Here is a 92691-nt window from a genome sequence, read left to right on the forward strand (position 1 = left end):
GTATTGAGCTAAATATAGGTAATAACTTAGATGCAGACGATTACAGACTTGATGGAACAGGGAAAAGAAAAACATTAGAAGCAGGTAATTTAGAAATAACAGGAAGTTTAGATATTATCTTTGATGCTTCTGTTGTTAGTGGTGAATACAGTAAATTTAAAAACTTTCAGGACGGAGCAATAGGTATTAAATTAGAAAAAGCAACAGGAGAAAAATTAACAATATATCTTCCAAGAATCAATTTCTCAGAAATGACACACGATATTGGAGGAGCAGAAAAAATAATGTTCAAAGCAAACTTTACAGCTTTAATTCCTACAACTGGAGATATTATTGAAGTTTCTGATTATCAAAATACAACTGGAACATATTAAGATTGGAGGTAGAGGTTATGGGATTTTTTATTGATGAAGGAAAAACTATAAAAATATATTTTGATGATAAGATGAATATTGTAAAGAAGGAAACAGAAAACTGGATTGAAGTAAAAGCAGAACCAAATTTTTATCTCCTTGAAGAAATTAGAAAAGCAATAAAACCTAAAACTATAAAAATGAATGCAAGAACGAATGAAATAGAATTAGATACAGAAAAAATGGGAGAAGTTCCAGTAGAACTATTAGTAAAATTAATTGTAAATTGGAGCGAATCAGAAAAGCCAACAGCACAAATTTTAAAAACAAAAGTTAATCCAAAATTCTTACAAAATCTTTGGAATAAGTTATTAGAAATGTATGAAGTTGGCGATCAAAATGCTATTGGAATTTGATGGAGAAGTAATTTTTTTTAAAGAAGATACAATAAGAACATTAGAGTTGAGAAGGCAGGGAAGAAAAGTTGAAGCCCTGCCTTTTTTAATTTATAACTGGACTTTAAATAGAGAACTGAATTTGAAAAACATTTTGTTGTTAAAGCCTCAAATTCTTGATAATGTTTTGAGTAAAGCAATTGAAGGTTATTTGATAATAACTAATATAAATGAATCAAAACTTGAAATGTTTATAAAAACGTCTTTTATAGTAGAAGAATTGAATTTTGATGGATTTGACGAAAAAGAAAAGGAACATTTAAAAGAATGTTTTTTGATTAAAAATAATTTATTTGATCATAGAGGCAACTTAGTCAATTTACCTGATTCAGGTGGTTTGTTAGACCAGAATGCAAAGTATATGTATTTTTTAAGTAAATATAGAAAAGTTTTAATTGAGAAAATCAACGAAGAAAATAATAAGAAAAATAAGGCGGTGAGATAAATGTCTAATTCCGCAACTTTAAGTTTAATTATACAGGCAAAAGATTATGCTTCTAAAGTTTTAAAAACAGTTACAGGAGCAATGAATAAATTAGAAAGTGCAACTCAAAAAGCTGATAGAAGTTTCCAGGAATTCAAAACAAATATGAATGAAATAGCAAGATATGCAAAATATGCTTTGGGTGCAATAACTGCAACAGGAACAGCTATCGTTGGTTTTAGTAAAGATACAGAAAAAGCTATGGCAAATGCTTCTACAATGTTTAGTGTAGCTGGAAAAGAGTTTGAAAAAGAATTAGGAAGCAGAGTTGCAAGGATTTCACAACAATACGGGATATCTTTAAAGAAAATGTGGGATGCAACTTACGCATTAGGTAGTGCAGGTGTAGCTTTAGAAAATATTCCTGAAGTTTTAGAACAAACTGCAAGAGCAGCTGTTGCAGGTGGTGCTGATATAGAAACAGCTTTTACAGGAGCTATAAAACAAATCAAAGGTTTTGGGTTAAGTTTAAATGATTTAGAAAAAGTTTATGCTGTACAGTTTCAAGCTGTAAAATATGGTCTTTTAACTTATGATCAACTTGCACAATATATTCCGGAAATAGCTGCTTCTGCAAGAAGTTTAGGGGAAGATTGGAAATCAGCAACAGCAACATTTGCAACACTAACAAAATATATGCCAGATGCTGCACAAGCAGCTAATGCACTTCAAAATGCATATGATGAATTAACTCAAAAATCAGAAAACCTTGCAAAAGCTGGGATTAAATTATATGATAATGGGAAATTTATTGGATTTGTAAAAGTTATAGAACAAATAAGAAATCAATTGAAAGGCAAAACAAATGAAGAAGTAGCAGAATTTATAAACAGCTTAGAATTATCAGATACAGCAAGAGGAGCTATTGTAAATCTTGTGAATAATTTTGAAGATTTAGAAACGATAACAAATTCAGTAACCGATGATGTTTCCGCTTTGAATGAAATGTTTTTAAAACAGACACAAACTTTAGAATTTCAATTGAGAAGATTATTTGTTGTTTTTGATAATCTAAAGCAAAGCATTTATAACACATTTAAAAGTACATTAGGGCAATGGGTTCAAAAAGCAATTATATGGATTCAAGGATTAACAAAATGGATTGATGAAAATAAGGAAAAATTTATTGCGCTTATTAGTGCAATAACAAGACTTTTGACAACAATCATAATTTTTAATATAATTTTGAATTTAATTGGGAAAATTGGTGATGCAGTTAGAGCGTTGGCAAATCCATTTACATGGTTATTTGGTGTTTTATTAGCTTGGTTTGCTTCTTTAAAACCAGAACAGAGAGCAAATTTAATCAAGGCTGTTTTAGAAAGTATAGGAAACTTAATTAAATGGCTTGGAAAACAACTTAAGATAATTCAAGAACAAGGTTTCTTAGGATGGATAAGCGGAATACTAAAAAAAATTGGGATATTTTTAGGAACAGTATTTGGTTTTAGTATTGTAGCAAAGATTGTTGATTTTAAATGGGTGGCAAAAAAAACAATTGAAGGTTTCAAAGCTATTATTAATATATTTAAATGGGTGGCTGGTTTAGTTGTTAAAGGTTTTACAGCAGTTGTTGATCTTTTCAAATGGTTAGCTGGAAAGGCTATACATGGGTTTAATGCCGTTATAGAATTTTTTAAGTGGTTGGCTGGAATATCAATAAAAGGATTTGAAGCTATTATAGATTTTTTTAAATGGACCGCTTCTTTAGTTATTAAAGGGTTTCGAGCAATAGTTAGTACTTTTGAGTGGATTGCTAAAAAGATCATACAAGGCTTTAATGCTATAATCAATGCTTTTAATTGGGTAGCAGAGAAAGTTATAAAAGGTTTTAAAGCTTTAATTAAAATGTTCGAATGGATAGCGGAAAAAACAATTGAAGGTTTTAATGCTATTATTAATACATTTAGTTGGTTAGCTAAAAAAGTAATTCAATTTACAGCTACTGTAATTGATTTGACACTCTCTCTATTATCAAAAACATGGTTATTATTTAAAGAAGGTGTAGGATTTATAATTAACTCTATTTTAAATGTAATTAATTTAACTTCACCTTTAACGTGGTTAGCAATATCAGCAACCGGTCTTGTAATTACTGCAACACTAGCAATAAAAAAGATTAAAAAACCAGAAATAAATGTGGAGTCAAAACCACAATCAGAATCAAATTTGAATGAAAATAAATATATTATTCCAGGCGAGACATCTGCAAATTTAACAGGAGTAGCTAATAGCACAACAACGTTAGCAGGAGATATTCCTTTATCAACAGGTCAATATGCTTTAAGAATGGCCGGAATATTTGGTTCAATTGGTGCAGGGGTATTAACGAGTTCTGCATTATCAGCAACATTTTTAGAAGAGGCTTTAAAATATGCTTTATTTGCAGCAGGATTTGCAAGCGGAGGATACACAGGTGATGGTGGGAAATATGATGTTGCCGGAGTAGTACATAAAGGTGAATATGTAATTCCTGCTTGGATGGTAAAAAAATATCCTCAATTAGTTGCAATGCTGGAACAAAAAAGAATTAGAGGATATGAAACAGGTGGTGGAGTTGATATAGTAAGTTTGATTTCAAATTATCTTTCTGGTTCGGGCAATACGAATATAGCAAAAGATTTCACTGAAACAAAAAATATAGCAAATGAAATCTTGAATTATGTTATGAATTACATTCCGGATGCAAAAGAAAATGAAAATGTAATAAGGACTGTATTAAATCAACTCTTAGGAATTGAAGATGATTCAAATAAAGCACAAAAAGAAACTAAAAACATTCTTTTGGAACAATTAAAACTTACTCAAACCTTATATCCTCAAACAAAAGCATATTATGATTTAGAAACAAAACAATTAGGAAGTTTAAGCCAGATATTCAAAGGTGGATTTGATATATTAACAGGAAGCATAAGAAATGTGGGAACTTTAGTTGCTGATGGAATTATGAAAACATCATGGGCACAAAATATATCAAATTGGATTAAAAGTAATGCCAAATCAGCTGGAAATGCTATTAGCGGAGGTCTTTCAAGTTTTGGAAACGCAATGGGAGAATTAGGGTCACAAATAAGTTTAGATCCGATTTATGGTCCAATATTAGACGGTTTAAAAAACGTTTTTAGTGGTGTAACAGGATTGCTCGGAGATATATTTGGACCAGTTATTCAAGCAGTTATGAGCCTTAGTAACGTGGTTGCACTTTTAAATCCAATAACAACTATTGTGGAAAGTTTAATGGCAGTAATAGGACCTTTAATAAATAGTGCTTTACAACCATTTGTAAATATATTAAAAGCACTTGGACAAATGTTAGGAACATTATTAATACCGTTACTCGATCCATTATTCGCTGGATTACAAGCATTTGGAGCAGTTTTAACTTGGATATATAATGCTGTATTAGTTCCTCTTGGTCGTGGATTCTATGTAGTATTTGGAATGATCGCAAGTGCTTTTAATTGGTTGTACAACGTTGTTTCAGATGTAGTTAAAGGGTTAACCTTTGGAGTTGTAGACATGGGGAAAAGAGCTGTAAAAAGTTTTGGTCAAATTGTAAGAGAAGCTAATGAAAAAGTTTCAGAAATTGATATGAATGTTGAACAAAATGTGGAGAATTCATATCAGAGTCAATATACAAGTACAGTTCAAAGAAGTGGTCCAGAAGTTGTGAATAATACATTTATAATAAACGCAAATGATAGTTTTATAATGGATGGAGAAAGTAGTTTCAAAGAATACTTAGCAAAGACAGTTCAAGAATTATTCGACAATGGAACATTGAAATTTGCATAAAAAAATCCCCTCTTTTGAGGTATAATTATCTCAAGGGGGGATTAAATTGAATTCTAAAGAAAGAATTATATTTTGGTTTGTAGTATTTATTACTGTGGTTTTTAATTTATTAGGATTAATATATTTTCTTAGTTCTTATGGTGGAACAAATGATTTTCTACTGTTCATAATTGCAAAATTTAAAGATAATTATGATTGGATACTCCCTTCTTTAACATTAATATCCTCTTTAATTATTTTTATGTGGAGTGAATTTAAAGAGCATAAAAGAAACAAAAAAGCCTCAAAACCTCAAATACATATTAAAGTATCAGAAAAAGAAGGTTGGTTTGAAAAAAAAATTGATTTAATTAATTTATCTAACAATGCAGCATTTAACGTAGAAGTGTTTATTGAAAAAAATTTTGATTATTTTGATTTTTTCGTAAATGTATCAAGAAAAGAATTGAATATAATAGAAGATGATTTTATAGAAAGTATGCTTGATTATGAAGAAAAATATAGATATTATTTTAATTTTGTATCAAAAGAGGATAGTAAAACTTTTGTTGTGTCTCCTTTTTTAACCTTTTATCTTTTAAAAGCATTTCTTTATGATTTAATAACTGAAGATGATTTATATTATAAAATTAATATAAAATATAACAACGAGGAATATTATGAATATGAAGAAAAATATAAGATTTTCTTTAAACTTGATACTATTGAAATTTATAATGAAGAATATTATGGACAAATAACAGATGAAGCATTAATGATTAATGAAAAGTTTGATCATGAAGAAATAATTGAAAATAAAGATGAGGTATTGAAAAAAATAAGTAATAAATTCCCTTTTCTTGTTTCGATTTATCCAAAAATATATAGAATAGAAAAAATAAAATAAATTACATTACAAAGAGACCTGAAAAGGGTCTCTTTTTTATTACGGAGGTGAATTAAATGGTAAGAAGCTCAGAAAAACCTTCTGAAATTCAAATAATTAGCGTTACTGATGATATTAGAAAATCAAAAACAAGAGTGAAATATGCTTTCAATTACAATATTCAAGAAGTTCGGGAAGAAATGCCAATAATTGATGAACAAGGGAATGAAATAATGCAAACTCAAACAATGTACGAATATGAGCAATTTATTTTTGAAAGTGAATTTGATTTGTTCATGAAAAATGTTATTCCAGAAGTTTTAAAAACTATGTATGCAGCTAAAAAAGATGAAATAATGCAAAACCTCGCCTTAGCTAATACTGAAATACCAAAAGAAATAAACATTGGAGAGTGATAAATCATGGCTTTGATAAAAACACCATACAACCTCATTTATAACGATGATGGCAGTTTGTGTGTAACTTTGCGTGATGATGATGTGCCGTTCGAGGGTGTAAAAAGTTTTGCAGTTGAAGAGGGGACGACGAACCATTGTAGTGATGCTGATCCATATTACGGCGATACAGGAAATAGTATATGGTTTGATGAATATCAATTATATGGAACAAAATGTTATACTAATTGGCTTGATTTAGCACATTTTAGTTATGAAGGAACACTAACTGCTGGAACAGTTTTGACTTTTCAAATAGAAGCAAAAAATATAGGAGGCACTACAAAAAGTACTATAAATTTATTTGGTTCTGGTTTAGATAGTAGCGGCGCATACTATACATATGATTACGCCTATTGGGAACGAATAAATTTATGCACAGGACATATAGATTATGATTCTAGTGCATGTCACGAAATACCCAACGACGGTTGTTGGTATAGATACATTTTGAAATTAACACTTCGAATCGATTTAACAAATCCAAGTTGGCGTTTTGAAGAATCTAATAATAATGAAGATAATAAATATATATTACACAGGAAAGCTCAAATGGAAATTAAAGATTTTCCTACAAGTTTTGTAGAAGGTTCAAGAATAAATGGACAATTTAAAATTTCAAAAAAAATGGATTATAAAAATCTTGTATTATCAACATGGTTTAAGATAAATAAAGTAAATAATCCATATCCGAGGATTTTTGATCAAACGCCTGATGATACTAATAGCGTTGACGATTTTGGATTTTATTATGAGCAAATTACTAGTAAATTTAAATTAAAAGCAAATACTATAGAGTTATTAAGTCCTTATATATCAAATTCAGATGTAACTAACAAATGGTGGTTTGTTGTTATTGGTTTTGATAATGATATAGGATTTATAAAATTATATGATGAAAATTCATTATTTTGGGACACTACATTTACAAACAATATAAACAATGAATCAGTAAAACAATATATGTTTAAAATCGGAGATAGTGGAACAAAACAAAGATTATTAAACGGTTTAATTTCAAACCTTTTCATAGGAGATTATAAAGATAAAGACGGTAATGTAATCTGGACAGACGAATTCATTCAAGAAATTTACAACGCAAAGAAACCATTTGCAGTACCAGCTAAGATACCAATAATATAATCAAGAGAGCGTAAGGCTCTCTTTTCTTTTTAAAGCGAGGTGAAAATAATGTTCGAACCTTTGAGCATAGATCAAAATTATTTGCAATATATTAGAGATCCAACGAGATATAAAAAGATATTATTTTATGCAAAAATAGATGGAACTAATTGGTATGATTTGAGTAATTATGTTCAAAAAATTACAACAACAAATAGAATTCAACTTCTTTCCAAACCAGCATTTGATGAAGCTAAAATCATAGTAGCTAATTTAAACAATGAATTCACTCCAACGCAATATAATGATACTTTCGATCCTGTAAATGGAAAAATAAATGGAACTGTTAATGATAATTATTTAAATAAAATTTGGGAAGTTAAAATTCTTGTTAGAGTAGATAATGGAACATCTTATATTGATGTTCCTATTTTTTATGGCTGGAAATTACAACAAGGAATAGCAGAAAAACACAAAAAAGCAGAAATAGCAATAAAAGATTTATTATGGATAACTTCTCAAAAGAAATTAGAATATCCGTTATTATACACCGCAATGAAACCAAATGAAATAATAGCAGACTTATTAACAAGAGCAGGAATAGATAGCAGTTATCACGATTTGCAATCATTAACAACGACATTTGATGTATTTATTGCAGGGCAAGATAAAACTTATTGGCAGGTTATTCAAGAAATTGTGAATGCAACTCAGGGAAGATTATCAGTAAGTCCAGAAGGAAAAGTAAAGTATAGAACTCGAATTGAAAACTTTACCGAACCAGCTACAGCCCTAAATATTGATGAAAATAATTTTGCAAATTATGAATTAACTAAAGATAAAAAATATAATAGAATTGTTGTTGAGAGTGAAGGTTATGAAATTGGAGCTACAAACACAGAATTACTTATAGATACGAAACTCCAGGGAGATAATGCAATAATTTCAGCTGGAAAACAGGCTACATTTGAACTCGAATACACAAGTGACTATGGAAAAGATTTTGATACATATGTAACTTTAACAGTATATGAAGGAGATACTATAGTTGAAGATAAAGGAAGTTTTCAGCAAGGAGATGACAACGGATTAATAAGGGTTGATGAATTAACAGCATATCCGGAAAAACTAGTTTTAAAAATTACAAATCTTTCAAGTAGTGTTGATTATAGAATTGATTATGTTGGATTTAAAGGAAGAACTATAAAGAAAATAAGTTTAGACAATGTTGTGCTTCCAAATACAACTAATGAACCTGATTCAGAATTAAAAATCAAATCTTATTATTCAAATCAAAGTATGCTTTCAAATGTTGCTGATGTTGCATATTCTAACTCAGAAAAAGAAATACACTTTAACCTTAGAATAAATGAATTTTATCCAGATATTTACGCTGGAAATCTGATAAATGTTTCTCTTGCACCAAAAGGAATAGCAAATGGTATATTCATTATCAACAAAGTTAATCATAAACTTACTTCATCAAAGTTTGAAACAGTAATCGATATAACAGAATGGAAAAATATAGCTTTTGATATTAATAATAAAATAATAACCAAATCTATAAAGTCGGATGCAGTAGTAAAACCTTTTGAACAAACACAAATCGAAGAAATTCAAGGGCAAGTGCAAACACTTCAAACGCAAACTAATACAATTGATAATAGAACAAGCTATTTAGACGGAAAAGCTCCTGCAACTCCGTTAAATCTATCATTAACAACAATAAACGAGAACGGATTAAGTTTTATAAAAGCATCGTGGGATGCAAACACAGAAAGCGATTTAATAGGTTATGAATTTGCATGGGGCTATGATGGAATTCATTGGGATAACCAAATTATTTCGGATACTCTAATAAAAATCGAAGTAACTGGAAATAAAACAATATATGCAAAAGTTCGAGCTTTAGATGCAGAGGGGAAGAAATCAAACTGGAGTTCAGTAAAAAGTATAACAAGTGCAAAAGATGAAACTCCTCCTGCAGTTCCAACAGGATTAACAGCCACAGGATTATTTCAAAAAATACAGGTTTCATGGAATGCAAACTCAGAAGAAGATTTCAAAGAATATGAATTACAAGTAGCAACTGATAGCGAATTTACACAAAATGTAGAAAACATAAAATTTAATACAACAAGTTTTACATATTCCGGAGCATCTAATACAACATATTATTTCAGAATTAGAGCTATAGATCAAAGTGGTAATATAAGTAATTGGAGTGCAAGTGTTTCAGCAACAACTGCAAAGGTTTATGATGAAGATTTAGAAAGTGCTATTTTGGAAGACGCTCAAAACGATATTGAAAACTTAAATATAAGTTTAGGATATAAAGCTATTTCTCTTCCACAAGGAGCAATCGCATATTGGGCTAATTCACTTGTTGATGAAATAAAACAACTTGTGCCAGAAGGTTATGAATATTCTAACCTTGATAAAATGGTAAAAATCAAAGCTGACAATATATTAGCAGAAAGTATTTTAGCAGAACATATAGGAGCAAACAAAATCATAACCAACGCCGCAAATATCGCAACAGGTGTAATTCAAGAAGCACATATAAAAGATGCAAGTATTGCAGAAGCTAAAATAAAAGATGCAGCAATAACAAATGCGAAAATAGCAGATTTGGCTGTAGATGACGCTAAAATAGCAAGTATAGACGCAAGTAAAATAAAAACAGGATATTTAGATGCAGACAGAATAGCAGCTGGAACTATAACCGCAGATAAATTAATTATGCAACCTGCTTTTAGCGTTCCAGCTGGAGCAATTGCTTATTTCACTAACTCTCTTGTAGATGAAATTAATCAAATCACGCCAGTGGGTTATGATGAAGTAAACCTTGCGCCTACAATTACACTAACACCTGATAATGCTCCAAAAAATAGTATAGTTGCGGATTTGTTAGCAGCAGATAAAGTTTATGCAAATCATATAAGCGTAAATGAACTTTCAGCGCTTACAGCAAATGTAGGAACATTAACTGCTGGGGTGTTGAAAGGAAATTCAGGAAAAACGAAATTTGATTTAAATAATGATATTATAGATGTTAATAATGGTGCAGTAAAAATAGGAAGAGGGACTTTACCTAATGGCGGAGATGGAATATATATAACTTCTGGAGCTTTTCAATTAAAAAATGACTCTGGAACTGTTGTAATTGATGGTAAAAGTAATATGTTTAAAATTCATCAAACAGGGACTGTTTATGTAAATGGTGGTCAAACTGTTACTATATATTTTCCTTCTTTAGGTTATAGACCTGCTTTACTTTTATATGCTCAAGGTTCAAATATAGATGGAGAATCTAATACAGTTTCACAGTGGCCACTATATGTATATTGGGAAAATTGGGGTTCCCATGAGTGGGGAATCTGGGCATGGACATATAATAATTATATTCGAATAAGAAATTTTTATTCATCTGGAAAGTATGTTAGATACTATGTTTTAAAGGAGGCTGGGATTTAGTGATTATATTATATAATAACGAGGGTAGAATTATATATGCTTTCGATGACATTATGCATATCAAAGATTTAAGTTACCCAGAAAATTTAAATTTTTTAATAATACCTCATAACATCCCTAATATTCACGATTATTGTGTATTTAACAATGAACTTATACCTAAAATGAAAGCTAAAATATCTTATAATAAAGAAAAGGGAAATTTAAAAATAAGTTTTGTCGGTAATCTAAGTATAAAAAAAGTACAATTAGTAATTGGAAATAAATTAAATTCAGGCAAAAAAATAACACTTCCTGCATCAAATAATACGATAGAAATAGATATAATAAAAGATGAACAAAAAAAATGGTTTATAACTATTGATGATCCTTTAATTGAATATAAGGAGGTTATTGTATGAAATATAAATTAATACTTAATCCGCCCAAAAACGAAATTATACAAGATTCCAAAATAAAAGCCGATGATTTATTATACTTAATAGTTCATAGTATAATAGACATATCAAATAATTCTCATATTGAAAGCAACTATATAAAAGCTTTAAAAAGAATTATTGAAAATAATGAAAATCAGCTAAGAAATGCTATTAAAAATACTGGAATAAAGGTGGTTAAAAAAAATGAGTGAAAAATTTACTTTGATTCTTTTTTTAACAGCGATTAGTATTTTGGTGTTTCATAATTTATATGTTGAACTTATTCCTCCTACAAAATGGGAACAAAGAAATATATCAGATGAGGAAAAAAAAGTTTGGTTTAATATATTGCCGCATTTAAAAGGAACTCCTTATAAATTAGGAGGCCAATCTATTAAAACCGGTTTTGATTGTTCAGGATTAATAATTTATTTATACAATAAAATAGGTGTAAAATGGTTTAAATATAAAAGCTCCCTTGTTAAAGATGTTTCTGCCAATAATCTTTATTGGTATAATGTCAAAAAAATATCTTTTGCTCAGATAGAAAAAGGAGACCTTATATTTTTTGATACTGATAATGATGGAAAAATTGACCATGTTGCTATATTTGATAAACTTGATAAAGTGGGAAACATCTGGGTATGGGATGCGACAACTGAACCTGATGGAATTAAAATTTATGCTGTAACTAATAGAATTATCAAAAATTTCTGGCAAAAAAGACCACTATTTGGAAAACCATTGAAAGTTTCAAAAATTTACTAATTTATCATTAAAAAACTTTCTGATCCCCTCAGTTGTAAAGGAACCCACTTCATTTTTTTATAAAAAAGTAGTATAATAATAATACAATTAATACCTGATAAGTATACTGAGGGGGTGATAAAGTGCGTTTTGATTATAAAAAAGCCGTTCAAGCCATAGCTTGGTTTGCCCAAAAAAATGGAAACAAATTAAATTATATGAAAGCCATAAAATTATTATATTTTGCTGAAAGATACCATATCAGAAAATATGGTCGTCCAATTTTTTGGGATAAATATGTAGCTATGAGATTCGGCCCTGTTCAATCAAATGTATACGATTTAATAAAAACACAAGATTATCCTTTTGATGATGAGGAAAATATTGCATATTTCCATGAAATTATAGATATAAAAAAAGATAAACTAAATAAAATATATGATATAAGTTTGAAAAATGAAAATAAAATTAACTCTAAAGTTTTTTCAAAAACAGATATTGAAGCCTTCGAGTTTTCTTGGAATACTTTCGGAAAGTTTGATGAGTTTGAATTAGCAGATATATCTCATATTTATCCTGAATGGAGTAAATATGAAGAACTTATTAACCAAAAAATAAAAAAATCAGAAAAAATGAATATGATAGATTTTTTCGAAAATCCTTCAAAAGAAAAAATTAAAAGATTAAAAAAATATGGTTTTGAAAAAGATCCATTTGAAATAGACGAAGAAATTTTAGAAGTTGCTAAAGATTACGCAGAAGAAATGGGGATTTTAAACTTATGACGGATTGGAATACAGTTAAAATAATCCAAGAATATTACAAAAAAGTAAAAATAAAAAAAGGAAGTGTTTTATGGATAAAAGATAGTAATATTGCGGGTGGAGAAAGGCATTATCACGTTGTGATAAATAATCCTATTTTTGATGATGTATTAACAGTTGTAGCTACGTCACGAGTTGAGAAAGCCAAAAAAAGAAAAAAAGCTTTTAATGAACCAGATGATAGTTTAGTAGTGATCCCACCCAATTCGCACAAATGGTTGAAAGAAGAAACAGCTTTTCAGTGTTGGAGTATAATGAAATATACACCTGATGATGTAATAAACAGACTAAATATAATTCCTGTAGAACCAATATCTAAAGAAATTTTAGAGAAAATTATTAATGGTGTATTGAAAAGTAATATGGTTGAAGAAGAAATTAAAGACAAACTCAAATAAATTAATCCTAAAGAACCCTTCGGGGTTCTTTTTTTATTGTTCATGTTTGGAGGTGGAATTTTGGAAGTAGCAACATACGAATTTGAAACAGATTATATTGACATTTTGCCAATAGGAGATTTACATTTAGGAAGTGAAACTTCAGATTTTAACAAAATAATTAAAGCATTAGATCAAGAGAATGATGCAAAAATAATTTTTCTTGGTGATTTAATTGACAATGCTATTGCAAATTCTTTGGGTGATGTGTATTCACAAAGAGATAACCCACATGAAACTATCCAACAAGTAAATGCATTATTTAATGCTTTTAGGGAAAGGATTTTGGGAGTTGTTGGTGGAAATCACGAACGTAGAACCTGGCGCAAAGTCGGAGTTGATCCAATTGCATTACTCTGTGAAGAAAAAGGTATTCCATATAGCGATGATCTTATGGTTGTTGATATTAATTTAAAACAAAAAGGAAAAAAACTTAGGGGAAGCAAGAATAGAATAAACTACAAAATAGCCTGTCATCATGGTTCAAGCGGTGGAAGATTTCCAGAAAGAAGCATGAGACAGCATAGATATTTTTTTGATGTTATTACTGGCATTGATATTTATTTAGCTGGTCATACACATATTCCAGAAATGCATAAGTTTTCCATTTTTGAGTATGATTCCAAGAACAAAAAGATACGAAAAAAAGACGTGGTGGGTGTAACTGTTCCAGCATGGAATGATGAAAAATATGCGGTGCAGAAATTACTTGCACCAACAGCAAGAGGAATATTTAGAATACGTCTTTATACAGAAAAAAATCATAAAGTTGAAGTTTTGGCGAGGTGAAAACATGGACTATGAAAAAGAAATTGGGGATTTAAAATTAAAAAACGTTGAGCATAATGTTATTTTGCTTCAACTTAAAGAAGAAATCGAAAATCTCACTCAAAAAATAGATAAACTAAATGAAGAACTTCATAATGGTTTAATCTCAAAAAAAGTGAATGAAGCCCTTGAACGAAGAGCTGGAAAATGGTTATTAGGTGCAATAGGTAGTGCATTAGGAACAGGAATTATAGGCTTTTTAATTGGAAAGTTCTTTGGAGGTTGAGAATATGGATTGGGAAGATTATAGAGCAAAGCTTGCTATTGCAGTTATGGGAGAGTGTGAGAATTGTAGCACATTTGAAAAATTCCTTGTTGCTTGTGTTGGTTGGAATAGATGGTTACATCAAAAAAAATATAAATTCAATCCTTTGGAAAAAGATTTTCTTGGATACAATAGGAAAATAGTTATAAACAATGTGTCAAGAGATGCAATGGAAGAAAGTATCAAAGCTGTGGATAGAGCATTTATTGAATTAAGATCAAGTCCAGTATATCGTGATCTGTTCTTTTTCAATTTAACAGGGAAAAAACCGAGTACAATTTTTAAGGTTGAAGCTGCAAAATTTGAAGGAGTGAAGCATACATTCTTCAAAATTATTGAGTAATATTCAAGAAAACAAACCGAAATACTTTCTTAAAACACATAACACTCTCTAAGGGTGTTATTTTTTTTATTTATATATAAACAATCATAAAAGTATAAAAACAGCGCTAATATCTTCGAATTTTAGCGCGTGTAATCCTTTTATAGAAAACTTTTCGGGAGGTGTTATTGTGGAAGAAGTTTTATTAAAAACTATTGTGTATGTAGCTGTTGGCATTGTGTATATCCTTGTAAATTCGTTATTGAAATCCAAAAAACTTGAAAGCGAAGTTAAAACTATAAGGAAGGTAATAAAACATGCCGTGGAATATGTAGAGCAAGTATCAAAAATTGAAGACTTACACGGAAATCAAAAAAAGCAATATGCAAAAACTGTTGCTAAAAACATGCTGAAAGATTTACACATTAACGTTTCTGATGGAATAATAGACACAATAATTGAAAGCATGGTCTTTTATATGAATTTAGAGAAAGGAGATGAAAGTAATGAACTTAAGTGATTGGAAATTATGGATAGTTATAATAGCAAGTGTCTTAGCTGTTAGCCTGGCTTTTGTTTATCCTTATCAACCACAACGTCAGGAGGTGCTGCAGGAATATCAGAATATGTCGGATCAAGAAATAATAGATGTAATTGTGCCTTTAGAAAACAAAGACGAGGCACTAACTTATTTGGCCATGAAATACGATGGATATATGATAATTGAGGAATATTATATTGATAATAAAAAGTCGTGGTTTTTTAGACTGAAAAAAGAAGGTGTTAAGAAATGATCGAACTTAAAACAGGAGATGTATTACTTCTGAAAAAAGAAAATGCTCCAGGAGCTTACACATTCTTAAAAAAATTTCTCGGGAAAGATTTTGCTGATTTCGTAGCAAAAATCGAAAAACATGAATACATTCATTCAGAGTTATATGTAGGAAATGGATATGTCCTTGCAGCATGGTTCAATGGTGTGCATTTAGTAAAGTATCCTCTCGAAGTTCTGAGTAAATTCGATATATACAGACATGGAAAAATGGATGAAGAAAAAAGGAAAGTAATAAGAAAAAATGTGGCCAAATATTTTAATATGCCGTATGACTTCGCATCTTTGATCCTTAATGGACTTCCTGAAATTCTCAGTTTGGGATTTGAACCTTTGGAAAGATACTTTGAAAAACAACTTCCATACAGTGATCCTAAAAAAATGATATGTAGTGAGCTTGTCGCAAGAATGTTTAAAGACACAGGTATAATAATAGAACCTGATCCAGAATTTGTTACACCGGATGACTTAGCTCAATGTGAAGAGATGAAGAAGATTTTTTGACGTAACAAAAGTCTAAAAGGCTTTATATAAAACAAAATCCCCCGAATTAACGGGGGATTTTCAAACCGGCCTATACCTTCGACATACAATCTCATGTTGCAGGGTATAGAATGGAGGCAACGGTGGGATTTGAACCCACGAATAGCGATTTTGCAGACCGCCGCCTTAGACCCCTTGGCTACGTTGCCTTAACCGTGAATAATTATACCACAAATATTATTAAGTTATATAGAAGAAAACATAAAATTTACTTAAATTTATTTTTCTCTGTTTCTATAAAACATTTGAATTCCTATTTCGTCCATCATTCTATTTTCTTCCCTTTGAAATTCAACCTTAAATTCTTCAAATTTCCTTTCTTTCAGTTTTTCGAGGATTATCCTATCTTTTCTTTTTTCTAAATAAATCTGTCTTTTTTCTTCTTCAAGTGCAACTTTTTGTCTGTAAATTTCTCCTAATTTTATTTTTTCTTCTTCAAGTGCTTCTAAATAACTTCTCCATTGTATTACCTCTTGAATAGTTAAAGTTTTCTCTGAAAGCATTTTTATGAATTTTTCGTTTTCATTTTTTATTTTTTCATTTATAGCAATCAAATCTTCTTCTGCCTTTATTCGATTGGCAGTTGCTTCAAGGAATATTCTTTTTGCATCTTCTTCAAGTCTTTCTCTTAAATTTTTAAGTCTTTCAAGATTAAATCTAAACCTCATTTAAATCAACTACTTTATTCCGAGTTTTTCAAGTTTATAATATAAATTTCTCACGGTTAAACCCAATTTTTTAGCCGCAGCTGTTTTATTTCCCTGACAACTTTTTAATGTTTCTATTATAATATATTTTTCATATTCTGAGAGTAACTCTTTTAAAGTGCCATCTAATTTCTTTTCAAGGTCTTCATTTTTTAATTCTGGTAGATGCATGGAGGTTATCATGGTTTCAGTTTGTGTCATATTCATTAAAGCTCTATCAAGCACATTTTCAAGTTCTCTAATATTTCCAGGCCAATCATAACTTTTTAAAATATTAACGGCATCTTCTGACAATCCATAAACAACTTTTTCATGTTTTTGATTTAAAATATGCAAAATCTGTTTTGCCATTTTTGGAATATCTTCTTTTCTTTCTCTAAGAGGAGGTACGTCAATAGTCACTACAGAGATTTTGTAGTATAATCTTCTTGAAAATTTTCCAAGTGACATAAGCTCTTTTAAATTTTCCGGTGTAGCAAATATAATTCTTACATCAGATTTAATCTCTTTATCGTTAAAAATAACCTTTCCAGTATTTAAAAATTCGAAAAATAATTCCTGAACATCTGGACCCATTAAATGTGTATTATCTATAAACAAAGTTCCCTTGTGTGCCTTTTCAAAAAAGTTATTTTCATTTCCGAAAAATATTTCTAATTGTTTCTTTTCATCATATAATAATAGATTAGTTGCAACAAATGAATAATTTCTTCTTTCGCTGAAATTATGTATAGCTTGAGCTAATATTTCTTTGCCAACGCCTGGTTCTCCGTTTAATAATACATTAACTTTTGTATTTGCAGCCTTTTTAGCTTGAGTAACTACATTTTTCATTATTTCTGATTCGCTAACAATATCTTCAAAGGTATATCTTGCTTCTTCCTTTTTTAATAATCTCTTAGTTGCTTCTAATTCTCTCAATAATCTTTCAATTTCTGAAATATCATGAATAACACCAACGCTACCTTTAAATTCTCCTTTTACAAAAATTGGATTAACGTTTATTATAACTTCTTTCTTATTAGTAGCAAGCTTAGTTCTAACATTTAATATAGGTTTTTGTTCTCTTGAACATTTAATATGCATACTTTCCTGCCCTTCAGCAATATCGTAAGTAGCCAATTTTCCAATAACTTCTTTTGCTGAAAGACCAGTTACTTTTGTATAAGCTTTATTAACCATTACAATTCTACCTTCTTCATCGGCAACAGAAATTGCATCATATGTAGAATCAATTATGGCTCGTAACAAAGAATCTAATTCCCTTAAATTTGTAACTTCTTCAGCTAATTTTTGAATACTCGTTACATCTCTAAATACTGCTGCAGCACCAATGATTTCCCCATTTTCATCTCTTATTGGAAATCTTGAGGTAACAATAATCTTTTTACCGAGATTCTGTATTCTATCAAGTTCTGGAATGCCAGTTTTTAAAACGATATGAAGTCTTGTATCAGTTATACTATCAGTAACCTTTGTATGTAATACCTTTTCTTTTGGAACACTGAGTATTTTAGCAGCAGAATTATTTAAAAATATAATTTCTTCTTTATCATTAATTAAAATAACTGCTTCTTGAATATCTTCTAAAATACTCATAATCATCTCTGCATTAGTCATGTCACAATTCCCCCTCTAACAATTTATGTTCCTGAATCCATCCGTCCAAATCCAATTCAACCATTGTATCAATAACTTTGTTATATTCTGAGTATTTTAATATACGATTTATTTCCGGGTATTCTTTGGTTTTATATACAGGAACATATTGATCCATCAAACTAACCAATATATTTTTATCCAGTTTTGCAACAAATTTAAGAGCCCCCTGTGCCTCATCAATGTTATTAGGTAATACAAGTATTCTTATAATCAATCCTCTTTTTAAAAGGTTATTTTCAAAGATATAATTACTTCCAACTTGTCTATACATTTCTTTTACAGCATCTTGTGCAAATTTCCAGTAATCTGGAGTTTTAGAATATCGATTAGCAGCATATTCAGTTGTATATCTAATATCTGCAAGGTAAATATCTATAACGCCGTCTAAAAATTTTAAAGTTTCAACTGTTTCATAAGACGAAGTGTTCCATAATAAAGGAATATTTAATCCATTTTCAATAGCGATGATTAATGCGTCAAAAATAAACGGGAGATAGGGCGTGGCGGTAACTAAATCTATATTTTTAACCTTTTTTTCGTTTTGTAACCAGAGAAATTTTTCTGCCAATTCTTCAACGTTAAATTCTTTACCAAAGCCTTTTTGAGAAAAATTAAAATTCTGACAATAAACACATTTCATTACACAATTACTAAAGAAAACGCCTCCTGCACCAGTATCTCCAACCAAAGGAGGTTCTTCTCCTTTGTAAAGTACAAATTCAGAAACTTTAATCTTATTACTTACACCACATACACCAACATGCTTATGTCGATTTATTTGACATTGCTTTGGACATAAATTACATGAAAAAAGTTTTTCATATAAAATATCTCGTCTCTTTTGTAATTCGCCTGATTCATAAAGTTTTATGTAAGAAGGAACATATGCCATTACAGTGCAATACCTCCATCAACTCGTATAACCTGTCCTGTAATATATGATGAATCATCTGATGCAAGGAATAAAACGACTTTTGCGACTTCTTCTGCGCTTCCCATTCTTTTTAATAATATTCTTTCAAGAGCAGCTTTTTTAAAGTCTTCATTTAATTCTTTAGTCATATCTGTTTCGATAAATCCTGGAGCCACAGCATTTACTCTAATTTGTTCTCCTTTCATTGTCAATTCTTTTGCCCATGTTTTTGTCATTCCAATAACTCCTGCTTTACTTGCAGAATAATTGGTTTGTCCAATATTACCTTCAAGCCCAACAACACTGGAAATATTTATTATAGATCCTTCTTTTTGTTTTCTCATAACTTTTGCAACCGCTTTGGTAACAAGAAATACACCTTTTAAGTTTACATTGATAACAAAATCAAAATCTTCTTCCTTCATTAATAATAACAACATATCTTTAGTTACACCTGCATTATTGACAAGAACATCAATTCTTTTAAATTCTTTAGCAATTGTCTTAACTGTATTATTAATTTCATCACTATTTGAAACATCGACTTTGTATCCGATGAACTTTCCAGGCCCTTTTTCATTTAATTCTTCTTCTACTTTTTTCAAAGCATCCAGGTTTCTTGCAAACCCCAAAACGGTAGCTCCTTCGCTTACAAAAACTTCACTTATTTTTTTGCCAATACCTCTGTTTGCACCAGTTACTACACATATTTTATTTTCTAATTTCATTCTTTTTCCTCCTTTGAACTTTTTAATAAAAATCAAATCACATTATATTATAGCATATTTTTTGTAATACAATCTATTGTATGATATAATTTACATATGAAAGGGAGTGGATAAATGGAACAGGAATTCAGGGAATATATTACTGAAATAGAGAATATTCTTGAAAAAAAACTACCTGATGAATCAATCGAAATATTGAGGAAAGCATATTATCTTGCTAAGGAAGCTCATAATGGTCAGATGAGAGCTTCTGGGGAGCCTTTTTTCGAACATCCTAAAGCTGTATCTAAAATTCTTGCTGAATTGAAGATGGATGTTGAAAGTATAGCTTCTGCCTTATTGCATGATGTTGTTGAAGATTGTGATGTTCCTATTGAAAAGATTACCAATGAATTTGGACCGGAAATAAGTAGAATAGTTGATGGAGTTACCAAAATTAGTAATTTAAAATTAAATGAAAAATTAAATAAAGTAGATATGAAATCGCTTGAGAAAATAGAGACTATCAGGAAAATGTTGTTAGCAATGTCAAATGATATAAGGGTTATTATTGTTAAATTAGCAGATAGACTACATAATATGAGAACTTTACAGTATGTTCCATATAAAAAACAGGTGATAAAGTCTCAAGAAACATTAAAAATTTATGCCCCGATTGCCCATAGACTTGGTATTCATAAAATAAAAGCAGAATTAGAGGATTTATCTTTTAAATATCTGTATCCAGAAGCCTATGAAGATTTAAAAAGAAAGTTGGAAGAACGTGTATCAAATGTTCATGACAGGATGGAAGAATATAAAACAACAATAAAAGAACAATTAGAAAAACACAATATAAAAGCTACGTTGCAAGGAAGAACAAAACATCTATATAGTATATGGGAAAAAATGCTAAGAAAAAACAAAAGTTTTGAAGATATTTATGATTTTATTGCTTTAAGAATTATAACGGAGTCTCCTACAGCATGTTATGCAGCTTTAGGTGTTGTTCATTCTGTTTGGAGACCTGTGCCCGGAAGAATAAAAGATTATATAGCCGTTCCAAAATCAAATGGTTATAGGTCAATTCACACTACTGTTATTACAAATAAAGGTGAAACGCTTGAAATTCAAATTAGAGATTGGGAAATGCATGAAGAAAGTGAATATGGTCTTGCAGCACATTGGGCATACAAACAGGGTGTAGACGCTAAAAAAATGTATTTCGTAAAAAGATTAATGGATTTACATAAAGAAATAGCCCAATCTGCATTTAATATGAGTGAAATAGAAGAGGAACTTCAGGCGCATGAAGTTTTTGTATTTACACCAAAAGGTGAGATTTTGCATTTGCCATATGGCGCAACTCCAATTGATTTTGCATACGCCATTCATACTAACGTTGGAAATCATTTTGCCGGTGCAAAGGTTAATGGAAGAATAGTTCCTATAAGTTATGAGCTTCAAAATGGAGATATTGTAGAAATAATAGTTAACAGAAACTCTTCTGGTCCAAGTATAGATTGGTTGAAATATGCAAAATCTTCAAGAACAAAGCATAAAATAAAAAGATATTACAGATTAAAAAATGAAAAGAATCTTGAAGAAAAAGGAAGAGACAAGATTCGTGAAATTGCTAAAGACCTTGATATGTCCATAGATAATCTAATTCACGAAATAAGAAATAATGAGATTTTTTGTGAAAAACACAAGATAAAAAATGAAGAAGAATTATATATTCGTCTTGGTTTTGGAGATTTAAACCCAAGGGAGATATACAAATTATTTGAGAAGAAAGAAGAACCAAAAATAGAAGAAAAGAAAGAAGAAGTACATCACATTACCTATAAGCGAAAAGGAGTAGGAGTTATAGTAGATGGTCAGGAAGGTATAGATGTTTATTTTGCAAAATGTTGTAATCCTGTTCTTGGTGATGACATTATAGGTATTGTTAGTAGAAGAGGTATAGGTATTCATAGAAGAAATTGTATGAATATACGTGAAGTTCCACCAAATAGAGTAATAAAAGTTAGTTGGGTAACAGAAGATGCAGAAAATACAAAATTCGTTACACATCTTTTAATAGAAATGGAAAACAAATCTGTTCTTGATGATATAAGAAGAAAAATAAAAAATGAAAAAGCTAATATAGAAATGTATGAAACCACAAGAAAAACTGATAGAATAGATCTAAAGATGCGATTAGCTGTAAAAGATGTACAACATCTAATGAGAGTTTTAACGGCAATAAAAAATATAAAGGGAGTATATAGTGTAAGGAGGAGTTAAAGTTGAGAGCTGTATTGCAAAGAGTAAAAAAAGCTTCTGTGGTAGTTGAAAATGAAATAGTTGGAAAAATTGGAAAGGGAATTTTAGTTCTACTTGGAGTAGGGCATAACGATACAGAAAACGATATAAAGTGGTTAGCAGATAAAATAATGAATTTAAGGATTTTTGAAGATGAAAATGATAAGATGAATTTGTCCTTGCTTGATATAAAGGGAGAAATACTTGTTGTATCTCAATTTACATTATATGGAGATTGTAGAAAAGGCAGAAGACCTTCGTATTCAAATGCAGCGAAACCCGATAAAGCTAATGAATATTATGAGAAGTTTATGAAATATATTGAAGACAATTATAATACAAAGGTTGAAAGAGGGATTTTTCAAGCAGAAATGGAAGTTGAGTTAATAAACGACGGCCCAGTAACTTTGTTATTAGATTCAGAAAAAACATTTTAAAAAAAATTTGGAGGTGTTATTATGAAAGAAGTTGAAATTACAGTATTCGTATATTCTGAACATCCTTTTGATGTACATATTAGCAGTGAAGGAGCTCAATATGGAGTAACTCCTCAAAATGTGCATAAAATATATAGAGGTGAAGAAAAACCTGCTAAAGGTGTTGTTGTGAAATTTAAATTACCAGATGGAACAAAAAAATATGTAAGAGGGGAATAAAGAAAATATGAGTAATTTATATCTTATAGATGGAAGCGGAGTAGCATATAGAGCATTTTTTGCATTGGATCAGGAATTGCAAACATCAACAGGAATTCCAACTAAGGCAATCTATGGTGTTACCAAAATGCTTATAAAAATCTTAAAAAAATATATAAAAACAAATGAAGATGCAGTTATTTTCGTAATGGATAAAAAAACTGTAACCTATAGGCACAAATTATTAGAACAGTATAAAGCTAACAGACCTGAAACACCTAAAATATTCAAAGAACAAATACCTTATATACTTGAAATGGTTAATGCACTTGGAATAAAGACAATTGCTGAAGAAGGTGTTGAGGCAGATGATGTTATAGCAACATTGGCTTTAAAAGGAAAGGAAAAATTTAAAAATATTTATATTCTTTCTTCCGATAAAGATTTAATGCAGTTAATAGATGAGAAAATAAAAATGTTAAGAATTGGCAGAGGTATTACCGATTTAATAGAATATGATATAGAAAAAGTTAAAGAGAGATATGGATTTGAACCTAAAAAAATTCAAGATTTTCTTGCATTAACTGGAGACACTGCGGATAATATTCCTGGTGTAAAAGGAATTGGAGAAAAAACGGCTACAAAGCTTATAAAAGAGTATGGGACTCTTGAAGAAATATATAAAAATGTTAGAAATACAACTAAATCCATACAGAAAAAATTAACAGAAGGAAAAGATATGGCATTTTTAAGTAAAAAATTGGTTCAATTAATTACAGATGTTGAGTTGGATATAAATTGGGAAGATTATATATATAGGGGTTATACAGAGGAACTTGAGAAATTATTAAATGAATTTGAATTTAAATCAATAATTAGAGAATTAGGATTAAAGGAAGAAAAAAAAGTAATAGTCTCACCTGAAATCCCGGAATTTGAAGATCTATCTAAAAAGGGAAAATATCATTTAATAAGTCCTGATAAAATCGATGAAATAATATCGAAAATAAAGGATGCAAATCCTGTATCATTTGATTTAGAGACAACCGCAGTAGATCCGTATCGTGCAGAAATTCTTGGTATAGCTTTATCTACAGAACCAGGGACAGGGTATTACATCGATATATCAAAACTTGAAAAAAAAGAAAAACTTGAAATATTAAAAAAAATATGGTTAATTCTCAAAGAAAAAGATTTAATTGGACAAAATCTTAAATACGATTTATCAATAATGAAGGTTAATGGGTTTGAGATAAAGAATCCTTATTTTGATACAATGATTGCTGCATATCTTGTTTCTCCAGATTCTCGACGATTCAATATGGATGATTTAGCTAAAAAATATCTCGATTATGAAACAATAAAATATGATGATATAGTAAAAAAAGATACCTTATTTGCCAATACATTAAAAGATGTAGATCCTGAAAAGGTTGCGGAATATTCAGGTGAAGATGCAGATATAACTTTACGTCTTTTTTATGTATTAAAACCTCGAATCTATGAATTTCAACTTGAAAAGGTAATGGAAGAAATAGAAAATCCCCTAATTCCTGTTCTAGCCAAAATGGAATTAAATGGAGTTTTCTTTGATATTCCATATTTGAAAGAGCTTGAAAAAGAGTATAAAAATATTACCAAAAATATTTTAAATGAAATTCAGGAAATTGCAGGATATAGTGTTAATCCAAATTCTCCAAAACAAATCCGTGAATTGTTATTTGAAAAACTTGGAATAAAGCCGAAAAAGAAAACAAAAGGCGGTCAATATTCAACAAATGCACAGGTTCTGGAAGAGTTGAAAAATGAACATCCTGTAATTAAGCTTATATTAGAATATAGAAAATACCAAAAGCTTTTATCAACATATATTCAAGCAATACCAAAATTAGTAAATCCAGTAACGGGAAGAGTTCATACATCATTTAATCAAACAGGGGCAGCCACGGGAAGATTAAGCAGCAGTGATCCAAATCTACAAAATCTACCAATTAGAGAAGTGGAAGGGGAAAAGATAAGAAAAGCTGTCAAAGCTGAAAAAGAAAATTATGTTTTAATGAGTGCGGATTACTCTCAAATAGAATTACGTGTTTTAGCTCATATGAGTCAGGATCCAATTTTAATAGATTCATTCAATAAAAACCTTGATATTCATAAAATTACAGCAGCGAAATTGTTTGATGTTCCTGAAGAAAATGTTGATAATAAAATGAGGCAAATTGGAAAAATGATAAACTTTTCTATAATATATGGTGTTTCCTCATATGGTTTAGCTGAAAGAACAGGGATTTCTATAGAAGAAGCAGGAATATTCATAAAAAAGTATTTTGAGCTATATAAAAATGTAGAAAAATATCAGAAAGAAATATTATCCAATTTAAATAAAAATGGATATGTCGAAACATTATTTGGAAGAAAAAGATTTTTAAGTAAGTTGAATCTTAACAAAAATGATTTAAGAAGAATTGCAGTAAATACTCCAATTCAAGGAACAGCGTCAGATATTATGAAATTGGCAATGATAAAATTAGATAAAGTTTTGCCAGAATATGCTAAGATGATTCTTCAGGTTCATGATGAAATTGTAATAGAATTACCTGAAGATAGGATTGAAGAAGTTAGTTTAATTGTAAAGGAAACTATGGAAAATGCTGTTAAGTTAGATGTGCCTCTAAAAGTGGATATTGCAGTATCCGAAAGGTGGTCAAAGTGAGGCGATTATAGTGAGAAAATTAATAGTATTATTATGTATACTTTTATTAAGTATTTCTTTATTCGCATATACAAAGATAAATTTTAGTTTTTTAATTACTATTGGAAGTACTGGAACCAGTTATGAAAACACAGTAAAAATAAAATATATAGAAGATTCTATTATCTCCACAGTTACTTTTTTATTAAGTAAATATCCAGAAGAAGTTATAATAGACGGGGAAAAGATTAGAGTATATTCTCCTGAACAAAAATTTATAGTTCCTTCTGGTAAAAATAAAATAATATATCATGAAAAAGAATATGAGTTCTATTTTAATAAAGAAAACATTCAAATATCTTTTGAGAAAGAAATTCAGCCAAGAGTGATTATTCATAAATATACAAAAGAAATATCTCCAAATAATGACTGGTATAATGATGATTTAGAAATAATCCTGTATTCCAATACTAAAGCGAGTTTGAAAATAGGATTTTTAAATATAATAAAACAAATTAATCCAGGAAAAAATGTTATATATATAAATTTGAAAGAATTAAAAGATGGGTTATATAATTTACCATTAACTATTTTTAATGGAGAAGGTATTCAAACTAAGAAAATAAATATAAAAATTGATAGAACTAAAAAAACATTGACTAAATATATAGTAATTTCAATATTTACAGCAGTTATAAGTATAATAATACTCAATTCAATAAAATAATCAATATAAAGGGCTATTTATCTATAAGCCCTTTATATCTTTATAGTATGTTATAATAACTAAGGAAATTATTTATATTTTTGAAAATAAAATGTTTTATTATGATATAATTAAATGTTATATTCTTTCAAAACTCTCCATCGAAGCTTCGGTAGAAACTTCAAAAATCTTTCAAAAGAGGTGTGAAAATGAGTGAAAACAATAAAGAGGCATCAAAGCAAAAAGATGAAATTATCCCTGTCGAAATAGATATGGGGAAACTTAATCAAATGAGCCGGAGACAATTATACAATCTTGCAAGAAAATACGGAATTGAAAATTATTCCACTCTTACAGATCACGAATTAAAGTTTAAAATTTTGAGCAAACAAACGGAATCTTTCGGATATTTCTTCCACGAAGGAATCCTTGAAATTCTTCCAGATGGATATGGATTTTTAAGAAATACCCATAATTCTTTGCTTACAGGGAATGACGATGTATATGTTTCACAATCGCAAATTAGAAGATTTAACCTTTCTACAGGTGATGTAGTTGCAGGTCAGGTTAGGCCTCCAAAAGAAGGAGAAAAATTCTTTGCATTATTACGTGTTGAAGCTGTAAACTACCAGGATCCTGAAACAGCAAAAGATAGGGTTTCATTTGAGAATTTAACACCAGTTTATCCAAATGAACGATTGATATTAGAATATGAAAATGGTCCTTTAAGTTCCAGAATAATAGATATTTTTTCACCAATTGGTAAAGGTCAAAGGGGATTAATTGTTGCACCACCTAAGGCAGGTAAAACAACATTATTAAAAGATATGGCTAATTCAATTGCTAAAAATAATCCGGAAACCAAAAGGATAGTTTTATTAATAGATGAGAGACCTGAAGAAGTAACAGATATTAGAGAAACGGTTGATGCAGAAGTAATAGCTGCACCTTTTGATATGGATCCGCAAAACCAAATAAAAGTTGCAGAAATGACATTAAATATGGCAAAAAGGCTCGTTGAATTTGGACATGATGTAATAATCTTAATGGATTCATTAACAAGATTGGCCAGAGCATATAATTTGTATGTTCCCCCAAGCGGAAAATTATTAAGCGGTGGTGTTGATCCATCGGCATTAACCTTTCCTAAAAAATTCTTTGGAGCAGCTAGAAGAATTAGAGAAGGCGGAAGTTTAACAATAATTGCAACGGCCTTAGTTGAAACAGGTTCAAAAATGGATGAGGTAATATTTGAAGAATTTAAGGGAACAGGAAATATGGAATTGATTCTATCAAGAGAATTAGCAAATAAACGAATATTCCCGTCTATAGACATAAAGCTTTCAGGAACAAGAAAAGAAGAATTATTATTCTCAAAAGAAGAATTAAAATATTCATGGATTTTAAGAAATTGGCTAAATAACCTTACTAAAGAAGAAGCAATAATGGAGATATTCAGATTAATGAGAAAGTATGAAACAAATAAAAAAATGTTCAAAGAAATTGAAAAACAAAAATTTATAAATTAGTTTAATTTCAGGGGGGATAATATGTATTTAAAGAGATTTATAAAGGATTCTAAGCCAAAAGCTACATTTGTTATTGTACATGGACTTGGAGAACATTCAGGAAGGTATAAACCATTTATAGAAATGTTGTTAGAAAGAAATTTTCAGGTAATTACATTTGATTTACCGGGTCATGGTTTAAGCGAAGGTAAAAGAGGGCATATAAAGGATTTTTATAAAATTTATGAATATATAGAAGAAATAACACCTGATAAATTTATATTATTTGGACATAGCTTAGGAGGGCTTATATCTTTAAGATATGCAGAAGTTTCAGAGAAAAAACCAGAAAAATTAATATTATCTTCACCTGCAGTTGGGAAATTATATAATTCTTTTCATAAAATTTTATTATCAACAGTAGGTATTTTTGGAAGTTTAACAATAAGTAACGGAATATCTCCATCAGCATTATGTTATAGCGAAGAAGCAGTTGAAAAATATATAAATGATCCGTTAGTACACAATAGAATTTCAATGAAAACTGCCAAACAACTTTTTTCTGAAGCAGAAAAAGCCTTGAATAGTGCTGAAAAATTGGATATTCCAGTATTACTTCAATATGGTGAAGAAGATAAAATTGTGAATATCAATGAGCTTGAAAAATTATCTCAAAAAATAAATACCTTATACTTAAAAAAACATAAATATGCCAAACATGAAGTATTTAATGAACCAAAATACAAAGATAAATTTTATGAAGCCATCTTTGAATTTATTGAATAAAAAATATTAAAAAAATTTTTGGGGGGAGATAATATGAAAATAAAATCCAAAATATTGATTTTGACATTTTCTTTGTTGTTTATATCATTTCTGATATTTTTTATGATAAGTTTAACGCAATCTCAGGATTCCTTAAAAAAGAGTTTTGTTAATAAATTAATAGTAGCCCGGGACTCAAAAATAATGTTGTTACAAAAGACATTGATGGAAGTTTCAAATGATTTAGATTACTTTAGCGATATGAATGCTATAGTTGAAAATTTAAAAGGATTTTATGACGAAGAAGATTTTTATAAAAGCTTAGATGACTTTGATACATTATTAAAAGATTTAAAACTTATATATTATGAGAATAATCCTTATAAAGAAAAAGAAAAACTTGACAATTTCTTTTATGATGACAATTTTGATCAAAATAAAATATCCTCAGATGTTTTAGATGAAGTATATCAATATAATTCAGTTCATGAGAAAATAAATCCATTGTTGAGAAAATTGATAAATACTAAAAATTTATATTATGATATTTATTACATATCTTCAGATGGATACGTACTATATTCCGTTAAGAAAAACGATGATTTTGCAGAAAGTATTAATTCGTCAAAATTAAAAAATACCAGTTTGGCGAAGATATATAAAATTTTAAGTGAAGATAAAGAAAATAAAGTTCATTTTTCAGATATCGAAGAATATAATATAGGCGACAGCAAATATGCTTTTTTTGCCGGTAAGAAATTAATATATGACAATCAAAACATAGGTTATTTAATAATTAGATTAAATGTGGAAAATTTTGAAAAAATCTTTATGGATAGAAGTGGAATGGGGAAAACTGGAATTACATACATAGTAGGTAAAGATAAAATAATGAGAAGTAATTTGCCAGACAAAAATACATTATTAAAACAAAAAGTTGATACAGACTATATTGTAGAAGCTTTAAAAGGAAATTCTGGATGGGAGATTTCTAAAAACATAAACAATGAAGATGTGATTGTAGCCTATTCATTGTTTAATTTTAAAGATATAAACTGGATATTTGTGGCAGAAGTTTCATTAAAAGAGGCTTATGAAGATTCAGTTAAAATCAGAAATATATTATCTATAACCTCTGTAATTATATTAATAATTTCAATAGTCATATCAATATTCTTTTCACAAAAAATATCAAGTCCACTAATTGAATTGAGTAAAAAAGTTGATAAATTTGCACTTGGCGACTTTACAGTAGATTTTAAAGTAAAAAGTAAAGATGAAACAGCATTAATAGCAAAATCATTGCAAAATATGGCAAATAATCTTAAAGATACAATAAAATGGATACTAATAGCAGGAGATAAGATTGAAAATTCAGCAGAAACACTAACGGAAATATCAAACAAAACAATGCGAGCAAATGAAGAATCATTATCAAAAGCCATGGATATAGAAGAAAATGCTGAAAATGCAGCATCATATACAGAAATGCTAACTACAGGTGTAAATGAAGTTTCAATTGCTGCTCAAAAGGTTTCAAGCGATACATCAGAAATATCAAAAGAAGTAAATGAAGCTACAGAAATAACTGAAAAAGGTGAAAAATCAATAATTCAAATTAATGAAATAATACAAAAAGCAGTAGAAAAATCAACTGAAACAGAAAAAGCAGTTGAAACCTTATCAGAAAAAGCTGAAAATATTGGTGAAATTGTTGATACAATAACAACAATTACAGAACAGACCAATTTACTTGCATTAAATGCAGCAATAGAGGCGGCAAGGGCTGGAGAAGCCGGGAAAGGATTTGCTGTAGTTGCAGATGAAATAAGAAAATTAGCAGAAGAAAGTAAAAATGCAACAGAAGAAATTGCTAAAATCTTAACAGAAATAAAAAATGGTACGATTCAGGCAAATAAAGCTACAGAGGAAACTGTAGAAGTAATAAATGAAGTTGAAAATCAGGCTAATGATGTAAAAGAAAAATTTGGAGTAATCCTTGAAAAAATAGAAAATATAAATAAACGAGTCGAAGGGTTAACCTCAAGTGCTGAAGAGCAAAGTGCTTCAACAGAAGAGATGGCGGCAGCAGCTGAAAAAACTTCACAAATGGTAAATCAAATTTCTGAAGAAATATCCGAAATAACAAGAGATATCCAGATAGAAAGCGAAGAAATAAGCAATGTAAATGAAAAAGCAGAAGAATTAAAAAAATTAGTAGAAGAGTTGAACAATAAATTGGATAATTTCAAAATATAATGTCAATAGTATAGAGGTGAAAAAATGAAAAAAATATTAAAAAATGCATATGTGTTAATGAGTGCGGATGCAGAAATAAAAAAAATGGACATTTTAATTGAAAATGGAATTATAATAGAAATTGAAGAAAATATAGAAAATGAAGACAATACTGTGGAATTAATAGATTTAAAAGATAAACTCATACTTCCTGGATTTATAAATACACATACACATCTTGCAATGAGTTTGTTCAGAGGAATAGGTGATGATTTAACCTTAAAAGAATGGCTGTTTGACGTTATGTTTCCTCGAGAAGAATTATTAACAGATGAACTCACATATTATGGTTCTTTAATATCAACAATGGAAATGTTATCCAAAGGAACAACAACAATTGTAGATATGTATTTATTTATGAATGGAACAGCAGAAGCAGTAAAGGATTTAGGAGTAAGAGCGTATTTAACAAGAGGATTGGGATATGATAATGATGAAGGATGGAAAAGAAGAATAGATGAAACAATAGAGCTATTTGAAAAATATCATAACAAATATAATATAAAAGTGGGATTTGGACCACATGCTCCATATACATGTCCAATGAATAAACTTGAAGAAATAGCTGAATTAACGGAAAAATACGATACGTTTGCTACAATCCATTTATATGAGGCGAAACATGAAAGGGATATGTATTCCTTTGAAGACTTAGAAAAAACTGGATTATTTAAAAATAACGTAATTGCTGCACATTGTGTTCATGTAGACGATAAAGATATGAAAATTCTGGCAAGAAACGAGATAACAGTTGCGCATAACCCTTCAAGTAATTTAAAGTTAGGTAATGGAATTGCTCCTATAATAAAAATGCTGGAACATGAAATCAATGTAACTCTTGGAACAGATGGGGCAGCAAGTAATAATACTTTAAATCTCTGGGAAGAAATGAGATTAGCAGCATTATTACAAAAATCATATGGTCCTGAAAAGTTTAAAACAGAAGAAGCATTAAGAATGGTATGGGAAAATGGAGGATATGCACTAAACGAAAAAATTGGAAGAATAGAAGAAGGTTACAAAGCGGATTTTGCAGTTATTGATATAAATAACATAGAATTCTATCCTGTAGATTTAAATAGATTAAAATCTCATATAGTATATTCAGCACCATCCAATAGAGTCTATGCAACTATGGTAAATGGCGAATGGGTTTATTACAATGGTGAATTTCCAAAATTAAAAGAAAATAATTATTACGAAAAATTTCATGAATTATACACTAATCTCGAAAATAAAATTAAAGAAAAAGAATAAATAAACGTTTATAATATTAGAGAAACGAAAAGATAAAAAAGGAGCAGAGAAGGTGTTATACAATAAATTAAGTGATTACTTAAAAAAAAGATATGGAGAAAGAGTCCAGCGTTTACCTATAAACGCTGGTTTTACCTGTCCAAATAAAACCGGTGTAAGAGGAACTGGTGGATGTATCTACTGTGAAGAAAGTGGGAGCGGGTTTGCAGCATTATCTCCTAAAACACCTATTGCAGAACAGATACAAATAATGATGAAAAGATATGAAGGTAGAGCAAACAAATTTATGGCATATTTTCAATCAAATACAAATACATATGCACCGACACATGTTTTAAAAAAAATTTACGATTCGGCATTAATAGATGAAAGAATAATAATTCTTGATATTTCAACACGACCTGATACAGTGCCAGACGATGTTTTGGATTTAATTGCATCGTATAAAGAAAAAATGGATGTTTATATAGAATATGGACTTCAAAGCGTTAATATAAACACATTAAAAATTTTAAATAGAGGCCATTCACTTGCAGAGTTTATAGATGCTGTTAATAGAGCAAAACAAAGAAACCTTGAAGTGATAGTGCATATGATAGTGGATTTGCCCTGGGATAGTGAAGAAGATATTATTGAAGGAGCAAAAATATTATCAGCATTAAAAGTAGATGGTGTAAAATTGCATTCCCTTTATATAACTGAAGATACTGTACTTGGAAAAATGTATAAAAATGGTGAAGTAAAGCCTTTAAGTTTAGAAGAATTTATTAATAGAAATATATTATTTTTAGAATATCTTGATCCAGAAATTGTAATTCATCGTTTAGCAGCTGATCCACCAAGAGAAGGTGTTTTGCATGGGAATTGGGGAATGTCCAAAATTAAAATAATAAATTTACTTGAAAAAGAAATGAAAAATAGAAATACCTATCAGGGAAGATTATTTAATTACTTAAATAGATAATATATTATAAAGTGGGACGATCGGTCGCGTGGCAGCATACTCGCATGCCATGAGGAAAGTCCGGACTCTGAGGGCGGGATGCCGGTTAACTGCCGGGAGGAGTGATCCTCGGAAAGGGCCATAGAAACGAAAACCGCCGAATATGGCAAGGGTGGAAAGGTGAGGTAAGAGCTCACCGGCATCAGGGTAACCTGATGGCCTGGTAACCCCCATCCTGAGCAAGGTCAAATAGGAAGGTTAAGCTTGCCCGGCTTGCCTTTTATGGCGCCTTCCAGGTAGACCGCTTAGATAAATGACCGACAAAACAGAATCCGGCTTACCGTCCCACTTTTTTTGTTAGCTAATCAAACTGTAAAAATTTTGTAATTTTTAAGTAAAATAAACGGTATAGAATATATTTGTAATTATTTTAAATTTGTTTTTATTTGAAAATTTAACTATAAGGGGGATGTAATTATGGTAAAAAAAGAAATGACAAGAAAATTTTTAGAAGATGCTTTTTGTGGTGAATCAAAAGCTCATATGAAGTATACAATTTATGCTGAAGATGCTGAAGCTCAGGGCAAAAAAAATCTTGCAAGATTATGGAGAGCAATTGCATATGCAGAGTTTGTACATGCTCGAAATCATTTTAAAGCATTGGGCTATTTAGGAAGCGTAGGAGATAATTTAGAAGATTCAGCGGCTGGAGAACACTTTGAAATTGAAGAAATGTATCCAGTATATAAAAATGCTTCAGAATTCCAGGAAGAAAAAGAAGCTGTAAGAAGTGCTCATTATGCATTAGAAGCTGAAAAAATACATGAAGAAATGTATAAAGAAGCAAAAAAGCATCTTGAAACCAATGAAGATTTAGAAGATAAAAAGGTTTATGTATGTAAGATTTGTGGATATACAACATTTGATGAAATACCAGAAAAATGTCCAGTTTGTGGTGCAACCTCATCACAATTTGAAGAGTTTTAAGGAGGGGAAAAAATGAAATTAGGAGATGTAATTAAATCAGCAGATTTCAAAAATGAAAAGCATGTACCAGTTATAGATGCACCTGAAAAGGTAAAGGCAGGAGAGACATTTAAAGTTGAGGTACAGGTTGGAAAAGATATAGCTCATCCAAATACAGTGGAACATCATATTGCGTGGATAGATTTATATGTTCATTATGAGGATAATCCAAATACCATTCATCTTGGAAGATTTGAATTTGGTGCAGGAGTAACCGAGCCACATGTAGTAACACATGTAAAATTAGACAAAAAAGGAACTTTAATAGCGCATTCATATTGTAACCTCCATGGTTTATGGGAATCAGAAAAGGTTATAGATGTAGAATAAGGAGCTTTATGCTCCTTATTTTTTTTTATTTTATAATTATATATTCAATAATTCTTCAAAAGATAATATATATTTTTATAGAGTTTTATACAATTTAATAATTAACATTTGTTAATCATTAAGAAATATTTTCTTTTTTTTTTTTTTTAATATATATATCCTATAATCTTTATAGGATATATATAATTAACTTAAATTATTATAAATTTTATAAGGAGGGATTTAAATGAAAATAAAAAGAATGTTCTTAGTAGTAATTATTTTTCTTTTCTTAAGTAGTTCAATATTAGTTGAAGGTGTTTCAATTTCTACAGATGTAGGATCAACTCTTTCTGGTGCTGTAAATATTTCTTTAGAAAGTAAATCAGAGGATCAAAATAGAGGATTGGCTTTTGGGATTTCCTTTTTATCTCAACAATATGATACTGTTAAAATGAATGGTTATGGAGTTTCTTTAACTCCAAAATTTTATTTAAATAATTCCAATTTATATAGTTTTATTGGATTTGGTGTTGGAGGTATTAGTCTTGTGGATTCATATTATGGTAGTTCTGGTATGATAATGATGTATTCAATTTCTGGAGGAATAGGATATAAATTCATTATTCCTACTTCTGATGTTATATTTTTTGTAGAACCATATTTAGGGGTAGCCTATATTAATATTTCTAATGTTATAAGTGGGATTTCACCAGCATTTGATTTAGGTATTGGACTAATTTTTTAGTTTTATAAATGAACGGATAGAATGTTTTCTATCCGTTTTTTAATTTTTTTGTAAAAAAAGTATGTTATAATTTTCTCGAAATATAAAAGTGAAATTTTTCTCCTGAGATGAAGGGAGTATTCCTGACATCAAGGGAGGGGAAATAAGGGATACAATATTCCCCTTCCTTGGTGTATAGAAAATACCAAAGGAAGGGGTGTTTTTTTATGGAAAAGAAGATAAGCACATTGTCCATAATAATTTATAACCGTGACTTAGCTTATCAAAAAGTAAGTGATTTATTACACAATTATGGTGAAAAAATTCTTTTGAGAGTGGGTTATCCAATGAAGGAAAAAGGAATAGCGATAATATTTCTTGTGGTGGAAATGACAACAGATGAGCTTGGTGCATTATCTGGAAAATTAGGGCAAATTGATTCTGTAAAGGTTAAAAGTACAACTTTAAAAATTTAAATTATCTGGAGGTGTTTATAATGTTATATATAAAAGATAGAGACAATTTAAAATCCTTTATTCCAGAAGAAAAAATCTTTGAATATTTAGAAACTACAAAAAATCCTGACAAATTTAAAGTTCGTGAAATAATTCAAAAATCACTTAATAAAAATCGATTAGATCCGGAGGAAATGGCAACATTATTAAATGTTGAAGATGAAGAGTTGCTTGAAGAAATATTTGAAGGTGCAAGAGAATTAAAAAGAAGAATATATGGAAATAGAATAGTATTATTTGCACCTTTGTATATTGGAAATGAGTGTATAAACAATTGTCAGTATTGTGGATTTAGAGTAACTAATAAAAATATTGTAAGACGTTCTTTAAGTATTGAAGAAGTAAAAAAAGAAGTAGAAGCTCTTGAAGATAAAGGACATAAACGATTAATAGTAGTTTTTGGTGAACATCCGAAGTATAATGCAAAATTTATGACAGAAACTATTAGAACAATATATAATACAAAAAAAGGAAAAGGTGAAATAAGAAGAGTAAACGTAAATGCAGCTCCACAGACTGTTGAAGATTATAAATTATTTAAAGAGGTTGGAATTGGAACTTTTCAGATATTTCAGGAAACCTATCATAGAGAAACATATAAAAAATATCATATAAGTGGTCCAAAATCCAATTATTTATGGCGATTATATGGTCTTGACAGAGCATTTCAAGCAGGATTAGATGATGTTGGAATTGGTGCATTATTTGGATTATATGATTGGAAATTTGAAGCAATGGGATTATTATATCATACTATACATTTTGAAGAAAGATTTAATGTTGGGCCTCATACAATATCATTTCCTCGAATAGAACCAGCACTTGATACACCAATTGCAGAAAGACCGCCATATGCACTGGATGATAAAAATTTTAAAAAGCTGGTAGCTATTTTAAGATTAGCAGTACCATATACAGGATTAATACTAACAGCAAGAGAACCTGTAGAAATAAGAAATGAAGTATTAAAGTTTGGAGTTTCCCAAATAGATGGTGGTTCAAGTATAGGCGTAGGAAGTTATTCTGAAACCGATGAAGAAAAGATAAAGAAAAGTCAATTCCTGCTTGGAGATAATAGAACATTAGATCAAATTATTGAAGAACTTTGTGAAGAAGGTTACTTGCCTTCATTCTGTACAGGATGCTATAGATTGGGAAGAACAGGAGAACATTTTATGGAATTTGCTATACCGGGATTTGTAAAGAGATTTTGTACTCCTAATGCTGTTTTGACATTTCTTGAATATTTAGAAGACTATGCACCAGAATCAACAAAGAAAATTGGTGCAAAAAGAATAGAAGAAGAAATTAAAAATATGCAAGATTCCCCGTTAAAAAAAGAATTACTTCAAAAAATAGAAAAAATAAAAGCTGGAGAAAGAGATTTATATTTCTAAGGGGTGATTTATATTTCAAAACGGTTTGAAAGATTAATTGAGAAATTAAAAAAAATTCAAAATGATGTTTCTTCAGAAGTAAGTGAAATAATAAACTATTTTTTGAAATACTTCACATTGGATTATGAAAAAATATTATGGATTTTAAGGTTAGAAAACGAAAATAAAAAAGAAGAAATATATAAAGTAGCAGATATAGTAACAAGAACATTGACTACAGACTTTATTACATTAAAAGGAATAATTGAATTTACCAATTATTGTAATAAAAGTTGTAATTATTGTGGAATTAGAGTACAAAATAATTGTATAAAAAGATATAGAATACCAGAAGAAGAAATATTAAAAATAGCAAAAAACGGAGTAGATATGGGTTTAACAACCATTATCTTACAAGGAGGAGAAGATGAGTATTTTTCTGATGAAACACTGGAAAGAATAATATATAAAATTCATCATGAATATAAAACATCTGTTTCCCTTTCAATTGGTGAAAGAAGCAAGGAAGCATATAAAAGATTTAAAGAAGCTGGTGCTTCAAAGGTTTTACTAAAACATGAAACAATAAACAAAAAAATATTTAATGAGATACATCCAGATAAAGATTATGAATATAGAATAGAATTGTTAGATTATCTTGTATACCTGGGATATATTACAGGTTCAGGTAATATAATTGGTCTTCCAGGGCAAACAGAAAAAGACATAGCTGATGACATCATATTTATGAGAGATCATAGAATAAAAATGATTGGCATGGGACCATTTATATCAACGCATAATACGCCATTAGAAGGATATCCAGATGGTTCTGCTGATTTAACGTTAAATGCATATGCAGCAACAAGATTAACAATTCCATATGCATTAATGCCTGCAACAACAGCTTTGGGAACTTTAAAAAGAGATTATCAATTTAAGGCTTTGAGAAGTGGTTGTAATGTAATAATGGTAAACATTACTCCTGATAAATATAGGAAAAATTACAATATATATGATGAAAAAATAAAAGTTGAGTTTTATGAAACTGCGGAAAGAATTCTTGAAGAAGGTTTAAAATTAAGTCCGTATACATATAGAAGGATTTTGGAGGCGAAAAGAAATGGCTACTCCTATGAAAGGATATAGAAAATATATAGCAATTGCTGGTAGAAGAAATGCTGGTAAATCTACGCTTATTAATGCACTTTTTGATCAAGAAATTGCTATTACGAGCGATATTCCCGGTACCACTACTGATCCTGTATTCAAAACAATGGAATTGCAGCCAATAGGTCCTGTTACTATTATTGATACACCTGGAATAGATGATGAAGGTAAAATAGGAGAATTTAGGGTAAAAAAAGCGTATAAAGCATTATATAAAGCGGACATTGGATTAATAGTAACAAATGATAAAGTTAGCAAATATGAAAAAAAACTTATTGAGATATTTAAAGATTTAAAAATTCCATTTATCGTTGTAATAAACAAAAAGGATATAATAAAAAATATAATAGAAATAGAAAATAGTTATAAACAATACACAAAAAATGTAATTTCAATTTCAGCATTAAAAAAAGAAGGGATTGAAGATTTAAAAGAATTAATAGCGAAAGTATTACCGAAAGAAGAGGAAATACCTTTAATAGCAGATTTAATAGAACCAGGACAATTAATAGTTTTAGTTGTTCCCATAGATCTTGGCGCACCAAAAGGACGCTTAATAATGCCACAGGTTACAGCCATTAGAGAAATTCTTGATCGTGAAGCAATAGCTATAGTAACAAAAGAAAGAGAATTAAAACATACCTTAGAAAATTTGCAAAGGAAACCTGATCTTGTAGTTACAGATTCTCAAAGTGTAATGAAAGTTGTTTCGAATATAGATAGCGATATTCCTCTTACAACATTTTCCATTTTAGAAGCTCGTCATAAAGGAGATCTTGAAATATTATCAAAAAGCGTGGAAGCCATTGAAAAATTAAAAGATGGAGATACTGTGATAATAATGGAAGGTTGTTCTCATAGACCACTTACAGAGGATATAGGAAGAGTGAAAATTCCACGTTGGCTTACAAATCATCTTGGTATAAATATAAATTTTGAATTTATTGCTGGAACAGAATTTCCTGAATATGAAAAAGTTAAAAATGCAAAGCTTATTATTCATTGTGGAGGTTGTACATTAACGAGAAAAGCAATGTTAAGACGTATAAATATTGCCACTATGTATAATATACCAATAGTAAATTATGGTGTATTAATTTCATATTTACATGGAGCAATAGATAGAGCGTTGGAAATATTCCCCGAAATATCAAGAAATAAACATAAAGGATATGAATCATTGTTATTGGATTAATATGAGGTGGTCAAATGCGTGTTGAAAGAGATTTTATTGGCGAGTTGGAAATACCTGATAATGTTTATTATGGTATACACACAGCAAGAGCATTAAAAAATTTTCCGATTACAGGTGAAAAATACAATGAGAATTTTATCTGGGCTTTTTTCATGATAAAAAAAGCCGCTGCAATTTTAAATTATGAACTTGGATATTTAGAAAAAGATATTGCAAAGGCAATTGTAAAAGCCTGCGATGAATGGAAAAATCTTAAAAATTATATAGTTGTTGAACCTCTATCCGGAGGAGCTGGAACATCTATTAATATGAATTTTAATGAAGTAATTGCTAATCGAGCAACAGAGATATTAAATGGAAAAAAGGGAGAATATATAGTAAATCCATTGAATCATGTAAATCTACATCAATCAACCAATGATGTGTTTCCAACAGCAGGGAAAATAGCTATAATTAAAGAATTGAGAGAAGTTGTAAGTAATGTAATAAAATTACAGGATATAATTCAAAATAAAGAAAAAGAGTTTATGAAAATAAAAAAAATAGGGAGAACTCAATTAATGGATGCTGTACCAATAATGCTTGGACAGGAATTTGGTGCATGGGCTGATGCATTGAGTAGAGACAGGTGGCGATTGTACAAAGTTGAAGAGAGAATAAGAAGTGTCAACATTGGAGGAACCGCAATAGGAACAGGAATAGCGGCACCAAAAGAGTATGTTTTAAAAATAGTAAATGTAGTAAGAGAAATAACAAAAATAGGAATTGCAAAAGCAGAAAACCTTATTGACGCCACTCAAAATTGGGATGTATTTTCGGAAATTAGTGGATTATTAAAATCATTAGCTGTAAATTTAATAAAAATATCAAATGATATAAGAATATTGGGATCAGGAAGATCAGGGTATAACGAATTAATTTTACCCAAAATTCAAGCTGGAAGCTCAATAATGCCTGGTAAAGTTAATCCAGTAATTCCAGAATATGTAATTCAATTATCACTAAGCGTTATCTCGTTTGACAACCTCATTACAACAGCAACTTATAATGGTAATCTTGAATTAAACCACCTTGCTCCTTTAATAATTCATTATACATTGAAGTCAATGGAATATCTTAATAATTCTCTTACAGCTTTGAAAGGATATATAGAACTAATAGAAGCCAATGAAAAGCAATGTCAAAAAAATTTGATAAATTCTTATACCTTTATTACTCCATTAATAGAATTATTTGGATATGAAATAGTATCAGAAGCACTTGAAAAAAACGATTATGAAGTTGAAAAAGTCATTAAATACCTCTCTGAAAAATACAACAAAAATATTGAAGAACTAAAAAAATTGATAAATCCAGAAAAAATGACAGGGCTTGGATACAACCTAAAATGATATATAAAATTATTTCTTTTGAAATAAAAAGAAATAATAATTTAAAAAAGAATTTATATAATCTATTAGCAGAAGGTTAAACTTTTTGAAAATCAGGGAGGTATTAAGATGCAGGTATCATTAGATCAATTAATAAACATCATTATGGCAAGACTTGAAGCTATTGAAATGTCAATGGAAGATTTAAAATTTAGAACAAATATTGCTTTAAGGGTATTATACAAAAATGAAATCTTAACAGAAGAAAATTTAGTAGAAGCAATTAAAGATGAATTTAAAGCACACACAGAATTAGAAGGTAAAAAAGTTGAGCTTCCAGATGACAAAGCAAAAGAAATGTCAAATGACATATTAAACTGGGTAAAAAATGATTTAGAAGAAATGAAAAAGAAAATGCAGGAATATGAAGAACAATTAAAGAGTTTAATGCAGCAAGAAGCTATGAATACACCAGATATTAGTGTTGCTCCAGCAGACTTGCTTAATCAGCTTGATCAGATGAAAAAAGCACCAAAAGGTGGAAATAATGGAGGAATAATTTTTTAAGAAATAACATCAATCCCCGACATGAAAATGTCGGGGATTTTTTTACAAAATAGTGGTATAATTATATATGTATTATATATATAATTACAAGGAGATGATAATATGGGTAATGTATTTGGTCCAGTACCTTCAAGAAGATTGGGAAATTCTCTTGGAATAAATTTAACACCATTAAAAACCTGCAATTATGCATGTATCTATTGTCAATTAGGAAAAACGACAAACTTTACAAATCAAAGGAAAGAATATATAAAAACCGAAGAAATTATCAAAGAACTTAAATATGCAATAGAAAATACAGAATTGCCAATTGACTATATTACCTTTATTGGCGATGGAGAACCAACATTGCATTCTGGTTTAGGTGAAATAATAAAATGGATAAAGGAACAACATAAAGAGAAATTTAAAATAGCTGTAGTAACAAATGGATTTTTAATGTATGATGAAAAAGTAAGAGAAGAATTAAAACTTGCTGACCTTATTTTGCCGAGTATTGATGCCCCGGATGAAAAAAAATTTAAGTTAATAAATAGGCCTATTGAAAATATTTCATATGAAAAAATTATTGAAGGATTAAGGATATTTGCAAAAGAGTATACAGGAAAAATATGGATAGAAATAATGTTAATGAAAGAAATAAACGATAGCAGAAAAGATATAGATAAATTAGCTGAAATAATAGGTTCTATTAATCCATTGCCAGAAAGGGTATATATAAATACACCTGTTAGACCACCGGTTGAAAAATGGGTGAAAATACCTTCTGAAGAAGCAATAAAATATGCTCAATCTGTAATACCGAATGCATACTCAATTGCATATAGGGAAGATGGCGATTTTGATGTAAGTAGATATACCAATTCATTAGATGCGATACTGGATATCACAGAAAAACATCCTTTGAGATATGATCAGGCAGAAAAAATAATAAATCATTTTAACGATGAAAAAGAAAAGGTGTTTCAGGAGTTAGAAAAAAGCATAAAAATAGTAGAATATGATGGATATAAATATTTGTTGAAAAAACTAAAAAAATAGTCATAATAACAATGAAAAAAATTTCATACAAAAAATGAGAATTTTTAATTTATTTAAACATAATCATTAAAATTTGAGATTTATGGTATAATATAACTGATAATTCAGCATAAAGAATAATAGAGTGACAAAGGAGGTTATTATGGCTAAAAAAATCAGAGGACTTGGTGGAAGAAGCTTAAAATCATCAGGTGGAAAGAAAAACGATTTAATGAAATTAATGCAGGAAGCTCAAAAAACTCAGGAATTAATGGAACAGGAACTTAAAAATTTTGAAAATGAATTAGCTATAAAGGAATTTGAAGCAACAAGTGGTGGAGGAGTTGTAAAAGTAATAGTTACTGGAGATTTAAGGGTAAAAGATATTGAAATATCAGAAGAATTAGCAGATGAAGAATTTGAAATTATAAAAGATATGATTATTGCTGCTACAAATGAAGCTATTGATAAAGCAAAACAATTTAAAGAAGAAGAAACAGAAAAAATTACTCAAAAATACATCGGTGGATTAAATTTAGGAATGTAATTAACATTAATTAAATATAATCAACTTCAAAAATTTATAATTGCAAAATATAAATTTTAAAAATAAGGGATATAATGATATTAGAGAAAAAAATAACAAAGTAAATTCACATTACATATCAGGAGGTGTTTATTAATGGCTATTAAGATTGCTATTAACGGTTTTGGGAGAATTGGGAGAGTTGTATTTAGAGAAATGATGAAAAGGGATAATTTTGAAGTTGTTGCTATCAACGATTTAACAGATCCAAAAACATTAGCTCACTTATTAAAATACGATAGTGTACATGGAAAATTTGACGGTACAGTAGAAGTTGTAGAAGATGGATTTGTAGTAAATGGTAAAAAAATAAAGGTATTTGCTGAAAAGAATCCTGCAAACTTACCTTGGGGAGATTTAGGAGTAGATATTGTTATTGAATCAACAGGTGTATTTAGAAGCAAAGAAAAAGCTATGCCACACATTGAAGCAGGTGCAAAAAAGGTTATAATCACTGCACCAGCAAAAGGTGAAGTTGATTTAACAGTTGTTTTAGGTGTAAACGATGAATTATTAAAGAAAGAACATGTTGTAGTTTCAAACGCATCATGTACAACAAACTCAATTGCACCAGTAATTAAAGTATTAAACGATAAATTTGGTGTAAAAACAGGATTATTAACAACAGTACATTCATTTACAAATGACCAGAGAGTATTAGACTTACCACATAGCGATTTAAGAAGGGCAAGAGCAGCTGCAGTTAATATTATTCCAACAACAACAGGTGCTGCAAAAGCTGTTGGGGTAGTTATTCCTGAATTAAAAGGTAAATTAGATGGTATTGCAATGAGAGTTCCAACACCAGATGGATCAATTACAGACTTAACAGTTGTTGTTGAAAAAGCTACAACTGCAGAAGAAGTAAATGCTGTTATGAAAGAAGCAGCAGAAACATATTTAAAAGGCATTTTAGGATACAATGAAGATATGATTGTTTCTTCAGATATAATCGGAACAACATTCTCAGGAATCTTTGATGCAACATTAACAAAGGTTATGGACGGCACATTAGTTAAAGTTGCTTCATGGTATGACAACGAATACGGTTACTCAACAAGAGTTGTAGATTTAGCAGAAAGAATGGCAGAATTAATATAATATAAGTTTAATAGGGGGACTTTAATTAGTCCCCTTTACTGATTATACACAAGGGAGGGAGAATAAATGGATAAAATGACAATTAAAGATATTGAATTAAAAGGTAAAAAGGTTATTATGAGAGTTGATTTTAACGTTCCAATGAAAGATGGAGTAATTACAAACGATAAAAGAATAAAAGCTGCATTGCCAACAATAAAACATGCTTTAAATGAAGGTGCAAAAGTGATATTATTATCACATTTAGGAAGACCAAAGGGAGAACCAAAACCAGAATTCTCATTAAAACCAGTAGCAGAAAGATTGGCAGAATTATTAGGCCAGGAAGTAAAATTTGTTCCAGAAGTAGTAGGAGACGAAGTTAAAAAAGCTGTTGATGAATTAAAAGAAGGTGAAGTATTAGTTCTTGAAAATACAAGATATATGAAAGGCGAAACAAAAAATGATCCTGAACTTGCAAAACAATGGGCAGAATTAGCAGATATTCATGTTAATGATGCATTTGGAACAGCACATAGAGCACATGCTTCAAATGTTGGAATTGCACAATATATACCAAGTGTAGCAGGATTCTTAATGGAAAAAGAAATAAAATTCCTTTCAAAAGCTACAGCTAATCCTGAAAAGCCATATGTAGTGATACTTGGCGGAGCTAAAGTTTCAGATAAAATAGGCGTTATTACAAACTTACTTGAAGTTGCAGATAAAATATTAATTGGTGGAGCTATGATGTTTACATTCCTCAAGGCATTAGGTAAAGAAATAGGTTCATCAAAATTTGAAGAAGATAAAGTTGACTTAGCAAAAGAATTATTGGAAAAAGCAAATGAAAAAGGTGTAGAATTAGTATTGCCAGTTGATGCAGTTATTGCACAGAAATTAGAAGCTGGTGTTGAAAAGAAAGTAGTAAAAATTGAAGACGGCATTGAAGATGGCTGGATGGGACTTGACATTGGACCTGAAAGCATAGAATTATTCAAGTCAAAATTAGCTGGAGCAAAAACTGTTGTATGGAATGGACCAATGGGTGTATTTGAAATAGATGATTTTGCAACAGGAACAAAAGAAGTTGCAAATATGGTTGCTGAAATCACAGATGAAGGTGCAATAACAATTATTGGTGGTGGAGACAGTGCAGCAGCCATAGAAAAATTCGGTCTTGAAAGAAAGGTTTCACATGTTTCAACAGGTGGAGGAGCTTCATTGGAATTCCTCGAAGGAAAAGAATTACCAGGTATAGCAAGTATTGCATCTAAAAAAAAAATAAATAAAAGAAAATATATTCTTGCTGGAAACTGGAAAATGAATAAAACAAATCTTGAAGCAGCAGAATTCATTTCCAAATTAACAGCAAAAATAGGCAAGGAAAAGAAATTTGAAGTTGTAATAGCTCCAACATTCCTTGCATTAGAAAAGGCTGTGGATTTAACAGCAAGCACAAATATAAATGTTGCAGCTCAAAATATGCACTTTGAAGATAAAGGTGCATTTACTGGAGAAGTATCAGCTGACATGTTAAAGTCATTAGGTGTAAACTATGTAATTCTTGGACATTCAGAAAGAAGAAATATTTTTGGTGAAACAGATGAAATAATAAACAAAAAAATCAAGAAAGCTCTTGAAAAAGATTTAACACCTATATTCTGTATTGGCGAAAAATTAGAAGAAAGAGAAAAAGACTTAACTTTTAATGTAATAGAAAAACAGGTTAAAGAAGGATTATATGGAATAGAAAAAGAAGATGTCAAAAAAATAGTTATTGCATATGAACCAGTATGGGCAATTGGAACTGGAAAAGTAGCAACACCAGAACAGGCTGAAGAAGTTCATGCATATATAAGAAAATTATTAAGCGAAATGTTTGATGAAGATGTTGCAGAATCAGTAACAATATTATATGGAGGTAGTGTAAAACCAGAAAATTACTTTGGATTATTTACAAAACCAAATATCGATGGTGGTCTTGTTGGAGGCGCATCATTAAAAGAATCATTTATAGACTTAGCAGATATTATGAGAACAATAATAGCTTAATAGTAGTATAACAAAATCCCCGTGTTATTCACGGGGATTTTGTTATAAAAACCTCTCAATAATCTCATCAATCAAAACTCTTTCATCATCTTCAAAAGAGTAATAACCAAGAGCAACACGTTTTTGACCGAGACCATATTTAATTGCAAAATCGCGAACCTTTCCTTTTGGATAAGGAGTAATGGGCCATTTAATATCGTATCGAACGCAATTTCTTAAAAACACATCAAAAACTTTCATTCCTCATCACTGAGCTTAAAATAATTAAAAACAAATTCCTTAAAGTTCTTTGTTTTCTTAAAAAGCTCAGTGATGAGTTTTTTTCTTGCTAAATAAAATGGTGAAATATTATATTCCGCATTTTCAACATCTTCAGAATTCAATAATCTTCTTTCAGCTTTCTTCAAATACTTTTTTAACCTCCAAATTACAAAAAGTTAAAAATATTTTTACTAATCTTTTTTGAAAGTAAGAAACTTTAAAATCACCATTCTCTTGTAACATAATAAAGAATTAAGAAAAAGACAAAATAATGAATATAAAAGTATTTTAAAAAACGAAATAAAATCCCGGATTTTTCGATGTTACACGAGTTAATTAAAATGTAATAAAAATCAACTTCTAAAATACTGATAAAAAGCGGATTTTTATTTTAAAAAAAACACTTGAAAGTCATGTTAGAAATAGTAAAATCAATAATGGAGGTGGAAAATATGAAAAAATCACTATATTAATACTTTTAGGAATAATAATATTTTCAACAATAATATTTGCAGAAGATAATGATTAAGTATTTAATATATAAATGGATAAACAATAATTTAATTATATATAATACATTCATTTAAGGAAGTGAAAAAGTATGAACAAAAATTTTAAGTTATATATATTCGGAAGATTAATTTCCAATCTTGGGGATACTATACAGGTTATAGGTTTTCCGTTGTTATTGTTGGATATTACACAATCGGCAACAATACTTGGACTAGCAACAATATTTATTATGGTTTTTGAAATAATAATAAGACCATTTTTAGGAGTTATAGCTGATAATTATAATAGAAAAAAAATAATGGTAGGAATGGACTTTATTAGTGGTATTTTATGTTTAACTATGGCATATCTTATAGCCAATAACATTATAAGTATATGGTCGATATTTATATATTTGATTGTACAATCTATTGTGAGTACATTATTTGATACATCAACTTATGCAATGTTGCCAGAACTTGTAGAAAATCAATATCTTGAAAAAGCAAACTCATATCTTTTGATAGTTTCAAATATTTCTTCATTGTCAGGTCCTCCAATAGGTGCTTTATTATATAGCATATATGGAATTAAGATACTATTGCTCATTAATGGAATAACTTTTTTACTTTCAGGAATAAGTGAGTTATATATTGAATATGATTATAATATGGAAAATAAGAAAAAATTATCAGAAATATCCTTTTACGATGAAATAAAAGATGGAATAAAATATTTAAAAAGAAAAAAAGAGTTAAAGCATCTATTGAATATAATTATCTATTATTCTGCATGGATGATACCAATATTTGCAGTATTTATACCTGTAATAATAAAAAGAGATGGAGGATTTTCTGCAACATATGTTGGATTAGCAGAAACTGCTATGACAGTTGGTTCTTTAGCAGGTGCATCGCTAATAACCTTTATAATGGTAAATGACAAAAAAACATTATATTTTAAATTATCAAATATTATAATGAATATAGCGGTTCTATTTTTAGGAATAATAATATTTTGGAATTATTCAAATGAAATTATCAAATTTTTATCAATAGCAACAATGCTATTTTTATTTAATATAGCTCTTGTAATTACCAATGTAATAATAAATTCGAAATTTCAAATGAGTATAGATAATGAAATAAGAGGTAGAATAGGATCATTAAAAATGGTAATAATGCAAATAGTAACAATAGTAGGAATATATATAGGAGGAAAAATAATAGATAAAATCCACAGTGGATATTATTTAATATTTTTAGGAATAACAGGGATATTGATAACGGTGTTTTATATAATTCCATATTTTAGTGAAAATGAAAATTAATATATAATATTATAGAAATAAAGATAAAAATTTCTCAAATTATATAATATTAATAAACAGGAGTGAAAAAAATGATAAAATTTGAAAATGTTGTAAAAGAATATAAATTAAAAAAAGACAAGGTAGTAACAGCACTTAAAGGAATTTCATTTGAAATAGAAAAGGGAGATATCTGTTTTTATCTCGGGCCAAATGGAGCTGGGAAATCAACAACAATAAAATTATTGCTTGGAATATTAAAACCAGATGATTGTAAATGGTAAAATAAAATGGTCCTTTCCAGAGTTACTTGACATTTGCATAACATAAATAACCAATTAATTGAAATATTATTGGAGGTAAATTTTAATGCTGAAAGTAAAAAATTTGCAGAAAAGTTAAGTAAATTCATTAGTAATGGTTTTTATATATAAAAGCCGGCTTTTGAGCCGGCTTTATTAATTATTAATAGCTTTTTGCGTTATTTGAAAGTCTAAAAGTTTCTGTTCTATCATTATCATTTATAATGTGAAGATATCTATCTTTAGCCTCTTTGGCTTTTTTCTTTAGGATAGAAGGTAAATCGGAATTTTCAAATTCTTCTTTTAATAATTCCATTAATGGTTCTTCAAAATAATATCCATTTTCTAACTCTTCATCAAAGACAATATAATTTAAATGTTCGTCTGTAATTTTTTCCGGGAAAGCGCTTTTTAAAAAATTGAGTGTATATTTTGCGAAAACATCTACGACATCTTGAGGTCTTTTTGCTTTGTTAAGCATTTCATGATATTCCCTCTTTGTTTCTTCATAAAACTTTACGTATGACTTCATCAAATCCCCCCTTGTGATTATGTAGTCATTAAATATGACTTATAAAAGGGGATAAAAGTTCTTAATAAAGTCTATTATAAAAATAATTAAGAATACTCATTACATATATTCCAGCTGTTTCAAATCTCATAGTAGTTTTTCCGAGATTAACCTTTATAATGTTATTTGAAACATTTTCCAGTTCATCATTTGAAAATCCCATATCAGGACCAAGTATAACAGAAATCTTTTTATTTTTTTTAAAATATTCTAATGAAAGTGCTTCATTTAATGATAAAGAAGATTTTAAATCCAGTAATATAGCATTTTCTAACTTGTTTATCTTTTTAAAGTCAGTAAATGAAATCTCAGGAAATTTTGGATTTTCAGATTGTTTAGAACTTTCTATTATTACTTTTTTAAATTTTTCCAGATTTTTAAATGTTAATTGAGATTTTTTACCGTGGAATATATGTATTCTATTTACTCTTAATTCAACGAGTTTTTCAATTAAAATTTTCATTCTATCGAATTTACTGGCACCAATGTAAAAATCAATTTCTGGTTTATATTCTTTATTGTAATTTTGTATATTTAAAACTCTGCATTTTGTTTGATTTTTTGAGATTTTTTCTACTATGCATGTATAAATATTTCCTGTGCCATCATATACGGTGATTTCTTCGCCGATATTTATTCTCACTATTTTAAGATGAGCAGTTTCATTTTTATCAAGTATAATTGAATTTTCATCAGAAAGAATACCATAAAAGGCATTGGGCATTAGCCTATAACCTCCAGGCCATTCATATATGGAACCAATACTTCAGGAACCTTTATTCTTCCATCTGGTAACTGATAATTTTCCATAATAGCCACTAAAGTTCTTCCAATAGCTAATCCTGAACCATTTAATGTATGAACATATGCCATTTTGTTATTTTTCATTCTATAACGTGTATTTCCTCTTCTTGCCTGGAAATCTTTTACATTACTACATGAAGAGATTTCTTTGTATGCATTATAACTTGGAAGCCATACTTCTAAATCATATGTTTTTGCTGCTGCAAATCCTAAATCACCTGTACATAAGGTAATTACTCTATATGGTAATTTCAATAATTGTAATATTTTTTCAGCATGTGAAGTTAATTCTTCAAGGGCTTCTTCGGATTTTTCTGGTTCTGAGTACCAGAATAATTCAACTTTATCAAATTGATGTTGCCTGATCATTCCTCTAACGTCTTTACCATAACTTCCTGCTTCTCTTCTATAACATGGTGTATATGCAACATATTTTAAAGGAAGCTCTTTAAAGCTTAAAATCTCATTTTGATGCATTCCAGCAAGAGCAACTTCTGCTGTTGGAATTAAGAATAAATCGTCATCTTTTGTATTGTATGCATCTTCCTCGAATTTTGGCAATTGGCCTGTTCCAAGCATTGTATCTCGTTTTACAAGATGTGGTGGAACAATTTCAGTGTAACCGTGTTGCTGTGTATGGACATCAAGCATAAAGTTGATTAAAGCTCTATTTAATCGTGCAAGTTGAGACTTTATAATTGAAAATCTTGAACCACTTAATTTTGAAGCTCTTTCAAAATCAAGCATTTTTAAATCAGGACCTAAATCCCAATGTGCTTTTGGTTTAAAGTCAAATGTTGTAGGGGTTCCCCATTTTCTTATCTCGACATTATCTTTTTCATCTTTTCCCACGGGAACACTTTCGTCAGGAATATTAGGAATGTATAGTAATTTTATATGTATTTTATCTTCAATTTCATTCATTTTTGATTCAAGTTCTTTGATTTTATCAGCAATTCTTTTGGATTTTTTTGATAATTCTTCAAATTCTTCCATTTTTCCTTCTGCTTTTAATTTAGCAAGTTGTTTAGAATATGTATTTCTTTCAGCTCTTAAAGCTTCAACTTCTCTTTGATATTCACGTTTTTCTTCATCTAATTCTCTTATACGATTGATTAAATCGGTTTCATGATTTCTCTTTTCTAAAGCTTCAATGATAATTTCAGGACTTCTTCTTATTAATTTTATATCTATCATTTATTTTCCTCCTCTTCTTTTTCATTATCATTTTTTATTTCAAGAGTTAATTGTACTCTTTGTGCAGATATTTCGTTTTTATCTGTTTTAAAGGTAGCTTTTGATGTTTTCATATTTATCTTTTTTACATCATTTTTTATTGTTACATTATCCTTTAATACAAGAATTTTTGTATTTTCATCGTATTCAAAACTTTTTGCGAAAATTACATAATCATCTTTTAAAATTTTTACTAAACCATCATCACTTTTCATATTTCCAGAATATGTTTTATCTTTATTATTAAATTCAATTTTATCACAAAAAATATATATAATTTTATTGTCTTCTTTTAATTTTATTGTAGTTTCAACATCGCCTGAAAGAGTACCTATATCCTTTTTTAAATCATATTTTAAAAGATTAGAAGTTGCTTCCATAGTATCTGTTTTAATAAAAATATCACCTGAAGATTCGAGGTTTCGCCATTCTTCATTTACTAAAGTTACGGTAGCGAGGTCTGTTAATACTTCTAAATCATTTTTAATAACCTTTACATCATTTTTTAGTACATAAAAATCATCTCCACCATTAACGGTTATTGCACTTACATGAATAGTATCAGCAAGTGCAATGGAAAATAAAAGAACACTGATTAATAAAAACAACCATTTTTTCATTTGTTTCCCTCCAATTTATCGCTAATCCATTTGTCAGCTAATCTTTTTGCGTACATATAAGTTTTTGCATTTAAAGCAGAGAATTCCACTTTTTGAGGGCAGATTACATCTTTATCTTTAGTAATTATACCAAATAATTCCTTTTTTCTCAAAAAGAACGAATAAAGTAATATTTCAGCACCATTTCTTGGTTTTGGTAATTTTATTGAACATTCATAAGAGGTTATTATGTCATAATTTTCTATATTTAATGGCGATAGTGAAATTTCTGCACTGGGAATTAAAAATTTGTCATTATATTCATAGTATTTGAAATATGGAGGTGAAGATAATGAGGCTACTAATGCATCAACGAATAATTCTTCTCTTTGAAAATAATATATTGTATTATCTTTTATATCATATGCTTCGATTAGAAAAAAATCTCCTAAATCTGATAATTTTGTATTTCCAAAATATGCTTTTAATTCTTTAGTGAGTTCTGTATGTGATTCGAACTCAAATTGCTTTTTTTTGTTTAATTTTAATAACGCAGTTGCTTGATTATATAAATTTTCATATATTCTGTCTTTAAACACAAACTTATTTAAAATTTTTGTATTTTCAATGAATTCAATCATTTTTCCAAAAAAATTTCTTTTATATTTCGAAATAAAGAACGGCATTAAAACGCTTATACCGGATAATTTTAAGAATGGATTTAATTTTTTTTCATAAAAAGAAGAAACAACTCCAGCATTCCAGTACAATCCGTATTTAAAATCACCAGAAGCAATTTTAATTTGCGACATTTATTTCACCACTCTTTTGTTGGGCTAGTTTGGTCTTTGCCTCGTTGTAAATTTCCTCGTATTTATCAAACTCATACCATGAATATTGTGATTCAAATATATATGGTTCATCAGCATCTGAAAGTTTTAAATCTGTAACTAAATCTATACTCAATGATGAAATATAATTTATATAATTAAATCCACTACTTAAACTTTTATTCGTAGAAGGAATATGTGAAGCTACAACATAATTCGCTCCCATTTTTCTGCAAAGTTGTATTGGGACTTCTTCAAGCACTCCGCCATCTAATAATTCCATTCCCCCTAATAATGTAGGTGTAAAAGCACCAGGAACATTTGAAGATGCCATAATGGCATCTAATAGATATCCTTCTGTGATTTCTTCTGTTTTTTCTTCTTCGATATTTAGAGCAACAACACCAAAAGGTATCTTACAATCAGAAAATTTTTTCTTATAAAACAAAGGTTTTAACATTCTAAATAGAACTTCATTTTTCATAATTCCCATGGAGGAAAGCAATTTTGTAAATCCAGAAATTTTTGAATCAAGACTTTTTTTCATAGATTTTATTTCAGTATCAAAATTTTTTAATGAATAAGAAAGTTTTTTATATACTGAATTTATATCTGGTTCTAAAGCATATAATCCACCTATTAATGAACCAGCACTGCACCCAGTTATTACAACTGGGTGCATTTCATATTTATTTTCAAGATATTCAATTAATGCTATATGTGCCATTCCCCTTATTCCGCCGCTTCCAAGCGCTAATCCGTATTCTTTTTTCATTAGAACCCTCCTAATAGGATATAAACTGCAATTCCGCCTACTACACCACCTATTAATGCATATATTACGTTAGACATTAAATTTTGTGAATGTAATTGTTCTTCAAGGTTTTGAAGACGTCTATTTAAAGCATCATTAGACATTTCGCTCTTTTTCATTTCAAGAATTTCATTTTCCAGCTGATTATTTTTAGTTTTTAAAGCAGTTATATCATCTTCTATTTTATAGATTTTATCGCCAAGATAAGAAGAATCAACAGACATGTTTACTTTATTTTCTAAGTTGTTTAATCTTGTTACTATAGCTTCTAATGATTTCATGTTTTCCTTAATTAAATCATCTTTTATTTGCATATAAATATAATTTTTTATGTCGTCAGATTTTTTCATTAATTCCTGTGAAACCATATCATCTATTATATTTATTAAAGCATCTTGATTGTTTGAAGGAAGATTTTCAAGTGTATAGATGGATTTTTCTAATGATTTTAATCTGTTTTCTAATGTATCGATTTTTGCTGATTTTTTATCGAAATCGCTTTTTAATTCAAAAAGTGTTTTTGAATTCGCAATAACCTCATTTTGTAATTTTTGTGTTGGTGGTTGTATTGCCAATGACTGAACAATATTATTTAAATTTCTTACCTGTTCTGATAATTCAGAGACTAATTTTAAATCAGCATTGATTTTCTGAATATCCTGATAATTTTTATTGCTCAATTCCTCAATATTATTTATTTTTGGTAAAGCTTCAGCAATTTGTTTTAAAAGTTCAGAGGAGTCTTTAACGCCACTTGCCTTTACTGCTTCTCTGAAAGCATCGAGATCTTTTGACATATTCAAAACTTGAGCTGTTAAATTAGAAACAGCATAATCATTTGTGTTAATTCTTGATTCAATCTGGTCAAGACGTGTGAATAAATTTGAAAGGCTTTCATTTTCTTTACCAAAAGCAGCACCTTCAAGTAACCCTATTCTCTGATCGAAATTTTGTAATTGTTTACTAAATTTATCAATTTCATCTGCCGCATTTTCAAGACGTTCTATATTGGATACTCTATTTTCCAATACAGCAATTCTATCGATAATTTCTGAAGGAACAGTTCCACCATTTCCAGATTTTAAAGAACTCATATTTTTTTGAATATCTAAGATTCTATTATCAATATTATTAAGTCTATTAGTTGTATCAGTTAAAATAGCGGAATAAGAATTTACAGCTTTTTCAAGTTCTTCAACTTTTATTTGTAAGGACTGTAAAGAATTTACTTTCATATCAATATCTCTTAATTTTTTATATAACAACGTATCATTTGAAAGAGTTGCTGAATTTGAAATGTTTACTCCAGAAGTTTCAAGTTTTGTTATTTTATCGTTTAATATTTTAATTTGATTATCAAGTTCTGGAATTTTTGAAGTAAGCTCCATTAAAGGTTTTACTTCAAAATCAAATTTTTGTTGGATAATATCATCTACATATGTATTTGAAGAGGCAATTTGATTTTTTAATGTATTGATTTCATTCATCAATTGCGTTATTGTGGCTTCATCGGTATTACCCTTCCATCTAATTTGAGAAGAAATTTCATTTGTAATATAAACTTTTAGACCGGTTTTTTCTTTTTCAAATAGTTCATCTATATATGACTTATAATAATTTTTTTCTTTGTTTAAATAATCATCAAGAGTATTAATCATATATTCTTTGGTTTTTGAAAATTCTTCTGCCAGCTGTTCAACGCTTTTTTCAAATTCATCCATTCTGTTGCTAAAAGTAATCATTGTAGCAAGTGTTGTTTCATATAACTGCTTAATTGTTTCTTCTGATTTTTTTTGGGCTATCATAGAAGCGTTTTGAGCTATAGCTTTAAAAATTGGATTATTAGTTTCAGTAGAGTTAATAGATATAGCCTGCTTTAAATAATATACATCTTTACTGAGTTCTGAAACTGTATTTTTTGTATTTTTATAATCAGTATCAAGAGAAAAAATAAAATTTTCAAGAGTGTATACTCTGTCGGGTAATTTTTCGTTTAATAACTTGGATAATGAAGCATCCATAGTTTCAATTTTTAATTTATAATTTTCATCTAAATAATCAAGAAATTTAGAACCAAAAATAGCAAGATCATATCTTGAAACAGATATTGCACCATTAAATTTTCCCTGAGTGTCCGTATCCATAATACCAGCATTTATTACTTTTAGTACATGTGGATAAACAGGAGATGCAGGTTTTACATCAACAAGTTCAGCGAAAATTAAAGTATTTAATAATAAAATAATTAATGCTATAACAAAACTTTTTTTCATATAAAAGCCCCCTTAATACCAATTATCGACGTTAATAAATTTTCCTTCGTCGGTGAAATAAATGTATTTTTCTTTGATTTTTAAATTTCCTTTATATAATGCAATTTTATGGACACCGTATTCCAACCTTAAATTTACTTCTGAACCTGTATATTTTACATCATCAACAAATAAATCATATCCTTTTCTATTGTATATTTTTACGGGTACAAGATTTGCTCTCGAGAAGAAAACAACCTTATGATTATATTGTGAAATAGAAACATCTATATTATATATATTTCCATCAGGAAATTTAAAAGTGATGTTATGTGTTCCAGTTTTTAAAACTTTTCCTATTAGATATCCAGTATTTTCATAATTTCCGTCTATATATATTAAAGCTCTGGAAGATGTTGTAAATAATGAAAGCGCCCCAACATTTTTATCTTCTGTTAAAAATACAGTTTGTGATCTATTTTTTCTAATAGTTGTCATTTTTTTTGCGTTTAAATAATAAATATCAATTTTTTTGGTTTCCTGCATTGTATCTATCAATATTGTTGAAGGAGTAAATGCGAATTTATCACCTATGTAGGTTAAGACTTTATCAATTGAAGATAAAACTTCTATAGATGTATATAATTTTGGATTTAAAACAATTTGTTTTGGATCGTCTTTATGTATAATATATCTAAAAAAGAGATTTTTATCGTTTTTAGATACAATTTCTATAATATGCGGCATCCCATCTAATTCTAATTCCTCAACTTCTTTGCCAATATATTTTCCATCAAGATAAAATTCTAAATTTTTGACATCCTTAAAGAATACAGTTCTGCTATTTTCGTATAATTCGAAAAATAACTGTTTGGATTTTGTTTTTTTATCAAGGTTTATGGTTAGTCTTTTTGAAATATATCCAATTTTAGAAACTACAATATTTAATGTTCCTTCTGGGACTACGAAATTACCAGGTGTATATCCGTATTTTTTATTATTAATAACAACAAGAGCATTTCTTGGTGAAGAGTCCACATATAAATTAATTCCCTTTTTTAATTGAACAGATATATCTTTAACTTTTTCAGTAATATTAATGTTTTTTTCAATAGTGATATAATCTTTACGCTCAAATTTTAGTTTATAGTTTACTCCTTTATTTAAAACTGTAGAATAAGGTGTTTCACCAATCTTTACATTGTTAATATATAATATTGATGTTGGATTGGAAGTTATTTTTATCATGCCTTCAGGTATAAAGGTTAAATATAATTCTCTGGTTTCGAAAGGTTTTAAGTCAATTTGTAATTTTTGAGGTTTATAATTGTCAAAAGTAAAATAAAAATCTTTAATATTAACTGGAACTGTTATCGTATCATGATTATTTACCAGGAATTTTTTATTGTTATATTGTACATAAAATTGCTCAATATTTGATATAATTTTTAATGAGGCAAGAGGAATTAAAGAGACCCTAAGTTCGGTATCAGAAGAAATATCCATGGTTTTGATGTAATCTTCATATCCAAACTTTTTTATAGTAACTGTATGAGTTCCAGATGAAATATCGATGGATTCAAAAGTATTTTTTACAGCTTTAATATACTGACCATCGATATAGATTAAAGCACCTTTTGGAGCAAAAATTTTTAATTGATATGAAAAGGATAATATACTAAAGACAATAAAAAATAAAAGCAGGAATATTTTATTCTTTTTCATTTTCCCTCACCTCATTTATCATTTTATCAAGACACTCGAGACGATCCATAACTTCTTCTGGTTTTTTCATTTTATCTAAAACCTTTTGCATAAATTCAACACGAGCTTTTATAACCTCATCAATAACATTTTTACCTTTTTCTGTTATAGTTATTGTAGTAACTCTTTTATCTCTTTTATCTTTTACTTTTTCTAAATAGCCAGAAGCTTCTAATCTATTAATAAGACCTGTTGTAGTACTTTTAGTAATTCCTAAAATAAGGCTGATATCTGTGACTCTTTTTGGACCTCTGAAATATAAAATTTGGAGTAAATCAAATTGTGCAGGGGAAATATCACTGTTTTTTATAATTTTTCTTCCTTCAACTTTAACTTTGAAACATATATCGCGTATAATTTTTTCGAAGTTTTGAACTCTTGTTTTTTCCATAATGTTCCTCCTATCTTATTTTGTTTTATTAATAATTTCATAATATATATTTAGAAAGAGAGGTATTAAAATGGGGAAAAGTATAAGTTACTCAGCTATACTAAGCGTTTTGGCGGTATTATTATTTTCAGCTCAAATGTTTATACCTGTATTTGGTATTTTAATTTCTTTTTTTAGTTTAATTCCGCTTGTATTGGTATATGAATTGACGGATATGAAATATTTTATTATTTCTGTAATAACTACGGGTTTTTTAATTTTAATGATAAATGATCTTTTTGGAATGATATTTTTTACCACATTTTTACTTCCGCCGGTTTTGGGGTTGGTAGTTGATAAAAAAAAGAAAATACTCCACATTTTATTTTTTCTCGTACCAGTGGCGTCTTCCTATTTTATGTATAAATCTTTTTTTAATGTAGTAATATTCAGATATCTTTGGCCGTTAATTGGAGCTGGTGCATATATTAGTATAAAATTTTATTATAGTAGAATATCAAAACTTATTCTCAATAAACTACCTACTATATTTTATCAAAAAAAGGCGTAAAAATGAAATAAAAATAATAATTTAAATATAAAAAATAAAAATGAGGTGAGAGATATGGATTATATTGATCTTGTTATAGAAAAAATGGTATATGGAGGATATGGGTTTGCCAGATATGACAATAAAATTTATATGGTTGAACATGCATATCCTGGTGAGTTTGTAAGGATAAAAACAAAATATAATAAAAAAGATGTGTATTTTGCAGAAGTTGTTGAATATCTTGAAAAGGCACCATATAGGAATAGACCGGTATGTCCGCATTTTTATGAATGTGGTGGTTGTCAATTATTGGATATGGATTATTCAAAACAATTGGAAATAAAAAAAAGCATTGTAAAAGAACAAATGAAAAGAATTGGTAAAATCGATGAATCTCTTGTAGAAAATGTAGTGCCATCTGATGAAATAAACCATTATAGAAGCAAAATGGAATTTGCATTTGCTTATAAAAATGGTGAAGTAAAATTAGGATTAAAACAACGAAATAGTAATGAAATTATAGATATAAAAAATTGTTTATTAGCTCCAAAAGAATTTAATAGAATAATTACAGAGGTAAAAAAAATATTTGAAGCTCTGGATATGAAGATATACAATCCAAAAAGAAAAAAAGGTGAATTTAAACATCTTGTATTAAGAAAATCATTTTCAAAAAATGAGATTATGGCTATCTTTATAACAAAAACAGAATACATTTCTAATTATAAGAAGTTTAAGGAATTAATATTAAAAAATATAAAAGCAGATTCTTTTATCCATGTCATGAATGGTTCTGATTCTGTTGTTTTAAGAGGACCATATAAAACATTAAGAGGTGAAGGAGTAATAAAAGAGGATTTTGATGGTTTTGAATATCAAATTCCACCAACAGCATTCTTTCAAAATAATTATTTTATAACGAAGAAAATTTTAGAGGAGTTTGTTGAAATAGTAAAATCTGAAAAAATTTCTGGAACAGCATTAGATTTATATTCTGGAGTTGGACTATTTTCAATATATCTTGCCCCACTATTAAAACACATTACAGGTGTTGAAAGTAATAATGTGTCTGTAAAAGCTGCCAAAGCAAATGCGAATATAAATAACATAAAAAATGTTAGTTTCGTAAAAGAAGATGTGGAAAAATTTATAGAAAATTATGATAAAAAATTGGATTTAATCATTCTTGATCCGCCAAGAAGTGGATTGAGTAAGAAAATCTTAACAAAGATAACAGAATTGAAACCTAAATATATCTTTTATTTATCCTGTGATCCAAGCACTCTGGCAAGAGATCTATCAAAAATGCAAGAATTCTATAATATAGAAAAAATAAAGCCTTTCGATATGTTCCCAAATACTTTTCATATAGAAAATTTTGCGTTTTTAAAGTTGAAAAACAGTAAATAAACCTGATTATTTTAATTTTTCTTTAGATATTGAATTGAGACACCTTTTTTTGGTATAATATGTATTGTTAAAATTAAAAATTGGAGGGAGGCCTTTCCATGGAATTTATTTCAAGGATAAATGTATTACCAAAAGTGCCTGAAAATTTAAAAAAATTACCAGAATTAAGTAGAAATCTCTGGTGGACCTGGAATTATGATGCACAGGAGATTTTTGAAAGAATTGATGAAGATTTATGGGTTGAAGTAAATAGAAATCCTGTTGCATTTTTAAAAAAGGTAAGCCAGAAAAAATTGAACGAGGCAGCGCAAAATCAGGCTATATTGAGTTTATACTCTCAGGTAGTGGAAAAATTTGAAAATTATATGAAAGCTGAAAATACATGGTTTAAATCCACACATAAACAATATAAAGGTGGAGAATTTGCATATTTTTGTGCTGAATATGGATTACATGAATCATTTCCAAATTATTCTGGAGGATTAGGTGTATTAGCTGGTGATCATTTAAAATCAGCAAGTGATTTGGGAATTCCATTGGTTGCTGTTGGACTTTTGTATAAACAGGGATACTTTGAACAAAGGATTAATTCTGAAGGCTGGCAGGAAGCTATTTTTAATCCTTATGATTTTGATAATTTTCCTGTAGTTCCAGTAAAAGATGATGAAGGAAATGAAATTTATATAACAGTAGAAATGGATAATAGAAAAGTTTATGCGAAGATATGGAAATTATCCGTTGGAAGAATAAATTTAATTTATCTTGATACAGATATTCCGCAAAATGATCCTGAAGATAGAATGATTACCTACCAATTATATGGCGGGGATCAGGAAATGCGAATAAGGCAGGAAATGCTTTTGGGTATTGGAGGAGTTAGAGCATTAAGAACTCTTGGATATAACCCATCGGTATGGCATATGAATGAAGGTCATTCTGCATTTTTAGGTTTAGAAAGAATTAGAGAATTTGTTCAGGAACACGGTTTAACATTTAGAGAAGCAGTTCAAGCAGCAAAAGCTGGTGCGGTATTTACAACACATACTCCTGTTCCAGCAGGTCATGATGCATTTCCTTTTCATTTAATGGATAAATATTTCAAAGATTATTGGCCACAACTTAAAGCATCAAGAAGGGAATTTCTTGACTTAGGAGCTGAAATAAGGGCTGATGGTTCTGAATTATTTTCAATGACAACATTAGCTTTAAATTTATCCTCAAGAGCAAACGGAGTAAGTAAATTACATGGTGAAGTATCACGAGATTTAGCAAAAGACATATGGAAAGGACTTGAAGCAGTTGAGGTTCCAATTACACATGTAACAAATGGTGTTCATGCAACAACATGGATTTCCAAAGAATTACAGGATTTATTTGCTCATTATCTTGGAAAAGACTGGCATGAAAAGATTGATGATCCTGATTTATGGAAAAAAATTGATGAGATTCCAGATGAAGAATTATGGAATGTAAGAAAATCTTTAAAGAAAAAATTAATTGAATTTGTACATCAAAGAACTAAAGAACAAAGAATGAGACATGGTGAAACAGTAGAACAACTTGAAGAAATAGAAAATATTCTTAATCCAAAGGCTTTAACAATAGGTTTTGCAAGAAGATTTGCAACATATAAAAGAGCTACATTAATTTTTAAAGACCTTGAAAGGCTCAGTAAAATTTTAAATAATCCAGAAAGACCTGTTCAATTGATTTTTGCGGGTAAAGCACATCCGGCAGATAGACCAGGTCAGGAATTAATAAAAAGAATTTACGAAATTTCAAGAATGCCTGAATTTAAAGATAAAATAGTATTTATTGAAAATTATGATATGAATGTTGCAAGGCATTTAGTAGCCGGTGTTGATGTATGGCTTAATAATCCACGAAGACCAAGAGAAGCAAGTGGAACAAGTGGTCAAAAAGCTGGTATGAACGGTTCTCCGAACTTTAGTGTTCTTGATGGTTGGTGGGTTGAAGGTTATAATGGAAAAAATGGATGGGCTATAGGTGATGAAAGAGATTACACAGACCTTGAATTACAGGATAGAATAGATAGTTCATCAATGTATAATACTCTTGAAAAAGAAATTGTACCTCTTTATTATGACCATAATGAAGAATTGGGAGTTTCAAGAGAATGGATAAAAATAATGAAAGAATCTATAAAATCAGTTACATCATTCTTTAATACACATAGAATGCTCAAAGAATATACACAAAAATTATATATGACTGCAGCGGAATTAGGAGAAAAGTTTGTAAAAGATAATTTTGAAATAGCTAAGAAATTCTCTGCTTGGGTAGAAATATTGGAGAAAAACTGGGGAAATATTAGAATAAAAGTTCTTTCAAATGTAACTGAAGACATTGAATATTCAACTGGTGGAAAAATAGAAGTAAAAGCAGAAGTTTATTTACCGGGAATTGGGCCGGATTCTGTACTTACACAAATTGTTGTAGCAAAATTGGAAGACAACAAAATAGTTACATTAAAATCGTTTGATATGAAGTTGAAAAAAGAAGTAAATAAAGATACATATTTGTATGAAGGTGAATTTGAAATAGATGAAAGAGGGCAGTATGGCTGGAATGTAAGAGTTATTCCATATAATCCTATAATGCCATATCAACATTATTTAATAGGTTTTGTAAAATATCCACAATAAGATAAAGGCGGCTTTTAAAGCCGCTTTTTTTACGTTTATGCTGAAAGAGGTTGTTTGTTTTTATTTTTAAAAATATTTTTAATTTCTATATCGAAAATATATTTAATATATCTTTCTAATTCTTCAATTGAATTAATAGAAGTTAAATCTTTTTCTGTGATAGCATTTTCCAGACCAATTAATTCGAGGTAAAACTTATTATTATCTGGATTAATAAAGAATTTTTTAAAATAATGCTTTTTTTCTTCATACCATTTTACTAATTCACCACTTTTTATCATATTATTTCCTCCTTTTAGTATTTTTATACTTTTTAATTACTACATCATAATCAATACATTTATATATTACTATATTTTTTTCATTAATACAATTAAGAAAGAGTAACTTTAATGTTACAACTCTACTATAAGGTAGAAAATGGTGTATAATATAAGTGATATAAAAAAAGTGAGGTGAATAAATTGAAGAATGAAATTGGAGAAAGAATAAAAAAATTAAGGGAAAGAAAAGGAATATCAAGAGAAAAACTTGGAGCTATTATCGGAATAGCGGGAAATAGTGTATATAGAATTGAAGCAGGTATTAACAAGCCTTCAGCTGAAGTAATTATAGAATTGGCAAAATATTTTGATGTAAGCACAGATTATTTGCTAGGATTGGATAATATATCAGGTAATGACACTTATGTAAGAGTGGAAATGAAAAAAATTCCTGTATATGAAAAAGTTGCTGCAGGAGTGAGTGGTGCAGCACAACCAGTAGATTATCCAATTGATGAAATTTATATACCAAAAGGTTGGAAAGGAACATTTGCAGTTGAAGTTGTTGGGGATAGTATGGAACCAGAAATAAAAGAAGGTGACTACGTAATAGTTGATCCGGAATCGTATATAGATTCAGGAAATAGGGTAATAGCATTATTAAATGATGGCGAAGACGCATTGGTTAAAGTATTCAGGAAAACATTTGATGGAACTATAATGTTATATAGTTTAAATCCGAAGTATGAACCAATTATTTTAACTCCAGATTTAAGATGGAAAATAATTGGAAAAGTTGTGAACTTATATAGGAGATATTAATATAAAAAATAGGAGCTTAAGCTCCTATTTTTTATATTATGGCGGAGAGGGTGGGATTTGAACCCACGGACGGGTTGTGCCCGTCACACGCTCTCCAGGCGTGCGCCTTCGACCGCTCGGCCACCTCTCCAGCATATTTAATTTCCATAATATTTTATCATATACATTGATTTTAGTCAACTACTTTATTTAAACGAAATTAAAATTTATTATTAATCTTTTTTCGTTCTCATTTGTAAATAATCTTTTAATTTTTTTATATCTTTATTATCAATTTTTTTTATATCTCCGGGATTAGGAACTTCATTTACAGTCCAAGGACCAAACTTAATTCTTTTAAGTTTTAGTACATTATATCCTAATACTTTAAACATTAATCTTACCTGTCTTTTTTTTCCTTCATGGATACTAATAATTACTTCTGAATATTTTCCTTTTTTTCTAATTTTTTCAATTTTGGCAGGTTGAGTTTTATAATTTTCTATAATTACCCCATTTTTAAGTTTTTCAATATCTTCGTTTTTTATATGTTTATTAATTAATACTTTGTATGTTTTATAAATCTTTTTTTTGGGGTGTAAAAGTAAATTAGCTAATTCTCCGTCATTAGTAAGGAGCATTAATCCGGAAGTATTATAGTCCAATCTTCCTACATGAAAAACCTTTTCAGGTATTTTTCCTTTTATTAGATCAGTAATAGTTTTTCTTCCTCTATCATCGGAAAGAGAGGATAAATATCCTATAGGTTTATGCAATAAATAATATACATAATTATCTATATCGTTTATTTTTTCTCTGACATATATTTTTTTATTATTTATTTCAATAATATCTTTATCTGAAAGCAAAAACCAGGGTTCTTTGATAGTTTTTCCATTTACTTTTACCTTTCCCGAGATAATCATTTCTCCAACTTTTCTTCGAGAACCTTCACCTATCTTCTGGAGAAATGTCTGAAGTTTTATCAATTTTAGCACCTCTTAATTCTTCTATAGTTTTTTCTGGTAATAATTCAAAAAAAGTCTCTGAAAGATCATAAACAAATCTATTTTTTGTATTGTTTTTTCTTTTTTTAACAATTAATCCCATTTCCATAAGTTTTTTTATTTGATGGTATGATGATTTTCCGCGTGATTTTTCTATTTCTGTTGTAGAGGATGGACCGTTTAAAAGTAAAATAGCAAGAATTTCAAATTGTGATTCAGTAAGAGAAAATGTTCTTGGGCGTGGTTTTAAAATAGATTTTATTTCACTTTTTATAGTAAATCTATATTTTCCTTCAAACATTTCCAGTTCTATTCCATGAAATTCTGAATTATAATGTTTCCAAATTTCAATTAAAATGCTATTGACTTTTTCTTCTGAAATTTCCAATTTTTCTGAAATTTCTTTTACAGAAAAGCCAGAACTTTTTGAAAATAACATAGCTTCAACTATAGGGATAAGATGCTTATTCTGCACCTAATGTCACCTCTTTTTTAGAACGAATAAATTCGTAATTTTCATTAATATAATGAATGCCATTTCTTACAAGTGTCAATGATGCAAGAAAATAAACTATAAATCTCAATCTATTTTTGTTTGAAAGGATATACAATTCTTGTAAAGTAAATCTTTCCATTTTTTCAAGTTCTTCTATAGCTTCTTCTACTGTAAAACCTTCACGTAATATTTCTAATTTATGCTGAAGCCGTATATAATCTGTCATATATAAGTCTAACTGTTCATAAATTTTCTTTTTATCAAATCTCATAGCCTTAACTCTAATGGGTTTCTTAGTATTATTTTTTCCAAAATTATCCTTAAGTTTTTCCATAGCTTTCTTTATTTGATCATAATCCTCGATAATATTATATAATGTATTTTTTTGACGTGTAAACTCTTTATCTTCATTGGCTTTTGGTAATAATTCTTTTGATTTTAATAAAGTTAGATAAGATGCAATTCTTAAGAACTCACCAATATCATTTAAATTGTCATAATTTTTTTCTATATATTCGTTAAATATATCAGCAATATAAGATACCGGTAGCATACGCACCGGTATCTTTTTTTCTCTTATAAGGTCAACTAAAACTTCAAAAGGGCCTGAAAAGATATCCAATTCAATATTTATGTCGGAAAACATATAATCACCACCTGAGGTTCATAGCCTCCTTAACTTCTTCCATAGTTTTTTTCGCTACAGCGGAGGCCTTTTTATTACCTTCATGAATCACATTTAAAACATCTTCATCTGAAATTTTTTCGTATTTTTCCCATATTGGTTTTAAACGTTCTTCCATATTTTTTAATAATAATTTTTTACATTGAACACAGCCAATATCAGCAGTTGTACATCCTTTTACAACCCAATCCAGCTCTTCTTGATTTAAAGTAAATGCTTTATGATATTCCCAAACAGGGCATTTTTCTGGAGTGCCAGGATCTGTTCTTCTCATTCTTGCAGGATCTGTCATCATTGGCATTATCTTTTTCTTCAATGATTCGTGGTCTTCATCTATCATTATAATGTTTCCATAACTCTTTGACATCTTCCTACCATCGGTACCAGGCAATTTTGGTATTCTTGTAACAATTGGTTCTGGCTCCGGAAATACTTCTTTATATAAATTATTAAATCTCCTTACAATTTCTCTACTTAATTCAATATGATAAACCTGATCTTCACCAACCGGAACGCCTGTTGCTTTATATAAAATAATATCAGCAGTTTGCAAAACTGGATAAGTTAAAAATCCAGCAGTTGATAAATCCCTATTTTCAAGATTTTCTTTTAAATCTTTATAAGTTGGTATTCTTTCCAATCTGCTAACAGAAACGAGCATATTTAATAAAAGATATAATTCGGCATGTTCCTTAATCGCAGATTGAACAAATATTACAGATTTTTCTGGATCAATTCCAGCAGCAAGATATCCTCTTACTATATCAATTGTAGATTGGTATATCTTATGACTTTCTTCTTTGTGAGTGGTCAATGCATGCCAGTCTGCAACAAAAAAGAAAGTTTCATTTCCTTCATCCTGCAATCTTTTCCAATCTTCTAACACCAAAACATGACCAAGATGTAATTTTCCAGTTGCACGCATACCACTTAAAATTCTCACATAAAACCCTCCTTTTTTCCCGTTTACTCTTTTTATTTTACCACATTTTGTGGTATTATATACTATGAAAAATAAAAATTCAAGGGGGTAACTTAAATGAAAGATTCAAATGCTCAACAGAAAAGAGGTTTCTCAAATAATTTTATTTTGATAGCCTTATTATTTATACTGGCAATAAGTATTGTAAATATTTTTATGGTTAAAAATATGAAAACAAATTTCAAGGTAATAAAAAGCGATAATTATTATTATATAAATGACGATAAAAGCGTTGTAATGTTTTCTAAAGTTGAAATTCAGGCTGAAGATGAAAAATCTTATAACCGATTAATTGAAAATTATGATAAACCTGATGAAGAAAAAAGAAAGGCATATGAACAATTTTTATCAAAATTAACAGAAAATACAGGGCGTGATTTCAAATTAGTATCTTTAGAATCATCATTGACTACAAACAATAATAATTATACAATATATGTCAATGAAAAAGCTGTGATTTTTGGATTTATTAAAGATTTAGGTAATAACAAATATGAATTTTCTCTTAATTCACAAAAAATGAATCTGGCAAATTCTACATTATATATTTATAAACCTAAAAATTGGGAGTTTATTGAAACATATCCTCAGCCAACAGAAATTACTGAAGATTATTTGTTATGGAAGGATGCTGGCGAAATTGAATTTCCAACAATAAAATTAGAAAGGGTTGAAAAATGATAACGCTAATCATTTTTATATGGTTAATAGGATTATCTATTATATCTCTTATTAATCTCTCCTTATTAATTTCATTATGGAAAAAATTTAATAGTTTTTCTATAACAATTGATTCTTCCATTGAGGATCAAACAAATACTTTATTGGCACGTTTTCAAAAAATAACCTCTTCGAGATTACGGGCTCTGGATAATAAGATCGAAATTCTTGATCAACTTATAAAAGATGCCGATGAAGCATATATGAAATCTTTTTCGATGCTTACTGATCTTGAGAAAAAAACAGATGAGCTAAAAAGAGAAAGAACAAATTTAAAGATAAAACAGGAAAAAAGAAGATTAGCGGAACCGTCTTCGCCTATGAAAGAGAAACATATCCCAAAAATAGATTATCAGCAACGTGAAATATCAATTGGATACAACAGAGAAAATATTGAAAAAAATTATAAAACACATGTAATTGAAAAAGAAATTGAAGAAGAAAAAAGTCCGGAACAAATTTTAAAAGAAAAAATAATTGAATATTATGATAAAGGAATGAGCATACAGGAAATTGCAAAAATGCTTGATAAAGGATCAGGTGAGATAAAACTTATAATAAACTTATACCATAAAAATAAAAAATAAAAAATTTAGTTGTTATAAAATATAGGGAATAGCCATTTGACTATTCCCTATATTTTATATTAAAATCTTACTTTTAACTCTTTATTAGCAACCTTTTCATCTAATCTCCTAACAGGTGTATTTCGAGGGGCACCTTTTAGAATTTCTGCATCTGATTTTGCTTCTTCTAATATTTTATGCATAACATCTACAAAATGGTCTAATTCTTCTTTAGATTCTGTTTCTGTTGGCTCAATCATCATAGCTTCATGCACAATCAATGGGAAATAAATTGTTGGTGGATGAATGCCATAATCAAGCAACCTTTTAGCAAAATCAAGAGTTTTTACTCCATATTCTTTTAAGAATGTTCCATCGATGATAAATTCGTGTTTGCATACTTCATCATAAGCAATTTTAAATTCTTTTTCCAATTTCTTTCTTAAATAATTTGCATTTAATACAGCCATTTCACTTGCGAATTTTAATCCATCATGACCCATTGAAAGAATATAAGTATAAGCTCTTACCATTACAGAGAAATTTCCATAGAATGTTCTTAATCTTCCGATACTTTTAGGGATATCATAGTTTAAATAATATTTTCCATCTTCATTTAAGTCTACAACTGGTTTAGGCAAATAATCTTTTAATTTAGCTTTTACTCCAACAGGCCCGCTTCCAGGTCCACCCATTCCATGTGGAGTTGAGAAAGTTTTATGAAGGTTAACATGAACTATATCAAATCCCATATCTCCAGGTCTAACCTTACCCATTATTGCATTTAAGTTAGCTCCATCATAGTAAAGAAGGGCATTATGTTCATGAGCTAATTTTGCAATTTCAAGAATATCCTTTTCAAATAAACCAAGAGTATTTGGATTTGTAAGCATGATAGCTGCTACAGTATCATCCATTTTTTCTTTAAATTCTTCAAGGTCAACCCTTCCATCAGGACCTGATTTTACTTCAATAACATCAAAACCAGCCATTTTAGCTGATGCAGGGTTTGTTCCGTGAGCTGAGTCAGGCAAAATAACCTTTGTTTTATTTGTATATCCATTATCATCGATGTATTTTCTTACAATAAGCATTCCTGTAAGTTCACCATGAGCACCTGCTGCAGGTTGTAATGTAACAGCATCCATACCAGTGATTTCGCCAAGGTAATTCTGAAGATTGTACATTAATTCAAGAGCACCTTGAGTATATTCTTCATCTATATATGGATGTATGTTGTTAAATAATCCAGCCATTTCTTCGTTAATCATAGGATTATATTTCATTGTACATGAACCTAATGGATAAAATCCACTATCAACAGAATGATTCTTTCTTTCTAAATCATTGTAATGTCTTACGACTTCAAGTTCAAAAACCTGTGGAAGATTTGGTTTTTCTTTTCTAATTAATTCATCTTCCATTTCGATTTTTTGTTCTGGTACATCTAATTTAGGCAATGAAAATGATGTTCTTCCTTCTTTTGACTTTTCAAAGATTAATTTCATCGATTTCACCTACCTTAGAAATCAAGTAGTCAATTTCTTCTTTTGTATTTAATTCAGTTGCGCAGAATAAACCATAATTATTTAATTCATTATAGAATTTTCCAAGATTTAATGGACCAACAAATTTTTCTTCATATAATTTCTTATTAAATTCATCAAGATCGAATTTTGGTTTTAAAACAAATTCATTAAAGAAAGGTCCTTCAAATACAGGTTCAAACTTTTCTGTTTCCATTAATTTTTTAGCAAGATAATGTGCTTTTTGATAGTTTTGATATGCGATTTCAGCTAAACCTTCTTTTCCAACAACACTTAGATAAACGGAAGATAAAACAGCCATTAAAGCATGGTTAGAACATATATTTGAAGTGGCTTTTGCTCTTCTGATGTGTTGCTCTCTTGTTTGAAGAACCATAACAAAACCTCTATTTCCATCAGCATCTACAGTTTCACCTATAATTCTTCCAGGCATCTGTCTTATGTATTGCTTTTTAGAAGCAAAAAATCCAAATGTTGGACCGCCAAAAGACATATAATTTCCAATAGATTGTCCTTCGCCAACTACAATATCAGCACCAAGTTTTCCGGGTGCTTCTAATAATCCAAGTGCAATAGGATATGCGTTAACTATAAGTAATACTTTTTCTGGTAATACTTCTTTTATAGCTTTTATATTTTCCACAACACCAAAGAAATTAGGATATGAGATTACTACAGAACTTATATCTTCTGTTAATTTTGATTTTAAATCTTCTATATCAATTCTTCCTGTTTTTTCATCATATTTTACAGTTTCTAATTCCAGATTCTGTGATTCTATGTATGTTCTTGAAACCTCAATATATTCAGGATGTAAGGAAGAAGCTACTAAAGTTTTATATTTTTTATTTATTCTTGAAGCCATTAAAATAGCTTCTGCTACAGCACTTCCTCCGTCATACATTGAAGAGTTTGCAACTTCCATACCTGTTAATTCACAAATAGCAGTTTGAAATTCATATAATGCTTGTAATGTACCTTGAGAAACTTCAGCTTGATAAGGAGTATAAGCAGTTAAAAAATTTCTTTTGGTTGCAAGTTGATATACAGCTGAAGGAATATAATGTTTATAAATTCCGGCGCCCCTAAACATTGCATATTCATCAAGATTTATTGTTCTATTAGCCAATTCCATAATTTCTCTTCTTACTTCAATTTCTGATTTTGATTCAGGAATATTTAAATCACCTTCAAAAAGTTTGGGAATATCTGAATATAATTCCTTAATATTTTTAATTCCAATAACTTCCATCATTTCTTTAATATCTTCTTCTGTATGTGGAATGTATGGATATTTTTTCACCAATGTCACCTCACTTTTAAAATTTCAAAAGACCCGGAAAACCGGGCCTGAAATTATAGAGAATTCTTATATTCTTCTTCAGATAATAATTCGTCTAATTCGCTTTCATCACTGATTTCCATTTTTACAATCCAACCAGCATTTTCTGCATCATCATTTATTAGTTCAGGAGAAGCATCAAGTTCTGAATTTACTTCAATTACTTTTCCTGAAACAGGAGAGTAAACATCACTTGCAGATTTTACTGATTCAACAGCACAAAGAGCTTCGCCTTTTTTGATTTCTTTTCCTTCTTCTGGTAAATCAACATATGTTATATCTCCAAGTTCTTCTGCTGCATGTGCTGTTATACCAATTGTTGCAATGTTGCCTTCTACTTCTACCCATTCATGTGTTTTTGTATACTTTTTCATTCTCATACCCTCCTAAAGTTATTTTCTTGTTTTTACACTACCTCTGTAAAATGGTATTTTTATTACTTTTGCCTTAACCCTTTTATTTCTTATTTCAACTTCAATTTCTGTATCTTTCTTATAATATGGTTTATTTAACATTGCTAATGCGATTGGCTTATTTAATGTAGGAGAAACTGTTCCACTGGTAATAAATCCAACTTCTTCATCACCAACAAAAACTTTATAACCATGTCTTGGAATTCCTTTTTCAAGCATTTCTATTCCTTTTAATCTTCTTCTAATGCCAACTTCTTTTTCCTTCAATAAACCTTCTTTTCCAATAAAATCCTTTTCGAAGTCAACAGCCCATTTTAATCCAGCTTCTAAAGCTGTTATTTCTTCATTCATGTCATTTCCATATAAAAGATATGTTGCTTCTAATCTTAAAGTATCTCTTGCACCAAGTCCTGCTGGTTTTCCATCGTATTTAGGAAGTAATTCCAATAATTTTCTCCACATTGGAACTGCTGCCTCTTTATCAAGATAAATTTCAAAACCATCTTCGCCTGTATAACCTGTTCTTGAAATTAAACATTCAATTCCGTTAATTCTTCCTTCAGTGAAATTATAATATGAAATATTTTTCAAATCAACCCCTGAAATTTCTTGTAACATTTCTTCAGCTTTTGGTCCTTGAACAGCAATTTGTGCAATATTATCAGAAATATTTTTAACTTCTACTTCAAAATCTTTTGCTTTTTCAGCAATCCAATTATAATCTTTTTCAATGTTAGAGGCATTTACAACCAACAATATATGTTCATCAGAATACTTATAAGCTAATAAATCATCTATAACTCCACCATTTTCGTTAAGCATTGGAGAATATACGATTTCTTCTGGTTTTATTTTTTCAACATTATTGGTTATTAAATAATTTACAAACTTAACAGCATCTTTACCTTTTATATCAATTTCACCCATATGAGAAACATCAAAAATTCCAACGTTATTTCTTACAGCATTATGTTCTTCCTTAAGTGAAGAATACCATACTGGCATTTCCCAACCACCAAATGGAACCATCTTTGCTCCTAACCTTACGTGTTCGTCATACAAAGGTGTTCTTTTTAAATTTTCCATTACTCTGCCTCCCTATTTTCAAGAATTTGTTTTGCAACATTATAATCTTCTTCATTTACATAAAGATTCATTATTGTGCCATTACCAAAAAATTCGCTCCCAATACCAATTTCTTTAGGAGCTTTTAATAATACATTTATTCCATTTGATTCGAGCAATTGTTTTATCATTTGAGCTTCAAAGTCATTAATGTGAGATTTTAAAATTTTCCACATTTTCACACCTTCTTTCAAATTCTATTATACATCTAAAATTTGTTTTTATAAAGAAAAGAAATTTTATAAAAAACATGGTATAATATCAATAAACGGCGATAATTGAAAAAAATTTCATATATTCATAGATTTTCATGTTTAATAACTTTTAAGGAGGGAGAGACAAAATGCCTCAAATTAAGAAAATAGGTATTATAACAAGTGGTGGAGATGCTCCGGGGATGAATGCAGCAGTACGTGCTGTAACAAGAACAGCAACTTCAAATGGATTGGAAGTAATAGGATTCTACAAAGGTTATGCAGGAATTCTTGATAAGGAATATACTGAATTGACTTATGCATCTGTTGGAGGAATAATGGAAAAAGGCGGAACTATTTTAAGAACTGCGAGGGTACCGGGATTTAAAGATCCTAATATTAGAGCAGAAGCAGCAAGAAATTTAAAAGAACTGGGTATAGATGCATTAATTGTAATTGGTGGTGAAGGAAGTTTAACAGGTGCTAAATTATTATATGAAGAACATGGAATACCAATTGTTGGAATTCCTGCTTCTATTGATAACGATATACCTGATACAGATATGGCAATTGGTGTTGATACATGTTTAAATACAGCTGTAGACTCAATGCAAAAATTAAAAGATACAGCATCTTCTCATGAAAGAGCATTTATTGTAGAAGTAATGGGAAGAGGTTCTGGATATATAGCTTTAATGTCTGGTATAGCAGTTGGTGCTGAAGGAATAATAATTCCGGAATTGCCAATTGACTATGATCAATTAACAGATAAAATTTGGGAACAAAGAAAAAGAGGAAAAATAAATTGTATTATTGTTGTTGCAGAAGGTGCTGCAAGCGCATATACAGTTGCAAGACATTTTGAAAATAAAATAGGGTATGAAACAAGAATAACCATTTTAGGTCATATTCAAAGAGGAGGGTCACCAACTGCATTTGATAGAATATTAGCTTCAAGAATGGGTTATGAAGCTGTAAAGTTTTTGCTTAATGGAGAAGCTGGAGTTATGGTTGCTTTAAACAGAAGCAAACTAATAGCAGTTCCTATTGATAAAGTATTAAGTGAAAAGAAAGAGTTAGATTATGAATTAGTAAAATTAGCAAATACATTATCATAAGGAGTGATGAGAATGACAATGAGAAAAACAAGAATTGTTGCAACAATAGGGCCTGCAACTGAATCAGAAGAAATGGTAAGAAAATTAATAGAAGCTGGAGCTGATGTTTTAAGACTGAATACATCTCATGAAAACCCAGAAGTTCATGAAAAAAGAATTGAAACTATCAAGAAAGTAAGAAAAGAATTTGACAAACCTGTGGCGATTTTATTGGATCTTGCAGGTCCAAAAATTAGAACAGGAAATTTCTATAAAGATGAAATTACACTTGAAGAAGGACAGGAATTTATATTAACAGCAGAGGAAGTTACAGGCGATGAAACAAAAGTATCGATTAATTATAAAGGATTACCAAAAGATGTAAAACCAGGAGATAAAATTTTAGTTAATGATGGAAAATTAAAGTTAGAAGTTATAGAATCTGACGGAGTTAACATAAAAACTAAAGTTTTAAATACAGCAACAATTACACATAGAAGAGGAATAAATGCACCAGGGGCAGATATAAAAATTCCAGCGTTAACAGAAAAAGATAAAAAATATATAGAATTTGGTATTAAACATGAAGTTGATTATTTTGCACTTTCATTTGTTAGAAAGCCAGAAGATGTTCTTGAAATGAGAGAAATATTAAATTCCTTAAATGCAAAAGATGCACAGATTATTAGCAAAATTGAAACAAAGCAAGCAATAGAGAATGATCTTGAAAAAATTATTGAACTCTCAGATGGTGTAATGGTTGCAAGAGGAGATCTTGGAGTTGAAGTAGAAGTTGAAAAAATTCCGGTTTTACAAAAAAGAATTATAAAAATTGCAAATAGAATGGCTAAACCAGTTATTACAGCAACTCAAATGCTTGAAACAATGATAGAAAATCCAGTTCCAACAAGAGCTGAAACAACAGATATTGCAAATGCAATTTTAGATGGAACAGATGCAATAATGTTATCCGGCGAAACATCAATAGGAAAATACCCCATAGAAACAGTTAAGGTTATGGATAAAATAGCTAAAGAAACTGAACCATATATTAATCATTATAGTACTTTGTTCTATGAATTTGATGAAGAAGATGATTCAACTACAAATGCAATTTCAAGAGCTGCTAATGAAATTGCTGTAAGTTCAGGAATAAAAACTATAGTAGCTGTTACTGATAGAGGTTATACAGCTCGTGCAGTATCCAGATATAGAGAAAACGTAAATATAATAGCTGTTACTCATTCAGAAAAAACATACAATAGGTTGGCATTAGTTTGGGGAGTAAAACCAATGATAGTAAATGAATTTGTAAGTACAGACACCATGCTTTATATTGTTAAACAAACTTTAAAAGAAGAAGGATTAGTAAAATCAGGAGAAAAAATTATATTTACAGCTGGAATCCCTTATGGATTCTCAAGTAAAACAAACTTTTTACATATTGCAGAAATAAAATAATGTTAATATAACAAAAAACGCCTCGAATAATTCTGAGGCGTTTTTTTTGTTATAACACATTTTTTAAATATTTTCCTGTATATGTATTTGCTTTGATAATATCTTCTGGAGTTCCTGTGGCTACAATATATCCTCCTTTTTCTCCACCTTCAGGACCAAGATCAATAATATAATCTGCATTTTTAATAACATCAAGATTATGTTCTATTATTATTACAGTATTTCCTTTTTCAACCAATTTATGCAAAACTTCAATTAACTTTCTCACATCTTCAAAATGCAAACCAGTAGTAGGTTCATCAAGAAAATATATAGTTCTTCCTGTGTCTCTTTTTCTTAATTCTGAAGTAAGTTTTATTCTTTGTGCTTCACCACCGGATAATGTAGTTGCTGGTTGTCCGAGTTTTATATATCCAACTCCAACATCATTTAATAATTGAAGTATTCTTTTAATACGAGGAATATTCTCAAAAAATTCCAGTGCTTCTTCTACAGACATATCTAAAACATCAGCAATTGTTTTATCTTTATACTTTACAGTAAGCGTCTCTTTATTATATCGCTTTCCTTTACATACATCACAGGTAACATAAACATCGGGCAAAAATTGCATTTCAATCTTTAAATAACCATTACCTTTACAAGCTTCACATCTTCCTCCTTTTACATTAAAACTAAACCTGCTTTTTGTATATCCTTTCATTCTAGCTTCTTTTGTTGCAGCAAATAAATCCCTTATTAAATCAAATACACCTGTATAAGTTGCAGGATTACTTCTTGGAGTTCTTCCAATTGGAGATTGGTCAATAGCGATAACATTATCAATATATTCCAATCCTTTTATTTCTTTATACTTTCCAGGTCTTACTTTTGAATGTCTTAGCTCTTTTAATAATGCTGGATATAATGTATCCATTATCAATGAGGATTTTCCAGAACCAGAAACACCTGTTACCACGATAAATTTTCCAAGAGGAATTTCTACATTTACTTTTTTTAAATTATTATGTTCTGCTCCAATTATCTCTATTTTTTTATCTGTTTCAACACGTTTAGTTTTATATTTTATTAACTCTATTTTTTTCTTTCCCGAGATATATTGTCCTGTAAGGGATTTTCCAGGATTTTTAAGAAGATTTTTAACTGTCCCGCTATATACAACTTCTCCACCATTAATTCCAGCGCCGGGGCCTAAATCAACTATATAATCTGAAGATTTTATTACTTCTTCATCATGTTCAACTATAATAACAGTATTTCCTAATTCTTTTAATTTTTTCAAAGTTTCTATTAATCTGTCATTATCTCTGGGATGTAAACCTATTGTTGGTTCATCAAGTACATATGTTACACCAGTTAGCCCTGAGCCAATTTGAGTAGCAAGTCTAACTCTTTGTGATTCTCCACCTGATAAGGTATTTGCACTTCTGGAAAGAGTTATATATCCCAATCCTACATCAACAAGAAATCCTATTCTTTTCTTTATCTCTGTTAATAATTCTCCAACAATCTCTTTCTCCTTTTTGGTTAAAGATATTGTTTCAAAAAATTCTTTGGCTTTTTCAATTGGCATTTCAGTTATTTCTTGAATGTTCTTGCCATTGATTTTAACGTTTAAAGGTTCTTCTTTTAACCTTTTTCCGTGACAGGTATTACACGTTTTCATTACCATGTATTCCTTTTGATAATATAAACGTATTTCATCATTCTCAGCATTTCTATAACGTCTCTCATACATATTGATAAGTCCTTCAAACTCTTTATAATAACGATAAACACCATTTGAAGTTTTGTACTCAAATCTTATAGGTTCTGTTGTTCCATATAAAATACCATCAATAGTTTCCTTTTTTAAATCCTTTATTTTCTTCTGAGGGTCATCATTAAAATGTTTTATAACATTTTCAATTACCTTCATCATATATGTATCTTTTCCAAAAGAAACTCCACCATTATATATATTTTTTTCATAATCTAAGATATATGTGGGTTCAAATTCGAATTTAAAACCAAGGCCATGACATTCCTCACATGCACCATATGGGCTATTAAAAGAAAAAAGTTTTGGAGTAATTTCAGGGAAACTAAACCCACATTCAGGACAAACCAATTTTTCGCTATATGTTTTCTTTTTTAACACATTACCTTCTTTATCCAATTCTCGAATTTCAACAAATCCATCAGATTCCTTTAAAGCCAGCTCAATAGCTTCATATAACCTTTCGAAATTCTCCTTTTTTAACTTTAATCTATCAATAAGTAAATTAATTGTATGCCTATAGCTTTTCTTTAAAGATGTAATTTCATCCAGATCGTATATTTCACCGTCAATTTCAACACGCTTATATCCATTTTTTCTCATTGTTTCCAATTCTTTTTTGAATTCACCTTTTTTCTCTTTTGCAATAGGTGCAAAAACGTATAACCTTGAATTTTCATCAAATTGGTCATACACTCTTTCAATAATTTCATCAATTGAAGATTTTTCAACAGGAATTTTACATTTTGGACAATATGCTTTTCCAATTCTGGCAAATAAAACCCTCATATAATCATATATTTCTGTAACTGTACCAACGGTAGAACGTGGATTGTGGGATACAGATTTTTGTTCTATTGCAATTGCAGGTGAAAGTCCTATTATTTGTTCGACATTTGGTCTTTTTAATTCGCCAAGAAATTGTCTTGCATATGAAGAAACAGATTCCAAATATCTTCTCTGACCTTCGGCATATATTGTATCCATTGCAAGTGTAGATTTTCCAGAACCAGAAAGTCCTGCAATAACCACTAATTTATTTTTAGGGATTTTTACATCTATATTTTTTAAGTTATGTTCTTTGGCACCTTTCACATATATATAATTCATATTTTCACCTCACACTAAATTATACCACATATATTATTTCTGTAATCAACTCAAAAATATAAAAGATATAATAAAATCATTAAATAACCAACAAAAGAAAAAATAAAAGGAATAATCAAATTTTTTAGCATTGAAGACATCTTAACACCAAAAAAATTAGAAGTTAATAATAAACATAAGTGTACAGGTGAAAGCAAAACTCCTATTATTGCAAAATAATAATTAGTTACTGCAGCTGCTAATAACGGAAATGCCCCAGAGGTTGCAAGACTTAGTGTAAGAGGTATTGTAATAGAAAAAGCTGCTTGAGTTATTCCCGTAATCAATCCAAGAATAAATGGAGAAAAAATTATAATTATCCAGGGATTAATTCCAAAATTTTTAAGTTCTTCAGTAAACATAACAGAAAGATTAGAAGCACTAATAAAATTTTTATACCAGAAAACCAAAAATAATAAAAGAAAAATAGAATATTTCAATTTAAAAAGATTTTTATAATTCTTGGTAAAAATTGCGTATAAAACTGCAACAGTAAATACAACTAACCAACCTTCTATCTTTAATAAAACTCCAATAATTATAGCGATAATTGGTATTAAAGAGTCAATAAAAGTTATCATATCTTTTTTACTATAATTAATATGTATTTTACCAAGTCCAAAATAAAACCAGGCGCTTACAATTGCAAAAATACCAATTGGTAATTGCAAAAATAAAATTTTAACCAGATCAGTTTTTGTAAATATTGCTTCAAGAACAAGAGCCGGATATAATATCCAGAAAAATTCCATAGAATGTCTAAACCAATAATTCATAGAAGCAGCAGTTAGATGATCCAACTCACTTTCATCAGAAATATCTCTTACCATTGGTGCAGTGAACATTGCACCACCTGGCATAGGCAAAAAGCCTAAAAACATGGGCATTAAAGCAGAAGCCTGTTTAGCATTAAAAATATTTTTTATACTATTGGAAAACTTTTGTGAGTTTCCAGAAGATTTAAAAGTATCAGCTATTAAATAGATACTATATATAGTTATAATTATTTCATAAAACTTTTGGTCTTTTAATGTTATCAAAAAAGCTGTTGCAGTCATAGGAAACTTTGCAGAGATTATTGCAGTAGAAATCAAAGCAGCAAATATTCCCCAATGAATACTTTTGGTAAATTTTATTGCTAAAATCAAAATAAAAAATCCTGCCAATATGGATAATGTAATCATTCAAAAACCTCCCTGATAATTAGTTATCCTAATCATTATATCATAAAAATATTGATAACAATAAAAAAATCCCGCAAAAAGCGGGATTAATTATAAACACTTAAAATATTTTTCCTTTATATAATGGGAATTTTTCACATAATTCCTTTACTTCTGATTTTATTTTATTTTTAAATTCTTCGTCTAATGTTCCATCTTCATCTTTTATATTTGTAATAACTTCATTAATTAATTTAGCAATAACAACCATTTCTTCTTCTTTCATGCCTCTTGATGTAACAGCAGGTGTTCCTATTCTAATACCACTTGTTACAAAAGGTGAACGTGTTTCCTTTGGAATAGTGTTTTTATTTACTGTAATTCCAGCAGCTTCTAAAGCTTTTTCAGCAGCTTTTCCGGTTACATTTTTTTCATTTAAATCAACAAGGAATAAATGAGAATCTGTTCCACCTGAAACAATTCTAAATCCAAGTTTTTCCATTTCTTCAGCAAGTTTTTTTGCATTTTTTATAACCTGTTCTTGATAAGTTTTAAATTCTGGAGATAAAGCTTCCTTAAATGCCACAGCTTTTGCAGCAATAACATGCATTAAAGGACCCCCCTGAATTCCAGGGAAAATACTCTTATTAATTAATTTATATAATTCCTTATCGTTAGTTAAAATCATACCGCCTCTTGGGCCTCTTAATGTTTTATGTGTTGTTGTTGTAACAACATGTGCATATTCAAGAGGATTTGGGTATAATCCAGCAGCAACAAGTCCTGCAAAGTGTGACATATCAACTACAAGATATGCTCCGACTTTATCAGCTATTTCTCTAAATCTTTTGAAATCAATAATTCTTGCGTACGCACTTCCACCAGCAACAATTACCTTTGGTTTATGTTCAAGAGCTAACTTTTCTACTTCATCATAATCTATTACTTCTGTATCTTCATTTACACCATATTGTACAACGTTGAATATTTTACCTGAAAAGTTTACTGATGCACCGTGAGTTAAATGTCCCCCATGGCTTAATGACATTCCCATTAATGTATCGCCAGTTTCCATTAATGCAAGGTAAACACCCATATTAGCCTGAGAACCTGAATGTGGTTGAACATTTGCATATTTAGCGCCAAATAATTCCTTTGCTCTATTTCTTGCAAGAGTTTCTGCTTTATCTACAACCTCACAACCACCGTAATACCTTTTTTTAGGATAACCTTCAGCATATTTATTTGTTAAAACGCTTCCCATTGCTTCCATAACTGCAACTGATGCAAAATTTTCTGAAGCAATTAATTCAATTCCATATTCCTGTCTGTTTAATTCTTCGGTTATAATTTCGAAGATTTCAGGATCAATTGTTTTCACATTTTCCCACATATTCTCTCCTCCTCACCGATAAAATTTTCACATATATTATACAATAAATATAATAAAAATACTAATACTAACATTGAAAAAAATTTCGTGAAAAAAATTTCACACACCATTTAATCAGGGATAATTCCATATAACCAGATGTATACCCCTCTAATCAACTTTGTAAAAAGTAAATTAAAAGTGTAAAATAAAAGTGAGAAATAAACTACTTTTTGGAGGGGTGATTATTGTGAAATTTGAAAATAAGTATTCAGAAACCGTTAAAAGGATTAAATCAAACCTTATCAGAGAATTGTTAAAAACAGCTGGTGATAAAGATATTATTTCATTTGGTGGTGGAATTCCAGATCCAGAAACATTTCCTATAAAAAAAATGTCAGAAATTGCAAATGAAGTAATTATGAATGAATACAGAGTATCATTACAGTATGGTTCAACAGAAGGTGATCCAGAATTAATTAAACAGTACATTAGATTAATGGAAGAATATGAAGGTATCCATGGTTTAACAGAAGAAAATTTAATGGTTACAACAGGATCACAGCAAGCATTATTTATTGTTGGAACAGTATTTTTAGATGAAGATAGCTACTGTGCAGTAAGTAAACCAATTTATTTAGGAGCAGGAAGTGCTTTTAATCAAAGAAATCCAAAATACATTAGCATTCCACTTGAAAAAGATGGTATGAATATTGACTATCTTGAAAATGAATTAAAGAAATTAGATGAAAATGGAGAAATCGATAAATTCAAATTTGTTTATACAGTAAGTAATTTCCACAATCCAGCAGGAACAACATTATCACTTGAAAAGAGAAAAAGATTAATTGAATTAGCAGAAAAATATGATTTTATTATCATTGAAGATGATCCATATGGGGCATTAAGATTTGAAGGAGAAAAGCAACCAAGTATCTTCAAATTAAATAATGGTGAAAGGGTTGTCTTATTAAATACATTTAGTAAAGTATTATCTCCAGGATTAAGAATAGGTGTTATTGTTGCAAATAAAGAGTTAATCAGAAAAATGGTATTGGCAAAACAGGGAATGGATCTTTGTTCTTCAACATTAACTCAGAGAATAGCAGCAAGATTTATTGAAAAATATGATTTATTTGAAGAAATAAAACCAACAATAGAGTTATACAGAGCTAAAAAAGATAAATTTATGGAAGCGTTGGAAAAATACCTTGGAGATATTGAAGGTGTTGACTGGATTAGACCAGAAGGTGGATTGTTCTCATGGATTACATTACCAGAAGGTTTTGATACAATGGAATTATTTGAAATTGCAAAGAGAAAGAAAGTAATCTATATACCAGGCGAAACATTCTATGTAGATGAACCAGAAAGAAATACAATGAGAGTTTCATTCTGTCTTCCATCATTTGAAGAATTAGATGAAGGTGTAAAAAGATTAAGAGAAGCAATTGACGAATATGCAAAAGAAAAAGGAATAGAATTGAAATTAAAATAAATAATATTTTAAGCATTGTGAGGTGAAAAAATGAAACGAATTTTAGTAATCAATCCTGGTTCAACATCAACTAAAATAGCAGTTTTTGAAGATAATAACTTAATAGTTTCTGAAGAAGTTTCTCATTCAATGGAAGAATTAGAAAAATACGATAGATTAATGGATCAAATAGATTTAAGAAAAAACGAAATCGAAGAATTTATTGGAAAATATGGATACAAAGTTTCAGACTTTGATGCAATTGCTGCAAGAGGTGGTATTCTTCCACCTCTTGAAAGCGGTACTTATAAAGTAAATGAAGAAATGGTTGATTATTTAAGAAACAAAACAAAAATAGAACACGCTTCAAATCTTGCCGCTGTAATTGGTTGGGAATTGTCAAATGGAGAAATACCAATATTTATTACCGACCCAGTTTCAGTTGATGAATTTATTCCAGAATCAAGAATTTCAGGTATTCCTGAAATAGAAAGAAGAAGTTTATTCCATGCATTAAATATGAAAAGTGTTGCAAGAAAGGCTGCTAAAGAGTTAAACAAAAAATATGAAGATTGTAATTTTGTTATTGCACACCTTGGTGGGGGAATTTCTGTTGGCGCACAAAGAAAAGGAAAAATGATAGATGTAAACAACGCAAATGACGAAGGACCATTTAGTCCTGAAAGGACAGGGGAATTACCAGTTGGCGATCTTGCAAAAATGGCATTTTCTGGTAAATACGATAAAAAAGAATTAAAGAAAAGATATATTGGAAAAGGTGGTCTCGTAGCATATCTTGGAACAAATGACCTAAGAGAAGCAATGAAAAAAGCCGAAACAGATGAATACGCTAAAAAAGTAGTTGAAGCTATGGCATATCAAATTGCTAAAGAAATTGGCGGTATGGCAGCTATATTAAAAGGTGAAGTAGATGCAATTATTATAACAGGTGGTATGGCAAGAAACGATGTATTTATAGATATGATTAAACAAAGAGTATCGAAAATTGCATTAATTATGAGATATCCAGGTTCATTTGAAATGGAAGCATTAGCAGAAGGTGCATTAAGGGTATTAAACAATGAAGAACCAGCTAAAGAATGGAAATTGTGAGGTGAAACAATGAGAATTAACAAAATAATTGAACTTGCAAAATCAATGGAAGTAAAAAAAACCGTTGGTGTTGCAGCAGCTGAAGATGAAGTAGTGTTAAAGGCTGTTGAAAGAGCTTTAAAGGAAGGAATTTGTAATGTTGTATTATATGGAAACGAAGAAAAAATAAAAGAAATTGCAAAAGAACATAATATAGATATTTCCAAAATGGAAGTAGTTCATTGTGAAAATAATAAAGAAGCAGTTAGAAAAACTGTTGAAGATGTAGCCTCAGGAAAAACAGACCTTCCAATGAAAGGCCATATCACAACAGGTGAATTGCTTTCAGTATTCTTAAAAGAGGAATATGGATTAAGAACAAAAAGCACAATGAATCTTGTAAGCGTATTTGATATAGAAGGTTATCATAAATTACTTATTGTAACAGATGCTGGAATGGTTATAGCACCAACTTTAGAACAAAAAGTTGATTCAATAAACAATGCAGTAAAAATAGCAAAAGCTTTGGGAATTGAAACACCAAAAGTAGCAATAGTAGGCGCTCTTGAAAAGGTTAATCCAAAAATGCCAGCAACAATGGATGCAGCAATAATTACTCAAATGAACAGACGTGGTCAAATAAAAGGCTGCATAGTAGATGGACCATTTGCAATGGATAATGCAATTTCTAAAGAAGCAGCAGAACACAAAGGAATAAAAAGTGAAGTTGCCGGAGATGCAGACATTATAATTATGCCAGATATCGAAGCTGGAAACATATTCTATAAATCCATGGTATTCTTATCAGGTGCTGGTGTTGCAAGTACAATTCTTGGCGGTAAAAAACCTGTAGTTTTAACTTCAAGAGCAGATTCTGATGATGCGAAACTATTATCAATTGCATTATCAGTACTCTTAGCTTAGGAGGTAATAGTTATGTATAAAATATTAGTAATAAATCCTGGTTCAACATCAACTAAACTTGCAATTTACGAAGACGATAAACTTCTTTCAAAAGATACAGTAAGACATTCATCAGAAGAATTAGCTCCTTTTGAACATATTGCAGATCAATACGAATTTAGAAAAAACGTTATAAAGAAATTCCTTGAAGAAAGCGGACATTCATTAGAAACATTTTCTGCAATTATAGGAAGAGGTGGATTATTAAGACCAATTCCAGGTGGAGTATACGCAGTAAATGAATTAATGAAAGAAGAATTAAGAGAAGGAAAATACGGAGAACATGCTTCAAATCTTGGGGCATTAATTGCAAGTGAATTAGCAAATGAAGTTGGTATTCCAGCATACATTGCAGATCCTGTAGTAGTTGATGAAATGGAAGATATTGCAAGATTCTCAGGACATCCAGATTATGTAAGGAAATCTATTTTCCATGCATTAAACCAAAAAGCTGTTGCAAGGAGCACAGCAAAAGAAATGGGAAAATCATATGAAGGAGTTAATTTAATTGTTGTACATATGGGCGGTGGTATCTCTATCGGTGCTCATAAACATGGACGTGTTGTTGATGTAAATAACGCACTCGATGGCGACGGTCCTTTTACCCCCGAAAGAGCTGGAACATTGCCAATGACTCAGGTAATGGATTTGGCCTATTCAGGAAAAATGACATTAGATGAAATGAAAAAAAGGATAAAAGGAAAAGGTGGTTTAGTAGCATATCTTAACACAAACGATGCATTAGAAGTTCAAAAAAGAGTAGAAAGTGGAGAAGAATATGCTACAACAATTTATAAAGCAATGGCATTACAGATATCCAAATGGATTGGAAAAATGGCAGCTGCTTTGAATTTTGAAGTAGATGGAATTGTTTTAACTGGCGGTTTGGCATACGATAAAAATAATATGGTTAAATGGTTAAAAGAACATACAGAGTTTATAGCACCTATTTATGTTGTGCCAGGTGGAGATGAAGAAAAAGCTCTTGCAGAAGCAGCATTGAGAGCGTTAAAAGGAGAAGAGGAAGTTAAAAGTTATCCTCAGGAGGTAAATAATGGTTAATACTGATTTTAAATGTCACGTTTTTATTGGAATGTTTGGTTCTGGAAAAACAGAAATAGCCTTAAATACAGCAATATATCTTAAAGAAAAATATGATCATGTTGCAATAGCTGATATAGATGTAATAAGTCCATATTTCAGAACAAGAGACGAAATAGATATTTTAAGCAATATGAATATCAAAGTAATAACACCACCAAAAAGATTTATGCATGCGGATTTACCAATAATTCCACCAGAAGTTGGAGGATATATAGTAAATCCAGAATACCAAACAGTAATAGATGCTGGTGGTAATGAAGACGGAGCTACAGTAGTGGGATCACTAAATAACTTTTTGACTCAAACAAAAACAGCAACATATTTGGTTGTAAATACTAAAAGACCGTTTATGAACACAGTAGATGATATTATATATAATCTCGAAAGATTAGGTGCAAAGGCAAGAAGAAAAATAGATTATTTAGTATCAAATTCCAATCTTCAAAATGAAACTACTGAAGAAGTAATTCTCGAAGGTGAAAAATTATTAATGGAAGTTTCTGAAAAAACAGGAATACCGATAGCCTTTACGGTAGTTCCTGAATTCTTAAAAGATATAGAAACACAAAATAAGAAATTCATTTTAAGAAGATTTATGGATAAAGTATATGAATTATGAACCTGAAAAGGAGGGATACGATGGAATACAAAAACAAAGTTGAAATCGATCAGGAAAGATGTAAAGGATGTGGCCTTTGTATAGATGCCTGTCCTACACAGACATTAGGATTCTCAGAAGCATTTAATGCAAAAGGTTATCATCCAGCAGCAGTTTTACATCCAGAAAAATGTATAGGATGTGGATTCTGTTACCAGATGTGTCCTGATGTATGTATCACAGTTTCAACATTGGAAAAGGCAAATGCTTAAGGAGGGATAATTGATGGGCGAAAAAGTAATGGTTAAAGGTACAGAAGCAATTGGTGAAGCCGCCATAAGGGCTGGATGTAGATTATATTTTGGTTATCCAATAACACCACAGAGTGAATTAACAGAATATATGTCAAGAAGGTTACCACAGGTTGATGGTACATTCTTACAGGCAGAAAGTGAAGTTGCAGCTGTAAATATGATTTACGGTGCAGCAGCAACAGGTTCAAGAGTATTCACATCAACATCTTCACCAGGATACTCATTAATGCAAGAAGGTGTTTCATATATTGCTGGTGCAGAATTACCTGCAGTATTTGTAAACGTTGTTAGAGGCGGTCCAGGTTTAGGAGATATTCAGCCAGCACAAAGTGACTACTTCCAGGCAACAAAAGGTGGAGGACACGGAGATTACAGACTTGTTGTATATGGTCCAGAATCATTACAGGAAGCTGTAGAATTAACAATAAAGGCATTTGATGTTGCAGATAAATACAGAAATCCTGTTTTAATCCTTGCAGACGGTATGCTCGGTCAAATGATGGAACCTGTTGAATTCCCAGAATATAGGGATTTATCAACATTACCTGATCATAGCTCATGGGCAATGCAGGGAGCAAAAGGAAGAGAACCACATAAAATAACTTCATTTGATATAAATGAATATGTTTTAGAAAAAATGAACTTAAGATATCAGGAAAAGTATAAGAAAATAATTGAAAACGAAATAATGTACGAAGAATACAAAACAGAAGATGCAGATGTTATTCTCGTTGCATATGGTACAATTGGAAGAATTGCAAAAACAGTTGTTGATACAGCAAGAGAAAAAGGCGTAAAAGCAGGTTTAATAAGACCAATTACATTATGGCCATTCCCATATGAAGCAATTGCAAAATTAGCAGATCAGGCAAAATTATTCTACACAGTTGAAATGAGTATGGGACAAATGGTTGAAGATGTAAGATTAGCAGTAAACGGTAAAAAACCAGTTGAATTCTACGGAAGAACTGGTGGTGTTGTTCCAACACCAAATGAAATATTAGATCATTTAATGGAATTGTTATAAGAAAGGAGGAAAATTATGTCATATAAAATAAAATTTAAAGGTCCTGAGTCATTAAGCGGAAAAGAATTTACTTACTGTCCAGGATGTCATCATGGTATAATCCATAGATTAATAGCAGAAGTATTAGATGAATTAGGAATAAGAGAAAAAACATTAATGGTTGCTCCAGTAGGATGTTCAGTTTTTGCATATGAATTCTTTGATGTAGATGGTACAGTTGCACCACATGGAAGAGCTCCAGCAGTAGCAACAGGTATGAAAAGAGCAAGACCAGATAATGTAGTATTTACATATCAGGGTGATGGTGACCTCGCTGCTATAGGTACAGCAGAAATTATGCACGCAGCAAACAGAGGAGAAAAAATCACAACAATATTTGTAAACAATGCTATATATGGTATGACTGGAGGACAAATGGCTCCAACAACATTGCTCGGAATGAAAACAACAACTTCACCATATGGAAGAAAAGCAGAAAATGAAGGTTATCCAATTCATATGGCAGAAGTATTATCAAACCTACCAGGTGTAGCATTCTTAGCAAGAACAAAAGTTAACAAACCACAGGATGTATTAAAAACAAAGAAAATGATTAAAAAAGCATTCTTAGCTCAATTAAATGGCCTTGGTTTTGGTATGGTTGAAGTTCTTTCAACATGTCCAACAAACTGGGGTGTAAATCCAATTGAAGCTAACAAATGGTTAGAAGATAACATGGTTCCAGAATTTCCATTAGGCGTTTATGTTGACAAGGTGGGTGATGAAAAGTGAGACATCATGCATTCATAGCAGCAGGATTTGGTGGTCAGGGTGTAATGCTTTTTGGAAAAATCCTTTCATTAGCAGCAATGTACGAAAATTTATATACAACATGGTTACCATCATATGGTCCAGAAATGCGTGGAGGTACAGCAAACTGTACAGTAGTTATCTCAGAAAAATACATTGCATCACCAGTTGTAGACAAACCATCAGAAGTTATAGCATTTAATATTCCATCAATGTACAAATTTGAAAAATTCTTACCAGAAGGTGGATTATTACTTTTAAATACATCTGTTATAGATAGAGAACCAGAAAGAAAAGATGTAAAAGTAATAAAAATTCCTGCAAATGAAATTGCAGATGAATTAGGAAATATAAAAGTTCAAAATATGGTAATGTTAGGAGCATATTTAAAAGCAACAGATGCAGTTTCATTTGATTCAGTAAAAGCAGCTCTTGAAAAATCATTAAAAGGTAAAAAAGCAGACTTATTAGAACTTAACTTAAAAGCAATTGAAGCTGGAATGAAAGCTGCAGAAGAACAATTATAATTAATAATATAAAACCGGAAGCTTTTAAGCTTCCGGTTTTATATTACTTCATCAACTTCATTTATATTGAGTATCTCATTTATATCATTAACAATTTTATCTATATATTCTGGATTCTCTACAATATCTATTTCATCACCATCAACAACATAAATCTTTGATTCATCATAATTATCAATCCAGTCTTTATATAAATTATCAAGTTGCTGCCAATATTCAATAGGAACCTGCATCTCCATTTCTCTTCCTCTTTTAGCAATTCTTTTAACAACAGTATCCACACTTGTTTTAATGTATATCAATAAATCAGGCTTTTTTAAAAATTCAAGCATAGTATAAAATATTTGAGTGTATGTCTTATATTCCCTTTCGCTCATCTTACCTGTTAAATAAAGATTTTTTGCAAAAATCTCTGCATCTTCGTATATTGATCTATCTAAAATAGCATCTGTACCGCTATCGATTATATCCTTAATACTATTAAATCGATGAAAAAGGAAAAAGGTTTGTAAATGATATGACCATTTCTTTTGGTCCTTATAAAAATCTTCTAAAAATGGATTATCAGCAACAGATTCATAATATGGTGTAAAACCAAGCCTTTCTGAAAGAACTCTTGTAAATGTAGATTTTCCAGCACCAACATTCCCGGCCAAAACTATCATCTTTCCCATTATTTTCCCTCCAGATAATTTATTATTTTTAATAAAACTTCTTTTAACTGTTTTTCATCAAAAACATTAAAATTATTTCCGTCAATATAAAGAAAATCCTTCTCATTAGAAAAATATTCCTTATAACCTCTATCAACCAATTCCAGATATTCCTTTGCAATAACCTTCTCCATATCCCTATTTCTCTTTTTAATTCTTTCAATAACAGTATCCACATCGGTATCAATATAAATAAGAACATCAGGTTTCTTAATATCCTCAGTTAAAATATCATAAATCTTGAAAAACTTATATTTCTCCTTTGGATTGGTAATTGTAATATCGGCAAAAATCTTATTCTTTAACATATCATAATCAGAAACAATTAATCTTGAATCATTATTCCTGTGATATTGCTTGTATCTTGAAACAAGAAAAAACATTTCTGTTTGAAATCCCACATCTTCATTCTTATACAATAATGGAAGATAAGGATTATTTTCAAACTCTTCTAAAATCAACTCATCAGCATTAATCTTATAAAAAATAGCATTAGCAAGCGTTGTCTTTCCACTTCCAATATTCCCTTCGATATTAATTCTTAACTGTTTATCCTTAAAATATGCTAAAATCTCTTCCATCATGCCACCTCAATATTCAATAAAATAAATTCATTAATGCTCTATCATTATATAAAAGAAATATTGAAAAAATCTTTAATTTTCATTAAGATATCTATATATAGTAGTTATTAATTTCTCAAATACTATACATAGCAACTTAAAATAAAAATATTATAGTACTTGACAAATTATAAAAATTACAGTATAATATATACTGTAAAAAATAAAGGAGGGATAATATGGATTTAGATTTTATCTCATTTGAAACATTTGGTATATTTATAAAAGACGGTTTTTATCCATTACTAGATGGTTATGGTAGTAGTGGAATGTTAGAACTAATAAAATTTGATCCATCTGATGAGTATCCTGAAGTTTATTATAGTGAAGCCAAAAAAGAGGAATATCCTTTTCTTGATTTTAATGTAGAGCCATATGAAGTTACAACCCCTCCAAAGATTTTAGATGATGGAACAGAAGCAATAACGATGTATAAAGTATATAAAACCAATAATGAAAGAGTTTATGTAAGAGAGTTATATAGAAGGATTAAGAGACTAAAAAATGGGGAAGTGAAAATTATAGAACAATATTATGATGAAGGAGATGTAATTGTATTAGAGAATGAGGAAAAAAAGGTATTTGTTATGCATAAAGGTTCATTTGGTATTGATTTAAATTTAGATGATGATGACAATGTAGTAGAAGTTAGTGATGTATATCAATATCCTGATAAAGAAAAGAGGTGGGGCGATGAAAAAGATTAAATTAAAGGAAATATCAAATATTTTTTTATCCCCTCAGGTAGAAGAAACACCTGAGGGCAATCTTAATTATATAAAACTTTCGTCTATAACAGAAAACAAAATAGAGATGGAAAAACTGTCAAAAGCTGTGTATAATAAAAATAGAAACATAGAAAAATATCTCTTAAAGAAAAACGACATAATCTTCAGCGCAAAAGGTTCAAATATCTTTGCTGTCCATATTGATAAAGACATTCCAAATCTCATTTCTGCACAATTCTTTTTTAATATTAGAATCAATTCTGATAAAATACTTCCAGAATTTCTCACAATAATATTAAACAATGAATATGCAAAAAGATATTTTGAAGAAAGACGTGTTGGTAAGATAATTAAAGTTATTAAGAAAAAAACACTTGAAGATTTTGAATTAACATTACCCCCGCTTGAAATACAAAAGCAAATAATAGAAATTGTAAAAAACTTTGAAAAAGAAAAAGAATTAAAACTAAAAAGCCTCCTGCTAAAAGAAGAGCTAATAGACAAAACAATATTCTTAAAAGTATGGAGTGATTTAAATGTATAAAACAATAGCGGAAATACTGAAAAATATATGGCAACATTCGGATTCAAAAAATCTGGAATTAATCCAGGCACAAACGCATTTAATAGCATTCTATAAATTCCTATACGACTTAAAAATAGAAAAAGATTATATAATTCAAAAACATGAATTAATTGAAAAAACAGAAAATATAGAAATTTCACTCTTAAACTCGGAAAACTTTTTTGAACAGATAAAAAAACAAATATCCTTTATTGAAAATGCAGAAAATATTCCAGACATTCCCGATGAATCAAAAACAAAAGTATTTAGATTGTTAAACAATCTTGATTTTTCAAAAAATATATTAAGAGGAACATATAATGAAATTATAAATTCATTCCTTGATACATTAAATACGCTTCCAGAAAGAAATTTGCAAAGGAATATAAGAAACAATGAAAATGAGAACTTGCATATATTAATAAGTATAAATTTCAAAGAGCTAAAAAAAGTATTTGCAGAAATAATTACAGCTAAAGAAAATGTTCATATCACAAATCCTTATTTAACAGGAATTCTACCGGAAAAAATCTCAATTTTATATAACACAGAAATCGCTGAAAAAAAGATAATCTTTGAGATATACAAATATCTTATTCAGGCTAATGAAATAAAATCAGGAAAAATAAATACAGAAATAGATTTTATTTCCTTATTCAATAAAAAATGCGAAAAAGAAATAAAATTAAATACCAAAAAAATACTTATCTTTGACTCGGAAAATTGTGCAAAACGATTCCACGAAAACAACAGTCAATACTCAAAAAACATTGAAAAAATGATAAAAATAAATGGCAAAAATGAATTATACATCTATGTAATAAACCCAAATAAAAAAACAGAAAATATAATAATAATCAATACAACCCAATCAGGAAAAACAGATAAAATAGAAATAAAAGAAAATGAAGTTATAAGCCATAACTTCTCTTTTGACATTCAAAACTATCAATTCACAGGTGAAAAAATAAAAGAAGATATCAAAAAAATAAAAACACTCCTTGAAACAGAATACTCAGAAAAAAAACAAAAAGAAATAGGCTTAAAAACACTGGAATTATTATCAGGGCTATATAAAGAATAATTATTTTCAAAAAAATAAAGTTTAAAGAAATGTTAAAAGCAGAAATGGATTATGAACTTGAATATGAAAAGTATTCCAGAAAACCTGTGGATAACGATAATATCGAAACGATTATCAAAAAAATGGGGCGAAACTCACCCCTTGGCAGTACAAATATGGAAAAATAATTGGGATAAATTATCAGCCTATTTTAAATATTCAGAACCAATAAGAAGGCTGATATACACAACCAATCCAATAGAAAATGTTCATAGACAATTTAGAAAAATAACCAAAAACAAAAGCGTATTTCCAACAGATGACTCATTGATAAAAGCAATATATTTTGCAGCAATGAGAATAACGGAAAAATGGACTACAAGAATTAGGGATTGGGGACAAATATTAAATGAG

At 29.4% G+C, this 92691-nt stretch carries 96 protein-coding genes, 2 tRNA genes and 1 other RNA gene (1 of these 99 cut by a window edge); 67 read left to right on the plus strand and 32 right to left on the minus strand.

The annotated features are described in order from the left end of the window. The 19 genes from XO11_RS00695 to XO11_RS00785 form a co-directional block, all read left to right on the plus strand. A protein-coding gene (locus XO11_RS00695) for a phage tail tube protein (protein WP_175417994.1) crosses the window boundary here: on the plus strand, positions 1 to 374 show its 3' end. Its footprint begins 592 nt before the window's first position; 374 of the gene's 966 nt are visible here — the last part of the coding sequence; the start codon falls outside the window, past its left edge; it ends in the stop codon at positions 372 to 374. A 17-nt stretch (positions 375 to 391) separates the two neighbouring features. Beyond that, complete coding sequence (locus XO11_RS00700) at positions 392 to 769, plus strand: hypothetical protein (RefSeq protein ID WP_175417995.1); 378 nt, start codon at positions 392 to 394, stop codon at positions 767 to 769. After that, on the plus strand, positions 735 to 1253 hold the full coding sequence (locus tag XO11_RS00705) for a hypothetical protein (RefSeq protein ID WP_217671575.1): 519 nt from the start codon (positions 735 to 737) through the stop codon (positions 1251 to 1253). The genes XO11_RS00700 and XO11_RS00705 overlap by 35 nt, the downstream gene beginning before the upstream one ends. Further along, complete coding sequence (locus XO11_RS00710; protein WP_175417997.1) at positions 1254 to 5087, plus strand: phage tail tape measure protein; 3834 nt, start codon at positions 1254 to 1256, stop codon at positions 5085 to 5087. A gap of 46 nt (positions 5088 to 5133) precedes the next feature. Beyond that, positions 5134 to 5973 carry a hypothetical protein gene (locus XO11_RS00715; protein WP_175417998.1) on the plus strand — a complete coding sequence of 280 codons (840 nt, stop codon included), beginning with the start codon at positions 5134 to 5136 and terminating at the stop codon, positions 5971 to 5973. 56 nt (positions 5974 to 6029) lie between these two features. Then, positions 6030 to 6368, plus strand: a complete 339-nt coding sequence (locus tag XO11_RS00720) for a hypothetical protein (RefSeq protein WP_075780230.1) — start codon at positions 6030 to 6032, stop codon at positions 6366 to 6368. A 6-nt stretch (positions 6369 to 6374) separates the two neighbouring features. Further along, positions 6375 to 7550, plus strand: a complete 1176-nt coding sequence (locus XO11_RS00725; RefSeq protein WP_175417999.1) for a hypothetical protein — start codon at positions 6375 to 6377, stop codon at positions 7548 to 7550. A 48-nt stretch (positions 7551 to 7598) separates the two neighbouring features. Next, complete coding sequence (locus tag XO11_RS00730; protein WP_175417926.1) at positions 7599 to 11006, plus strand: hypothetical protein; 3408 nt, start codon at positions 7599 to 7601, stop codon at positions 11004 to 11006. A gap of 53 nt (positions 11007 to 11059) precedes the next feature. Continuing rightward, on the plus strand, positions 11060 to 11407 hold the full coding sequence (locus XO11_RS00735) for a hypothetical protein (RefSeq protein WP_217671577.1): 348 nt from the start codon (positions 11060 to 11062) through the stop codon (positions 11405 to 11407). Further along, a complete protein-coding gene (locus tag XO11_RS00740) occupies positions 11404 to 11637 on the plus strand; it encodes a hypothetical protein (protein ID WP_075780235.1) in 234 nt (77 codons plus the stop codon). Before XO11_RS00735 ends, XO11_RS00740 begins: the two co-directional genes overlap by 4 nt. Further along, positions 11630 to 12193, plus strand: coding sequence for a C40 family peptidase (locus XO11_RS00745; protein WP_075780236.1), 564 nt, complete (start codon positions 11630 to 11632; stop codon positions 12191 to 12193). Before XO11_RS00740 ends, XO11_RS00745 begins: the two co-directional genes overlap by 8 nt. A 122-nt stretch (positions 12194 to 12315) precedes the next feature. Further along, positions 12316 to 12957 (plus strand): Panacea domain-containing protein, encoded by a 642-nt coding sequence (locus tag XO11_RS00750; protein WP_075780237.1) that lies wholly within the window; start codon positions 12316 to 12318, stop codon positions 12955 to 12957. Then, positions 12954 to 13394 carry a hypothetical protein gene (locus XO11_RS00755; protein WP_075780238.1) on the plus strand — a complete coding sequence of 147 codons (441 nt, stop codon included), beginning with the start codon at positions 12954 to 12956 and terminating at the stop codon, positions 13392 to 13394. The genes XO11_RS00750 and XO11_RS00755 overlap by 4 nt, the downstream gene beginning before the upstream one ends. Before the next feature lie 60 nt (positions 13395 to 13454). Further along, positions 13455 to 14222 carry a metallophosphoesterase gene (locus XO11_RS00760; RefSeq protein WP_175418001.1) on the plus strand — a complete coding sequence of 256 codons (768 nt, stop codon included), beginning with the start codon at positions 13455 to 13457 and terminating at the stop codon, positions 14220 to 14222. Positions 14223 to 14226: 4 nt separating this feature from the next. After that, complete coding sequence (locus tag XO11_RS00765; RefSeq protein ID WP_014295863.1) at positions 14227 to 14487, plus strand: hypothetical protein; 261 nt, start codon at positions 14227 to 14229, stop codon at positions 14485 to 14487. A gap of 4 nt (positions 14488 to 14491) precedes the next feature. Further along, positions 14492 to 14869: a hypothetical protein gene (locus tag XO11_RS00770; protein ID WP_175418002.1), complete on the plus strand. Its 378-nt coding sequence runs from the start codon at positions 14492 to 14494 to the stop codon at positions 14867 to 14869. A gap of 169 nt (positions 14870 to 15038) precedes the next feature. Then, positions 15039 to 15368: a phage holin, LLH family gene (locus tag XO11_RS00775; RefSeq protein ID WP_075780092.1), complete on the plus strand. Its 330-nt coding sequence runs from the start codon at positions 15039 to 15041 to the stop codon at positions 15366 to 15368. Further along, positions 15355 to 15642: a hypothetical protein gene (locus XO11_RS00780; protein WP_075780093.1), complete on the plus strand. Its 288-nt coding sequence runs from the start codon at positions 15355 to 15357 to the stop codon at positions 15640 to 15642. The genes XO11_RS00775 and XO11_RS00780 overlap by 14 nt, the downstream gene beginning before the upstream one ends. Then, complete coding sequence (locus XO11_RS00785; protein WP_175418003.1) at positions 15639 to 16184, plus strand: hypothetical protein; 546 nt, start codon at positions 15639 to 15641, stop codon at positions 16182 to 16184. Before XO11_RS00780 ends, XO11_RS00785 begins: the two co-directional genes overlap by 4 nt. A gap of 111 nt (positions 16185 to 16295) precedes the next feature. On the opposite strand, the gene XO11_RS00790 is transcribed toward XO11_RS00785, so the two are convergent. The 5 genes from XO11_RS00790 to fabG form a co-directional block, all read right to left on the minus strand. Then, positions 16296 to 16372, minus strand: a tRNA-Cys gene (locus XO11_RS00790). Between the two features lie 69 nt (positions 16373 to 16441). Continuing rightward, on the minus strand, positions 16442 to 16891 hold the full coding sequence (gene fliJ / locus XO11_RS00795) for a flagellar export protein FliJ (RefSeq protein ID WP_014295616.1): 450 nt from the start codon (positions 16889 to 16891) through the stop codon (positions 16442 to 16444). 9 nt (positions 16892 to 16900) lie between these two features. After that, positions 16901 to 18550, minus strand: a complete 1650-nt coding sequence (locus XO11_RS00800) for a sigma-54-dependent Fis family transcriptional regulator (protein ID WP_014295617.1) — start codon at positions 18548 to 18550, stop codon at positions 16901 to 16903. Position 18551: 1 nt separating this feature from the next. Then, on the minus strand, positions 18552 to 19484 hold the full coding sequence (locus tag XO11_RS00805) for a radical SAM protein (RefSeq protein WP_014295618.1): 933 nt from the start codon (positions 19482 to 19484) through the stop codon (positions 18552 to 18554). Further along, entirely contained in the window at positions 19484 to 20233 is a 750-nt protein-coding gene (gene fabG / locus XO11_RS00810; RefSeq protein ID WP_014295619.1) for a 3-oxoacyl-[acyl-carrier-protein] reductase, read from the minus strand. The genes XO11_RS00805 and fabG overlap by 1 nt, the downstream gene beginning before the upstream one ends. A gap of 114 nt (positions 20234 to 20347) precedes the next feature. On the opposite strand from fabG, the gene XO11_RS00815 reads away from it, so the two are divergent. From XO11_RS00815 to tpiA, 24 genes are all read left to right on the plus strand, one after another. Further along, positions 20348 to 22501, plus strand: coding sequence for a bifunctional (p)ppGpp synthetase/guanosine-3',5'-bis(diphosphate) 3'-pyrophosphohydrolase (locus XO11_RS00815; RefSeq protein WP_075780095.1), 2154 nt, complete (start codon positions 20348 to 20350; stop codon positions 22499 to 22501). A 2-nt stretch (positions 22502 to 22503) separates the two neighbouring features. Then, positions 22504 to 22956 carry a D-aminoacyl-tRNA deacylase gene (dtd, locus tag XO11_RS00820; protein ID WP_175418004.1) on the plus strand — a complete coding sequence of 151 codons (453 nt, stop codon included), beginning with the start codon at positions 22504 to 22506 and terminating at the stop codon, positions 22954 to 22956. Between the two features lie 21 nt (positions 22957 to 22977). Beyond that, positions 22978 to 23175 (plus strand): hypothetical protein, encoded by a 198-nt coding sequence (locus XO11_RS00825; RefSeq protein ID WP_075780096.1) that lies wholly within the window; start codon positions 22978 to 22980, stop codon positions 23173 to 23175. Positions 23176 to 23182: 7 nt separating this feature from the next. Continuing rightward, entirely contained in the window at positions 23183 to 25867 is a 2685-nt protein-coding gene (gene polA, locus XO11_RS00830; RefSeq protein ID WP_175418005.1) for a DNA polymerase I, read from the plus strand. Between the two features lie 10 nt (positions 25868 to 25877). After that, the gene (locus XO11_RS00835) at positions 25878 to 26573 is read left to right on the plus strand and encodes a hypothetical protein (protein WP_014295624.1); all 696 of its coding nucleotides are present in this window, start codon (positions 25878 to 25880) and stop codon (positions 26571 to 26573) included. A gap of 188 nt (positions 26574 to 26761) precedes the next feature. Continuing rightward, on the plus strand, positions 26762 to 28081 hold the full coding sequence (rho, locus tag XO11_RS00840; RefSeq protein WP_014295625.1) for a transcription termination factor Rho: 1320 nt from the start codon (positions 26762 to 26764) through the stop codon (positions 28079 to 28081). Positions 28082 to 28102: 21 nt separating this feature from the next. Further along, complete coding sequence (locus tag XO11_RS00845; RefSeq protein WP_014295626.1) at positions 28103 to 28846, plus strand: alpha/beta hydrolase; 744 nt, start codon at positions 28103 to 28105, stop codon at positions 28844 to 28846. 33 nt (positions 28847 to 28879) lie between these two features. After that, entirely contained in the window at positions 28880 to 31084 is a 2205-nt protein-coding gene (locus XO11_RS00850; protein WP_175418006.1) for a methyl-accepting chemotaxis protein, read from the plus strand. Between the two features lie 24 nt (positions 31085 to 31108). Further along, positions 31109 to 32380 (plus strand): amidohydrolase, encoded by a 1272-nt coding sequence (locus XO11_RS00855; protein WP_014295628.1) that lies wholly within the window; start codon positions 31109 to 31111, stop codon positions 32378 to 32380. 52 nt (positions 32381 to 32432) lie between these two features. Beyond that, positions 32433 to 33344, plus strand: a complete 912-nt coding sequence (locus tag XO11_RS00860; protein ID WP_175418007.1) for a TIGR01212 family radical SAM protein — start codon at positions 32433 to 32435, stop codon at positions 33342 to 33344. A gap of 8 nt (positions 33345 to 33352) precedes the next feature. Next, positions 33353 to 33679: RNase P RNA component class A (rnpB, locus tag XO11_RS00865), an RNA gene on the plus strand. Between the two features lie 118 nt (positions 33680 to 33797). After that, complete coding sequence (locus XO11_RS00870; RefSeq protein ID WP_041638405.1) at positions 33798 to 34310, plus strand: rubrerythrin family protein; 513 nt, start codon at positions 33798 to 33800, stop codon at positions 34308 to 34310. Between the two features lie 12 nt (positions 34311 to 34322). Then, positions 34323 to 34679 carry a class II SORL domain-containing protein gene (locus tag XO11_RS00875; RefSeq protein WP_175418008.1) on the plus strand — a complete coding sequence of 119 codons (357 nt, stop codon included), beginning with the start codon at positions 34323 to 34325 and terminating at the stop codon, positions 34677 to 34679. A gap of 226 nt (positions 34680 to 34905) precedes the next feature. Beyond that, positions 34906 to 35406, plus strand: a complete 501-nt coding sequence (locus XO11_RS00880) for a hypothetical protein (RefSeq protein WP_175418009.1) — start codon at positions 34906 to 34908, stop codon at positions 35404 to 35406. Positions 35407 to 35612: 206 nt separating this feature from the next. After that, positions 35613 to 35861 carry a TM1266 family iron-only hydrogenase system putative regulator gene (locus tag XO11_RS00885; RefSeq protein ID WP_014295632.1) on the plus strand — a complete coding sequence of 83 codons (249 nt, stop codon included), beginning with the start codon at positions 35613 to 35615 and terminating at the stop codon, positions 35859 to 35861. A 17-nt stretch (positions 35862 to 35878) separates the two neighbouring features. Next, entirely contained in the window at positions 35879 to 37297 is a 1419-nt protein-coding gene (gene hydG, locus XO11_RS00890) for a [FeFe] hydrogenase H-cluster radical SAM maturase HydG (protein ID WP_041638678.1), read from the plus strand. 3 nt (positions 37298 to 37300) lie between these two features. Continuing rightward, entirely contained in the window at positions 37301 to 38425 is a 1125-nt protein-coding gene (gene hydE, locus XO11_RS00895) for a [FeFe] hydrogenase H-cluster radical SAM maturase HydE (RefSeq protein ID WP_014295634.1), read from the plus strand. Beyond that, the gene (gene hydF, locus XO11_RS00900) at positions 38400 to 39641 is read left to right on the plus strand and encodes a [FeFe] hydrogenase H-cluster maturation GTPase HydF (RefSeq protein WP_075780104.1); all 1242 of its coding nucleotides are present in this window, start codon (positions 38400 to 38402) and stop codon (positions 39639 to 39641) included. The genes hydE and hydF overlap by 26 nt, the downstream gene beginning before the upstream one ends. A gap of 14 nt (positions 39642 to 39655) precedes the next feature. Beyond that, positions 39656 to 41032 (plus strand): aspartate ammonia-lyase, encoded by a 1377-nt coding sequence (locus tag XO11_RS00905; RefSeq protein WP_175418010.1) that lies wholly within the window; start codon positions 39656 to 39658, stop codon positions 41030 to 41032. A 108-nt stretch (positions 41033 to 41140) separates the two neighbouring features. Then, positions 41141 to 41578, plus strand: coding sequence for a hypothetical protein (locus XO11_RS00910; RefSeq protein ID WP_175418011.1), 438 nt, complete (start codon positions 41141 to 41143; stop codon positions 41576 to 41578). A gap of 102 nt (positions 41579 to 41680) precedes the next feature. After that, positions 41681 to 42619, plus strand: a complete 939-nt coding sequence (locus XO11_RS00915) for a radical SAM protein (protein ID WP_175418012.1) — start codon at positions 41681 to 41683, stop codon at positions 42617 to 42619. Between the two features lie 142 nt (positions 42620 to 42761). Further along, on the plus strand, positions 42762 to 43145 hold the full coding sequence (locus XO11_RS00920; RefSeq protein ID WP_014295639.1) for a YbaB/EbfC family nucleoid-associated protein: 384 nt from the start codon (positions 42762 to 42764) through the stop codon (positions 43143 to 43145). A 135-nt stretch (positions 43146 to 43280) separates the two neighbouring features. Continuing rightward, positions 43281 to 44285, plus strand: a complete 1005-nt coding sequence (gene gap, locus XO11_RS00925; protein WP_014295640.1) for a type I glyceraldehyde-3-phosphate dehydrogenase — start codon at positions 43281 to 43283, stop codon at positions 44283 to 44285. Between the two features lie 66 nt (positions 44286 to 44351). Beyond that, complete coding sequence (gene tpiA, locus XO11_RS00930) at positions 44352 to 46319, plus strand: triose-phosphate isomerase (protein WP_075780108.1); 1968 nt, start codon at positions 44352 to 44354, stop codon at positions 46317 to 46319. Between the two features lie 42 nt (positions 46320 to 46361). Here the strand turns inward: tpiA and XO11_RS10450 are convergent, their stop codons facing one another. Both XO11_RS10450 and XO11_RS10455 read right to left on the minus strand, forming a co-directional pair. Further along, a complete protein-coding gene (locus XO11_RS10450) occupies positions 46362 to 46559 on the minus strand; it encodes a hypothetical protein (protein ID WP_232223907.1) in 198 nt (65 codons plus the stop codon). Then, positions 46556 to 46726, minus strand: a complete 171-nt coding sequence (locus XO11_RS10455; RefSeq protein ID WP_232223910.1) for a hypothetical protein — start codon at positions 46724 to 46726, stop codon at positions 46556 to 46558. Before XO11_RS10455 ends, XO11_RS10450 begins: the two co-directional genes overlap by 4 nt. A gap of 455 nt (positions 46727 to 47181) precedes the next feature. Between XO11_RS10455 and XO11_RS00940 the strand changes: the two genes are divergently transcribed. After that, complete coding sequence (locus XO11_RS00940; protein ID WP_075780109.1) at positions 47182 to 48402, plus strand: MFS transporter; 1221 nt, start codon at positions 47182 to 47184, stop codon at positions 48400 to 48402. A 71-nt stretch (positions 48403 to 48473) separates the two neighbouring features. Further along, complete coding sequence (locus tag XO11_RS00945; protein ID WP_075780110.1) at positions 48474 to 48665, plus strand: ATP-binding cassette domain-containing protein; 192 nt, start codon at positions 48474 to 48476, stop codon at positions 48663 to 48665. A 181-nt stretch (positions 48666 to 48846) separates the two neighbouring features. Here the strand turns inward: XO11_RS00945 and XO11_RS00950 are convergent, their stop codons facing one another. The 9 genes from XO11_RS00950 to XO11_RS00990 form a co-directional block, all read right to left on the minus strand. Next, complete coding sequence (locus XO11_RS00950; protein ID WP_175418013.1) at positions 48847 to 49215, minus strand: hypothetical protein; 369 nt, start codon at positions 49213 to 49215, stop codon at positions 48847 to 48849. 61 nt (positions 49216 to 49276) lie between these two features. After that, a complete protein-coding gene (locus XO11_RS00955; protein WP_014295649.1) occupies positions 49277 to 49978 on the minus strand; it encodes a 16S rRNA (uracil(1498)-N(3))-methyltransferase in 702 nt (233 codons plus the stop codon). Next, positions 49978 to 51255 carry a serine--tRNA ligase gene (gene serS, locus XO11_RS00960; protein ID WP_014295650.1) on the minus strand — a complete coding sequence of 426 codons (1278 nt, stop codon included), beginning with the start codon at positions 51253 to 51255 and terminating at the stop codon, positions 49978 to 49980. The genes XO11_RS00955 and serS overlap by 1 nt, the downstream gene beginning before the upstream one ends. Then, a complete protein-coding gene (locus tag XO11_RS00965) occupies positions 51252 to 51914 on the minus strand; it encodes an LptA/OstA family protein (protein WP_014295651.1) in 663 nt (220 codons plus the stop codon). The genes serS and XO11_RS00965 overlap by 4 nt, the downstream gene beginning before the upstream one ends. Further along, a complete protein-coding gene (locus tag XO11_RS00970) occupies positions 51911 to 52705 on the minus strand; it encodes a patatin-like phospholipase family protein (RefSeq protein WP_014295652.1) in 795 nt (264 codons plus the stop codon). Before XO11_RS00970 ends, XO11_RS00965 begins: the two co-directional genes overlap by 4 nt. Beyond that, the gene (locus tag XO11_RS00975; protein WP_014295653.1) at positions 52692 to 53498 is read right to left on the minus strand and encodes a patatin-like phospholipase family protein; all 807 of its coding nucleotides are present in this window, start codon (positions 53496 to 53498) and stop codon (positions 52692 to 52694) included. Before XO11_RS00975 ends, XO11_RS00970 begins: the two co-directional genes overlap by 14 nt. Beyond that, the gene (locus tag XO11_RS00980) at positions 53498 to 55810 is read right to left on the minus strand and encodes a hypothetical protein (protein ID WP_014295654.1); all 2313 of its coding nucleotides are present in this window, start codon (positions 55808 to 55810) and stop codon (positions 53498 to 53500) included. Before XO11_RS00980 ends, XO11_RS00975 begins: the two co-directional genes overlap by 1 nt. Positions 55811 to 55822: 12 nt before the next feature. Next, the gene (locus tag XO11_RS00985) at positions 55823 to 57514 is read right to left on the minus strand and encodes a PEGA domain-containing protein (RefSeq protein ID WP_014295655.1); all 1692 of its coding nucleotides are present in this window, start codon (positions 57512 to 57514) and stop codon (positions 55823 to 55825) included. After that, on the minus strand, positions 57501 to 57944 hold the full coding sequence (locus XO11_RS00990; protein WP_014295656.1) for a MarR family winged helix-turn-helix transcriptional regulator: 444 nt from the start codon (positions 57942 to 57944) through the stop codon (positions 57501 to 57503). The genes XO11_RS00985 and XO11_RS00990 overlap by 14 nt, the downstream gene beginning before the upstream one ends. Positions 57945 to 58014: 70 nt before the next feature. On the opposite strand from XO11_RS00990, the gene XO11_RS00995 reads away from it, so the two are divergent. From XO11_RS00995 to glgP, 3 genes are all read left to right on the plus strand, one after another. Next, positions 58015 to 58494: a DUF2232 domain-containing protein gene (locus XO11_RS00995; RefSeq protein WP_014295657.1), complete on the plus strand. Its 480-nt coding sequence runs from the start codon at positions 58015 to 58017 to the stop codon at positions 58492 to 58494. A gap of 54 nt (positions 58495 to 58548) precedes the next feature. Further along, complete coding sequence (gene rlmD, locus XO11_RS01000; protein WP_014295658.1) at positions 58549 to 59886, plus strand: 23S rRNA (uracil(1939)-C(5))-methyltransferase RlmD; 1338 nt, start codon at positions 58549 to 58551, stop codon at positions 59884 to 59886. A gap of 98 nt (positions 59887 to 59984) precedes the next feature. Then, positions 59985 to 62552, plus strand: coding sequence for an alpha-glucan family phosphorylase (gene glgP / locus XO11_RS01005; protein WP_014295659.1), 2568 nt, complete (start codon positions 59985 to 59987; stop codon positions 62550 to 62552). A gap of 35 nt (positions 62553 to 62587) precedes the next feature. On the opposite strand, the gene XO11_RS01010 is transcribed toward glgP, so the two are convergent. Then, positions 62588 to 62833, minus strand: coding sequence for a hypothetical protein (locus XO11_RS01010; RefSeq protein ID WP_014295660.1), 246 nt, complete (start codon positions 62831 to 62833; stop codon positions 62588 to 62590). A 183-nt stretch (positions 62834 to 63016) separates the two neighbouring features. Between XO11_RS01010 and XO11_RS01015 the strand changes: the two genes are divergently transcribed. Further along, a complete protein-coding gene (locus XO11_RS01015) occupies positions 63017 to 63637 on the plus strand; it encodes a LexA family transcriptional regulator (RefSeq protein WP_014295661.1) in 621 nt (206 codons plus the stop codon). Between the two features lie 39 nt (positions 63638 to 63676). Here XO11_RS01015 and XO11_RS01020 read toward each other — a convergent pair. The 5 genes from XO11_RS01020 to trpS all read right to left on the minus strand — a co-directional run bounded on the left by XO11_RS01020 (position 63677) and on the right by trpS (position 66747). Continuing rightward, positions 63677 to 63767, minus strand: a tRNA-Ser gene (locus tag XO11_RS01020). An 82-nt stretch (positions 63768 to 63849) separates the two neighbouring features. Beyond that, positions 63850 to 64605, minus strand: a complete 756-nt coding sequence (locus XO11_RS01025; RefSeq protein WP_014295662.1) for a pseudouridine synthase — start codon at positions 64603 to 64605, stop codon at positions 63850 to 63852. Beyond that, positions 64568 to 65098: an SMC-Scp complex subunit ScpB gene (locus tag XO11_RS01030; RefSeq protein ID WP_014295663.1), complete on the minus strand. Its 531-nt coding sequence runs from the start codon at positions 65096 to 65098 to the stop codon at positions 64568 to 64570. The genes XO11_RS01025 and XO11_RS01030 overlap by 38 nt, the downstream gene beginning before the upstream one ends. Further along, a complete protein-coding gene (locus XO11_RS01035; RefSeq protein WP_014295664.1) occupies positions 65088 to 65765 on the minus strand; it encodes a ScpA family protein in 678 nt (225 codons plus the stop codon). Before XO11_RS01035 ends, XO11_RS01030 begins: the two co-directional genes overlap by 11 nt. Before the next feature lie 4 nt (positions 65766 to 65769). Next, positions 65770 to 66747, minus strand: coding sequence for a tryptophan--tRNA ligase (trpS, locus tag XO11_RS01040; RefSeq protein ID WP_014295665.1), 978 nt, complete (start codon positions 66745 to 66747; stop codon positions 65770 to 65772). 96 nt (positions 66748 to 66843) lie between these two features. On the opposite strand from trpS, the gene XO11_RS01045 reads away from it, so the two are divergent. Continuing rightward, complete coding sequence (locus XO11_RS01045; protein ID WP_014295666.1) at positions 66844 to 67467, plus strand: DUF4897 domain-containing protein; 624 nt, start codon at positions 66844 to 66846, stop codon at positions 67465 to 67467. After that, complete coding sequence (locus XO11_RS01050) at positions 67464 to 68093, plus strand: hypothetical protein (RefSeq protein ID WP_175418014.1); 630 nt, start codon at positions 67464 to 67466, stop codon at positions 68091 to 68093. Before XO11_RS01045 ends, XO11_RS01050 begins: the two co-directional genes overlap by 4 nt. A gap of 59 nt (positions 68094 to 68152) precedes the next feature. Here XO11_RS01050 and gcvPB read toward each other — a convergent pair whose 3' ends face one another. The 5 genes from gcvPB to XO11_RS01075 are packed head-to-tail and all read right to left on the minus strand — an operon-like array spanning position 68153 to position 72675. Next, positions 68153 to 69580 carry an aminomethyl-transferring glycine dehydrogenase subunit GcvPB gene (gene gcvPB, locus XO11_RS01055; RefSeq protein WP_014295668.1) on the minus strand — a complete coding sequence of 476 codons (1428 nt, stop codon included), beginning with the start codon at positions 69578 to 69580 and terminating at the stop codon, positions 68153 to 68155. Continuing rightward, positions 69564 to 70922 carry an aminomethyl-transferring glycine dehydrogenase subunit GcvPA gene (gene gcvPA / locus XO11_RS01060; protein ID WP_014295669.1) on the minus strand — a complete coding sequence of 453 codons (1359 nt, stop codon included), beginning with the start codon at positions 70920 to 70922 and terminating at the stop codon, positions 69564 to 69566. Before gcvPA ends, gcvPB begins: the two co-directional genes overlap by 17 nt. A gap of 53 nt (positions 70923 to 70975) precedes the next feature. After that, a complete protein-coding gene (gene gcvH / locus XO11_RS01065; protein WP_171814206.1) occupies positions 70976 to 71341 on the minus strand; it encodes a glycine cleavage system protein GcvH in 366 nt (121 codons plus the stop codon). A gap of 12 nt (positions 71342 to 71353) precedes the next feature. Further along, complete coding sequence (gcvT, locus tag XO11_RS01070) at positions 71354 to 72460, minus strand: glycine cleavage system aminomethyltransferase GcvT (protein ID WP_075780116.1); 1107 nt, start codon at positions 72458 to 72460, stop codon at positions 71354 to 71356. After that, complete coding sequence (locus tag XO11_RS01075) at positions 72460 to 72675, minus strand: DUF2007 domain-containing protein (protein WP_014295672.1); 216 nt, start codon at positions 72673 to 72675, stop codon at positions 72460 to 72462. Before XO11_RS01075 ends, gcvT begins: the two co-directional genes overlap by 1 nt. A 176-nt stretch (positions 72676 to 72851) precedes the next feature. On the opposite strand from XO11_RS01075, the gene pfkA reads away from it, so the two are divergent. Both pfkA and pyk read left to right on the plus strand, forming a co-directional pair. Next, the gene (gene pfkA, locus XO11_RS01080; protein WP_041638685.1) at positions 72852 to 73811 is read left to right on the plus strand and encodes a 6-phosphofructokinase; all 960 of its coding nucleotides are present in this window, start codon (positions 72852 to 72854) and stop codon (positions 73809 to 73811) included. 12 nt (positions 73812 to 73823) lie between these two features. Continuing rightward, the gene (pyk, locus tag XO11_RS01085; RefSeq protein ID WP_014295674.1) at positions 73824 to 75251 is read left to right on the plus strand and encodes a pyruvate kinase; all 1428 of its coding nucleotides are present in this window, start codon (positions 73824 to 73826) and stop codon (positions 75249 to 75251) included. Between the two features lie 49 nt (positions 75252 to 75300). Here pyk and uvrA read toward each other — a convergent pair whose 3' ends face one another. The 3 genes from uvrA to glyA all read right to left on the minus strand — a co-directional run bounded on the left by uvrA (position 75301) and on the right by glyA (position 80715). Then, a complete protein-coding gene (gene uvrA / locus XO11_RS01090) occupies positions 75301 to 78120 on the minus strand; it encodes an excinuclease ABC subunit UvrA (protein WP_014295675.1) in 2820 nt (939 codons plus the stop codon). Between the two features lie 50 nt (positions 78121 to 78170). Further along, entirely contained in the window at positions 78171 to 79343 is a 1173-nt protein-coding gene (locus XO11_RS01095) for a DUF401 family protein (protein WP_175418015.1), read from the minus strand. A gap of 100 nt (positions 79344 to 79443) precedes the next feature. Next, positions 79444 to 80715: a serine hydroxymethyltransferase gene (gene glyA, locus XO11_RS01100; RefSeq protein WP_175418016.1), complete on the minus strand. Its 1272-nt coding sequence runs from the start codon at positions 80713 to 80715 to the stop codon at positions 79444 to 79446. A gap of 229 nt (positions 80716 to 80944) precedes the next feature. Here glyA and XO11_RS01105 point away from each other — a divergent pair, with 229 nt between their 5' ends. Genes XO11_RS01105 through XO11_RS01145 form a run of 9 tightly spaced genes read left to right on the plus strand, consistent with a single transcriptional unit; the run spans position 80945 to position 88585 of the window. Further along, positions 80945 to 82192 carry a PLP-dependent aminotransferase family protein gene (locus XO11_RS01105; protein WP_014295678.1) on the plus strand — a complete coding sequence of 416 codons (1248 nt, stop codon included), beginning with the start codon at positions 80945 to 80947 and terminating at the stop codon, positions 82190 to 82192. Positions 82193 to 82222: 30 nt separating this feature from the next. Then, positions 82223 to 83284 carry a butyrate kinase gene (gene buk / locus XO11_RS01110; protein WP_014295679.1) on the plus strand — a complete coding sequence of 354 codons (1062 nt, stop codon included), beginning with the start codon at positions 82223 to 82225 and terminating at the stop codon, positions 83282 to 83284. Positions 83285 to 83293: 9 nt separating this feature from the next. Then, a complete protein-coding gene (locus XO11_RS01115; RefSeq protein ID WP_175418017.1) occupies positions 83294 to 84187 on the plus strand; it encodes a bifunctional enoyl-CoA hydratase/phosphate acetyltransferase in 894 nt (297 codons plus the stop codon). 12 nt (positions 84188 to 84199) lie between these two features. Further along, positions 84200 to 85288, plus strand: coding sequence for a butyrate kinase (gene buk, locus XO11_RS01120; RefSeq protein WP_175418018.1), 1089 nt, complete (start codon positions 84200 to 84202; stop codon positions 85286 to 85288). Beyond that, complete coding sequence (locus XO11_RS01125) at positions 85281 to 85949, plus strand: hypothetical protein (protein ID WP_014295682.1); 669 nt, start codon at positions 85281 to 85283, stop codon at positions 85947 to 85949. The genes buk (XO11_RS01120) and XO11_RS01125 overlap by 8 nt, the downstream gene beginning before the upstream one ends. A 20-nt stretch (positions 85950 to 85969) precedes the next feature. Beyond that, complete coding sequence (locus XO11_RS01130) at positions 85970 to 86200, plus strand: ferredoxin family protein (RefSeq protein ID WP_075780119.1); 231 nt, start codon at positions 85970 to 85972, stop codon at positions 86198 to 86200. A 13-nt stretch (positions 86201 to 86213) separates the two neighbouring features. Further along, a complete protein-coding gene (locus tag XO11_RS01135) occupies positions 86214 to 87269 on the plus strand; it encodes a 3-methyl-2-oxobutanoate dehydrogenase subunit VorB (RefSeq protein WP_014295684.1) in 1056 nt (351 codons plus the stop codon). Between the two features lie 15 nt (positions 87270 to 87284). After that, entirely contained in the window at positions 87285 to 88040 is a 756-nt protein-coding gene (locus XO11_RS01140) for a thiamine pyrophosphate-dependent enzyme (protein ID WP_014295685.1), read from the plus strand. Beyond that, on the plus strand, positions 88037 to 88585 hold the full coding sequence (locus XO11_RS01145; protein WP_014295686.1) for a 2-oxoacid:acceptor oxidoreductase family protein: 549 nt from the start codon (positions 88037 to 88039) through the stop codon (positions 88583 to 88585). The genes XO11_RS01140 and XO11_RS01145 overlap by 4 nt, the downstream gene beginning before the upstream one ends. 38 nt (positions 88586 to 88623) lie before the next feature. On the opposite strand, the gene XO11_RS01150 is transcribed toward XO11_RS01145, so the two are convergent. After that, positions 88624 to 89259, minus strand: a complete 636-nt coding sequence (locus XO11_RS01150) for a deoxynucleoside kinase (protein ID WP_014295687.1) — start codon at positions 89257 to 89259, stop codon at positions 88624 to 88626. Then, positions 89259 to 89879 (minus strand): deoxynucleoside kinase, encoded by a 621-nt coding sequence (locus XO11_RS01155; protein WP_014295688.1) that lies wholly within the window; start codon positions 89877 to 89879, stop codon positions 89259 to 89261. The genes XO11_RS01150 and XO11_RS01155 overlap by 1 nt, the downstream gene beginning before the upstream one ends. Positions 89880 to 90100: 221 nt before the next feature. On the opposite strand from XO11_RS01155, the gene XO11_RS01160 reads away from it, so the two are divergent. The 5 genes from XO11_RS01160 to XO11_RS01180 all read left to right on the plus strand — a co-directional run. Continuing rightward, positions 90101 to 90628: a hypothetical protein gene (locus tag XO11_RS01160; RefSeq protein ID WP_014295689.1), complete on the plus strand. Its 528-nt coding sequence runs from the start codon at positions 90101 to 90103 to the stop codon at positions 90626 to 90628. Further along, entirely contained in the window at positions 90615 to 91193 is a 579-nt protein-coding gene (locus XO11_RS01165; protein WP_175418019.1) for a restriction endonuclease subunit S, read from the plus strand. The genes XO11_RS01160 and XO11_RS01165 overlap by 14 nt, the downstream gene beginning before the upstream one ends. Beyond that, a complete protein-coding gene (locus XO11_RS01170; protein ID WP_175418020.1) occupies positions 91186 to 92298 on the plus strand; it encodes a hypothetical protein in 1113 nt (370 codons plus the stop codon). Before XO11_RS01165 ends, XO11_RS01170 begins: the two co-directional genes overlap by 8 nt. Before the next feature lie 29 nt (positions 92299 to 92327). Next, entirely contained in the window at positions 92328 to 92465 is a 138-nt protein-coding gene (locus tag XO11_RS01175) for a hypothetical protein (RefSeq protein ID WP_175417927.1), read from the plus strand. Then, a partial coding sequence (locus tag XO11_RS01180; protein ID WP_254873275.1) for a transposase occupies positions 92440 to 92691 on the plus strand: 252 nt, incomplete at its 3' end. The genes XO11_RS01175 and XO11_RS01180, both read left to right, overlap by 26 nt.

Source organism: Marinitoga sp. 1138, from assembly GCF_013363265.1.
Lineage (GTDB): Bacteria > Thermotogota > Thermotogae > Petrotogales > Petrotogaceae > Marinitoga > Marinitoga piezophila.

Coding starts and splice junctions, on each gene's coding strand:
- XO11_RS00700 (WP_175417995.1), top strand. CDS start 392: ATGGGATTTTTTATTGATGAAGGAAAAACTATAAAAATATATTTTGAT.
- XO11_RS00705 (WP_217671575.1), top strand. CDS start 735: ATGAAGTTGGCGATCAAAATGCTATTGGAATTTGATGGAGAAGTAATT.
- XO11_RS00710 (WP_175417997.1), top strand. CDS start 1,254: ATGTCTAATTCCGCAACTTTAAGTTTAATTATACAGGCAAAAGATTAT.
- XO11_RS00720 (WP_075780230.1), top strand. CDS start 6,030: ATGGTAAGAAGCTCAGAAAAACCTTCTGAAATTCAAATAATTAGCGTT.
- XO11_RS00725 (WP_175417999.1), top strand. CDS start 6,375: ATGGCTTTGATAAAAACACCATACAACCTCATTTATAACGATGATGGC.
- XO11_RS00730 (WP_175417926.1), top strand. CDS start 7,599: ATGTTCGAACCTTTGAGCATAGATCAAAATTATTTGCAATATATTAGA.
- XO11_RS00735 (WP_217671577.1), top strand. CDS start 11,060: ATGCATATCAAAGATTTAAGTTACCCAGAAAATTTAAATTTTTTAATA.
- XO11_RS00740 (WP_075780235.1), top strand. CDS start 11,404: ATGAAATATAAATTAATACTTAATCCGCCCAAAAACGAAATTATACAA.
- XO11_RS00745 (WP_075780236.1), top strand. CDS start 11,630: ATGAGTGAAAAATTTACTTTGATTCTTTTTTTAACAGCGATTAGTATT.
- XO11_RS00755 (WP_075780238.1), top strand. CDS start 12,954: ATGACGGATTGGAATACAGTTAAAATAATCCAAGAATATTACAAAAAA.
- XO11_RS00765 (WP_014295863.1), top strand. CDS start 14,227: ATGGACTATGAAAAAGAAATTGGGGATTTAAAATTAAAAAACGTTGAG.
- XO11_RS00770 (WP_175418002.1), top strand. CDS start 14,492: ATGGATTGGGAAGATTATAGAGCAAAGCTTGCTATTGCAGTTATGGGA.
- XO11_RS00780 (WP_075780093.1), top strand. CDS start 15,355: ATGAACTTAAGTGATTGGAAATTATGGATAGTTATAATAGCAAGTGTC.
- XO11_RS00785 (WP_175418003.1), top strand. CDS start 15,639: ATGATCGAACTTAAAACAGGAGATGTATTACTTCTGAAAAAAGAAAAT.
- fliJ (WP_014295616.1), bottom strand. CDS start 16,891: ATGAGGTTTAGATTTAATCTTGAAAGACTTAAAAATTTAAGAGAAAGA.
- XO11_RS00800 (WP_014295617.1), bottom strand. CDS start 18,550: ATGACTAATGCAGAGATGATTATGAGTATTTTAGAAGATATTCAAGAA.
- XO11_RS00805 (WP_014295618.1), bottom strand. CDS start 19,484: ATGGCATATGTTCCTTCTTACATAAAACTTTATGAATCAGGCGAATTA.
- fabG (WP_014295619.1), bottom strand. CDS start 20,233: ATGAAATTAGAAAATAAAATATGTGTAGTAACTGGTGCAAACAGAGGT.
- XO11_RS00815 (WP_075780095.1), top strand. CDS start 20,348: ATGGAACAGGAATTCAGGGAATATATTACTGAAATAGAGAATATTCTT.
- XO11_RS00825 (WP_075780096.1), top strand. CDS start 22,978: ATGAAAGAAGTTGAAATTACAGTATTCGTATATTCTGAACATCCTTTT.
- polA (WP_175418005.1), top strand. CDS start 23,183: ATGAGTAATTTATATCTTATAGATGGAAGCGGAGTAGCATATAGAGCA.
- rho (WP_014295625.1), top strand. CDS start 26,762: ATGAGTGAAAACAATAAAGAGGCATCAAAGCAAAAAGATGAAATTATC.
- XO11_RS00845 (WP_014295626.1), top strand. CDS start 28,103: ATGTATTTAAAGAGATTTATAAAGGATTCTAAGCCAAAAGCTACATTT.
- XO11_RS00850 (WP_175418006.1), top strand. CDS start 28,880: ATGAAAATAAAATCCAAAATATTGATTTTGACATTTTCTTTGTTGTTT.
- XO11_RS00855 (WP_014295628.1), top strand. CDS start 31,109: ATGAAAAAAATATTAAAAAATGCATATGTGTTAATGAGTGCGGATGCA.
- XO11_RS00875 (WP_175418008.1), top strand. CDS start 34,323: ATGAAATTAGGAGATGTAATTAAATCAGCAGATTTCAAAAATGAAAAG.
- XO11_RS00880 (WP_175418009.1), top strand. CDS start 34,906: ATGAAAATAAAAAGAATGTTCTTAGTAGTAATTATTTTTCTTTTCTTA.
- XO11_RS00885 (WP_014295632.1), top strand. CDS start 35,613: ATGGAAAAGAAGATAAGCACATTGTCCATAATAATTTATAACCGTGAC.
- hydF (WP_075780104.1), top strand. CDS start 38,400: ATGGCTACTCCTATGAAAGGATATAGAAAATATATAGCAATTGCTGGT.
- XO11_RS00905 (WP_175418010.1), top strand. CDS start 39,656: ATGCGTGTTGAAAGAGATTTTATTGGCGAGTTGGAAATACCTGATAAT.
- XO11_RS00910 (WP_175418011.1), top strand. CDS start 41,141: ATGCAGGTATCATTAGATCAATTAATAAACATCATTATGGCAAGACTT.
- XO11_RS00915 (WP_175418012.1), top strand. CDS start 41,681: ATGGGTAATGTATTTGGTCCAGTACCTTCAAGAAGATTGGGAAATTCT.
- XO11_RS00920 (WP_014295639.1), top strand. CDS start 42,762: ATGGCTAAAAAAATCAGAGGACTTGGTGGAAGAAGCTTAAAATCATCA.
- gap (WP_014295640.1), top strand. CDS start 43,281: ATGGCTATTAAGATTGCTATTAACGGTTTTGGGAGAATTGGGAGAGTT.
- tpiA (WP_075780108.1), top strand. CDS start 44,352: ATGGATAAAATGACAATTAAAGATATTGAATTAAAAGGTAAAAAGGTT.
- XO11_RS10450 (WP_232223907.1), bottom strand. CDS start 46,559: ATGAAAGTTTTTGATGTGTTTTTAAGAAATTGCGTTCGATACGATATT.
- XO11_RS00940 (WP_075780109.1), top strand. CDS start 47,182: ATGAACAAAAATTTTAAGTTATATATATTCGGAAGATTAATTTCCAAT.
- XO11_RS00945 (WP_075780110.1), top strand. CDS start 48,474: ATGATAAAATTTGAAAATGTTGTAAAAGAATATAAATTAAAAAAAGAC.
- XO11_RS00950 (WP_175418013.1), bottom strand. CDS start 49,215: ATGAAGTCATACGTAAAGTTTTATGAAGAAACAAAGAGGGAATATCAT.
- XO11_RS00955 (WP_014295649.1), bottom strand. CDS start 49,978: ATGCCCAATGCCTTTTATGGTATTCTTTCTGATGAAAATTCAATTATA.
- serS (WP_014295650.1), bottom strand. CDS start 51,255: ATGATAGATATAAAATTAATAAGAAGAAGTCCTGAAATTATCATTGAA.
- XO11_RS00965 (WP_014295651.1), bottom strand. CDS start 51,914: ATGAAAAAATGGTTGTTTTTATTAATCAGTGTTCTTTTATTTTCCATT.
- XO11_RS00970 (WP_014295652.1), bottom strand. CDS start 52,705: ATGTCGCAAATTAAAATTGCTTCTGGTGATTTTAAATACGGATTGTAC.
- XO11_RS00975 (WP_014295653.1), bottom strand. CDS start 53,498: ATGAAAAAAGAATACGGATTAGCGCTTGGAAGCGGCGGAATAAGGGGA.
- XO11_RS00980 (WP_014295654.1), bottom strand. CDS start 55,810: ATGAAAAAAAGTTTTGTTATAGCATTAATTATTTTATTATTAAATACT.
- XO11_RS00985 (WP_014295655.1), bottom strand. CDS start 57,514: ATGAAAAAGAATAAAATATTCCTGCTTTTATTTTTTATTGTCTTTAGT.
- XO11_RS00990 (WP_014295656.1), bottom strand. CDS start 57,944: ATGGAAAAAACAAGAGTTCAAAACTTCGAAAAAATTATACGCGATATA.
- XO11_RS00995 (WP_014295657.1), top strand. CDS start 58,015: ATGGGGAAAAGTATAAGTTACTCAGCTATACTAAGCGTTTTGGCGGTA.
- rlmD (WP_014295658.1), top strand. CDS start 58,549: ATGGATTATATTGATCTTGTTATAGAAAAAATGGTATATGGAGGATAT.
- glgP (WP_014295659.1), top strand. CDS start 59,985: ATGGAATTTATTTCAAGGATAAATGTATTACCAAAAGTGCCTGAAAAT.
- XO11_RS01010 (WP_014295660.1), bottom strand. CDS start 62,833: ATGATAAAAAGTGGTGAATTAGTAAAATGGTATGAAGAAAAAAAGCAT.
- XO11_RS01035 (WP_014295664.1), bottom strand. CDS start 65,765: ATGTTTTCCGACATAAATATTGAATTGGATATCTTTTCAGGCCCTTTT.
- XO11_RS01045 (WP_014295666.1), top strand. CDS start 66,844: ATGAAAGATTCAAATGCTCAACAGAAAAGAGGTTTCTCAAATAATTTT.
- XO11_RS01050 (WP_175418014.1), top strand. CDS start 67,464: ATGATAACGCTAATCATTTTTATATGGTTAATAGGATTATCTATTATA.
- gcvPB (WP_014295668.1), bottom strand. CDS start 69,580: ATGAAATTAATCTTTGAAAAGTCAAAAGAAGGAAGAACATCATTTTCA.
- gcvH (WP_171814206.1), bottom strand. CDS start 71,341: ATGAGAATGAAAAAGTATACAAAAACACATGAATGGGTAGAAGTAGAA.
- gcvT (WP_075780116.1), bottom strand. CDS start 72,460: ATGGAAAATTTAAAAAGAACACCTTTGTATGACGAACACGTAAGGTTA.
- XO11_RS01075 (WP_014295672.1), bottom strand. CDS start 72,675: ATGTGGAAAATTTTAAAATCTCACATTAATGACTTTGAAGCTCAAATG.
- pyk (WP_014295674.1), top strand. CDS start 73,824: ATGACAATGAGAAAAACAAGAATTGTTGCAACAATAGGGCCTGCAACT.
- uvrA (WP_014295675.1), bottom strand. CDS start 78,120: ATGAATTATATATATGTGAAAGGTGCCAAAGAACATAACTTAAAAAAT.
- XO11_RS01095 (WP_175418015.1), bottom strand. CDS start 79,343: ATGATTACATTATCCATATTGGCAGGATTTTTTATTTTGATTTTAGCA.
- glyA (WP_175418016.1), bottom strand. CDS start 80,715: ATGTGGGAAAATGTGAAAACAATTGATCCTGAAATCTTCGAAATTATA.
- buk (WP_014295679.1), top strand. CDS start 82,223: ATGAAACGAATTTTAGTAATCAATCCTGGTTCAACATCAACTAAAATA.
- XO11_RS01115 (WP_175418017.1), top strand. CDS start 83,294: ATGAGAATTAACAAAATAATTGAACTTGCAAAATCAATGGAAGTAAAA.
- buk (WP_175418018.1), top strand. CDS start 84,200: ATGTATAAAATATTAGTAATAAATCCTGGTTCAACATCAACTAAACTT.
- XO11_RS01125 (WP_014295682.1), top strand. CDS start 85,281: ATGGTTAATACTGATTTTAAATGTCACGTTTTTATTGGAATGTTTGGT.
- XO11_RS01130 (WP_075780119.1), top strand. CDS start 85,970: ATGGAATACAAAAACAAAGTTGAAATCGATCAGGAAAGATGTAAAGGA.
- XO11_RS01135 (WP_014295684.1), top strand. CDS start 86,214: ATGGGCGAAAAAGTAATGGTTAAAGGTACAGAAGCAATTGGTGAAGCC.
- XO11_RS01140 (WP_014295685.1), top strand. CDS start 87,285: ATGTCATATAAAATAAAATTTAAAGGTCCTGAGTCATTAAGCGGAAAA.
- XO11_RS01150 (WP_014295687.1), bottom strand. CDS start 89,259: ATGGGAAAGATGATAGTTTTGGCCGGGAATGTTGGTGCTGGAAAATCT.
- XO11_RS01155 (WP_014295688.1), bottom strand. CDS start 89,879: ATGGAAGAGATTTTAGCATATTTTAAGGATAAACAGTTAAGAATTAAT.
- XO11_RS01160 (WP_014295689.1), top strand. CDS start 90,101: ATGGATTTAGATTTTATCTCATTTGAAACATTTGGTATATTTATAAAA.
- XO11_RS01165 (WP_175418019.1), top strand. CDS start 90,615: ATGAAAAAGATTAAATTAAAGGAAATATCAAATATTTTTTTATCCCCT.
- XO11_RS01170 (WP_175418020.1), top strand. CDS start 91,186: ATGTATAAAACAATAGCGGAAATACTGAAAAATATATGGCAACATTCG.
- XO11_RS01175 (WP_175417927.1), top strand. CDS start 92,328: ATGTTAAAAGCAGAAATGGATTATGAACTTGAATATGAAAAGTATTCC.